The sequence below is a fragment of the Pseudomonas sp. G11-1 genome, assembly GCF_024031555.1.
Classification (GTDB): domain Bacteria; phylum Pseudomonadota; class Gammaproteobacteria; order Pseudomonadales; family Pseudomonadaceae; genus Halopseudomonas; species Halopseudomonas bauzanensis.
In genome coordinates, this window is sequence record NZ_QEYQ01000001.1 from 1148648 (window position 1) to 1263990 (window position 115343).

Genomic DNA, 115343 nt, shown 5'->3' on the forward strand with positions numbered 1-115343 from the left:
TGCTCAGGCTGGCGATGGCACCGGCAGTGGAGCGGCCGATACCCGGCAGCGCCTCCAGGCCTTCGATACTGGCCGGAAACACGCCAGCATATTCACTGACGACGATCTGCGCGGTCTTGTGCAGGTTGCGCGCCCGGCTGTAATAGCCAAGCCCGGTCCACAAATGCAGTACCTCGTCCGGATCGGCCGCCGCCAGCGCATGAACATCCGGCAGTGTGTCCATGAACCGCTGGTAATAGGGAATCACCGTAGCAACCTGGGTCTGCTGCAGCATGATTTCCGAAACCCAGACGCGGTAGGGATTCATATCCTGCTGCCAGGGCAAGTCCTTGCGGCCATGCTGGTCGTACCAGGCCAGCACGGCGCTGGCGAAGGAGTCAGTACTCACCGGCCGAACAGCCCCTTGAGCGCATCGCGCACCGCCGGGGCCTTGTCGCCGAACTCTTCCTCCAACTTCTCGCCAACCTTGTCCTGCACCTTGCGTTCGGCCTCGTTGCGCAGCAACTGACCGGCGATCCGGGTCACGCCTTCGGTATCCACTCCGCAGCTCTTGGCAGCGTTGTGCAGATAGCCGTCACAACGGATCGGCCATTCGATGCCGACATAGCGATCGTTCACCTGACAGGCCGGGTCGGGCATGTCGCTCTTGTCACCATCGAGCAGCAAGCCAAGCCGATAGTCCAGACGCTGCTCCGGCAGATTGATATCGCCATTGCCCTTGGCTGCAATGCCCGGCAGAGCAGCGATCAGGTCGCGATTGTTGATGTTGCCATTGACGATCTTGAAGCTGCCGCCCAGCTGAGTGAACGGCGTATCCGCGCCGCCATGCTCGGCGCTCAGCGGCTTGCGGTTGGCCAGAGCGATGGCCTGACACAACTTCTGCTCCAGATTGACGCCGAGCAACGCGCCGTCAGCCACATCAAACCGCACATCGCCGTTCAGTCCATTGATCCACTGGCGCATGCTGTTGCCGCGAGTCGTCAGGTTCATGTTCAGATCCAGGCCGCCGCGAAACTGCTCGGCCATCTCGTAGGCACGCTGCAGCGCCAGCGAGTCCATGTCATCCAGCTTGCCGTTGAGGCTCAGGGTCGCCGGCGAGCGGGTAGTGTTGATGGCTGCAGTGGCGGCGAACTGCCCGCCGAACACGCCACCCTCGAACTGCGTGAGGCGCACATTGCCGTCCACCGCCTCGACTGCGGCCTTGAATGGGCTGATGGTCTGGCCGGTCAGCTGCACCTGCTGCAGGTCCAGGCTGCCGATCACGTTCAACCCGGCCAGGGTCTCCAATGGCAGCACGGGGTCATTGCTCCAGGCTTCCGGTGGCTGTCGTGAGGTGCTGCCGCCCTGGCCGCCCGCTGCCGCTGCCGGCTTGTCTTCCGGCGGTGGCAGGTAATGATCGATGTTCAGGCTGTTGCCGCGCAGGTCGAAGCGCAGGGCCTGGCGCTCGAAATCGGCAAGGCCCAGATTGCCGTTCAGCTCGGTGCCATCAACGATCAGCTTGAGATTCTGCAGCATCAGGCTGTTGCTGCTTCCGGCCAGCTCGGCATTCAGTGCCACCTTGCTCAGGGCATTGTTCTGCGCCATGGCCGGCAGGCTCTGCCCCAGCGCATGGGCCAATGCACGGGCGTCGAATTCCGCCACGTTAATGACACCGGCCAGCTGCGGCTCACTGTCCAGCTGACTGACGGTCAACTGGCCGGTCGCCCGCAGATCCGCCAGGGACAGGCGCAACTGCTTCAGCTCAGCCACCTGCTGTTGCAGGTCGATCACGCTGTCCCCCTGCAGCTGCATATTCACCGCACGACCGCCGAAGGGGTCGCCGCTGGCATCCAGCTTCAGGTCGAAGCCGTCCAGTTGGTACCGCTCTTTGTCCAGATTGAAGCTGGCCACGGTGTTCAGATCGATGCGCATGCGCATGGCCGGTTGGCCGGTGACCAGCAGGCCGAGAAATGCCACATCGAAGGGCTCGTTCTCGATCAGCGCGCCAGTGGTCAGGTTCACGTCTTCCAGCGACACCTGCTGGGCAGTGCGGCGGTCGGTATAGCTGATATCGGCATTGGTGATGCGCACGCTTTCCACTGCCACATCCAACCGACCATGTTCTTCGGCTTCAGCCTCGGCTTCGGCACTCGCCCCGGTATTCCCTTGCGCGCCGGCATCGGCCTCGCTCTGCGGTCCGATGCTGGACCAGTTGGCCACGCCGTCTTCGTCGATTTCCAGGTTCAGGCTGATATTGTCCAAAATCACGTCGCTCATGCGCAGCTGCTTGCGCAACAGCGGCAGCACTTCGACACCCAGCCCCATGCTGCCGATACTGGCCAGGGTCTTTTCCGGATGCTCGACGGGCGCCAGCCCGACCTGCTTGAGCTCGATGCCCAGCCAGGGAAACAGCGACCAACCAATATCACCGCCCAGGGTCAGCTCGACATTGGCCTGCTCCCGGGCAGCCTGGCGGATCTGTTCCTTGTAGTCATTGGGATCGAACATGCGGGTCAGGAAGAACAGCACTCCGACGCCCAGAACGACAAGGGCCAGCACCACCAGACCGATGATCTTGGCTAGTTTTTTCATGATTACTCCCGTAATTCCGTGTGATCTGGAAACATTAAAGCTTGTCCAGCGATGTTGCCACCTCTTCGGCCAGCGCCAGGCTGGCGGTCAGCCCCGGCGACTCGATGCCGAACAGGCTGATGAAACCAGCAATGCCGTGGATGTCAGGCCCGTGAATCAGAAAGTCCGCCGCCGCTTCACCCGGCCCGCTGAGCTTGGCCCGCACGCCGGTATAGCCTGGCTGCAGGCGCTCGCTACGGCAGTCGGGCCAATAACGCCGTATCGCCCTGGCGAAAGTATCGGCCAACCCGGAGTCGATCTGGTAATCCAGCGCCGCCGTGTAACGAACATCCGGGCCGAAACGCAACTGGCCCTGCAGGTCCAGAGTGGCATGGATGCCCAACCCGGCGGTACCCGGCTCCGGCATGGGATAGATCAGATGTCGGAACGGCGAGCGCCCGGCATAGCTGTAATAACGCCCCTGGCAGGGATACAGCGGCGGTATCGAAGCAGCCGCATAGCCCTCCACTCTGCCGGCCAGCTGCTGGGCAAACAGCCCTCCGGCATTGATCAGATAGCGGCAACTGACGCTGAAACTCTCCCCTGCGCTGACGCCGTGCACGCGCAGTAGACTCGGTTCGCGGCGCACATGTTCCACCCGGGTGTTCAAGCACAGCTGCCCGCCGTAGTGGAGCAGCATCGCCTCGAAGGTCTGCATCAGGGCGTGACTATCGATGATACCGGTGGTCGGCGAGTGCAATCCGGCCACCGCCCGCAGCTCTGGCTCCAGCCGGCGAAGCTGTTGTTCATTCAGCGGCTGCAGCTCGACGCCATTGGCCGCGGCATTGGCCCGCAGTTTCTCCAGTGCCGGCAGCTCGTCGGGGCTGGTGGCGACCAGCAGTTTGCCGATCCGCTGGTACGGCACCTGATGCTCTTCGCACCAGCGGTACAGCAAGGCCTGGCCCTGCCGACACAGCAGCGCCTTGCGCGAGCCGGGCGGGTAATAGAGCCCGGCGTGAACCACCTCGCTGTTGCGGCTGGAGGCATGTTGGCCGAGCCAGTTTTCCTGCTCCAATACCAGCACCTCGCGCCCGGCCGCGGCCAGCCGCTGGGCAACGGCCAGGCCAACTACCCCCGCTCCCACCACAATGATCTCGGTATCCGCCAAACCCTGCCCCTCTCAGTCATCTCGCCCCATTCTGCCGAGCGATCAGATGCATGGGAAGATGAACCATCCCCCTTCTATAGCCCCCGAGCGCGGGCTGCACGTATAATGCCCGCCCTTGAATGACATATTGTGGAGAATTGCCATGACGCAGCGCAGGGCGAGTGTCGAGCGCAACACGTCAGAGACGCAGATCAAAGTGGAAATCAACCTGGACGGTACCGGCCAGGCCCACTTTGATATCGGCGTTCCCTTCCTCGAACACATGCTGGACCAGGTCGCCCGGCATGGCCTGATCGATATGCACATCGAATGTCGTGGTGACCTTCACATCGACGACCACCATACCGTGGAAGACGTCGGCATCACTCTCGGCCAGGCTTTTGCCAAGGCCGTCGGTGACAAGAAGGGCCTGCGCCGCTACGGCCACTCCTATGTGCCTATGGACGAAGCGCTGTCGCGCGTGGCGCTGGACTTTTCCGGCCGCCCCGGTCTGCAGATGCATGTGCCCTTCACCCGCGCGGTGGTGGGTCGGTTCGATGTGGATCTGTTCCAGGAATTTTTCCAGGGCTTCGTCAACCACGCGCTGGTCACCTTGCACATCGACAACTTGCGTGGCGTCAATACCCACCACCAGATCGAGACCGTGTTCAAGGCCTTCGGTCGCGCCCTGCGCATGGCCGTCGAAATCGATCCACGGATGGGCGACCGCATTCCCTCGACCAAGGGTTCGCTGTAGATGAGCTCGGTAGCCGTCATCGATTACGGCATGGGCAACCTGCATTCCGTCGCCAAGGCGCTGGAGCACGTCGGTGCCCGTCAGATCATCGTTACCAGCGATGCGCAGCAGATTCTCGACGCTGACCGCGTGGTGCTACCCGGCGTCGGCGCGATTCGTGACTGTATCAATGAGCTGCGCCAGCTGGGACTGGATCAGGTGGTGCGCCAGGTGGCCAGCGAGAAGCCGCTGCTGGGTATCTGCGTCGGCATGCAGATGCTGCTGCAGCGCAGCGAGGAGAATGGCGGCGTTGACGCACTGGGGCTATTCCCCGGCACGGTGAAGTACTTCGGCGACGACCTGCGTGAAGGCGATGTGCGCCTGAAAGTACCGCACATGGGCTGGAACCAGGTCAAGCAGAGCGCCGACCACCCGCTGTGGCACCGCATCGAACAGGATGCGCGCTTCTACTTCGTGCACAGTTATTACGCCAGCCCCGAGCGCACCAGCCAATTGGCCGGGCGCTGCCACTACGGCGTGGATTTTGCCGCCGCACTGGCCCAGGACAATGTATTCGCCACCCAGTTTCACCCGGAAAAGAGCCATACCAATGGCCTGCAGCTGCTGCAGAATTTTCTGGCCTGGGACGGGCGGTGGTAAACCGGAGCTGCAAGCCCTCAACAATCGGCTGCAAGCACACCCGTTAAAGGAACAAGACAATGCTGATTATCCCCGCTATCGATCTCAAGGACGGCGCTTGCGTGCGCCTGCGCCAAGGGCTGATGGACGATGCCACGGTATTTTCCGATGACCCCGTGGCCATGGCGGCCAAGTGGGTCGAGGCCGGCTGCCGGCGGTTGCATCTGGTGGACCTGAATGGCGCCTTCGAGGGCAAGCCGGTCAATGGCGAGGTGGTCACCGCCATTGCCAAACGTTATCCCGACCTGCCGATCCAGATCGGCGGCGGCATCCGTTCGCTGGAAACCATCGAGCATTATGTTCGCGCCGGGGTCAGCTACGTGATCATCGGTACCAAGGCGGTGAAGCAGCCGGAGTTCGTCGGTGAAGCCTGTCGCGCCTTTCCCGGCAAGGTCATTGTCGGCCTGGACGCCAAGGACGGCTTCGTCGCCACCGACGGCTGGGCTGAAGTCAGCAATGTCCAGGTAATCGACCTGGCCAAGCGCTTTGAAGCAGATGGTGTCTCCGCGATCGTCTATACCGACATCGCCAAGGACGGCATGATGCAGGGCTGCAACGTCGAAGCTACCGCCGCGCTGGCCAATGCCACCTCGATCCCGGTCATCGCCTCGGGCGGCATTCATAACCTGGGCGATATCCAGAGCCTGCTGAACGCCAACGCCCCTGGCATCATTGGCGCCATCACCGGCCGTGCCATCTATGAAGGCACCCTGGATGTAGCTGAAGCCCAGGCGCTGTGCGACCAGGCCGTTCCACGGTAGGAGCGGCGCCTCGCCGCGAAGATTGCACTCGCTGTTACCCTTGATCTGGAGCCGCCCATGAGCCTCGCCAAACGCATCATCCCCTGCCTCGACGTGGAGAATGGCCGCGTCGTCAAAGGCGTGAAGTTCGAGAATATCCGCGACGCCGGCGACCCGGTGGAAATCGCCCGCCGCTATAACGAACAGGGTGCCGACGAAATCACTTTCCTCGACATCACTGCCACCCATGAAGGCCGCGACACCACCCTGCACACCGTCGAACGCATGGCCAGCGAGGTATTCATTCCGCTGACCGTGGGCGGTGGTGTGCGCACCGTGCAGGATATCCGCAACCTGCTCAATGCAGGCGCCGACAAGGTGTCGATCAACTCCGCCGCAGTGTTCACGCCGGAGTTCGTCGGCGAGGCTGCCGACCGCTTCGGCTCCCAGTGCATCGTCGTCGCCATCGATGCCAAGCGGGTGTCCGCACCCGGCGAGCCGGCACGCTGGGAAATCTTCACCCACGGCGGCCGCAAGCCCACCGGGCTGGATGCGGTCGAGTGGGCGAAGAAGATGGAGGCGCTGGGCGCCGGTGAGATTCTGCTGACCAGTATGGATCAGGACGGCGTGAAGAGCGGCTACGATCTGGGCGTGACCCGCGCCATCAGTGACGCGGTCAATGTGCCGGTAATCGCCTCCGGTGGCGTCGGCAATCTGCAGCACCTGGCCGACGGCGTCCTGCTCGGCGGCGCCGATGCGGTACTGGCCGCCAGCATCTTCCATTTCGGCGAGTTCACCGTCGGCGAAGCCAAGGCCTACATGGCCGAACGCGGCATCGAGATGCGGCTGTAACCCCAGCCGCTCCCACAATTCGAGATCAATTCCGGTACTTGCGCGCCAGCAACGCCTCCAGACTGACCACCTTTACTCCCTCCTCACGCTGCAGCTCAGGCAACCGCTGCTCCAGATATTCCAGCGTCTGCGGATAAGGGTGCCCGATGATCAGCGCACTACCCTGTTTGCGTGCCAGCGTCAGGGCGTGCTGGAAAGCGGCGTCGATGGCCTCAAAGGTGCGCTCATTGTCGAGAAACACGTCCCGCGACAGGTGCCGCACGCCCGCCGCCTCGGCAGCGAAGGCAGCCTGGGTTGCCGCCGAGGTGCGGCTGTCGATAAAGAACAGCCCGCGCGCAGCCAGCACCTGCATCACCCAGTCCATCGCCTGACGGTCGCTGGTCAGGCGGCTGCCCATATGGTTGTTGAGTCCCTGAATGGGCACAAAGTTGTTGAGGTTGGCCTGCAGGGTTTGCTCCAGCTTGGCTCTGTCCATATCGGCATACAATCCGCCTGGCCCAATCGCCAGCGCCGCGCCGTTTTCCATGGGCTGATGGAGTATCACCGTCTTGCCGGCAACGGCGGCTTCACTGGCCAGCAGTTGGGCCGACTGTGTGTGGGGCAGGATAGCCAGTGCCACCGGGGCCGGCAGGGCGATGATGCGCCGGCCCCGGCTCAGACTGTGCCCCAGATCGTCGATGATGATCCCGATGGCAGGCATGGATTCCGGCTCGAGGACCGCCACCGGCAGCTCCGAAACCGGCTCCGGTTCCGCCGATAGCGGTGCTTGCTCAGGATCAGCATTGTGGGAGCCGGGGCTTGCTGCAGCGCTTCGCTCGGCATGCTCCAACGCAAACCAGCGCGCCCGCAACTCGTCGTAATAGGCGTCGTCCTGCTGGATGACCGCCGTAGCCGGCCCTGCCACCTCCACCGCCGGCGGTTCAGCAGAGGCGGGAACTTCTGGCTCGTCCGAGTCGCCGCAGGCGGCCAACATCAGCGTCAGCCATGCGGCCATCAATAGACGCGCGGCGGGCCACCGGCCAGGCAAACACCTCATCGACGGCGGGTAATATTCAGCCCCTTGAGCAGGTTCAAGGCCTGATTCAACTGGTAGTCGGCATCACGCTCGGCCGTGGCATCCGTAGGGGGTGTACGCAGGGTCGGGGTTTCTTCGCCATTGATATTATTCAGATGGCCGAGCAGATCCGCCTCGCGGTAGCTGGCTTCTTCATCGTTGCGGGTCAGCTGCGCCCGCTCCACGCGAATATCCGGCACGATGCCCTGGGCCTGAATCGATCGGCCATTGGGCGTGAAATAGAGCGCTGTGGTCAGCTTCAGCGCACGGTCATTGTTCAGCGGCAATACCGTCTGCACCGAACCCTTGCCGAAACTGTCGGTCCCCATGATCACCGCCCGCCCACGATCCTGCAGCGCGCCGGCGACGATCTCCGAGGCCGAGGCCGAGCCGCCGTTGATCAACACCACCATGGGGATATCCTTGCCGGGGTTGGCCGAGGAGGCATTGAAGCGCATCTCGGTATTGGGCAACCGACCCTCGGTGTAGACGATCAGCCCCCCGGTGAGGAAGGCATCAGCCACTTCCACGGCGGACTGCAGCACACCACCGGGATTGTTGCGCAGATCCATCACGATACCCTTGAGCTCGCCCTTGTCGGTCAGGGTCTTGAGACTGCGCCGGACCTCGTCGCCCGTATTGTTCTGGAACTGAGTGATACGCAGGTAGGCATAGCCCGGCTCGAGCGTTTCGGTGCGCAAGCTCTTGACCTTGATCACCGCGCGTTCCAGCTGCACATCGAACGGCCGGCCGGCGCCACGTACCAGGGTCAGGGTAATCTTTGAGCCCGCCGGCCCGCGCATTCTGTCGACCGCGTCCACCAGGCTCATGCCCTTGACCGGATGATCATCGATCTTGACAATCAGGTCCCCTGGCTCGATGCCAGCGCGGGAGGCCGGGGTGTCATCAATCGGGGAGATGACCTTGATGAAACCATCTTCCTGTCCCACCTCGATACCCAGCCCGCCGAACTGGCCACTGGTGGTGTCCTGCAGCCCCTGGAAGGCTTCGGGTTCGAGATAGGCCGAGTGCGGGTCCAGCCCTTCGAGCATCCCGCGGATGGCATTCTCCAATAAGGTGGCATCGTCCACCGGCTCGACATAGGAGGTACGAATTCGCTCCAGCACCTCGGTAAAGGTGCGCAGTTCATTGAGCGGAAGCGGGGCCGCAGCTTCCCTGTCCTGAGCCTGTACGGGCATGAAGCCGAGCATGAAGCTCACGCAAGCGATGGACATTTTCTGCACAGCGGTCATCGAATTCTCCAAGTCAAGACGTTGGATCCGTAAAAGATTCCAGCCAGGCCGGAATTTAACTGATGACTTCCGGCCGCACGAAGTCACTCAGCGAACCCCACCACCCCGCAAAGCGCAGCGAGACACTGCAGCATGACCGAGCCCAGGGGATTTTTCAAAGCGTTCTCAACTGGAAAGCATACACCAGGCAGCCGGATCCAGAGCCTGCCCGCGATGACGGATGGAGAAATACAGCGCTGCCTCGCCCAGCCCACCGCTGTTGCCGACGGTGGCAATGGCCTCGCCCGGCTGCACCCAACTGCCGACATCCCGCAGCAGACTCTGGTTGTGACCGTACAGGCTCAGGTAACCGTTGCCGTGGTCAAGAATGAGCAGCAGGCCGGAGCCGCGCAGCCAATCGGCAAAGACCACGCGCCCGCCATGCACAGCGTGCACCTGCGCGCCTTCCCGCGCGCCGATCAACAAACCATCCCACTTGAGCCGGGAATCGGCGCCCCGCTGGCTGCCGAAGCGTGCCCGGATAGGCCCGCTCACTGGCATCGGCAACTTGCCCTTGGCCTGGGCGAAGGGCAGGCTACCGGCCGGCGCCGGGATGCTGGTGATGGCTTCATCGAGCTTCTTGATCAGGGCCGCCAGTTCGGCCCGCTCGCTTTCGCGCCGGGTAATCTGCTGTTGCCGCGACTGGCTGCGCTCACGCAGCCCGGCAAGCACCTGGCTACGCTTTTCACGCTCGGCTTCCAGTTCACCCTGGCGCGCTGCCAGGGCCTGACGGTCCTGCTGCAGCGCGGTCTGCTGGCTGGCGATTTGCGCACTGGCTTCGCGGATCTGCTCAATGGTGTCACTGTAGCGCTCGATCTCTTCGACCCGCGCGCGGCTGACATAGCCGTAATAACGCAGCATGCGGGCAACCCGCGAGGGGTCGTCCTGATTGAGCACCATCTTCAGATAATCCTGCTGCCCGGCCATGTAGGCGGCCCGGACCTGCCGGGCGATCTGGTCCTGCTGGGCCTCGAGCGCCACCTGCAACGCCTCGGCCTGCTGCTGCAGATCCTGCAACCGGCTTTCGCCTTCGCGAATCTGCTGTTCCAGCTCGCCGCTCTCGCGGCGCAATCGGCCGATCTCGCTCTCGCTGTTCTGCAGCTCCTTTTCCAGACCGGAGGCTTCCTGCCTGATCGAGCCGAGCAGCTTCTTCAGCCGGACGATTTCCTGCTCGGCCTGCTTCAACTCCGCCCGGGCCTTTTCCGCATCAGCCGGCTGCGCCGCGGCAGGCAATGCCGGCAGCAGCATCAGGCACAGCAATAATCCCGCCCATGACCGCATGCCCATGGCGGCGTTCAGTTGTGCAGACTGACGATGGAGCGGCCGGTCATTTCCACCGGCTGTTGCAGCCCCAACAGAGTCAGTACCGTGGGCGCCACATCGGAGAGAATGCCGCCATCGCGCATGCTCACCCGGCGCGGGCCAACATACACGAAGGGAACCGGTTCGCAGGTATGCGCGGTGTGAGCCTGGCCGGTGCTGGCATCAGCCATCTGTTCGACGTTGCCGTGGTCAGCGGTGATCAGGGCTTCGCCACCGACCTTGGCCAGTGCTGCCTCGATGCGGCCAATGCAATGATCCAGGCACTCGACCGCCTTGACCGCTGCCTCGAATACACCGGTATGGCCGACCATGTCGCCGTTGGCGTAGTTGACGATGATGGCGTCATAACGCTGCTGTTCGATCGCTTCGACGATGCGGTCGGTCACTTCCGGTGCGCTCATCTCCGGTTGCAAGTCATAGGTAGCGACCTTGGGCGATGGAATCAGGATGCGCTCTTCGCCCTCGAACGGCTCTTCGCGGCCGCCGGAAAAGAAGAAGGTAACGTGGGCGTACTTCTCGGTCTCGGCAATGCGCAGCTGGGTCTTGCCCTGGCTGGCCAGGTACTCACCCAGCACGTTGGTCAGTGCGGATGGCGGGAAGGCGCAGGGCGCCGGAATGTCAGCAGCATATTGGGTGAGCATGACGTAGCCCGCCATGTTCAGCGCGCGCTGGCGAGCGAAGCCATCAAAGTCCGGCTGGACGAAGGCCCGGGTCAATTCACGGGCGCGGTCGGCGCGGAAGTTCATGAAGATCACCGCATCGCCATCCTCCACTCGCACCGGCTCGCCGATGACCGTCGCCTTGACGAACTCGTCGCTCTCGCCGCGCTCATAGGCAGCTTCCAGGCCGGCGGCGGCGGTGGCAGCGCGGAATTCACCCTGACCTTCGGTAATCAGATTGTAGGCAGCCTGGACCCGCTCCCAGCGATTGTCCCGGTCCATGGCGAAATAGCGGCCGATCAGGCTTGCGGTACGGCCCTTGCCCAGACGCTGGTAGGCCTGTTCGAGCAGGACCAGCGACGGCGCAGCGCTTTTCGGGGGCGTATCGCGCCCATCGAGAAAGGCATGCACCTGAATCTGCTCGGCACCGCGACGGGCAGCCAGCTCGACCATGGCGACCAGCTGCTCCTCATGGCTATGCACCCCGCCCGGCGACAGCAGCCCCATGACATGCACGGCGCGACCGGCCTGTACCGCTTTGTCCACCGCCTGACAGATGGTTGGATTGTCGAAGAATTCTCCGTCGGCGATAGCCTTGGTGACCCGGGTGAAATCCTGGTACACCACGCGGCCGGCGCCCAGATTCATGTGACCGACCTCGGAGTTGCCCATCTGCCCGTCCGGCAGGCCGACATCCATGCCCGAACCGGAAACCAGAGTGTGCGGAGCGTTCGCCCATAGACGATCCCAGACAGGGGTGTTGGCGGCCATGATGGCATTGGACTCAGGTGATTCACTGTGTCCAAAACCATCCAGAATCATCAATACCACGGGTTTGGGAGTTGCTGTCATCCGATTAGACTCGCTGTATGAAAGAGGCATGAGAGTGCACTGCCGAGCCCCGGCAGGCGCGCTGGCGCCAGTTTACTTGGCCGACCGCGGTGTGTCATGCACACCGGGAGGTTCTGCCGCCCGACCGGGCTGTGTATACTGGCGGCCTTCAACGGTTCCGGAATCATACATCCATGCAGTTTCTACAGCACCTTATCGAATTCATAGGCAACCATTATTGGCTGACTAGCGCCTTTCTGGTTGTACTTGCGCTGTTGATCATCACCGAAGGCCGCAAGGCGGGCAAAGCCATTACCACCCAGCAGGCCACGGCGCTGATCAACCGGGAGAATGCATTGGTCGTCGATGTGCGGTCGAAGAAAGACTTCGCTGCCGGTCATATCGTCGATTCCATCAACATTCCACAGGATAGCTTCGCCAAACGCATGGTCGAACTGGAGAAGCACAAGGACAAACCGATCATCCTGGCATGCGCCAACGGCCAGCATGCCGGCGCCCTTTCCAAGCAGCTCAAGGCCGCTGGCTACACCCATGTACACCGCCTGGCACAGGGCGTGGGTGGCTGGCGTTCGGACAACCTGCCTCTGGTAAAGAGTTGACGATATGACTGATATCACCATCTACAGCAGTAATTACTGCCCTTTCTGCATCCGCGCCAAACAGTTGCTGGACAGCAAGGGAGTCAGTTACAACGAGATCCGGGTGGATGGCAAACCCGCAGTGCGTGCCGAGATGGCGCGCCTGGCCGGCCGCACCTCGGTGCCGCAAATCTGGATCAACGACGCGCATGTCGGTGGGTGTGATGAGCTGGTAGCGCTGGAACGCTCAGGCAAACTGGATACAATGCTGGCGGGCTGACTGCCTACCCAAGACCACTGGAATAAAACAAGGACCGAACATGGCTGACGAACAACAGAACAACGCAACCGCCAATGGCGCACAGAGCAACCAGCCTCAGGTGCAGTTCAATCTGCAGCGCATCTACGTCAAGGACCTCTCCTTCGAGTCGCCCAAGGCGCCGGCGGTGTTCCAGAGCCAGTGGAACCCCCAGGTCAACCTCGACCTGAATACCCGCCACACTGAGCTGCAGGATGGCATCCACGAAGTGGTATTGAGCCTGTCGGTCACCGTTACCAACGGCGAACAGGACGTTACCTTCATCGCCGAAGTACAGCAGGCCGGCATCTTTGCCATCAACGGTCTGGATGAGGCTGGCATGCGCCATACTCTCGGCGCCTTCTGCCCGAACATCCTGTTCCCCTATGCCCGCGAAGCGATCGACAACCTGGTACTGCGTGGCAGCTTCCCTCCCCTGATGCTGGCCCCGGTCAATTTCGATGCACTGTTCGCCCAATCCGAACAGCGTCGGGTCGCCGAGGCAGCCGAAGCCGAGGCCTGATTGTCCACTCGCCGGCCCGCTCGCGGCCGGCGACACCCCTTGTCAGCCACCCTGCCATCATCTAAGGTATCTGCCGCTTTCTCCCATCTATGGATGTGCGCATGACCTTGCCCGCTTCACGCCCGCTCTACCTGCTAGCCTTCATTGCCTGCGTGCTGCTGTTGGCGGCGGCGTACTACATGGAATACGTCATGGGGCTGCTGCCCTGCCCGCTGTGCATCGTGCAGCGGTTTGCAATCCTGCTGATCGGCCTGCTTTGCCTGGCCGCAGTACTGCACAATCCGCAGCCCAGAGCCAACCGCAAACGCAGCCTGGCGACCCGCTTCTATGCCGCAGGCGTGCTGCTGTTCGCGATATTCGGTGGTGCCACCGCCAGCCGGCAGATCTGGCTGCAGCATCAGCCTGCCGACCAACTACCGTCCTGCCTGCCCAGCCTCGATTACATGATCGATGTGCTGCCGGTGGTAGAGATGCTCACCCTGTTATTCAGCGGCACCGCCGATTGCGCCAAGGTAACCTGGACCTTTCTCGGCCTGAGCATTGCCGAGTGCACATTGCTGGTGTTTATCACCATGGGCCTGTTCGGTCTGGTACAACTGTTGCGCCGCCAGGACTGACGGCCTACCCGCTACCTCGTAAGTCTTGATACCGCGGCACGGACTGGCCTATTCTGTTGCTCCACGGGAACAGCAATCCCAATCCCGGCTCACAAGGCAAGACGAGGTGGATCATGCTGGAAAGGTGCACAACAGCCCAGGAACGCTGGGGTGGCGTCGACAAGCTCATCGACCGCTGGCTGGCTGAGCGCAGTAAGCTTGTAGAGCACTACATTGCTCTGCGCGACCGCCAGGATCCCGATATCAGCACGCAGCAATTGCTCAATAACTTTTGCAGCTGTCTGGTCGACTATGTATCAGCCGGCCATTTCGCCGTTTATGAACAACTCGTGCGCGGCGCCGAGGAGGCTGGTGACGAGCGCGCTCTGGGCCTGATCCGTCAGGTCATTCCGCGCATCGAGACCATCACCCAGTTCGCTGTCATATTCAACGACTATTATGGCGCCAACACCAAGCGCACGCTCAAGGTGGACGTCATGCACTCACGTCTGATGAAATTGGGCGGCCTGCTGCTGGAGCGTTTCGAATTGGAGGATTGCCTGATCGAAGTGCTGCACACCGCCTATCGCAACACCCACGTCACCGAGACAATGGAGTAATACGTGACCGGTAGAACCGAAGACCAGAAGTCCGCCCGCGTACCAACCCCGCTGCATCTGCTGCAGGTATTGGCACGCACGCTGAACGAGCACCTGGCCGAAGCCTGCACCCAGGCCGAGGCCGATGCCCACAAGGCGCTGGAAAAGCTCGACCGCGAACAAGTGAAGCTGCAAGAGAAGCTCACCGAAGCCCAGCAGAAACTGGCAGCCCGCCAACAGGACGGCGACAAGCCGGTGGAAAAGGTCACCGCCAAGATCGAGGAATTGACCACGGCCATGGCGACCCTGAGCCAATCCCGCGACGAAGCCCAGGACTACATCCGCCAGTTGCAACAGGACGTGCGCCAGACCCTGCGCCTGGCCAAGGGGCTGGATCGGATCGACCTGCAGGTCACCCAGGCCATCGAAAAGCGCGACAATCCCTCCCCCGCGCCCCGCTCCGGCAACCGCCAGACGCCGCGCCGCACCCGCCGCAAGCCCGCTGCAGCGCCAGCTGCGGACCCTGCCGAGTAACGATGCAGTGTCACCGCCGGTTAACCACCGGCGGCGGCATTCTTCTCCATCGATATCACCAACGCCGCCAGGGCATCCAGTCGTGCCTGCTGTTCCGTCCCCGCACACAGCAGCAAGTGAGCCTGGATAGCCGGTTCCGGCGGCACCTCATCCGGCACCAGCGGCTCGCAGCACTGCTGCAGTCGAGCCAGTTGCTGCCACTCCGCTGCCAGCTCGCAATCCTTCACCTGGGAGCGCAACGTGGCGGCACCGGCATCACCGGTCAAGGCACGTCGCACCTGGCGCAGCGGCTCGATTACCCGGTCGCGCCACGGCGTCTGCCGCTCACGCAGCGATTGCCACAATGGCGCGTCCGCACGGACCCCGCGTGCGCCCAGCCAGCAGGCTACCAATAGCAGCAATACATCTTGTCCATCCTCATCCTGCAGCTCCAGCAACAGGGGCTCGACGCCAGGCTGGACGTACAGTCGACCCGCGTATTCGGTCAGCGACAATCGGCCCATCGAAGTCCTCTCCTGTGCGCGGCACACTGATATACTCCGCGCCATGATAAAGATCGAATCCCTGACTCTGCAACGCGGCCCGCTGCGGCTGCTGGAAAACGCCAACCTGACCCTGCACCCCGGCCAGAAAGCCGGCCTGCTCGGCACCAACGGAGCCGGCAAGTCCAGCCTGTTCGCTCTGCTGCGTGGCGAACTGACGCCCGACGCCGGCGACTGTTCGCTGCCGGCGGACTGGCGTATCTCCCATATGCGTCAGGAGATCGAAAACCTCGACCGCCTGGCGGTTGATTATGTGCTTGATGGCGACCAGCGCCTGCGGGCGATCCAGCGCCAACTGGCTGAAGCCGAGCAGCAACAGCAGCCCACCCGCCTCGGTACCCTGTACGCCGAACTGGAAGCCCACGATGGCTTCAGCGCCGATAGCCGCGCACGCACGCTGCTCGCCGGGCTGGGCTTCAGCTCGGCACAGTGCGAGGCGCGTGTCGGGGACTTCTCCGGTGGCTGGCGGATGCGCTTGAACCTGGCCCAGGCGCTGATGTGTCCCTCCGACCTGCTGCTGCTTGATGAGCCGACCAACCACCTGGATCTGGATGCCATTCTCTGGCTGGAAGATTGGCTGAAAAGCTATCAGGGCACCCTGCTGCTGATCTCCCATGACCGGGATTTCCTGGATGCAGTGGTCGAGCATATCGTGCATGTGGAGTCACGCAAGCTGACGCTCTATCGCGGCGGCTACAGCCAGTTCGAGCGCACCCGTGCCGAACGTCTCAGCCAGCAACAGGCGGCCTTCGAGAAGCAGCAGGCCCAGCGCGAACATATGCAGAAATACATCGCCCGGTTCCGCGCCCAGGCGACCAAGGCTCGTCAGGCGCAAAGCCGTCTCAAGGCATTGGAACGAATGGAGTTGCTGGGCCCGGCGCACATCGACTCGCCTTTCAACTTCAGCTTCCGCGAGGCGGACAGCCAATCCAGTCCGTTGCTGGATCTGCACGACGCCACACTGGGCTACGCCGGCACGGCCATTCTGCAGCATGTCAAGCTGCAGCTGGCCCCAGGCGCGCGCATCGGCATCCTTGGCCCGAACGGGGCCGGCAAATCGACGCTGATCAAAACCCTCGCAGGCAGCCTGCCGCTGATCGCCGGCGAGCTGAAGACCGGCGAACACTTGGCTATTGGCTATTTCGCCCAGCATCAGTTGGACAGCCTCGATCCGGAGGCCAGCCCGCTGCTGCACCTGGCACGCATCGCGCCGCAGCAGCGCGAACAGGAGCTGCGCAACTTTCTCGGCGGTTTCGACTTCCATGGCAGCCGCGCCGAAGAACCAGTGCTGCATTTCTCCGGCGGTGAAAAAGCGCGTCTGGCCCTGGCGCTGATCGCCTGGCAGAAACCCAACCTATTGTTGCTGGATGAGCCCACCAACCACCTGGACATGGAAATGCGCCATGCCCTGACCGTGGCGCTGCAGAATTTCGAGGGCGCCATGCTGCTGGTGTCCCACGACCGGGCGCTGATCCGCGACACCACGGATGAACTCTGGCTGGTGGCGGACGGCCGACTGACAACCTATGCCGAGGACCTCGACAGCTACACCCGCTGGCTTGCTCAGTTCCGCCAGCAGCAGGCGCAAGCCGGTGCCGATAACGCATCGCAAGCTGCGCCCAAGGTGGATGCCAAGGTTCAACGCCGGCTGGCGGCAGAGCAGCGCCAGCGCCTTGCACCGCTGAAGAAGGCAGCCGACAAGCTGGAGCAGCAGCTCGAAGCCGCCCAGCAGCAGATGCAGGAAATCGAAACCGCACTGGCCGACACCGAGCTCTACAGCGATGCCAACCGGAGTCGCCTCAAGGAACTGCTGGCGAAGCAGGCCGACTGCCGCCAGCGTATCGATGAACTGGAACTGCAGTGGCTCGATGCCCATGAAGCACTGGAGCAGCTGCAGGCGGAGCTGGCCGAATCATGAGCAAGCAACCATGACCCTGTGGATCGATGCCGACGCCTGCCCTCGCCCGGTACGCGACGTCATGCTGCGCGCAGCCCGGCGCCGGGAGCTGCAGCTGGTACTGGTGGCCAACAGCGCGCTGGGCCTGGCGCCTGCGCCGGGTGTGCGTCAGGTGGTGGTGCCGGGCGGCGCCGACGTGGCCGACCTTTATATCATCGAACATGCCGAGCCCGGGGACTTGGTGGTTACCGCTGACATTCCCCTGGCTGATGGCTTGGTCAGCCGCGGCATCACCGCAATCAATCCGCGCGGCGAAATCTATGACCAGAGCAGCATCGGCGAACGCCTCGCCGTGCGCAACCTGATGGATGAGCTACGCGGCGCCGGCCTGGCCGGTCGTGGCGGGCCAGCCCCGTTCAGCGACAAGGACAAGCAATCCTTCGCCAATGCCCTGGATCGGTTGCTGGCCAAGGGGCTGGGCAAGTAGCGCCCCGCCCTACTCTTTCAATTCACACAGACAAGCCACCGTATCCTGCTGGGTGATATTCACCGACCGCCCTTGCAGCAGCGCCCGTATTACCGGCTCGACGAAACTGCTGTCGCTGTTGCAGCTGGCGCCATCGCTATAGGGGCCGACATAGACCAGCTTGCCCTCGGCATCCCAGATCGCCAGCGCCGGGCCACCCGGCCAATCGGACCAGCCCTCTGGCATCGGCCAGAACGGCAACCCAGCCAGCACGCTACCCTCAACGGCTGCCCGACTGCCGCTGCGGACAAAACGCACCCCCTGGGCGCTGAACCGTCGGGTCATATCAGCAATATAGGCTTCATGACCGGCATTGCAGGGACACCCAGCCTGCCATACATGCATCACCTGGATCCGCCCCGGAGCAAAGGGCGGACTCACCTGCGCCGCGGCAAAATGCGCCGGCCTTTCAAAGGTACGATTGTGATAACCGTCGAACCACCACCAGGCCCAGACCAGAGCCGCCGCCCAGGTCATTCCCAAGACTGCCAGCAGTCCCCGTCGCAAAAAAACCATGCAACCCTCTCATCGCTGCCTATACTCCGAACCGAGGATGAATAGTGGCGTATAGCTATTCCGGTTCTGCCAACCTACGCACATCCTGCGAAGGTCGCACTTTAACCTATTCCCGGGGCACATTAATCTGCGTAGTTCACGCAGGATAACCTCCGGATTGGGACGGTCCGCATCGCGGACAAGGATCATCCCGCTTTATGCAAACCGACATGAACACATTTTCCCTGGCTCTGGCGCTGGTGCTGGTCACGCTGGTAATGACCCTGGTGCTGATCATGGCCGCCTGGCATTCCGGTAGTGGACAAGGATTACGGCACTGGGCGCTGGGCAACCTGGCCCTGACCATGGGGTTGGTGCTGGACATCGGCCAAGGTTTGCTGCACCACAATATTTCGCAGATTCTGGCTGCCGGCTTGATGGTGTTGGGTTTGGGGGTGATCTGGCTTGGCGTGCGTGCGTTCAAAGGCTTGAGCCAGCCCCAGGCCGGGCCGATCCTGTTGGCACTGCTGATGGTGCTGGTACTCGGATACTTCCACTACGTGCACGACAGTGTTGCCGCCCGGCTGACAGCCACCGGCCTCTGCCTGGGCGGGCTCTGTCTGCTGTCCGCGCGCGAGCTGCTGGTGGCGGCGGCCACACCGCTGCGCCGGGCTTACTGGTTCACCGGCGGCATCATGCTGTTGAGCGGTCTCGGCCTGCTGGCGCGTGCCGCCACCGGCTTGCTCGGCCCGCTGCTGCAAATCGATGTCAGCGACGAGATCATCCAGCCGGTGACCCTGCTGGGTGTCATGGTCGGACAGATCGGCATGGCCGGCGGCTTCATCCTCATGACGCACTACCGCACGATCATGGCGCTGCAGCAACTGTCCGAGCACGATGCGCTGACCGGCACGTTGAACCGCCGCAGTATGCACGACCAAGCGCAATGCCGGCTCGATGTGTTGCGCCAACAGGGTCAGCCGGCCACCCTGATCATGATCGACGCCGATCATTTCAAGCGCATCAATGACGAGTTCGGCCACCAGACCGGCGACGCAGTGCTCTGCCACCTGGTGACGCGCATCCGTCTGCACATGCGCAGCAATGATCTGCTGGGCCGTTTCGGTGGCGAGGAGTTCGTGGTGTTGCTGCCCGGGTTGAATGCCAAAACGGCGGCCGATGTGGCCGAGCGTATCCGCCTGGCGGTCAACAACCACAGCGATCATATTTCCGATCAGCCGGTGATGCTCAGTATCAGTCTCGGCGTGGCCGGCACCGATCTGCAGGGCCACGATTACACGGCACTGGTGGCGGCAGCCGATGCGGCGTTGTACCGGGCCAAAGCGCTGGGTCGCAACCGGGTCGAAGTATGCACCGAAGCCGATGCCCCTCAGCGCGACAAGATGGCCCTACGTTTACTGTCCCAATTCCGTCATAATCTCGACGTATAAGGAAGGCCTGAGCATTCATCGGGCTGGATCTACCGCACCCGCCCAGGTCCGCCCGTCCCGGTCTTCCAAGTCACTCATCAGACCGGTGTTCCGACACCTTGGGAGTTACAGTGAACCAGCCCGTCAATCGTCCCTTTCCGTTGTCCCGCATGCGCCGCTCGCGCAAGGATGCCTTTTCCCGCCGCCTGATGCGCGAAACCCGGCTGAGCACCGATGACCTGATCTACCCGGTGTTCGTGCTCGAGGGCGCCGGTCAGCGCGAGCCAGTGGCCTCCATGCCGGGTGTCGAGCGGCTGTCGATCGACCTGTTGCTGGAAGAGGCTGCCGAGCTGGTCGAACTGGGGATCCCGGCGGTGGCACTGTTCCCGGTGACCCCCGCCTCGGCCAAATCGCTGGACGCCGCCGAGGCGTGGAACCCGGAAGGACTGGCCCAGCGCGCCACCCGCGCGCTGAAACAGCAGTTCCCGGAACTGGGCGTAATCACCGACGTTGCCCTTGACCCCTTCACCACCCATGGCCAGGACGGCATCATCGATGAACAGGGTTACGTGCTGAACGACATCACCGTCGAGGCGCTGGTCAAGCAAGCGCTGTCCCATGCCGAGGCTGGTGCCGACATCGTCGCCCCTTCGGACATGATGGACGGGCGTATCCGTGCGATTCGTGAAGCGCTGGAAACAGCCGGTCAGATCAACACGCGCATCCTGGCCTATTCAGCCAAGTATGCGAGCGCCTATTATGGCCCGTTCCGCGATGCGGTAGGCTCGGCCAGCAACCTGGGCAAGGCGGACAAGGCCACCTATCAGATGGACCCGGCCAACAGCGACGAGGCATTGCATGAAGTGGGCCAGGACCTGGCCGAAGGTGCCGATATGGTCATGGTCAAGCCGGGCATGCCCTATCTGGATATCGTTCGCCGGGTCAAGGATGCCCATCAGGTGCCGACCTTCGTCTACCAGGTCAGCGGTGAATATGCGATGCATCAGGCCGCAATCGCCAACGGCTGGCTCAGCGAGGCGGTCATCATGGAATCGCTGACCGTGATCAAACGCGCCGGCGCCGATGCCATTCTCACCTATTACGCAAAATATGCTGCGCAACAACTGCGCGGGCAGAAATAATCTGTAGAGGACATCATGCGGGACACCAACGAGACCGAATTGCCGATCGAATCCACCGCCGGGGAGCCTACCCCGATCACCGCGGCCCGCCGTCCAGCCGCAGTGCCGGCTACCATCGCCCCGCCGGAGCCGGTGGAAGAGACCGTGCCAGCCGCGGATATCAACATACCCGAGCTGTATATTCATCGCGAGCTGTCCCAACTGCAATTCAACATCCGGGTGCTGGAACAGGCGCTGGATGAATCCTACCCGTTGCTGGAGCGGCTCAAGTTCCTGTTGATCTTCTCCAGCAACCTGGATGAGTTCTTCGAGATCCGCGTCGCCGGCCTGAAGAAACAGATCACCTTCGCCCGCGAGCAGACTGGCCCCGACGGGCTGCAGCCGCAGCAGGTGCTGAGCAAGATCAGTGAGATCGCGCACCAGGAGGTCACCCGCCAGTATTCGATACTCAACGATATTCTGCTGCCAGAGCTGGCCCGGCAGAAGATCCGCTTTATCCGGCGGCGCCAGTGGACACCCAAGCAGACGCTCTGGGTGCGCCGCTTTTTCCGTGATGAGATCGTACCGATCATCAGCCCTATCGGACTGGATCCGACACATCCTTTCCCGCTGCTGGTGAACAAGAGCCTGAACTTCATCGTCCAGCTGGAGGGCATCGATGCCTTTGGCCGTGATTCCGGTCTGGCGATCATCCCGGCACCGCGCTCACTGCCGCGCCTGATCCGCGTCCCCGATGAGCTCTGCGAGGACGGCGACAACTTCGTGTTCCTGTCGTCGATGATTCACGCCCATGCCGATGACCTGTTCCCCGGTATGAAGGTGCGCGGTTGCTACCAGTTCCGCCTGACCCGCAACGCCGATCTGATCGTCGATCCCGACGAAGTGGATGACCTGGCCCGCGCCCTGCGCGGCGAGCTGCTGTCGCGCCGCTATGGCGATGCGGTGCGCCTGGAGGTAGCCGACAACTGCCCCAAGCCGCTGTCGGACTTTCTACTCAAGCAGTTCGGCCTCAGCGAATCGGAACTCTACGAGGTCAACGGCCCGGTCAACCTGACCCGGCTGTTCTCGATCACCGGCATGGACAGCCATCCCGAGCTGCAATTTCCGCCGTTCAGCCCGGGCATCCCCAAGCTGCTGTCCAGTGCCGACAACCTGTTCCAGGCCATTCGCAAGCAGGACATCCTCCTGCTGCACCCCTACGAATCCTTCAGCCCGGTGGTGGATCTGCTGCGTCAGGCCGCCCAGGACCCCAACGTGCTGGCGATCAAGCAGACGCTGTACCGCACCGGTGCCAACTCGGAGATCGTCAACGCGCTGGTCGAGGCCGCGCGCAACGGCAAGGAGGTCACCGTGGTGATCGAGCTGCGGGCGCGTTTCGATGAGGAATCCAACCTGCAACTGGCCAGCCGCCTGCAGCAGGCCGGCGCGGTGGTCATCTACGGCGTGGTCGGCTTCAAGACCCACGCCAAGATGATGTTGATCCTGCGCCGCGAGGACAAGGACCTGCGCCGCTATGTGCACATGGGCACCGGCAACTACCACGCCGGCAATGCGCGTCTGTACACCGACTACAGCATCCTGACCTCGGATCTGGCGATGACCGAGGACGTGCACAAGCTGTTCAACCAGCTGATTGGCATGGGTAAGGCGCTGCGCATGAAGAAATTGCTGCAGGCACCGTTCACCCTGAAGAAGCGCCTGCTGGAGTTGATCAATCGCGAGGCGCTGGCAGCCCAGGCCGGCAAACCGGCGCACATCATCATCAAGGCCAACGCCCTGACCGACGCCAAGGTGATCAAGGCGCTATACAAGGCATCGCAGGCTGGAGTGAAGATCGAGTTGATCATTCGTGGCATGTGCTGCCTGCGCCCGGGCATTCCCGGGGTCTCACATAACATCAGCGTACGCTCGATCATCGGCCGCTTCCTGGAACACAGCCGGGTTTACTATTTCCTGGGAGAGGGCAACGAGCAGGTGTGGATGTCGAGTGCCGACATGATGGAGCGCAACCTGGACCACCGGGTGGAAACCTGCTTCCCGCTGGAAGGCAAGAAGTTGATCACCCGCGCCCGGCAGGAGTTACAGGTGCATCTGGCTGATAACACCCATGCCTGGATACTGCAGCCCGACGGCAGCTATACCCGCTGCACTCCGACCGGAAACCAGCTGTCCCGCAGCGCGCAAAGCACGCTGCTGGAGAAGCTGGCCAACTCGCCTCAGCGTACCGTCAGCGTATAACCGATCTTCGCCCAGTACCGCGCTTCCTGAGCGAAGTCGGCCTGGGTGAGCGGGTTGGCCTTCAGCCAGCCCGCCGGGAAGCGCAAGGTCAGCTGCTTGGCTCTGGCGGTCACCTCCAGCTCCGGCATCTCCTGATACCCGCGGATATGGTGATAGAGGATCGCCAGCCGCAGCAGCATGCACAGACGCCGCAGTGGCGGGCCTTCCTCACCCAACTCGGTCATGCGGTCCTCGCCTGGCAGGTTACGCCGGTGGCCGCGCACCAACAGGGACATGTGCAACTGTTCCTGTCGCGAGAAACCGGGCAGGTCAGCGTGTTCGATCAGGTAGGCGCCATGCTTGTGGTACTGGCTGTGGGCAATGTCCATGCCCACCTCATGCACCCGCGCCGCCCAACGCAGCAGGTCGGCATGCTTGCTGTCGGTCAGATCCCAGGATTCGGCAACCTTGCCCAGCAGACTCAACGCCTTGCTCTCGACCCGGGCCGCCTGTTCAGTATCCACATGACAGCGCTCGACCAGGGCGGTCAAGGTCCGTTCGCGTACGTCTTCATGCTCCCGCCGGCCGAATATCTCGTACAGCACGCCTTCGCGCAGCGCGCCTTCGGAATGCTCCATGCACTGCACATCCAGGGCATCGAACAGGGCTTCGAGGATCGCCAGCCCCGAGGGCAGGATGGGGCGCCGGTCAGCCTTGAGACCGGGCAGGTCCAGCTTGTCCACCTGACTGGCCTTGAGCACCTTGCGCTTGAGCCACTGCAGCCCCTCGCGGGTTACCTCGCCGTCGGTCAGGCCACCGCCACGCAGGCACTGGCCGATGGCGCGGATGGTGCCGGAGGCGCCCACCGCTTCCTGCCAGCCCAGGCGCTGGATGCTCTGCTCGATCGGCATGAGTTCAAGTCGCGCGGCGGTATATGCCCGGGCATAGCGGGCGGGAGAAATACGCCCATCGGCAAAGAATTGCTGGCCGAAGGAAACGCACCCAATATGAAGGCTTTCACGCAATATCGATTCGAAGCGCTCGCCGACAATGAATTCGGTACTGCCCCCGCCGATATCCACCACCAGTCGCTTGCCCGCATCGTCGGCCAGCGTATGAGCCACACCGAGATAGATCAGTCGGGCTTCTTCGCGCCCGGAAATAACATCCACCCGGTGCCCGAGTACGTCCTTCACCCGGTTGATGAAAACATCACGGTTGCGCGCCACCCGCAAGGTATTGGTCGCGACGATACGCACCGCACCGGCCGGCAGCCCGTTGATCAACTGGGCAAAGCGGCGCAGACAATCCAGTCCGCGCTGCATGGCTTCTTCATTCAGAATGCCCTGCTCATCCAGGCCGGCCCCGAGTTGCACCTTCTCGCCGAGCCGTTCGAGTATTCGTATCTCGCCGTGGTCCACCCTCGCCAGCACCATATGGAAGCTGTTGGACCCCAGATCAATGGTCGCTACCAGCGGAAAATCCCCGAGTTCTGTCTGCGCCATGCATATCCCCTGTATGTCGTAGGGAGAATTTTACCTGCCAATCGCTGGGATGTCCGCATGCTGCGACAACATGGTGTGATCACGCGGAGATGACCACGCGTTTCACAGTTGCGCAGGGTGATGCTATCATCCTTTGCATTGCACCTAGCGAACCTTTCCCTGGAGAAACTCATGAGTGATTTGATCGTGCACGTCACCGACGGCAGCTTCGAAGCCGAAGTGCTGAAGGCCGACGGCCCCGTTCTGGTTGATTATTGGGCTGAATGGTGTGGTCCGTGCAAGATGATTGCCCCCGTTCTGGACGATATCGCCCGGGACTACGAAGGCAAGCTCAAGATCTGCAAGCTGAATATCGATGAGAACGCCAATACCCCGCCGAAATATGGCGTACGCGGTATTCCCACACTCATGCTGTTCAAGGACGGCAATGTGGAAGCCACCAAGGTGGGCGCCCTGTCCAAGTCCCAACTGGCCGCTTTCCTCGACAGCAATATCTGAGCTACCCGGCATCCCCGGTCTACCGGGGATGCATTTTTCTTTCCCCTGGTTATAGACGTCACCGCGCAGCGGTGCTAGATTTGCATTCCAACTCCCTGTCGCACCCTGCGGCAATTGGCTTCCCTACTTGCCAAATTCATCGCCCCATCCCATATGGCGGCTGTTTACTAACCCCGTCCTGCCGAAAGACGCCACAACTCACCGAACCTATGAACCTGACTGAACTCAAGCAAAAACCTATACCCGAACTGCTGGAAATCGCCGACCAGATGGGCCTGGAAAATATGGGCCGATCGCGCAAACAGGATGTGATCTTCGGCATTCTGAAGAAGCATGCCAAGAGCGGCGAAGACATCCACGGCGACGGCGTGCTGGAAATTCTGCAGGATGGTTTCGGTTTTCTGCGCTCAGCCGATTCGTCGTACCTGGCCGGCCCCGATGACATCTACGTGTCGCCCAGCCAGATTCGCCGTTTCAACTTGCGCACCGGCGATTCCATTTCCGGCAAGATCCGCCCACCGAAGGATGGTGAGCGCTACTTTGCGCTGTTGAAGGTCGACTCGATCAACTTCGACCGCCCGGAAAACACCAAGAACAAGATCCTGTTCGAAAACCTGACCCCCCTGTTCCCTGATGATCGTCTGAAGATGGAAGCCGGTAACGGTTCCACCGAAGACCTGATGGCGCGGATCATCGATCTGTGCGCCCCGATCGGCAAGGGTCAGCGCGGTCTGCTGGTAGCACCGCCGAAGGCCGGTAAGACCTTGATGTTGCAGAACATCGCCTCGAACATCGCCCGTAATAATCCCGAGTGCCACCTGATCGTCCTGTTGATCGATGAGCGCCCGGAAGAAGTGACCGAGATGCAGCGCACCGTGCGCGGTGAAGTGGTTGCCTCAACCTTCGATGAGCCGCCGAGCCGTCACGTACAGGTCGCCGAGATGGTGATCGAGAAGGCCAAGCGCCTGGTTGAGCACAAGAAAGACGTGATCATCCTGCTCGACTCCATTACCCGCCTGGCTCGTGCCTACAACACCGTCATCCCCAGCTCCGGCAAGGTGCTGACCGGTGGTGTCGATGCCCACGCCCTGGAAAAGCCCAAGCGTTTCTTTGGCGCTGCGCGGAACATCGAGGAAGGCGGTAGCCTGACCATTATCGCCACCGCACTGGTCGATACCGGCTCGAAGATGGATGAAGTGATCTACGAGGAATTCAAGGGCACCGGCAACATGGAGATCCACCTGGATCGCAAGATTGCCGAGAAGCGTGTCTTCCCTGCCATCAACATCAACCGCTCCGGCACCCGTCGCGAAGAATTGCTGACCAGCGAAGACGAGCTGCAGCGCATGTGGATTCTGCGCAAGATCTTGCACTCCATGGATGAAATCGCTGCTATTGAATTCCTCCTCGACCGCCTGAAAGATACCAAGACCAACGACGAATTCTTCCTGTCGATGAAGCGCAGCAAGAACTGACCCGGCTGGAAGCGGCACGTTGCAAACGGCAAGCCGGCCTCGCAGGCTTGCCGTAGTTCCACTGCCTGCAGCACCCAGCAGTCGGATGCCGCACTCCACACCCCATTCACGGGCGGCGGCTGGGTATCCATCAGCTCGCCGCTTGAAGCTTGAGGCTTGAAGCTGCCATGCAATATTCCGATCTTCGTGATTTCATCAAGGGCCTGGAACAGCGCGGTGAACTGAAGCGCATCCAGACACCCGTCTCCCCCATCCTGGAAATGACCGAAGTCTGCGACCGTACCCTGCGCAAGGGCGGCCCGGCGCTGCTGTTCGAAAACCCCACCGGTTTCGACATGCCAGTGCTCGGCAACCTTTTCGGCACTCCCGAGCGGGTGGCACTGGGCATGGGCGCCAATGACGTCAGCGAGCTGCGGGAGATCGGCAAACTGCTGGCCTACCTCAAGGAGCCCGATCCGCCAAAGGGGCTGAAGGATGCCTGGTCCAAGCTGCCGCTGGTGAAGAAGGTCATCTCCATGGCGCCCAAGGTGGTACGCGACGCGCCCTGCCAGGCCACCGTGATCGAAGGTGATGACGTGGACCTGTCGCAGATCCCGGTGCAGACCTGCTGGCCCGGCGATGCCGGTCCGCTGATCACCTGGGGGCTGGTAGTGACCCGCGGGCCGAACAAGGACCGACAGAACCTGGGCATCTATCGCCAGCAGGTGATCGGCCGCAACAAGGTAATCATGCGCTGGTTGAGCCATCGGGGCGGCGCGCTGGACTTTCGCGAGTGGTGCGAGAAGCATCCCGGCGAGCCCTTCCCGGTAGCGGTGGCGCTGGGCGCCGACCCGGCGACCATCCTCGGGGCGGTGACGCCGGTGCCTGATACCTTGTCCGAATATGCCTTTGCCGGCCTGCTGCGCGGTCAGCGTACCGAACTGGTCAAATGCCGTGGCTCCGAGCTGCAGGTACCGGCCGGTGCGGAAATCGTGCTCGAAGGGGTGATTCACCCCGGCGAGATGGCCGACGAAGGCCCCTTTGGGGATCACACCGGTTATTACAACGAGGTGGACAGTTTCCCGGTGTTTACCGTGGAGCGCATCACCCAGCGGGAAAAACCGATCTATCACAGTACCTACACCGGCCGGCCGCCAGATGAACCGGCGGTGCTGGGCGTGGCGCTGAACGAGGTGTTCGTACCGATCCTGCAAAAACAGTTTCCGGAGATCACCGACTTCTACCTGCCGCCCGAGGGCTGCTCCTACCGCATGGCGGTAGTGTCCATGAAGAAGCAGTACCCTGGCCATGCCAAGCGGGTGATGCTCGGCGTGTGGAGCTTCCTGCGCCAGTTCATGTACACCAAGTTCGTCATCGTGGTGGACGATGATATCAATGTGCGCGACTGGAATGACGTGATCTGGGCTATCACCACCCGCATGGACCCCAAGCGCGATACCGTGATGATCGACAACACACCGATCGATTACCTCGACTTCGCCTCGCCGGTCTCCGGCCTGGGCAGCAAGATGGGCCTGGATGCCACCAACAAGTGGCATGGCGAAACCACCCGCGAATGGGGCACGGCGATCACCCAGGACCCGGCCGTGAAGCAGCGGATCGATGCCATCTGGTCGGAATTGGGAATAGATTGATGAAAGTGACTCTTCAGCCTTCGGGGCATGTAATCGAGCTGTTGCCCGGCGAGCGCATCATCGATGCCGCCCGCCGCCTGGGCTTCGATGCACCGCAGAGCTGTCGCAACGGCAATTGCCATATCTGCACCGCCAACCTGATCAGCGGCCGGGTACTGCAACACGGCACCGAGCGCCGCGGTGGCGAGCTGTTCACCTGCATTGCCGAGCCGCTGGAAGATTGCGTCGTACAGTGGGACAACGTGCTGGCGCCGGACGAGCTGCCGCTGCGCAGCCTGGCCTGTCAGGTGCTGGATATCCAGGATCTGGGCGGCGATGTCTGCCGGCTGCTGCTGCGCACACCGGCCGGCAAGCCCCTGCGCTACCATGCCGGGCAGTATCTGCTGCTGGAGCGCTTCGATGGCGAGCTATCGGCCTTCTCCATCGCCTCGGCGCCCCATGAAGAACGGCTGCTGGAATTGCATATTCTGGTTCGTGAGCAGAATACCGTCACGCTGGTGGAGCATATCCGTCAGCAGGGCATCGCCCGCATCAAGGCGCCCTTGGGCGACAGCTGCCTGCCGCGCCTGCCACAGCGCCCGCTGGTGCTGATTGCCGCCGGTACCGGTCTGGCGCAGATACAGAGCCTGACCCAATACTGCCTGCAGCAAGGCTTCATCCAGCCGATTCACTTGTACTGGGGAGTCCGCCAGCCCGAGGACTTCTACCAGGCGCCGCATTGGGATCATTGGCAGCAGCAAGCCAATGTCTATCTGCACAAAGTAGTCAGCGATGCACCGGACTGGAGCGGCCGCCAAGGCATGCTGCCCGAGGCCGTATGTGAGGATCTGGCCGAGCTGGGGGATTACGAGTTCTTCCTGTGCGGCTCGCCAGCAATGGTCTACGGCACGCTGGATGCTCTGCTGGCTGCTGGGGCAGTGGAGCAGCAGATCCATTCGGATGTGTTTGCCTATGCCCCGCGCGAGGCGTTGCCGGTAGAGCCGAACTAACTCGCCGGCAGCTTTTCGGCTCAGGGAAGGCAAGACCGAAAAGCTTCGCGGCCAAGGCCGCTCCCACAAGAAGCACTCCGTTACAACAGCGCTTTCCCCGGCTGCGGCAGTTCCGGCAGATCATTCACCATCAGCGCAAACCCCTGACGCAGCATCTGCTGGCTGGCCTGGTGTTCACCCATGTGCTCCAGCAGCCTGACCAGCTCGGCGCAGGTCTGAATATCCCGGCGGCTGGCGAAGCTGGCTTCCAGATACTCCCGCGCCTTGCCCCACAAGCTGTTACGCAACGACAACCGCCCCAGCGCCAGTAGCAGAGTGGCGTCATGGGGATGGTCCGGCAACCATTGCTCTGCGGCAGCCAGCTGGCGCGCCGGGTCGGCACCGCGTACCAGGCCGTAGATATGCACCAGACGATCGTTGTAGCTGTGCGTCAGCGCTTCGCGCAGGGTCTTTTCCGCATGCACCTCAGCCCCGGAAGCACGCAGCTGCAAGCAATAGGTCTCGATCAGCGCCACATCCTGCCGGTGCGGTTTGGGCAAACGCTCCCAGACACTGCTGACCGGGTTGGCTTCCCCGTCGGGCAGCCGCTGGCCACGCTGCCCGGCCTGACTCAGCAGGGCGATGTAGACCTGACGCTCCAGCGCCTGCTGATCCGCCTCACCGTACAGCTGGTGCCGACGTAGTTCCGGCAGCAGCTGTTCCAGCCGCTCCCAGTCTTCCAGGCGCAGATACAACTGGCCCATCAGTTTCAGCGCATACAGATGCTTGGGATGCTCCTTGCGGACCCGGGTCAGGGTTGCCAGCGCCTGTTCCAGTTGACCACGCGCCATCTGCAGTTGCGCCTGGGTGACGGCAATGGCGACATCGGCGTTGGGGGTGGTCTCATAGGCTTCGCGCAGCAGGTTATCGGCTTCGCGGTAATCTTCCAGCTCGTGGGCCGCGCGTGCCGCCGCCAGATAATTGATCAATGGCTGTTCGGCATGCGGCGCGGCGCGGCGCAACAGCCGCAGACTGTTGGACCAGTGGCCTTCGGCAAACTCCAGCAGCCCGCGGGTAGTCACCTGGCTGGCACGGCGACTGCGGTTGCGCCGGGACCAGGGATTGACCCGGCGACTGGAGGCATTGATCAGCCGCACCAATGCGCGCAGCAGCGCCAGCAGCAGCCACAGCGCCAGCACGAAGGCCAGGCCGACCCAGATGCTGGTCTCGATGGACATATTGCGCCAGGCAATCAGCAGATAGCCTGGGTCCTCGGCAACCGCCATGCCCAGCAGGGCGGCGATCAGCACCACTACCAGCACGGCGATGTAGCTTTTACTCATCAGCGCTTTCTCCCCTGCTGGCGGGCGCATTGCGGCTCTGGATATAAGCCGCCAGACCCTGCTGCAGCGCCGCCAGATCCGGCGCGATGATGGTGATGCGCTGCTCGGCCAGTTGCTGCAGCCGGTTCTGCATCGCCCGCACCTGCGGGTTGTCCAGTTCGAAGAACTGCTCCAGCATGCCGCTGGCGTGTTCCAGGCTGTCGCGGTAGATATCGCCCTCGCCGCGCAGCACTGCCCACTGAGCTTGCTCCAGCGTCAGTTGCAGGGTGCGGCGGATACGCTGCATCTCCGCTTCGTCAAGCAGCGGGGTGATGACCTTGCCGCGCTGGAAGTCGACCCGCACATAGCGCTCCAGGCGCATCAGCATGCGTTCACCGCGGGTGCGGCGGGCCAGGCGATCCTCGAACTCCTCTTCGGGCGTCACCTCATCAGGATCGAATACCGGCACCGGCAACGCGGTCAGATTGGCCACCTGGTCGTGCAGCGCCGCCAGCTTGAGATATAAACCGGAGCGGTCCACCACCGGCAGTGCCTCCAGTTCGGTCTGGTAGCGGGCCAATTGTTCGCGCACGGCAAACACGCCGCTATCGGGCTGGGCCTGCAGGATATGATCCACCGCTTCCAGCAACTGTCGCGCCGAGGTCACGTCCTGGGCCGCCAGCAGCCGCAGGGAGGCCAGGCGCAGCAGATACTCAGCCTCGGCCAGCTTCCAATCCGCCCGGGCATCACCCTGCAACGTATCCAGCCGTTGATTGAGGGCCTGCTGGCTGCGCTGCATGTCTGCCGTCAGACGCCGCAGCTGTTGCCACTCCTCGCTCGTCGGCAGCCCGGCCAGCCGCTGTTCAGCGCTGCGCTGATCCTGGCGCTGGGTATTGCGCAACTCGGTAAGCTGGTTATTCAACTGCTGCTGTTGGCCCTGCGCCAGCTGCTGGGTCTGATACCACTGCCAGCCGGACAGGCCCAGGGCAGCCAGGCCCACCAGCAGCGCGAGTATGGACACACCGCGCCCACCACCTTTGCCCGAGCCATGCTTGTCTCGCGAACGCGGCGAGGTCGGCGGTGGCGTCGCTCCGCTGCCGGTCACCTGGTCGCGCTTGTCCGATGTGCCGGCGCTCGTTTGTACCGGCGGCGTCACGGTAGTGTCGGTGGCAGGTTCGCCGGTGCCCTGATTATTGTCTTTAGTCGGTTCCACGCGTTTCCCCTTATGGCGTGAGCGGATGCGCCGTCACAGCTGCCAATACACTGTCATCATCTGCCCCTTGGCAAACGATAACATCTGTACAGCCCAGCTCGCGGGCCAATCTGGCCACCCGCGCTCCCGGTACCCAGCATCGCCAATGGCGCTGCTGTTCCCATGTCGTTCCGGCCGCGCGCTGCCAATGCTGCAGCGCCTGACCACTGAGTATCACTATTGCCCTCGCGCCCTGCTCGGCCGCCACGGCAAGATCCTGCGCCAGCGTCGCTGGCATGTTGCGCTCGTAAAGCTCCAGCAGATCCACCCGGCCACCTGCGTCACGGATGGTTGCCGCCAGATGCTCACGCCCGCCTACCCCGCGCCAGATCAGCACACGCAGATCCGGCAGACTCAACAATCGCTGCCAGGCCGGCAGACGCAGCAGCGCTTCACTGTCCTGGCCATCCAGCGGGATTTGCACCGGCAGGCCGTAATCTTCCAGCACCGCCGCGGTTCCCGCGCCCACCGCAAACCACTCGATGGCGGCTGGCGGTTGCGGCCACAGCGCATCCATTCGCTCCAATCCCAGCCGCGCTGCGACCGGGCTGACCACCATCACCGCGTGGTAGCGGTCCAGTTCCAGCATCAGGCTGCGCTGGGCGCCGGTTTCCGCCTGCGGATCGATCTGCAGCAGTGGCAGGCTGACGGTGGTAACGCCCTGTGCCTGCAGACGCCCGGCGAGGCGGCGATTGTCGTTATCCGAGCGAGTCAGCAGCAGCGCTGCGCTCACTGCCCGTCCGCCTCCCGGTAGACCGCATCCAGAATTTCCTGCGCGCCCTGGCGCAGCAAGTCTTCCGCTACCGCCACGCCCAACTGCTCGGGTTCGGCCTCTGGACCACGGGCTTCGGCGGTCAGCAGACGCTCGCCGTTCGGATCACCCACCAGTCCGCGCAGCCAGATTTCGCCATTGGCGCGCTCGGCATAACAGGCGATCGGCACCTGGCAACCGCCGTTCAGATGATTGTTCAGCGCTCGCTCGGCGCGCACCCGCAGGGCACTGTCGAGATCATTCATCGGCACCAGCAATGCTTGCAGTTCGGTGTCGTCGCTGCGGCATTCGATACCCACGGCGCCCTGGCCGCCGGCGGGCAGGCTCAACTCCGGCGGGATGCAGCTGCGGATGCGCGCATCGAAACCCAGCCGCTTGAGCCCGGCCGCGGCGAGGATGATGGCGTCATATTCGCCGGCATCCAGCTTGGCCAGGCGGGTGTTGACGTTGCCACGCAGAAAGCGGATCTGCAGATCCGGGCGCCGGGCCATCACCTGGGCCTGGCGACGCAGGCTGGACGTGCCGACCACGCTGCCCTGGGGCAGTGCGTCGATGGATTCGTAGGTATTGGAAACAAAGGCGTCGCGCGGGTCTTCCCGCTCGCAAATGACGTACAGCCCCAGCCCTTCGGGAAACTGCATGGGCACGTCCTTCATGGAGTGCACGGCCAGGTCGGCCTCGTTCGCCAGCAATGCCGTCTCCAGTTCCTTGACGAACAGGCCCTTGCCGCCAATCTTGGCCAGCGGGGAGTCCAGCAGCTTGTCGCCGCGACTGACCATGGGGACCAGGCTGACGGTCAGCCCGGGATGCAACTGTTCAAGACGCGCCTTCACATACTCGGCCTGCCACAGGGCCAGGGCGCTCTTGCGGGTGGCGATTCGCAGATGTCGACTCATGGGATTCTCGCTGTCTACCAACAGGCATGATACGCGATGCCCCGTCCATCATCCACGCGGGGTAGTGACGCAGGCCCGTCACAATTCTTCCATCAGCTTGCGCAATCCCGGTACGTGACGGCGACTGACCGTCAAGGTCTCATCCGGCAGCCCCTTGAGGTGCAGGTGAAAGTGCCCCATGGAGCTGCGCTGCAGCCGGCCAATACGGTTACGTGCCACCAGTGCATTGCGGTGGATGCGTACGAAATGGCTGCCGAACTCGTCCTCAAGGGCCTTGAGCGGCTCGTCCAGCAGCAGCTCTCCCTCGCTATGACGCAGGGTCACGTATTTGTGGTCGGCGACGAAATACAGCACATCCTCGATCGGTACCAGCTCCACACCCTTGCGGGTGCGGGCGCTGATATGGCTGCGTGCCTGCTGCGTCTCGCTGGCGATACCAGCCTTGCCCAGGCTGGCCAACTGCAGGCGGTTGAGCTTCTGCGCCTTGCCCAGCGCATCGGCCAGGTCCTCGCTGCGCACCGGCTTGAGCAGGTAGCCAACAGCGCTGACGGCGAAGGCTTCCAGGGCATATTCCCCATGGGCGGTGCAGAACACCACCGCCGGCGCATCGGTCATTTCGCATAGCCGCGCTGCTGTCTGCAGGCCATCCATACCCGGCATGCGGATATCCAGCAGGACAATATCGGGATGCAGTTTCTCAACCAGCTCCAACACCTCATGCCCGTTGCTCGCCATGTCCGGCAAGACGGTATACCCCGGCAGGGCCGAGACCTGTCTGGCCAGGCGCTCTCGGGCAAGAGGCTCATCATCGGCGATAAGTACTTTCATGCCTGAATGACTTCCTGTTAAGTGGACGGTTGCCTACAAGGATAGACCAGCCTGCTGAAGTAGCGCGGCCCATCCTGCCACGCCTCCACCCTGGCGGCGGGTCCGAACAGGGCAGCGAGGCGGGCGCGGATATTATTCAGCGCCATGCTGGCTCCTCGATGCTCTGATTGCTGTGGACAGCTGTTGGATACCAGCAGTTCAACGCAGCCCTCACGATAGTGCCCTGCGACGATAATATCGCCACCCTGGATGCTCGGCTGCAAGCCATGCAAAATGGCGTTTTCCAGAAGTGGCTGCAGGGTCAACAGCGGCATCGGCAGGCTTTCCGGCAGCTCGTTCACTTGCCAGTCGATACGCAAGCGTTCGCCCAGGCGGTACTGCTCGATGCGCAGATAACCACGACACAGCCGATATTCCTCCCCCCAGGTTGCCAGCGCTTCGGTGTCGGCCAGGTTGGCGCGGAACAGATCGGACAGATCAAGCACGGCGGTTTCTGCCTTGTGCGGCTGGCTGCCGATCAGGCTGACGATGCTGTTGAGGCTGTTGAACAGAAAGTGGGGCCGGATACGCGATTGCAGCGATTGCAGGCGCGCCTGCAGGGCAGCCTGATTGTGCAGCTGCCATTGCTGCTGCAGATAGAAATAGCGCAGCAGCATGCTGGTCATGATCAGCGCAATCAGCCCATGACGCAGCAATTGATCGCCATGCAACGGCGGCACACCGACCATCCCCTGATAGAGCACCCAGTCGGCCACCACGGTGAACAGCAGCGCCAGCCCAACCACCACCGTGTAGCAACAGGCGATCGCCAAGCCCAAGGGGCGACGGCGCATCCACGGCCGCAGGCGGCATAACAGCGCCGCGGACAGCAGCACTATCCATTGTACGAATAACGATGCCATCGCCAGCTGCAACCAGTCGAAACCTGCCGTGGCCGGCTGCGCCAATACCCACACCAGAACCATGAGTTCTGCCAGCACCACCAGGGTGAACACCGCTACCGATGAGCACAGGTCGGGGAGAAAGAAATCCTCCCCTGCCTGGGGCTTGCTCAATAATGTCCAGAATCCATTCTTCATCCGCGCAGTCTCCGCCAGCCGGGCGCCATGGTGCAAGTACAAATGATATCCTATGTGTCTTCTTTCCAATTCTGCAGCGGAACCATCCGACCCATGAGCCAAGATCAGACTACCAACCAATCCTGGGGCGGCCGTTTCAGCGAACCGGTGGACGCCTTCGTCGCCCGTTTCACTGCCTCGGTCGATTTCGACAAGCGCCTGTACAAGCATGACATCCAGGGCTCCATTGCCCATGCCACCATGCTGGCGAAGGTTGGCGTGCTCAGCGACAGCGAGCGCGACAGCATCATCGACGGGCTGCGTGCGATCCAGGGCGAAATCGAGGCCGGACAGTTCGATTGGCGGGTGGATCTGGAAGATGTACACATGAACATCGAGGCACGGCTGACCGAGCGCGTCGGCATCACCGGCAAGAAGCTGCATACCGGCCGCTCGCGCAATGATCAGGTCGCCACCGATATCCGCCTGTGGCTGCGCGAAGAGATCGACATCATCGTCGCTGAACTGGAGCGCCTGCAACGCGGTCTTCTGCAACAGGCCGAGCAGCACGCCGAGGTGATCATGCCCGGCTTTACCCACCTGCAAACCGCCCAGCCGGTCACCTTCGGGCATCATTTGCTGGCCTGGTTCGAGATGCTCTGCCGCGACCGCGAACGTCTGCTCGATTGCCGCAAGCGGGTCAACCGCATGCCGCTGGGCAGCGCCGCCCTCGCCGGCACCACCTACCCGATCGATCGCCAGCTGACCTGCGAGCTGCTGGGTTTTGATGCGGTATCCGGCAACTCGCTGGATGGTGTATCCGACCGCGATTTCGCTATCGAATTCTGCGCCGCCGCCGCGCTGGCCATGATGCACCTGTCGCGCTTCTCCGAAGAGTTGGTACTGTGGACCAGTGCCCAGTTCAACTTCATCGAGTTGCCCGACCGCTTCTGCACCGGCTCCTCGATCATGCCGCAGAAGAAAAACCCCGACGTACCCGAGTTGGTACGTGGCAAGTCCGGCCGCGTTTACGGCCACCTGATGGGCCTGCTGACCCTGATGAAGAGCCAGCCGCTGGCGTACAACAAGGACAATCAGGAAGACAAGGAGCCGCTGTTCGACGCTGCCGACACCCTGCGTGACAGCCTGCGCGCCTTTGCCGACATGATCCCGGCGATTCGGCCCCGCGTGGAAGTGATGCGCGAAGCGGCCCGCCGCGGCTTCTCCACCGCCACCGACCTGGCTGACTATCTGGTACGCAAGGGCCTGCCCTTCCGCGACTGCCATGAGATTGTCGGCCATGCGGTGAAGTACGGGGTGGACAGCGGCAAGGATCTGGCGGAGATGAGCCTGGATGAACTGCGCCGCTTCAGCGACCAGATCGGGCAGGACGTGTTCGAGGTGTTGACCCTGGAAGGCTCGGTGAATGCCCGCGACCATATCGGCGGCACCGCGCCAGCCCAGGTCAGAGCGGCCGTACAGCGTGGTCGCGAGTTGCTGGGCGACAGCTGAACGAGTCGCTCCGTGGAGGGCCTCCCCCGGCGGCGATACTAACCGCAGGGGGGTGCCCTTTCATTCAGAGTGCTGCGCTGACCGATAGCACGAAGTTGCCGGTGCCCTGGTCGCCGTAGGTACTGTTGATCAACTGGTACTCACCCGCTCCCAGATACAGCTCCAGCTGGGCATTGGTGCCTCCGGCGCTGTCATCATCCAGCTCTTCCAGCCCCTGTCCCTGCAAACCCAGCATTGCGTCAAAGTCCGATGAGCGCAGGGTAATCCGGTAGCGTCCGGGTTGCTCGATTGGCAAAGCGACGGTCGTCGGCTGCCCCTCGCTCAGGCGTCCCACGCGGGTTTCGCCCGGTGCGATACGACCATCCAGCTGCGCCACTTCGGTCAGCTCGGTACGCAGGGTGAATACCCCTTCCCCGTTGCCATGCTGTGCGGCGTTGATACGGTAGGTACCCGGCTCGACCACCACGCTCAGCAGCGCATCATGACCGCCACCGCTGTCATCATCACGCGCGTTGACACCCAGGCCAGACAGCTCCAGCAGGCTATCGATATCATCCGACTGCATGCTCACCTGCAGCAAGCCAGACTGTTCAACGGTCAGCCGGTAGGTCTGCGGATGCCCGGTCAGCATGCCAGTGGCATCGACGCCCAGGCGCAGCTCATCGCCATCACCGAGGTTGACTCCTTCGGGCATCTCCCAGCGTTTGAAGCTCAGGCTGTAGACCCCTTCGACACTGGTGTCGATGCCGCTTGCTATCAGCTGATAACTGCCTTCGGGCAGCATGGTCAGCATCCGGGAATCGGTGCCGCCAGCGCTGTCGTCATCCGTCCGGTTGATGCCATTGCCGCGCAGCTTCAACACAGTATCGAATTCGGCTGAGCGCATGACCAGCTCATACAGGCCTTTTTCCGCCACCTGCAGGCTATAGCGATTGCCGTTGTTCGAACTGCCGGCCCGCAGCCGCCCCAGGATATCCGCCTCCGGCTGCAGCTCACCGTCGTTGGTGAGTTCACCGGTGCTCAGCTCGACGCGGAAGGGGCCGTAATCGCTGGCACTTCGGCCGCTGACCGCCAGGCGGTAGCGACCATCCTTCTCCGGCTGCAGGAACAGGCTCTCGTTCCGCGGGCCGCTGACCAGCTCGCCCTGCTCCGACAACAGCAGCAACACCGGCTGGTTCAGCGCACCGCTGCTTTCCACTCGGTACAGGCTGCCACCCTGCAACTGCAGGTCGAAGCTCTGCGTACGCGAGCCATCGTTCAAGTTGATCGGGCTCTGGCTGGACAGCTCGCCAGTCAGGGTCGCGGGCACTTCGCTCACGACCGGAGTATCCGTCGAGGCGGTCGGTTCTTTACAGCCAGACAACAGGATCGCAAGGCCCGCCAGCGGCAGGGCGACAGCACGGTGTGCAAACGGCATAGAGCATCCTCAGTTTCAGCTCATTGACGAAAAAACGCCCGACAATCAAAGCATTGCCGGGCGCAGAGCAGAGACTATAAAACGTATTCCAGGGAATGGGCAGCGGATATTCAGACAGCGGGCTGTTGCTGAGTAATACAATGAATATTGCCGCCACCCAGAAGAATCTCACGTCCGGGCACCATCACCACCCGGCGCTCGGGAAACAGGGATTCAAGAATGGCCTGCGCCTGGGCGTCCTGCGGGTCATCAAATGCAGGCGCGATAATACCGCCGTTGACGATCAGGAAATTGATGTAGGAACCGGCCAGGCGAACGCTGGGCGAACGCGGCTGACTGCCTGGTACCTGATCCACCCCTGCGCATTCCGCAGTGGTGGCGTGAATCGGCCCGGGAATCGGCATCCGATGTACTGTCAGCTCCCGCCCCTGTGCATCCCGGCTGCTCTCCAATACGCGCAATGCTGCCTGGCACCGAACATGGTTGGGGTCAGTCGGATCATCGGTCCAGGCCAACAAGACCTCACCGGGGCGCACGAAACAGCAGAAGTTGTCCACATGGCCGTCGGTTTCGTCGTTGTATAACCCCTCCGGCAACCAGATGACGCGCTCGATGCCCAGATAATCCATCAACATCCGCTCAACCTCATGGCGTTGCAGGTGCGGGTTGCGATTGGCATTGAGCAGGCATTCCTCGGTGGTGATCAGGGTGCCCTCGCCGTCCACATGAATCGCCCCGCCCTCCAGTACGAAGCCGTCGGTACGATAACGCGGGCAGCGCTCCAGGCCGAGAATCTTGTCGGCCACCTGATCATCCCGGTTCCACGGCCAGTACAAGCCGCCATCGAAGCCGCCCCAGGCATTGAACACCCAGTCGACACCGCGCACCCCGCCCTGGCCATTGGTAACGAAGGTCGGGCCGGTATCACGCACCCAGGCATCATCGCTGCTGATTTCCACTACCCGAATGGCCGGGTGGTCCAGCTGCAGACTGGCGTTGGCATATTGCGCGGCAGATACGCCGACCGTGACCGGCTCGAAGCTGGCAATCGCGCGCGCTACCTCGGCAAAGGCGGCCTGGGCTGGTTTGGCTCCGAGCCGCCAGTTGTCCGGGCGTTCCGGCCAGAGCATCCAGGTCTGACTGTGCGGTGCCCACTCGGCGGGCATGGCGTAACCGTCGGCGCGGGGCGTACTGTGCAAGGTGTACATGAATCAGGACTCCAGCGAACCATCCAGGGTTTTCAGCGGACCATACAGATTCGGCCGGCGGTCACGGAACACGCCCCAGGCGGCGCGGATATGCTCCAGCTGGTCGAGATCAAATTGCTGCACCAGCACGGTTTCGTCGCTGTCATTGGCTTCCTGCACCTTCTCGCCGAACTGGTTGGCGATGAAGGAGGCGCCGTAGAAGGTGATGTCATAGCCGTCCTGCTCTTCCAGCCCAACCCGGTTGCTCGCCACCAACGGCATCAGATTGGCCCCGGCGTGGCCCTGTTGCACCCGCTGCCAATGATCCTTCGAGGTAATGGAGGAGTCATGCGGCTCACTGCCGATGGCGGTGGGATAGAACAGGATTTCCGCGCCTTGCAAGGCCATGGCCCGGGCGCTTTCCGGGAACCACTGATCCCAGCAGATACCCACACCGATAGTGGCAAAGCGGGTCTTCCAGACCTTGAAACCAGTATCACCGGGGTTGAAATAGTACTTTTCGTGATAGCCGGGGCCATCCGGAATATGACTTTTGCGGTACACACCCAGATTGCGTCCGTCGGCATCAATAATGACAACGCTGTTGAAGCGCGCCCGGCCAGACAACTCGAAGAAGCTGATCGGCAATACCACCTCGAGCTCCTTCGCCAGCTTGCTGAAATGCGCAATGGCAGGATTGTCTTCAACCGAGGTGGCCAGCTGCAGGTATTCAGGATTGGGCTTCTGGCAAAAATACGGGGTTTCGAACAGCTCCTGAATCAGAATGATCTGCGCGCCCTTGGCAGCGGCCTGCCGTACCAGTTGTTCGGCTTTGGCAATATTGGCCTGGCGATCCCAGCTGCAACTCATCTGGGTGGCGGCGACGGTAACGAGGCGGGGCATGGCGGTTCTCCGGCAGGTGGATAATGTATCAGAGCATAACCCATGCAACTCTCCATCGCCCCTTGGCGCTGTCATCGAGCTCTGAAACGCCACTGACTGAGAATGATGCCGGCAAACACACAGGCGGCACCGGCCCACTGCCAGCCGGTCAGGCCCTGATCCAGAAACCAGTAACCCAATGCCAATGCCGACAGAGGGCTGAGCAACAAGAGGATGGAAAGAAACACCGGATCCAGGCCACGCAAAGCACGAAACCACAGCAGATAGGGCGCCCCCGTGCCCAGCAATGCCAGATAGAGGTAGCCTCCCACCTCGCCGGAACTCAGGGACGGCGGCAGCCCCTCAAACCACAGCATAAAGGGCAACAGCAGCAGTCCCCCGAGCAGCAATTGCCACCCGGTAAAAGCCAGCAGCGGGATGGGCAGTTGCCAGCGTTTGACCAACAACGTGCCTAGCGCCATGCTGAACGCCGCCACTGTCGCCGCCAGGACGCCGATACCATCCCAGACCAGGCGGCTGGGAGAGACCAGCACCATGGCCACGCCCAGCAGCCCCAGCAGCACCCCGAGGATCATCTGCAGACCGGTACGTTGACGGAACAGCAGCCAACCAAAACCTACCACCAACAAAGGCTGGGTACAGATCAGCAAGGCAGCCAACCCCCCAGGCAAGCGATAGGCGCTGACAAACAGCGGCCAATGCAACAACGACATGCAGAGTGCACTTACTACCACCAATCTGAGCCAATCATCCCGCGACGGTATATAGCGGGTGATCAGCACCATAAGCAGTCCTATAGGCAGGATGCGCAAAACCGCAGCCGTCAGCGGTCGATCCGGTGGCAGCCATTCGGTGGTGACCAGATAGGTACTGCCCCAAACCAATGGCGGTAACGCCGCCATAACCCATAACCGACTCATACCGTCTTCTCCATTGAAACCGCTTATTGCCTGGGTGTCAGCAATATGGGTGCCAAACCACCTTTGCGGCGCTGTCCCGCCAATATCAGGGCCCGGCGAATGGCAGCTGGATCCGACATCCGTTCAGGATGAAGGCGTTTCGTGCATATTGCAGAGAGCAAACCTTGCTCGGCAGCAGCCAAACGCGCAGCGATGCCGGGTACAGGGAAACCAGCCAACTGGCGCGCTTCTTGCTGGCTGCACTATGTCTTTTACCTAGGAGTTCTGTAATGCAACGTATATATACCCAACCCGATCCGTTCGAGCCATTCGCCTTGTCTCAGGCCATCGCTGCGGGTGAATGGATTTTTGTGTCCGGCCAAGCCGCTTTAGATGCTCAGGGAAATATCGTCGGAGAGGATGACTTTCGATTACAAGCCGAGACCGCTTTCAATAATCTGCAGGCCATTCTGCAGGCGGCTGGTTCCGGGCTGCAGGACGTAGTGAAAGTCACCATATTCATGACCAACATGCAGTACTTCGGCGAGGTGGTTGAGCTGCGCCACCGCTACTTCAGCCAACCCTACCCGGCGGATAGTATTGTTGAGGTAAAAGCGCTGGCCCTGCCGCAACTGATGTTCGAGATTGAAGCCGTCGCCATGCGCGGAGCAGGTAAAAGCTGACAGGCCTGGCATCCAGTGTCGCGTTACAGTTCATCTTCTCCTCCGCGGATACGCTTGAGGCGCCGCCATAGCGTTGTCTGGCTGATACCAAGGTACTCAGCCGCCTGGGCCTTATTGCCACCGAACATCTGCAACGCCTTGACGATCTCCTCCTGCTCGATGTTATGCAAATGCCCACCACGCGGCTCAATTGTTGGCTGCTCGTATAGTTCGGGAAGAACCCTGGGCAGTGATTCAACCAGCAACTCCCAGTTACCATACAGCTTGAGCGAGACAATCAGACGCTCAACGTAGTTCTCCAGCTCACGGACGTTGCCGGGCCAGCGGTAGCGTCGGAAAATCGGGGTAATCCCCTTGACCAGATCCTCCAGCGCCACCTCAATGCCGTAGCGCAGCGACTCGTTGCGCATGAGAAACTCGGTCAGCACAGGAATATCTTCCGGGCGCTCGCGTAAGGGCGGCATGTGTACCTGAAAGGTACTGATCCGGTAGTACAGATCTTCACGGAAACGACCGGCTCGCACTTCTTCCATCAAGTCCACGTTGGCGGCTGCAACAAACTTGATATTCAGGGCAATGGGCCGGCGGGAGCCAACAGGTGAGATCTCTCGCTCCTGTAGCACCCGGAGCAGCTTGGCTTGCTGGGACAGCGGCAACGAGTTGATCTCGTCCATGAAAAAGGTGCCACCGTTTGCAGCCTCCAGCAGACCCGACTTGCCGCCACTCTTGGCGCTGGTAAAAGCCCCATCGGCGTAGCCGAACAGCTCGGACTCAAACAGTTCCGCAGGAATAGCCGCGCAGTTAATGGCGATAAAGGGCCCTTTCGCATTAGCACTGGCCTGATGCGCCTGTCGAGCAGCAAGCTCCTTGCCGGTACCTGTTTCACCGCGAATCAACACCGTGCCCGGTGTGGCGCCGTATACCAGTAGCTGATTCTGCACATCCGCCATGCGGCCAGACTGATAGACCAGTCGGCGATTGTCACCATTCGATACGGCCACCGGGCTTGGCACTACATGATAAAGATAGCCAACCCGCTCGCCACCGACATCAAACGACTGCTTGCTCAGGTTGCATAGTCGCTCGCCAAGCAGCAGACCCTCTGCACTGATGCTCTCGGCCTCGAGCACCCGGGCATCAAACAGGCCATCCAGCCGGCGCCGACGATGGAGTGAGGGTAGCAGGCTGCTGGCGCCTGCGTTCCACGACACAATCCCACCCTCGCGGTTGGTCAATATCTGCGCGTTGGACGTCTGATCCATGAGGAACTGCACCAGAGCATGCTGCTGTTGCTGACGCTTGTGCTCCCCGGCATGGCGTATCGCCTTGCGTATCAGGTTACGGCAGGACTCCCGGGAGTACAGCAGGACTGATTCCAACCCCCACTGCCGGGCCAGATCACAGGCGTAGCTGGAGCCGATCACCACACCAAACCCCTGGTCGCGCAGGTTGTGGAAAACTTCCTTGGCGTGTTCGGCGGTACTGTAGGTGTGATGTGACAGTTCAAGACCGTCGAACAGACCAAGCAATTCAAGATTGGTCTCCTGCCGCTCGTAAGTGAGCAACAGAATGCGGGAGGAGATTCGCCGGGCGGTAATAACCGCCTGGACCAGATCCGTTTGCTCTACCTTCAACGCCAATACCGGCATCGGCAAGGTATCGTTCAGATAGAAGGCATTGGCGCCAGCGCTGATAAATACATCTACCGCCTGACGCTCGATCAAATCCCGTGCTGAGCGCACCGCGTCATTGAAAATGTTATCAATGATGGTGATGCTGGCGACCGCCTCAAACTCAGGTATGAGGCTATGCACCAGCCGGCTCAGCTTCGAGTTACCGATCAGGCACACCCTGACCCGGTCAAGTTCCGCATTGGCAAATTCCACGCTCTGACCTCTTTTATTGTTATCGGGGCAGTGGGAGCTCAGGAACGAAAAACCCAGGGTTCTTCGCGCTGCCTTATGGCCTCATATGTTTTTATCTGTTCCGCGTACTGCAGGGTCTCGCCAATCTCATCCAACCCGCTGAGCAAACGCTGACGACGGCCCTCCTCCAGCTCGAAGACCCAGTTGAGGGTACCGACTCGCAACATTCTGTCGGTCAAATTTACCTGCACTTGCAGGCCGATCTCGGCCTGCGCCAGGTCGAACAACTGATCGACCTCGGCCTGCGGTAACCTCAGCGGCAGCACACCATTATTGAAACAGTTATTGTCGAATATATCGCCGAAGCTGGGAGCGATAATGACCCGCACACCAAAATCCCGCAGGGCCCATACGGCATGTTCACGACTGGAGCCGCAGCCGAAATTGGCTTGGGCAAGCACCACACTACCACGCCGATAAGGCTCCCGGTTAAGAATGAAATCAGGGTTTTCCCGCCGCGATGAAAGCGGGGTATCAATCTCTCCCGGATCGAGATAACGCTCGTCGTCGAATAGAAAATTGCCGAAGCCGTGAGAGTCCAGACTCTTCAGGTATTGCTTGGGTAGCAACATATCGGTATCAATGTTGGCCCGGTTCAGCGGAATAAGAATTCCCGAATGCGTGATCAAAGGCTGCATATTTCAAAGGCTCCTGAAATCAACCAGTTCCCCAGCCACTGCCGCAGCAGCGGCCATAGCCGGGGACATCAAATGGGTACGTCCACCCTTGCCCTGGCGTCCTTCAAAGTTACGATTGGAAGTCGCGGCGCAGCGCTCGCCTGGATTCAATCGGTCCGCATTCATGCCCAGACACATGGAGCAGCCCGGCGCTCGCCATTCAAACCCAGCTGCCTTGAAGATGCGATCCAGCCCTTCCCGCTCTGCCTGCAGGCGTACCAGTCCAGAGCCAGGTACCACTAGCGCCTGACGAACGCGGCCATGTACTCGGCGATCACGCAAAACGGCGGCCGCAGCGCGTAGATCCTCAATGCGCGCATTGGTACAGGAACCGATAAACACTCGATCCACCGGTAGCCCGGCCAGCGGCTGCTGCGATTTCACTCCCATGTAACTGCGGGCGCGCTTCCAATCCAGCCGTTGCAGCGCGTCACTAGCCTGACTATCGTCGGGAATCAGGCCATCAATCGACGCCACCATATCTGGCGAAGTGCCCCAGGTGACCTGAGGCTCGACATCTTCAGCGTCGAGTTCAAAAACCTTGTCAAACTTCGCATCCGCATCGGAATGCAGTGTGCTCCGCCAGACCTCTATCGCCGCTTGCCAGGCGTCGCCGGTGGGCGCCATGGGGCGGCCGCTGACGTACCGCTCGGTGACCTCGTCGTAAGCGATTAGTCCCACGCGCGCACCAGCCTCGATGCTCATGTTGCACAGCGTCATGCGTCCTTCCATGCTCAGAGCACTGATCGCTGTACCGCTGAATTCCAGTGCATGGCCGCTACCACCAGCGGCGCCGATGCGGCCGATGATGTACAGGGCCAGATCCTTGGCGGTAATGCCTGGCGCCAGCTTGCCGTTCACCTGAATACGGAAATTCTTCAGCTTGCGGCTGCGCAGCGTCTGGGTCGCCAGCACATGTTCAACCTCGCTGCTACCGATCCCATGGGCCAGTGCCGCGAGAGCGCCGTGGGTGGCGGTGTGAGAGTCACCGCATACCAATGTCACTCCCGGCAAGGTGAACCCCTGCTCAGGCCCGACGATATGGACTATACCCTGCCGCACATCGTCCAGCGCAAACAGCGGAATCGCAAAGTCTCGGCTGTTGTTTTCCAATGTCGCGATCTGCCGTCTGGCGATGGGGTCAGCCACACCGCCAATGCCCTGCTCGCGGCTGAGCGTCGGCACGTTGTGATCCGGCGTCGCCAGGCTGGTATCAAGCCGCCAAGGCCGTCGCTCAGCCAGACGTAAGTTGGAAAATCCCTGGGGCGAGGTCACCTCATGCAACAAGTGACGGTCGATATACAGAAGCGTAGAGCCATCTGGCATATCAGCGACCCGGTGCCGCTCCCAGAGTTTGTCATAGAGCGTGTGTGCTCCCATATGTACCTCGAGACAGTCAGTTATCAAGGATATCGAGCAGGTTCAGCGCTGCTGTGGCGTCCAGGGCACCCAGCGATAAAGTGCACCAGCGGTACCGCTGGCCACCCGATAGCCGCAGTAACTACTCAGCCGCCCTCCCGCCTGCGGCTGGATAATGCACAAAGGACGCTGGCAACTCTGCTCATCCACCTCAGCCAGCTCAAGTACTTGCCTGCTGCGATCCAGCTCAGCCCGGGAAACTTCCCGCTGCACACCATCAAGGCGCGCTACATTGGCCTTGAAATGCCCCACCCAGGCGGCCACATACCGCTCACACAGAGGCGACTGCCGGGTTAGCTCCGGCGATGTAACGCCGCCGGGATGAGAAGCGCAGGCACTCAGGCACAGCAGCAATACGCTAGCCAAGTAGCGCAAGGCAATCCTCCACGGAGCGGACGTCCGCATACTTGATGCTCAAGTCCCTGAGGTTGGCCACATGCGCTTGCGCATCACGATCCCCCGTGGCCTGCTCGGGAATCAGTACCCGAAAATCGTGCTGCAACGCGTCCACTGCGGTAGCGCGAACGCACCCACTGGTCGTCAGGCCCGTGACCATTACGCCATCCGCGCCCGCCTGACGAATCAACTCCGCCAGGTTGGTACCAAAAAAAGCACTAGCCCAGAACTTTACGATCACCGGCTCACCCACCCTGGGCTCAAGCCGCGGATCGATTCTTACCAGCGAAGAGTCGGCCTTCAGAATATTCAGGGCAGGTAATTTTTCGCGGAACACACGGGCCTGAACCGGACTGTCATAGGCCACCGTAGTGAAAAACACTGGCCAGCCGCGCTGGCGAAACGCCTCAAGCAACTTTACGTTGGCCGCCACCACAGCGTCACATGAACTGGCCAGAGGACTACGTTGCGGGTCGGTAAAACCCACCGCCAGGTCGACCAGCACCAGCGCATAGCGCTGGGCTGGAGTCAGAGAACGGGAATCCAGAGTCATGCCTCACCTCAATTCCAGGATGGAGTAACCGGTGCCGGCAAGCCGGTTTCCTCAAGGCAGCGTGTCTTGAGCTGATCCAGCGTACCGCCACGATCAAACAACTGAAGTTCACCGCGCTCAGCAGCTATTTGCTCGCGTAGCCCAGATGTTGCCTGCGTGTCGACAGCAGCATCGGCAATCACCACGCCATAGCGACGGGCGCCTTCAACGGTGACCAGCCCCTTATCCACATCGCGCAAGACCAATGCAGGATCACGCGCCAGGGGATCACCCCAACCGCCGCCGCCCCAGGTGTCGAACAACAGCAAGTCGCCGGCCTTGACCTGGATGTTGTCGCACTTGGCTGGCAAGATCTGCCGACTGCCATCGGCCCGAATCAGCTCCTTGCGACTGCGCTCACCCGGCGCCCCGCCATTTACACCCCAGGGGTAGGTCAGCCAGCGATCGTCATGGATGGAGACGTCTCCATCGACCAGTAAGCGATAGGCCACACGCAAACCGTTGCCACCACGGTGCAACCCTGCACCGCCCGAGTCGGCCAGCGTTTCGTAGGTGTCGATACGCAGCGGAAAGTAGGCCTCGACATACTCATTGGGTACGTTGGTAAAACCGGGCCACAGCGAGTGACCATCCGGCCCATCGCCCACCGGCCGGCCGGGAATACCGCCAAAGCCAATCTGGAACAGCTGGAACCATTCACCTTTCTGGTCGTAGCCGGAATACATGAAGTGCGGTGAGTCGGAGAAGCCAGCGGCGTTCATGGCCTCTGGCGTGCCCTGGCCAAGCAGCCCGCCCATCATGTCGAAAATCCGCCCGAGCAGGTGCGTACGGCAGGACAGCGCCGCCGGGAAGTTCGGCTTGAGAATCGAGCCCTGCGGAATACGCACCTCGACCAGGTCATAGAAGCCATCGTTGAGCAGAATGGCCGGGTCATACAAGCTGATGGTCAAGGCCCCGAAGAAAATCTTGAACATTTCTTCGTTGACGTAGAAGTTGACCGACGAGGGGGCCTGAGGGTCGGTACCTTCGAAGTCGAAGATGGCCTTGTCCCCTTCCCGCCATAGCGCGCAACGCAGGGTGTAAGGCCCCAACCCAGCACCATCGTCGCAAATGTAGTCCTCAAATTCCTGACGCTGCTCCGGCACTACCCGGGCGATGACCTCACGCATGGCCCGGTAGGTACGATCAAGCATTTCTTGTTGGGCGCTGTAGAAGGCGTCATCGCCGAAGCGTTCGGCCAGTTCGACGCAACGTCTGCTGGCGGTGCGGCAGGCGGCCACAATGGCATTCAGATCAGAGCGGTTCCAACGGGGCATGCGTACGTTATGAAGAATGACATCGAGCATGTCGCTGTTCATTTCTCCACGGCGATACAGCTTGACCGGGGGAATACGGATACCTTCTTCCCAGATGGTACTGGCAGCCGTCGGCAGACTCCCGGGCACCTTGCCGCCCACATCGGACATATGCCCGAACATGGCGGCATAGTTGATAATCCGGCCATCCTTGAAGATCGGCATGAGCACCAACCAGTCCGGCAGGTGGCTGACGGCTCCGTTGCACAGATAGGGGTCGTTGGTGAGAAAAACGTCGCCCTCTTCTATTTCTCCTTCGTAGCTATCAAGAAAGCCGGTGATAAAGGAGCCGAATTGGCCGACAATCATCTTGCCTTCAGAGGTGGCAATCATCGGGAAGGCATCACCCTGCTCGCGGATACCAGGGCTCATGGCGGTGCGAAAGAGCACCGCATCCATTTCCTTGCGAGCGTTGGCCAGCGCATTCTCAACAATATCAATGGTGATGTTGTCCACATCGATGCGCTGAAAGGCGGTGTTGTTTGTCTGTTTTATTTTCGCAACCATTGTTGTTACTCCTGACCCTGGGGGCGAATCAATAGGTTGCCGACGTGATCGACAGCGGCTTCATAACCGGGGAAGAGAACAGTGGTGGAGTCCATCTCCATGACGATAGCGGGGCCGGGCACAACCAGCCCAGGTGCCAGACGCTGACGGTCGTAAAGGGTGGCCTGATATTCCTCACCGGAAACATAGATGGGCGACGTACCGGTAACGGCGTCTTGCAGATTGACACCCTCGGTTTCAAATACCCGCTCGGTGATATCCGGACGTGGAGAGCGCGCAATGGCCCGTAGGTTGACCAACTCATGCGCCTCGCTCATGAAGAAGGTGAACAACTGCTCGTGTTCTGCATCGAAGGCTGTGGAGATAGCCTCCAACCCTTGTTCCTGCAGCGTCTGGAGATCAATATCCAACGTTAATAGCAGCGCCTGCCCCTGATACCGCACATCTACCTGCCAAGTCAGTTGCTGCAGCTCGGCTGCCACGCCCTGCGAAGCCAACGAACCACGCACGGCATCGCCCAGTTGCTGCAGTGTTTGCAGAACCTCTTCTTTTCCGAGATCGCTGATGCGCTTGACCAACGAGCGGGACGCTTCGTCTTTGACCCGTGTAGTGGCATCGCCATAGGCGCACAGCACGCCCGGTGCAGGCGGTACAATTACCGGCCAGGAGTTCATCAGGATCCCCATGGCGTTGGCATGTAATGGCCCAGCACCACCGAAACCGCAGAGCGCAAAATCACGCGGGTCGTAGCCCTGTTCAACACTGATCAGACGCAGCGCCCCGTACATGTGTTCAGTGGCAATCCGCACAATGCCTTCAGCTGCATCGTGCAGTGACACACCCATGGCATCGGCTATCTTCTGAACCGCAGCGACGGCCAGATCCTTGCGCGGCTGAAAATCCCCTCCCAGCTTCTGCTCGGCCGGCAGATAGCCCAACACCACGTTGGCATCGGTCACCGTAGCTTCATCACCACCACGATCATAGGCCGCCGGCCCTGGTACCGCTCCGGCGCTTTCCGGCCCGACGCGCAATGCCTTGGTCAGCTCTGGTACCGTCGCAATGGAACCGCCACCTGCACCTACTGTGCGCACATCCACAGAGGGAGCGCGCACCGATACGTCACCTACCCGCGTCTCCCGGCGAATGCGCGCCTGATTGTTGTCAATCAACGCCACATCCGTAGAGGTACCACCCACGTCAAAAGTCAGCACCTTGCTGAAGCCACCCCGGGAACAGAACCAGATCGCCCCCGCTACCCCGCCGGCGGGCCCGGACAGCAGCATATTGACTGGTGTTGCAGCTGCTGACTGACTGGTAGCCAATCCGCCGTCGGAACGCAGGATCGACAGCTGCACATCCGGCCGCAGGCGTTTGACCAATTCGCTCTGCAGGTGCTCCATGTAGGCCGCGACCTGGGGGCGCACGTAGCTGTTGACTACGGTGGTTTCGGTGCGCTCGTACTCTTGCATTTCCGGCACCACCTCGGAGGACAGCGAGACCGGAATCCCCGGCATCACCTGCTGCGCCAGCTCGTAGATGGCCCGCTCGTGGGTATCGCTGACATAGGCGTTCACCAGACTGATAGTCAGCGCTTCAATACCGGTTTTTCTCAGCCGCTCCAGTTCCTGAACCATGGCCTCACGATCGAGGTCGCGCACTACGTTACCCTGGGCATCAATACGCTCGTCGGCCTCCACCGTCCATTCCAGCGGGGCCAGCAGCTCACCTTTGTTGAAGGTTACCCAGCCGCCCAGGCCGCCCGGTACGAAGGAGCGGGCAATATGCAGCACTTGCTTGTAGCCCTTGGTGGTGACCAGGCCGACCTTGGCACCACGGCGGGTCAGGATGGCATTCGTGGCGACGGTGGTACCGTGCATGACCGAGCGGATATCCGAGGGCTTCACCCCGGAGATTCGACACAGCTTATCGATTCCCTGGAGCACCGCAATCGAGGGGTTGTGCGGTGTGGAAGGAACCTTGGCGGTAAAACTGTCGCCGGTTGCATCATTTATAAGAAGCAGGTCGGTGAAGGTTCCGCCCACGTCTGCACCCAAACGAAAACTCATGTTGCCTCCAGCACTTTTATTAGAGTTATGTCGCGCTATGAAAGCCGGGGCACTCGCACCCCGGCGGATAGGTTAGCGTGCAGCCCTTTCCAGCTCGCGCAGGGCAATATCTTCGGCAGTGATACCGGGCGTGTTCAGGCGCGGGCCGCCCAGAACAAACGCCGTGCCATGCCGCCGCTGGTAATCAATGGTGAAGCCCGCAGCAGAAACGATGCCCACGTCACCATCCTCGGTCTTGATGGACTTGAGGTGGTAGTTCATCCATTTCCAGAACTGCCCCTGGCGATCAAAGGCTTCAGCCTGATAGAAGCGCGGGAACTCGACATCCATGTACATGACCTTCTTGCTGTAGGGGTGCTCCGGTGGCGTGATAGCTTCCACAACCCACACCTGGCGGGGTTCCCAATGATCCTTTGGGTTCCAGTGCGGCCAGTTGTCCAGGTCCACTACCGGGAACTCGGCATTCCCGGAAGCCTTCTGGTCCCAGGTTTCCCCAGTGGAGTTAGCTACCGCCAGGATCCACCGCTTACCCAGCAACTTGTACTCTGGATACCAGGTCGGGTGAGCGTTGAAGATCTCGATATCATCGTTGAGCTGATCAGTACCGCCGATAGGGTCCATCCAGGTACCGCCGGATAGGCGACGGGTACGCCGCACCGACTTCACGTAGGCCCAGGAGTCTTCCAGCTTGGGTGAGTCATAGCGGATGGTGAACAGGCCCAGGCCACGAATATCATTGGGGTAAGTGGCGTAAAGCAGGGTCTTGGTCAGGATACTGCCGTCGCCCTCGACCACCTGATCGGTGCCCAGCCGGCCTTTCAGGAAATAGCGCTTGAATGCCCACTGCTGGCGCCGCTCCAGGCCTACCCTGTCGTTAAGAAACAGATAACCGAAGTTCGGATAGTCCTGCAGATTCTTGGTCGGTTGGGCGTAGTGGTGGTTCCAGATCAACTTGGCCGCTGCGTCCGGATCATCCTCGCTGATCTCGGGAAAGGGGATACCTGCTACCCAACCTTCAACCAGGCGGGTATCGGGGTTGTACACCGCCTTGCCAGCGTTGGCCTCGGTCGCCGCCAGGTAGTCCTTACCCAGAACGACAGGCTCAGATGCCTTGAGCTTCAGACTCAAACCCTCATTCTGGATCAGCAGCTTCATCCGCTCGGTCAGCAAGCTGTCGATACTGTGGCCCTCAAAGCTATCGGTCAGATGTTGCTCAAGGCTTTGTTTGTTGAGAACAGTACCTGGTGCCAATTCCGCCGCCTGGGTAACCAGCGAGGCGGAAAGCGTCAGCGCCAGAGCGGCCGTCAGTCGATGCATGGTGATTTTCATTATTGTTGTCTCCCGATCAGAACTGATAGGTAATGCGCAGCGACAACTGATCGTTGCCGGCGAAGTAACCGAACAGGTTGGTGTTGTTGAACCCTTGCAGCGCCCGCTTCTGCCGCTGGTCATCAAAGAAGATGTCCGCTTCGGCACGTACACGCCAATGGTTGCCATAGGCGAACTCGACACTCGGAATCACGAAGCTGCCGCCGTAGCTCAGGTCGGTACCCAGTGCCAGCGAAGGGTTGATCCGGTCGTTGTCGTAGTTGGTGGCCAGAATGGCCGTGGCGATGGTGGAGTGTTCCTTGGTGCGACCACTGAAGCCGGCCGAGTTGACTATCTCGTCGTCACGGTCGTAGTTGGTGATCCAGGTATTGAACAACTGTACCGAGAAGAATGACGGGCGACTGGTCTTGAGGTAGCGCTGCAAGCTCAGCTGCTTGTCCATCCGCAGCATGGTCTTGACGACATCCTTCTCGATAATGCCGCAAAAGCCCGGGAAGAAAGCGCAACCGCCGACCTCACCGGCCTGAATACCCACGTTGTAGGGCGAGTCTGGGATATAGGAGACCTCGGCTGAGAATACAGCATCAACCGACTCCACATACCGGTTGGCGGTGATACCGAAGACATCCACAAACGGGAAGATCAGTTCGCCCGCCGTGGAGTTGGGATCGGAACGATAATCGCCCTTGTAGGCGCCTTCGAAGGGACGACCACTGGCAGCGTCACCCACGCCCAACGGGTTATTCGGATTGGGGTTGATGACCGGGTTCAGCGATGGGCCATGGAACCAGCCCAACGAGTATTCCCACTCCCCAATCATGCTCTTCCAGCGCAGGCCATAGGATGGGTCGTCCATATCAGCGTCTTTATGCTTGAAGTTGTACGGCACGTCCGCGCCGAACGGTGCAGCTTCAAAGGTGATGCCCTTGTTCGGGTTATTAGCCCAGCGCCCCCCTTCCAGGTCGAAGCTGTTGCCGCGGTCACGCGCCCGGTTCATTCGCCCGGGGATGTAGAGCATCTGCAGGCTACCGTTCAGGCTATCGAAGCGCTCGACCACGTTGACCATCCACAGCGGCTTGCGGGAATCCTCGTTTTCCGGCTCCAGGAAGGAACGGATACGGTTGTCATAGCCGTGGATCACGTCCAGTGACTGGAAGAAGTCGGTTTCGCCCCAGACCACCTGCTGTTTACCTATCTTCAGCGAAGTGGTGGGGCGCACATCGGTCTGCCACCAGAACTCCCGGATCTCTTCAGTGTTGTAGACATCGTCCATCAGATTCACACTGGACTTGGTGCGATTGCTGAACAAATCCGATGCCGCGTTGCGATCCATTGCACGCTGCAGATCCTTCAGATAGTCGGTCTCGATTTCCCGAGCTGCCCGACCAGAAATGAACAGCTGCGAGTTACCGAGATCCTTGTACATGTTGAGTTTGAGAGTGGTGCGGGCCATGGACAGGTCATAGCGATAGTTGCGCCGGCGTTCCGCTCCGACCAGCCCATTTGGATCCCGCGTGTCCATGACATAGGGGTTTTCAAGGTTCCACGAGAGGTGCTCACGAATATACCCGCTGACCTCCCAGTCGTCGAAAAAGCCGCCTTCAGCTCTGGCTAGATCATGCGCTCCCAGACTTGCTGCCAATACCGCACAGGCTAGAGAGGTTCGCATGGCGCTCGATCTTGTTTTTTTATACGCGCTCATATTCATTTCCCGATGTATTCAGGTTGGTGAGGTTGCCCTCTGATGGGGCGTGGTTCGACTGGCTGGCGCCAAAAATGAAACTGGGTTTGAACACCAGCGCAAGCGAAGGCATGACGAAGAGGGAGGTCAATGCTGATACGGCCAGCCATAGGCCAATCAACATGCCCATCTCCGCCTGAAAACGCAGTGATGAAAAGGACCAGAAGAGTACGCCGGCGGCCAGGGTAAAGGCGGTCAGCACCACCCCACGGCCAGCCGATCCAAGGGACTGCAGTACGGCATCAAGGTGATCCGCTTCAGGATATTTCTCCAGGTACTCCTTCATCGAGTCAACGATATAGAAGGCATAATCCACCCCCAAACCGATACCCAGCGCCACTACCGGCAGGGTGCTGATGCTCATACCGATCCCCTGCCAGGCCATGAAGGCGAAAGTCACCACGTTGGAGATCAAGACCGGAATGATGAAAAAGATCCCGCTGACCGATGAGCGATACACCACCAGGCAACAGAGCACCACCACCAGGAAGGCCAGCGCTGTTGCCGCGATCTGGTCATTCAGCAGAATCTCGTTGACCGCGGCGATGATCCCGAGCACACCACCGAACAGCTTGATTTCGACCCCTTCTAGCGGGTTTTCAGCGATGAACTGGTTGGCATAATGGGTCGCCTTGCGCAGGGTGTCGCCCTTGTGGTCCCGGAAGAACAGGGTGACCGAGGCATTGTTGAACACCACATCGACAAACTGGTTCAGGTCATCCGGATCCGCTCCCTGCATGTAGAAGCTGATCAGTTCGCCATTCTCCATGCTGCTGGCACCGAGTTCGCCGTAGCGGGGGTTGCCCTCGTAGAGATTGCGCCGAATGTCGATAACGATATCCGCCAGCGAGACCGCACCGCCGATTTCTGGCTGACGTTCCATATAGCGGGAAAAGCGCAGCATCCAGTCCAGTACTTCCGGTCGCTTCATAGCATCCAGCTCGCCCCCTTCAAGCACCACGAACATCTGCTCGGAGCCGGGATACAGCTGGTTGATCAGGGCACTGTCGCGGTTGAATTGCGAGTTCTGCCAGAGGATTGGCGAGCCATCGCTGGCATCACCCACGTTGACTTTGGTGGCCTCGAACATGAAACCAGCCAGTAGCACCAGCGTGACCGGCCCTACCCAATACCGCGCGCGGGTGCGCACTACCCACTTGGCGCCAGACAGGATGATCCGCATGAACCCATCAAGGTTGAAGGGGTGTGCGTAGCCCTGCGGGCGGCGGATATATGACAGCAGTACCGGCGTGAGAAACACCGCCGAGACGGTAATGCTCATCACCCAGATGGCGCCAACGATGGCAACCTTATGCAACAGCGGGATGGGCGTGATGATCACGCAGAGAATGGCGCCAGCATCGGCATACAAACCCAGCATGCTGGGACGGAACAGCTCACGCATGGTCTGCTCGGATGCCTTGCGCGCATCCAGCTCGCCATTGTGTATCAGATCATCGAACCGGGTGATCATCTGCACCGAATGGGAGAAGGCCCGAGCCGTGATGATGAAAGCAACGACGATGACCAACGGGTCGAAGTTGTAACCCAACAAGGTACCGATACCCAGCGCCCAGATCGCCGCAACAACACCGGCGATCAGCGGCAGCAGAGTGCCGCGCCAAGTGCGGGCGAATACGAACAACAGCAACAGCATGGCCACCAGCGACAGAACGGCGATGCTGACCGTCTCGTCCAGATAATGCGACACCCAGCCATACAGGATCGGCTCACCCACCAGGTGCAGGCTCACCTTATCAGCCACTGGCGACGCATCCAGCAGCCCCTGGATCTGTGGAAAGATGGTGCTGTAGTCCACCAGGTGATCATAGAAATCCACCTGAATCAGCGCAGAGCTCAGATCCCGATCGACAAACAAGCCATACACCAGCGGATTGTTCAGCACCGCCTGACGCAGATCACGCATCTGTTCTGCGGTTTGCGGCAGATCGGGCCACATCAGCGGACGGGTTTCAATGCCCTCACTGGAGGCGTTGACGCGCTTGAGCTTCTTCGAGGCCAACGAGGTGATCTGCATGGGGTTGACGCCTTGCACCTGCTGCAGACCAACGGTAATGCGCTGGATCTCCCCGAGCACCTCCTGACGGAAGATGTCGCCTTCCTTGGCCTTGACCAGGATAGTGACCCGGTTACTCGCGGCGAAACTGTCCTGGTATTTCTGGTGCACTTTTACATAGGGGTGATCATGGGGAACCATGTCACTGAATTGCGTGCGGATATCCAGGCCGCTCAGGGTCATTGCAAAACCCAGAGTGATGATGCTTACAACGACCAACACCGCAAGGCGATGACGAATGGCCCAGGCACTCAAGCGTGCTGTGCGAGTTGTAAAATAATTCATGACTATTGCTCTCCGGGCCAGATTTGCAGTTGGTCCCCATGCAGCAACCCAAGCTGCTGCCCGATCAGCACGACGCCATCGGCGGTGGCCAGCAGGCGGTTGTGGTAGCTCATATCCAGCCCTTCCGGTGCCCAGGCCTGCCACTGACGTTGCGGATTGCTGCTCCTGAACAAGGCTCCCCGCGCGCCGGTGACCAGCCACTGGCCATTGCGTTCCACCACATCGAACAAGTGCTCATCGGTAAAGGCCGGGATCATGTTCCAACTATCACCACCGTCATGGCTGATGAAGGCCTGGCCGCGGTTACCCACTGCCATGCCAGTAGCACCGTGAAAGTACACGGCCCGCAGGCTTTCGCTGCCCAGTTCCTGAGCACTCCAGCTGTGGCCATGATCTTTGCTGCGCAACAGGCGACCGAACTCGGCCGCGATCCACAGATCGTCATCCGCGCCCGCGCTAATGGCATTCAGGTTGATGTCTTCACCCAGTCCCAACGCCTGCCAGTCGCTGGCATCGGCTGAGCCGCGAAACAGCGCTCCCATCTCACCCACTACCCAGAACTCGCCGTCAATGAACTTGACGCTCTGGAGCTTGCCGGCCAGTTCTGAGACCTGCAGTTCGCGATGCTCCCACGGGCCATCCACTATCCGAGTCCAGACCTGCCCCTGATTCCCCACCACTACCTTCTGACCCATGGTCGACACTGCAATGGACTGCAAGTTGCTGCGCTGCGGCAGCTCCTCGCGAATCCAGCTTTGCCCTGCATCCTCGCTGGTTAGCAGGGCGCCGTTCTGGCCTACGATCCAGATGTTCTGGTCCAGTACGGCGCCGTCAAAGAAGGCATCCCGAGTTTCAAGTAGCGGCTGATCCAGCGGTACCGGATCGACCGAGGGTTTGATGAATGCAGCAGCGTATGCCAGCCCGCCGATCACCATCCAAGGCGCCAGGCGCGCCAACCACCCTCCAAGAAAACTAAACATTGCGAGCCTCCTGCTGCTTGTGCCACTGGCGCTCAAGCCAACGGAAAGAGTGGCCACCCAGTTGGCCGCCGGTCAGCTGTTGCACCTGCTGCACTGCTTCAACCAGCGCCAGCGGCTCAATACCAGTGCGATAGCCCATCGCATCCAGCATCAACACCAGGTCCTCGGTCGCCAGGTTGCCGGTCGCCCCAGGGGAAAATGGGCAGCCACCCAGCCCCCCAATGGAGCTATCAAACTCGCGCACACCGCACTGCAGGGCCGCCAACACGTTGGCCAACGCCATGCCTCGGGTATCGTGGAAGTGGCAGGAAATCCGACCCGTTTCACACCAGTGCGTCAGCGGCTGCAACAGCCGCTGCACCCCTGCCGGGTTGGCTGCACCTATGGTGTCGGCAATGATCGCGGTGTTCGCGCCCGCATCCAGCATGCGCTGGGCAAGTTGCTGCACCACCTCTGGCGACGTGGCCCCTTCGAAGGGACATTCAAAGGCCACGGCAACATAGGCTCTCGCGTTCAGTCCGTCGGCCCGCGCCCGCCGCATCAGCTCGGCACTGACCTCGGTTGCCTCTGCCAGGCTCATATTGATGTTGCGCTGGTTCATGGTTTCAGTCGCCGACAGCACAACGGCAACCGACCCGACGCCGGCCTCGCGGGCCAGTTGATACCCTTTCAGATTGGGGATCAGCGCCGAGTAGTCGATATCATTCGGCATCGGCAGACGCGCAAACAACTCACCAGTACCGGCCATTTGCGGAACCGCTCGGGGAGATACGAAACTGCCCATTTCGACGGCGCGAATACCGACCTGCAACAACGCCTCAATCATATGCAGCCGCTGCTCCAGACTCAGCGTCCGGCCCTGACTCTGCAGTCCGTCGCGGGGCCCGACTTCGTTGATCTTGACGAAATCTTTCATGGCTAGCCCACCACCTTCTGCTGTTTCAGTTTGGCGATGCGCTTGGCGTCATAACCCAGGATCTGCTGCAGGACTTGGTCGGTATGCTCACCCAACAGCGGTGGCGCGGTATAGGTGTCGGCGTTATCGGCACTGAGTTTGATCGGGTTGCCAGGTACCTCCACACTGCCGCCCAACGGGTGAGGGATATCCACCACCATCTGGCGATGGCGCACCTGGGGATCGGCCAGCGCCTCACTGAAACGATTGACCGGCCCACAGGGCACCCGTAGCGCCGTCAACTGTTCGACCCAATGTGCGGTGGTGTTGGTTTGCAGGACTTCATCAAGCACCCCGTCGATCAGCGCCTTGTTGGCCAGACGCACCGGCTGGGTTCGGTATTTGGGGTCCTTGAGTTCCTCGACGTCCAACAGCCCGACCAGATTGTCCCAGAAGCTATCGAAAATAACGGCGATGACAATGAAGCCATCCGAGGTGGCGTAGGTGTTGTAGGGCACATGAACAAAATGGCCGTTGCCCAGGGGTTCAGGATTCTCGCCGCTGAGCATGTGCATGGTCGCCATGTAATTCAGCATGCTGACCTGGCAATCAAGCATGCTGATATCCACGTGCTGGCCGTGCCCCTTGCTGTGCCGTGCCTGCAATGCAGCCAATATGCCCATGACGGCAAACATGCCACCGCCCAGGTCACCAATAGGAATACCGGCACGCATGGGGGTTTTCGCATCCAGCCCAGTGATCGACATGCCCCCACCTATGCCCTGGACGACCTGGTCAAAGGCAGGCCTCAGATAGTTGGGCCCATCCTGCCCAAAACCGGATACGGAGCAGGTAATAATGCGGGGGTTGATATGCTTGAGATGCTCAAAGTCGATCTTCAACTTCTTTGGCACACCGGCGCTGAAGTTATCCAGAACCACATCGGCGTTACGTACCAGGTCGTGGAAAACCGCTAGTCCCTGCTCGTTTTTCAAATCGATACAGACGCTCTGCTTGTTACGGTTGAGCGTAAGGAAATAGGCTCCCATACCTTTGAACGAGTGCCTGGGGTCATTGGCCAGCAGTGCGCGAGTACCTTCCCCCGTTAGCGGCTCAACTTTAATCGTCTCGGCCCCGAGGTCCGCCAGAAGCATCCCGGCATAAGGGCCGGACAACATATGCGTCAGATCGAGGATGCGAATCCCCTCTAGAGGTTTACTCATGCTTTTTCTCTTTATATTTATTGAGTTCCACATAATCTTTAGCAAGTACCTTGCCAAAACTTGCAACTCCACCTAACCACATGTTTTATAAGCAATTAATAAACAGGAAGAGAATAAACAAGGCATGACCAACCACCTCTTATTTGCAACTTGAAATATTGATTTCAGATTGAATAAGAGCACGAGCAACAGCAATGATTTGCCACAAGCAAAGGACGACAAATAGAGTGCCTTGCACCCAAGTGGGGGTTATACAGGCAAAAAAAAGCCGGCACCCGAAGGTGCCGGCAACGCTACTGGCGGAGCAGTCTTACATGAAACGAGCCATCTCCATCGGGCCACTGAATCGCTCAATGGCCCCGGGCTCGATATAGCGTTTCCAATTATCGAAAACTTCCCGGCCAGCCAGGAAGCCTTCAAATATGGCGTGGTCGGTCTTGCGTGGTACAACTGCATCACCCACCCGATGCACATTCGGCAAAGCTTCCTTCAGTTGATGATAAAGCCTGTCTTCGGGGAGATGACGTACAGCCAGGACGATACTATCGAAACCCGACAATGTTTCCTCGTCACCGGTATACAGATTGAATGTAACAACGTCGCTGCCACGCACCTCGCTGACCCAGGCATTCAAGGTATAGGTCAACCCTTGGCTGAAGAGGTTGGCATACACTATGGGCTGGTCCAAAGTAGTAGCCAGACGATGGAAGAGCGCATTCCAGCGCGTCAGCACATGCACCTCATGGCCGTTATCCACCAACAGTTCGGTAATACCCGCGGAATAGCGGTTACCCTCTTCATCCAGCACCAAAACCCGTTTTCCGACCCTTTCTGGATGCGCCAGCACATCCAGCGCGGTAAGTACCCGGTCGCTGTCCAACCCAGGCACCTTGTCTACCAGTGGGTTGATATCGGAGTAGCCGCTGCGGTCAGGCAAGGAGCCGGTAGCAACGATAACCCCATCGGGGTTCAGCGCCCGGATCATCTCAACGCCAGCCTCACAGTTGAGCTTGACCTGAACACCGTGCTTGGCCATATGCACCTTCAGATCTTCGGTAATCCAGGCGAAGGAATCCCGGCGCGGCAGGCGAACTATGTGGTTGACCTGACCACCCAACTCAGACCCTTTCTCCAGCAAGGTTACCTGATGCCCGCGCTTGGCTAGTCCTTCGGCGGCCTTCATCCCAGCCGGCCCCCCACCAACCACGACCCAGTGTTTGCTGACCGGTGCCAGTTCCAGCGTCTGCGGGCCAAAAACTTCCTCGCGGCCCGTCGCCGGGTTGATCTGACAGGTCATGGAGGTGCCATGGAATAGCCGCGAGACGCAGCCCTGGTTGCAGCGCAGACAGTGATAGATTTCGTCTTCCCGGCCTTCGGCCGTCTTGATGGCAAACTCCGGGTCGGCGATTTGTGCGCGGGTCATGGCGACCATATCAGCCCCACCGCGGGCAAGTATCGTCTCAGCTTCACCGGCGCTGCCGATCCCGGACACACAGAACACCGGGATCTGCACTGCTCGCTTGAGCCGCGCCACCGGATCGGCCAGCCAACCATTGGGTACATCGTAGGGTGGCATGATGTAGGTAGCCGACTGGTACACGCCCGCCGTGGCCATGATGTAGTCGATATCACCGGTAGCCTCGACCGTACGGGCGACTTCAATCCAGTCCTCGATTTCCATGCCGCCAGGTACCATCTCGTCCATGGACAGACGAATCCCAACTACATAGTCCGGCCCTACCCGCTCACGCACGGCACGTATCACTTCGAGCGGAAAGCGCATCCGGTTCTCGAAACTGCCGCCGTATTCATCGTCGCGCTTGTTGAAGAGAGGTGAAATGAACTGGTGCAGCAGATAGCTGTGCGCCAGATGTACCTCGACCCCGTCAAAGCCTGCCTGTTTCGAATACTCGGCCGACACCACCCAACCCTCGACCACTTCATCCATGTCGCTACGCTCCATGGCCTTGGCCATTTCACCAAACACCGGCGACTTGATGTTGGATGCCGACCACAGCACACGGTAATCGTCCATCGCATGAGTCTCGCCCATGACCCCGAAGTGGTTGAGCTGCGCAAAGATATGCGAGCCAAAACCATGCACCACATCGGTCAGCGCACGGTCACGCTCGACCATCTCGGGACGGTAGCCATACGAATAACCGCGACAGAATGTGTTGGAGGTGGGATGGATCAGCCGGTTGCCGGTGATCATCAGGCCAATGCCGCCCTTGGCACGGGCCGCGTGGTAGTAAACATCGCGGTCAGTGGTCAAGCCTTCGGGTGAATTGAAGGCCATGGCGTGCGCGGACTGCATGATGCGGTTACGCAGCGTGATGTTGCCGATTTTCAGCGGCGAGAACAAATGAGGATAGCGCTCAACGGTCATCGGATTCTTCCTCCGGAACCAGCGCTCCGGCGCTGGTCCGTTATCTTGTTATAGGTATCAGACTTGAGGGGCGCCCATGGCAGCGTGCCAGTCGGCACCGAAGCCCTCCAACTCACCTTGTTCTATGAAGCGCGCCGGGTCGTCCAGCAGTTCACGGCCGGCGAGCATGCCCTCGTAGATACTGTCCTGCAGGGGGCGCGGCAGGTTGGCATCACCAATGCAGTACAGCCGAGCGACATGCCCCTGCAACTGGCGATAGAGCGCATCATCCGGCTGGTGCCCGGCAGCGATGACAAAGCTATCCGCCTCCAGTACTGCGCTGTCCTCATCGGTAAACAGGTTGAGCAGCTGGGCGCGCTCGCCATCGATGCGCCGCACCCAGCTATTGAGGGTGTAGTGCAAGCCCTTGCCGAATACGTGGCGATAGTTCACCGGCAGATCCAGGGTGAGCGCGAGGTTCGGGGCCAATGCAGTAAAACGGCTGACCAGATGGACTTCATGCCCACGGTCAAGCAGGAACTCCGCCGCACCCAGGGCATAGCGACCGCCGTCCTCGTCGAACAGCACCACACGCTTGCCGACCCGCTCCGGTGTATGCAATACCTCGATCACGCTGAGCACATTGTCCTGCTCAGTGCCCGGCACTCGATCAACCGCAGGACGGGTGGATGTGAATGCCGTCTTCAAGGGTATCGAGCCAGTAGCCAGAATCACGCCATCGGCCGCCCGCGCCATAATAGCGTCGGCATCCAGCGCGGTATCCAGGCAAATTTCCACACCGGCCTTGCGCAACTGACGTTCAAGATCGCGTGCAATGAAGCCGAACTTCTGCCGACGTGGCAATTGCGCAGCCAACAACGTCTGCCCGCCCAGCTGCCCGCCCCGCTCCACCAGCGTGACCTGGTGGCCGCGCTGGCGCAGGGTTAATGCCGCTTTCATGCCCGCCGGGCCACCACCAACCACCAGCCAGTTCGCGGGTCGCTCGGCTGCCTGCAGGGTGTGCAGCCCGAAGCGTTGCTCGCGTCCAGCAGCCGGATTGACCACACAGGAAATGGCATTGCCCGCCATCAGCCTGGCAATGCAGGCCTGGTTGCAGCGAATACAGTGGGTGATCTCGTCGTCGCGACCTTCGAGCAGCTTGTTGCAGAACTCCGGATCAGCGATCTGGCTACGGGTCATGGCCACCATATCGGTGGCGCCTTCGGCAACCAGTGCCTCGGCCTTGGCCGGGTCAACGATATGCCCAACAATGAACACCGGAATATCGCTGACCTTGCGGAGCGCCGCACGCAGCCGGGCGCCATCCTCCACCAGCCAATTCTCTGGATAGTCGCCCGGCGGAATCTGATCCGCATGCGCCGCATAGGTACCGGCCGTGGCACTGACGTAGTCGATCAGCCCGGTCTCCACCATCTTGCGGGTCATATCGATAGCAGTATCAGCCTGCATACCGTCGACCGTGCACTCATCCAGTGAAACGCGGATACCAACGACAAAATCAGGCCCAACCGCTTCACGCACCCGGCGCATGGTCTCGATCGGAAAGCGCACTATGTTGTCCAGGCTGCCGCCATACTCATCGGTGCGTTTGTTATACACAAATGACAGAAACTGCTGATGTAGATAGCCGTGAGAATAGTGCAGCTCGACGCCATCGAAGCCTGCAGCCTTTGCGTTGCAAGCGGTCAAGGCGAAGTAATCCGAGACCTCATCCATCTCGGCCTTGGTGATTTCCTTCGCCCACTCATTGTATGCCGGTGATTTCATGGTAGAAGGCCCAACGAGCAGACGGTAATCGTCGAGGGCACCACTGCGCCCTTGTGGTCCAAAGTGGATCAATTGAGCGAAAATGCGCCCACCAAAGGCGTGTACGGCACGTACCATTTCCGCATCACGCTCAATCATTTCCGGGCGATTTCCCCGTGCCAGCGAACGGTTAGGTCCAGTGGATTGTGGATGGACATGGCGTGCACCAGTGACGATCAGACCTATACCGCCCTTGGCGCGCTCGGCCTGGTAATGAATGTCACGGTCGTTGGTCAGGCCATCGCCGGAAGCGAAGCCCTTGGCATGCGCAGTCTGCATCAAGCGGTTGCGCACTGTGATATTACCGATCTGCAAGGGAGAGAAAATCGAGGGATAGCGTAGCTCCCCTGGCTGTCTGGGTTGGATCATCTTTGCCTTATCCTTTGTTATTTTTTTGCATCAGGCAGGGGGTCGCCTGAATTCAAGAGCAATCGCTGCCCTCTCCAAGCGGCCCGCTCGTATATCTTGTAATCAGCGCAGTACGTTCTCACCACTCATGAACACAAACACCCGGCGAAACTTACCTTCTTCGACATACCAGAAGTTGCAGTTACGTAAGCGAGTTTCATTACCCTGCGCGTCCTTCAGATACACGTTGAATCGAGCACAGACCGTTTGGGCAACGTCATCTACAGCAACTTCGAAGTCGCCGTGCCAGATCTCTTCATAACCGGAAAACAGATTCTCGAACATCTTGCGAACACCGGTATGGCCGCTATGGGTAAGGTTATCGGTCTGAATGGTGAACTCGACGTCCTCATGGCAGCAGTCCAGCACTTGTTGCATGTTCTTCTTATCAACGTTACCGAAGTATGAAGTGATCGCCAGCTCAGTTAATTGTTCACGGGTCAAACGAGTCATATCTCTCTCCAGATTATTATTGTCAGTTAACGAACGCGTGATAGGCCGCGTCATTCGGGTTTTCCGGCGCGGGGTAGGCTTTGCGACTGTGCGTCAGCCCCAGGCTCAACATCAGCTCACAGAGCTTGTAGGAGATCTGTCCGGGATTGATTACCGGAATCGGCAGCCGCTCAGTCAGGTAAGCGTGGGATTGATGCATCGTGGTCGAGCCAAGAACAATGACATCGGCACCATCTTCCGTCATGGCCTTGTGCGCCTCAGCCTCCAGCTTGGCAAACACCACTTCTTCCTTGCCGCCGAGCAGTTCCTTGAGGTCCGGACGGGTATTGATTGAGCGTAGCGATGCCACACGATCCCACAAGCGGTATTCGGTCAGGGTTTTTTCGTAGAGGGGAAACCACTCATCCCACATGGTGATGACGCTGAACTTCTTGCCCAGCATGCAAGCCATGTAGAAAGCCGACATGCCTGGCGCAACCACCGGAATATCCAGGCGCGAACGCAGGGCCGCCAGCCCGGAATCACTAACGGTATCTATACAGACCGCACTATAACCTTCTTCCTGGGCACGTAGCCCCGCCTCAACCACAGAGAAGTCCATCAGCAGGACGTCATAGGCGCTATCTGCCAGCGATGCACCTCGCGCAACAGGAACAAACTCTGGATGAAAACCAGGCAGGATCAAGCTTTCCGGTAACTGCGAAGCACGATTCATTGCACCAGCCTGGTCCATGGGGATCGGGATAATGACCTTGATACGGTACGTCATGGCATCTCTTTCCTTAGCGCTCTGGCCTGTTGCCGTGGGCGCCTGGTTATTGTTGTCCCATTAACGATGCAATATGGTTGCCAAGTTTAAGGAAACGGCTCCAGGCCCTTATAAGGGCCATTTCAGCAATCAGAGATCGAAGCGACAGTGAAGAAGGCAATGCAATGTGAAATAGTTCAGTGCAATAAGAAATGAAAGCAAAAACGCCGCATCATCGGGACTGATACGGCGTTAGAGTTATTACGCGATCGCAAACGATAAGTTAATCCGAGGCAGGAAAGGCCTCGTCTAGTCCAGTCTCAACGGTCAGACTCTGAGCAATACGCACGTAAGTGTCATTTCCCGAAGTGTAGGCTGGCCAATCAAAGCCTTCGATGGAGGGATTACCACTACGGGCGAAGTTGGCCCACATGGCGCGCATGTTGTCGGTGACGGCCATATCGTTCGGGTTCCAGCCCGGGTGGTTCATGGCAAAGCCCTGCGGCGTTGGGGTATCGCCGCCGACCGGGTCCTGCAGGCCGGTCAGCCCCAGCAGGTAGTGCGAGAGGAAACTGCCGGGGTAGTCGAATACGTATACCAGCTCGGCACCGTGGTAGGCCAGCGAGCCCTGACTGGACCAGTTATCCGGCAGGTGATCGAACACGTAGACGAAGGTGTCCGCCTCGTTATTATCGGCCATCCACGGCATGTACCACTTGAGCCCATCAATCAGGCCAGGAGTATCGCCTTCGTTGGCACCAGCGATAATCGGTACGTCGTTGTGCTGCCCAGCCTCGAAGCTGTCGCGGATACCATCGAGCATGTACACGCCATCCACGTTTGGAGAAAATACCCGTCCGGAGCCGTCCGCGGCAGCAACCAGCTGTGGCCAGGGAACTGCCCGCAAAGCGGCGGCCACGTCTTCAGCATTCTGCACATCCAGCGCCTCGGCGACGGCGATACCGTCCTGCTCCTCGGCCGCCAGCAGATTCTCAACCGGCATCAACTGGTCATCCGGGCCGGCCATGCCGCTCTGTACAATGGCCTTGTGGAACAGGCCGCTGGCCATGGGGGAATTGATCAGCGACAGCACCTTGCCGCCGCCGCCGGACTCACCAAAAATGGTGACGTTATCCGGATCGCCACCAAAGACTTCGATGTTATCCCGCACCCATTCCAGCGCGGCGATCAGATCCAACTGGCCGTAGTTGCCAGAGGTCTCATTCGGCGATTCGGCGGTCAGAGCAGGATGCGCCATATAACCCAACGGCCCGAGGCGATGATTGACCGTGACCACGACCACGCCTTCCTTGGGCAAGGAGGTATTGTTGAATGCCTTGGTGTTGCCGGTAAGGATGGCGAAGCCGCCGCCATGGAACCAGACCATCACTGGCAACTTCTCGCCGTCAACGCCATCCGGCACGGTGACGTTGAGATACAGACTGTCCTCGCTCATGCCACCTTCGCCAAAGGCCACATAGGCCGGGTTCTGCGCCGACTGATCAGCCCAGCCGGTAGCCCAGCGCACGCCCTCCCAGGCGTCCGGTTCGACCGGTGGCTGCCAGCGCAGCTCGCCCACCGGCGGCTTGGCGTAGGGCACGCCATACCAGGCCCAGGTACCGTCATCATGCTGGAAGCCGGACAGCTTGCCGTATTCGGTATCTATGATCTTCTGCGGTGCCAGCGCGCGGGCCAGGTGTTCCTGCGCATCGGCTGCGGCAACTACCGCACGCGGGCCGGGGAAAGTATCGGTGAATACCGGCGGCTCGGCGTTGTTCAGATCATCCAGCAGGTCGGTCAGCGAGGCAGCGAATGCCGTGTAATCCATGTCGAAGACCAGTCGGTCGGCGTAGACCGAAACCTGCTCGGCAATCTCCGGTGTAATGGTAATGCCATTGCTGGTATTACCGTCCTGATCAAGGGTCTGCAGCAGCACGGCGATATTGGTTACCGCATCATCGGTGTGCTCTTCGGCACCCGCAACCAGATCCAGCGGCGTAAGTATTTCAGCGCCCTCAGCTTCGCCGAGCTTGAGATCACCAAGATGGAAAGCAACGGTTTCGCCGCCGCGATAGGCAAAGCTGCCCTGCTCGTCCGTCGTGCCCTCCTGGCTATCGGTCTGGTAGCGCAGGCCCGCGACGGGGCTGTCAACGAAGGTACCGGTATGCGTGCCGGGCCCCTTGCTGCTACCACCACCGCCATCAAAACAGCCCGCCAGCGTCATGGCGAATGTGCATATGAGGGGCATTGTTGTCAGGCGGGCTGCCCGACGGGAAAGTGGGATTCGCGTCATTGTCTGCCTCATTGTTGTTGTAATAAGCGGGCCGGGGGAATTCCCCGGCTCTACAATAGATAGACAATAATGTGAAATGCATCAACCTAGAAACATTACCAACTATAGACTCACATCCCCAGCCACTCCGGTAGCGCCAGGGAGATCGCCGGCACGTAGGTGATGATGGCCAGGAAGAACAGCAGCAACATCAGCCACGGCATCGCCGCGCGAATCACCGAACCCACCGGCATACCGGTCACCGCCGAGGTGACGAACAGGTTCAGGCCCACCGGCGGGGTAATCAGTCCGATCTCCATGTTCACCACCATGATGATGCCCAGGTGGATGGGATCGATGCCCAGTTGTATGGCAATCGGGAACAGGATCGGCGCGAGGATCAGGATGATCGCCGATGGCTCCATGAAGGCACCGGCAATCAGTAGCATGATATTCACCGCCAGCAGGAACATCCACGGCGACAGTTCCATCGCCGTTACCCAGGCGGTGATGGCCTGGGGGATCTGCTCGGTGGTCAGGACGTGGGCGAACAGCATGGCGTTGGCGATGATGAACATCAGCATGATGCTCAACTTGCCCGACTCCAGGATCACCTTGGGGCATTCGCGCAGGGTCATGTCTTTATAAACGAATACCGCGACGAACCAGGCATAAACCGCTGCTACAGCCGCTGCTTCGGTGGGCGTGAACATGCCGGAGTAGATGCCGCCTAGGATGATCACCATCAGCAGCAGGCCCCATAGCGCCTTGTGCGCGGCCGACAGCCATTGGCGCACTGATGCCCGGGGCATTGCCGGCAGGTTCTTTTTCACCGCGATGATATAGATCGCCGCCATCAAGGCCACGCCCAGCATCAGGCCGGGAACCACTCCGGCCATGAACAGTTTACCCACCGATTGCTCGGTGGCAGCGGCATAAACCACCATGACGATCGATGGCGGGATCAGAATACCCAAAGTACCGGCGTTACAGACGATGCCGGCACCGAACGCCTTGGGATAACCCGAGCGCACCATACCGGCAATGGCGATGGAGCCCACCGCCGCTACCGTCGCCGGCGAGGAACCGGACAGCGCGGCAAACAGCATGCAGGCCATCACCGCGCCGATCGCCAAGCCGCCACGAATGTGCCCGACGCTGGCATTGGCGAAATCGATCAGCCGCCGCGCCACGCCACCGGTGGTCATGAAGGCACCCGCCAGCAGGAAAAAGGGAATGGCCAGCAGAGTGTAGTGCTCGGAGGTCTCGAACAGCTTGACCGCTAACCCGCTCACCGAATCGGGACTGAACAGGATGATGGTGAGCGAGCCGGCGACGCCGAGGGACACGGCGATCGGCACGCCCAGAAACATCAGGACGAACAGAGCCAGGAACAGAAAAGGAATAGTCATGGGCGGCGATCCTCACTGTCGGCCAGCTTGGCGGCTTCTGCCGCCTCGTCAACCAGCCCAAGACCGGTCTGCTGGTGGCGCAGGATACGAATCAGAATTTCCGCGAAGCGGATGAACATCATGGTAAAACCCAGCGGTACGATCAGCGCGACATGCCATTTGCGGATACCGAACTGATCCAGGTCATCGGCGTAGATGGCGTTGCCGAACAGAGCCACGACCCACTCGAAACTGGCAACGCTGAGCAAGCCCGCATAACCCAGACAGATCATGCATGCGAGGATGCCGATGCCCCATTGGATGCGCTGGCTGGTCAAACGCACCAGAGCGTCGACCCCAATATGCCCTGCGGTACGCACACCGTAAGCCAGGCCGAAGAAGATCAACCAGGCGAACAGCGCCTTGCTCAGCGCATTACCCCAGGTCATTTCCTGGGCCAGGTAGATGATGAAATCCCCGATGGCAAAGAAGAGCGCGCTGATGCCTGCAGCACCGCGTATTTCGAAAAAGTCGCCCAGCAGGAAGAACGGGTTGTAGAGATTGTTGATGATGACGTAGACAAAGGTCACCAGGGTCATCGCTGTCAGCAGAAAGACGATGACGCCCTCCTCGAAATGATCCCAGGCAAGACGCAGAGCATGCATGGTGGTGTCTCCGGAAATTAGAAAACGGATAGCGCCGCAACCGGCATTACCGGCTGCGACAAGGCAGGTCAGTTCACGGGTTGCTGGTTGCTGGCTTCGGCTGCAGCAATCAGGTCCGCGCCAATCTGGTCGGCGAACTTCTGCCATACCGGACGCATCGCCTCGCGCCATTCGGTGCGCTGCTCAGGGGTGAGGAGGATGATCTCAGTGGCTCCGGATTCAGCAATTCGGGCGCGGGCAATGGCGTTGAGCTCCTCCGCCTGGCGATTCACCTCGACGCTGACTTCCGCCAGGATGTCTTCCAGTTCGCTGCGGAGGTCCTCGGGCAAGCCATTCCAGAATCGCGCATTGGCGATCACCATGTAATCGATCAGGCCATGATCGGAGGCGGTCATGTACTTCTGGACTTCATGTACCTTCTGGCTTTCATAGTTGGACCAGGTGTTCTCGGTGCCATTGACCACACCGGTCTGCAATCCCTGATAGACCTCGGCAAAACTCATCTTGCGAGGAATGGCGCGCAGCGCCTTGAATTGCTCGTCCAGCACCGCCGACGCCTGCACCCGGAATTTCAATCCGCGGGCAGCGCGTGGCTCGCGCAGGGGCTTGTTGGCGGACATCTGACGCATGCCGTTGTGCCAGTAGGCCAGACCGAGAATGTTCTTGTGCAGCATCGACTGGAGCAACTCCTGACCGTGTTCGCTCTGCTGGAAACGGTCCACCGCCGCCATGTCATCGAACAGAAAAGGCAGGTCATAGACCTGCAGTGGCTTGGCGTAGTGCTCGAATTTGGACAGCGACGGCGCCAGCATATGCACATCGCCGAGCATCAGCGCGTCCATCTCCTTGCCATCACCGAACAGGGACGAGTTGGGGTAGACCTGTACCTCGACTCGACCCGGCAGGCGCTCCTCGGCCAGTTTCTTGAACAGCAGGGCGCCCTGCCCCTTGGGCGTGTTGTCTGCCACCACATGGGCGAACTTGATGATCACCGGCTCGCTCGCCTGGGCCAGGCCTGCCAACAACGGCAGGGTACAGATCAGTGCCTTGATCAGGTGTTTGAACATGGGGTCATTACCTCTTGTTGTTATCGTGTTTGTTTTTGTCTGGGTCGGCCGCGAGGCTCAGCCCGGCGGTTGGCCGGCACGCTGGAGCACGCGCCTGGCGTGGCCGATCACTGGCGCATCGACCATCTGTCCATCGACCACGAACACACCATCACCAGCAGCGCCGGCGGTCATGACCCGCTGCGCCCAGCTCAACTCTTCGGCGCTCGGCATCAGGGTGTCATGCACAACCTGCACCTGGCCGGGGTGGATGCACAGCATTCCACCGAAGCCCATATCCCGGGCATCGGCGGCCATCTGGGACAGACCGTCGGGGTTGTTGATGTCGGGGAAGACGCTATCCAGTGGCGATGCCAGCCCAGCCACCACGCTGTTCAGCAGGATGGCGTAACGCGCCTGGTCGAGCATCCGCCCGGCTGCGGCGGCGCCGCTGGTCAGACCCAGAGCCAGCCCCAGATCCAGCGCGCCGAAGCTCAGGCGCTCGACGCCTTCTGCCTGAGCAATGGCAGGCAGCGCTTGCAGCCCCAACGCGCTTTCGATGATTGGCCAGACGGAGCGGCCACTGGCAGCAGCCAGCGTCACCTGCTCGGCACTTTCTACCTTGGGCAGCAAGACGCCCACCACACCGGCATGCCGCCGGCACAGTTCCAGATCCGCCTCCTGCTGCGGATGCCGGGGAGCATTGATGCGCACCAGTATCCGGGCCTGGGGATTCTCGGTCAGAAAGGTATCCAGATTGGCCCGCGCTTCGGCCTTGAGGTTCTCCGCCACGGCGTCCTCGAGGTCGACGATGACCCGGTCGGCGCCACTGGCCAACGCCTTGGGAATGCGATCGGGGCGGGTCGCCGGTACGAACAGCGCCGTGCGGATGATGGTCGTATTCATACCGCCCCCTGCTGCCGCAACTGTGCGATATCCGCCGCGGCGTAGCCCAGCTCGGCGAGCAGGCTGTCGGTATGCTCACCGAGCGAAGGCACCGCGTCCATCCGCGGTTCGAAGGCAGCGTTACGCCCTGGCGGCAGCAAGGCCGGCAACGAGCCCGCCGGGCTTCCCACCTCGCTCCAGCGCTGACGCGCCTTGAGCTGCGGGTGAGCCCAGACGCCGGCCATGTCGTTGACATGGGCGTTGGCGATGGGCGCCGCGTCGAGTCGTGCAATCACCTCATCGGCGGTCAGCTTGCCGAATGCCTCGACGATGATGGCCCGCAATTCGGCGCGGTTCTCCGAGCGCCGGGAGTTGGCCGAGAAGCGCTCATCGGCGGCCAGTGCCGGCTGCAGCAGCACCTTGTCGCAGAAAGACACCCACTCGCGTTCATTCTGCAGGCCGAGCATCACGGTACCGCCATCACCGGCGGGGAACGGGCCGTACGGGTAGATGGTGGCGTGGGCCGCGCCGGCACGGGGCGGCGGCGTCGCTCCCTGGTAGGCGTAGTACATCGGAAAGCCCATCCATTCGACCAGGCTTTCCAGCATGGATACATCGATACGGCTGCCGATGCCGGTCTTGTCCCGCAGCATCAGCGCCGACAGCACGCCGGTGTAGGCATACATGCCGGCGGCAATATCCGCGATGGAGCAACCGGCCTTGGCCATCTGGTCGTCACCCGGGCCGCCGGTGACCGAGAGAAAGCCGCCCTCGCTCTGGATCAGCAGGTCATAGGCCTTCTTCTGTTCGTAGGGGCCGCCTTCGCCGTAGCCGGAAATATCGCAAACGATCAACTGCGGAAAGCGCTCGTGCAACGCCTCAAAGGAGAGCCCCATGCGCGCCGCAGCGCCGGGCGCCAGGTTCTGCACCAGCACGTCGGCCTTGGCCAGCAGTTGCTCCAGCACCTTGTCGGCGCCAGGCTGCTTGGCATTCAGGGTCAAGCTTTCCTTGGAGCGGTTGGTCCAGACGAAGTGCGAGGCCAGACCATCGACACGCTCGTCGTAACCCCGGGCGAAGTCACCGGAGCCAGGGCGCTCGACCTTGATCACCCGCGCACCAAGATCGGCCAATTGCCGAGTACAGAACGGCGCGGCAATGGCATGTTCCAGACTGATCACGGTAATCCCATCCAGGGGACGGGGTTTGTGGTTCTGCTCACTCATGATCTTTCCCTCCAACCAGGCTGACCTGGCTCATATCCGTCTGCTCACGCAGTGCCCACACCCGGGCCACCAGTGCTTCGGCTTGGTCGGCATTGCAGGCGCCGGAGAAGGCCACCAGGCGGCGGAACTTGTCCTCCAGCTCGGCTCGGCTCAGGGTGTTGCCCGGATCGCCCTTGGGTTCATCGATGCTGCCGTGCAGCGTGCGGCCGTCGCCGGTGGTGACCTCGACTCGGCCCAGCCAGCGCTGCGGGTAGGCGCCATCGACTTCAGGGTCCAGCTGCATGCTGACTTTCTCGCGGAAGACGCCAATGCGCGGATCGACCAGCGCATGCTCATGGAATTCCGGCAAACCGGCCTTGCCATAGAGGGCGACTAACCCCAGCACGGTGCCCATGGAGAACTTCGCCTGGTGTACGCTCTGCGGCACCACAACCCGGCCGAGTACATCGATGGCGCCCTGGTGTACACGGGTAACCACGCTGGCGATGTCGTCGGCCTGCAGCTGCTCGCGCTGCATCAGGTCCAGCAGCGCATCGGCCGCTGGGTGGGTATGCCGGCAGGAGGCATGGAACTTGAACGAGGTTTCCGGCAACGCCCAGCGGCTGCCCAGCCGGTCGGACAACTTGCTCGGATCGGCATCATTGGACATGCCAGCCGCCATGCCCTGCTCGCCTTCGAGAATATTCTGCGCCCCGGTCAGGCCATCTGCGGTCATATAGGCCGCGAGCAGCCCATCAGCGGCGGCCTTGGCGGTATGCAGCTGCTTGGAGTCCGCCGCATCACGCAAAAATTCCCACAGCCCGGCAGCCTGAGTGCCGGCGCTACCCAGCAGGTCAGTGAACTGCTGCTGGTCGAAGTCCAACAGCTTGCCAACCGCGACGGCGGCGGCCAGGGTGCCAACGGTCGCCGTGGTATGGAAGATGCGGTAATGCGAGCGACCGAGAAACTCACCGATGCGGATGCCCGCCTCATAGCCGGCCACCGAGGCCAGAATCAGGTCACGACCACTCTTGCCCAGGTCCTGGGCGGCGGCCAGCGCGGCGGGGAATACCACCGTGGCCGGGTGCAACACCGAGCTGTTGTGCAGATCATCCTGCTCGACCAGATGCGAACTGGCGGCATTGACCAGCGCGGCGAAATAGGCCGAGCTGGACTGGCCATTGACCAGGATCTGCGCCGGCCCGCTGGCCGGTCCCATCTTCTGTGCATAGCGCTCGAACAGCGGAATCGGGTGGGCGCCCTGACTGGCCAGGGCCGAAGCCAGCCAATCGAGGAACAGGTCCTCGGTACGACTGATGACCGCTTCAGGCAGTTGCTCGTAACTTAGCCCCGCGAGAAATTCGGTAAGCGCCTGGGTGTGCTGACTCATGTTGTTTTCCTTTGCTTATCCAGTGGCGCTCAGAAACTGCGCGGCAGGCCGAGGATGTGCTCGGACACGTAGGACAGGATCAGGTTGGTGGAGATCGGCGCCACCTGGTACAGCCGAGTCTCACGGAACTTGCGCTCGACGTCGTATTCGTTGGCGAAACCGAAGCCACCGTGGGTCTGCAGGCAGGCGTTGGCCGCCTCCCAGGACGCCTTGGCCGCCAGGTACTTGGCCATGTTGGCCGCCGCGCCAGCGTTACGCCCGGCGTCGTATTCCTCACAGGCGCGCCAGCGCATCAGATCCGCCGCTTCGATCTCGATATGCGCCTCGGCAATCGGGAACTGCACGCCCTGGTTCTGGCCAATCGGCCGGCCGAACACCACGCGATCGCGGGCATATTCAGCGGATTTCTGGGTGAACCAGTGCCCATCACCGATACATTCGGCGGCGATCAGCGTGCGCTCGGCATTCAGGCCATCGAGGATGTAGCGAAAGCCCTTGCCCTCTTCGCCGATCAGGCTCGACTCGGGGATTTCCAGGTTGTCGAAGAACAGCTCGTTGGTTTCGTGGTTGACCATGTTGGCGATCGGCTGCACGGTCATGCCGTTACCGACGGTTTCACGCAGGTCGACGAGGAAGATCGACATGCCGTCGGCCTTCTTCTGCACCTCGGCCAGCGGTGTGGTCCGCGCCAGTAGGATCATCAGGTCGGAATGCTGAATGCGCGAGATCCACACCTTCTGGCCGTTGATCACATACTTGTCACCCTTCTTCACCGCGGTGGTCTTGATCTTGGTGGTATCGGTGCCGGTGGTTGGCTCGGTCACCCCCATGGATTGCAGGCGCAGTTCGCCACTGGCCAGCTTGGGTAGGTAGAAGCTCTTCTGCTCTTCGCTGCCGTTACGCAGCAGGGTGAACATGTTGTACATCTGCCCGTGCACGGTGCCGGAGTTGCCACCGCAGCGGTTGACCTCTTCCAGAATGATCGACGCCTCAGCCAGTCCCAGCCCCGAACCGCCGTACTCCTCGGGAATCATCGCCGACAGCCAACCGGCCTGGGTCAGCGCCGTGACGAACGCCTCGGGGAAACCCTTGGCTTCGTCGATCTTGCGCCAGTATTCGCCGTCAAACTCGGCGCACAGGGCGCGCACGCCTTCACGGATGGCGTTGTATTCTTCGTTCAGGTAGGGATTCATCTCGGTTCCTCTGGTTCAGGGTCGGCCCCGGCGCGCCATGGCTGCCGCAGGCGTCGGATTCTGTCGATGGAGAGTCAGTCGAATTGCACTTCGGCTTGTTGGGCGATGCCGTCGCTATTGCCTGCCCACAGCTCGGCCTCGCCGGTGTCGGTGCGGCGACCGCCCACGACAAAGTTCTGCGGCGCAATCAGCGGCCGAACACCGCGATAGGCGAAACGACGCAGGCGCGCCTGCGGGTTGGCCCGACAGAAGGCCCGCAGATTCAGCGTGGCGATCAGCGGCCCGTGCACCACCAAACCCGGATAACCTTCGGTCTCGGTGACATAGGGCCAGTCGTAATGGATACGGTGACCGTTGAAGGTGACGGCGGAATAACGGAACAGCAGGGTTGGGCTGGGTGTGACCGGCTCCCGCCAATCACCCTCGGGCAGTGCTGCGCCAGTGGCCAGTTTTGGTGGGCTGGGCTCGCGGTAGACGATATCCTGTTCCTCGCGGAGCGCCAGTTCCTCTTCCTGCAGATAATCGTGCTGGACGGTGACGAACAGCAGCGCACCGGTGCGGCCGTGCTTCTCTTCAACCTTGAGAATGGTGGAGATGCGTTTGGCATCAGCCCCGGCCCGGAGCGGCTGGTGAAACTCGATACGCCCGCCGGCCCACATGCGATTGCGGTTGTCCGCCGGCGGCAGGAAACCGCCACGGGCTGGGTGACCGTCGCCGCCGAGCCCGGCTTCCGCTACCGCCGGTTGGAAAAAGCACCACTGCCACAGCGGTGGCAAGGCATCACCGGCCTGTGGCGCCGGCTCGCCCAGGGTGGCGGCGATGCGCTGAAGCAGGGTCAGGCTGAGGTGATCATGAACTTCTTCGCTGCGTCCGATCCAGGCGGATAATACTGATTCGCTCATCGGTTGAATCCCATGGCTTGCTTGTATTTTTCAATATCATTGCCAAGGGGCTACCGATCTGTGAATCTACATTTCGGGAAGGGGGCGTTCGGTTTTACTTAACGCCAACGCCGCACGGCAGCTTTTTCGCGGGATACAGCTCAGCATGCATTTCGATTTATCAGACCTTCGTCTATTCATTCATATCGCCGAGTCGCCCAGCCTGACTCAGGGCGCACGCAAGGCGTTCATCTCACCCGCCGCCGCCAGCGCCCGCATCAAGAGTCTGGAAACCGAGGTCGGCAACCGCCTGCTCTACCGCGACAGTCGCGGCGTGGAACTGACCCCGGCCGGCCAGCTGTTTCTGCAGCATGCGCGGTTGATCATGCGCCAAGTGGATTACTTGAAAAGCGAATTCACCGAATACGGCACCGACGCCGCCGGGCATATCCGAATCTTCGCCAACACCACTGCGGCCACGGAGTTCCTGCCAGAGATTCTCGGCGACTTTCTGGCTGAGCGCCCGGGTGTAACGGTGGACCTGCAGGAACGCCTGAGCCGGGATATCGTGCGTGGCGTATTGGATGGTTCCACCGACCTGGGCATCATCGCCGGGCCGGTCAAAGCCGAGAACCTGCAAGTGATTCACTTCAGCACCGACCGGCTGGTGCTGGTCACCCCCAAAGATCACCCGCTGGCCGGGCGCCAAAGCATCAGGCTGGCGGAAACCGCGGGCTATCCCCATATCGGCCTGCATGAAGGCACCACCCTGCTGCGATTTCTGCAGGAGCAGGTCGCCGAGAACGGCAACAGTCTGAACATGCGCATCAAGGTCTACAGCTTCGAGGCCATGTGCCGGCTGGTCGAATCCGGGGTCGGTCTGGCGGTGATGCCGGATTCTGCCGCCCGCCGTCACCAGCGCACCATGAACCTCGCGGTGATCGAGCTGAATGAGCCCTGGCGCGTGCGTGAACGCAGCATTCTGTTACGGGATCTGGAGGCTTTGCCGAAGGTGATCCGAGCTCTGATCGACCGATTGCAGACCTACGGTCTTGAGGACAGCGGATCCTGACGGTAGAAACCCGTCAGGTGTCGATACACCGCAGGCCAGGCTGCCTGCAGTGGCTCGGGCTGTTCGAAGAAGGTTTCCGACAGCACGGCGAAGAATTCCGCCGGGTCTTCCAGCGCGTAATCATCCACCGGCAACGGCTCGTCGTTGTCGGCCCTGCGCGCCAGATCATTCCAGGCCGCGGCAAAATCATGCTGCCAGGCCGCCGCATCCATGCCGGGATGCAGCGGCGGCGCGCCATTGGCGCTGGCGTCGCGCATATCCAGGGTATGCGCCAGTTCGTGGATGACTACGTTGTAACCATCGCCCTGCCCCGAATGACAGACATCCTCCAGCGACAACACCACCGGCCCGCGCTCCCAGGCTTCGCCACTACGCTCACTGACTTCCTGATGGACGATGCCATATTCATCCTCCCAGCTGTGCTCGGCAACGAAAGGCCCGTCGTAGAGGATCAGGGTCTGCCAACGGTCGTACCAGTCCAGCCCCAATTCCAGTACCGGCACCACTGCCATCCCGGCGATGCGCAGACGCAGGCGATCATCCAGTTCGGCGCCGTTGACCGCCACCAGATGCTTGCGCAGCAGCAGGCGCAGCGCCAGTTCCTGAATACGGCGCTGCTGCTCCGGCGAGTAACGCCGGTAAACCGCCCAGTCACCCAACGCGTGCTGCCATTGCTCGGCGGATACGGCCAGCCGGCGCAACTGTCGGTCTTCACGCCAGTGGCTCAGGCGTTGCCACCAGCTGCGTCGCTCGCGAAGTGTGGCCTGTTTGCTGATAGCGATTTCTCCGGTGCAGGGGAACTCTTAATCCGTTTTCCAGCCATGATACGGCATCCGATCGCAGGGTGACCTACCAAGGAATCTGATGAGCGGTTCAGCGCCTCATACCAGTTGACCGCGCCTACTCGTTCAATCAGATTTGAGTCTGTATACACAGCGACGACAATCAATATTCAGAGACAACCCATAACCGCGCCTCCCCGAGCAACCGGAGCTAATCCATCTGCAAAGCGGCATACCGCTCCAGCCATCGCTAACTGACGTGGCGTCAGATCTGCCACTTTGCCAAACACGAAAAGCCCGAGCACTGAACCCTCAAACCCCGCCGTGCGCGGTGAGGTTGCAATATTGTCCTTTGAAATACAGTAGTGGCTGCGCAGCAGCAGCTTCTTGCAGGTTTAACGCTTTCACTTCACCAATCACGATCAGGTGATCACCTGCGGCATGTTCAGCGTGAATTTCGCAATCAAGCCAGTCCAGGCTGTCGGCAATGATCGGATTCCCCAGCGGCGATGCCCGCCATTTGATTCCGTGCCACTTGTCCGTGCCTTGCCGAGCGAACTGGTTAGAGATATTGACCTGTTCACCTGACAGGATATTGACTGCGAATCGACCGGCCTGGCGAATTCCAGGATAGCTGTACGAGCTGGACTTAACGCTGAATGACACCAGCGGCGGACTCATCGACACGCTGTAAAATGACTGGCAAGTGAAGCCAACCGGCTCGCCATCAATGTGTGATGTGATCACCGTGATACCGGATGCGTAATGCCCGAGCGCTTTGCGAAAGCTCAATGGCTCGATAGCTGTACAGGGAAGCGACATAGTAGGTCCTGAATATTGGGTGTAGCTCGAAGGTGTTAAGGAAGGCTTACCGAATCAACCCTCTCCACCCCCCATTCCAACGTCAGTTCAGCTCTGGCTCGAGAGCTCTCTTCGGACGATGTCCGCACCTGCGCTTAACGCATTCAGCTTGCCTCTTGCCACTCGCCGAGGCAATGGCGCCATGCCGCAGTTGGTGCAAGGATAGAGCTTTTCGGCATCTACAAACTGAAGCGCTTTGCGCAGGGTACTGGCAACGTCTTCTGGTGTTTCAATCGCATGGTTTGCCACATCAATGGCCCCTACCATGACTTTTTTGCCTCGAATGAGCTCAATGAGGTCCATCGGAACATGGGAGTTGTGACATTCCAGTGAGACTATATCGATACTGGATTTTTGCAGCTTGGGAAAAGCCTCTTCATATTGTCGCCACTCTGACCCCAGGGTCTTTTTCCAGTCTGTATTGGCCTGGATGCCATAGCCGTAGCAAATATGCACAGCCGTTTCACATTGAAGGCCTTCAATCGCCCTTTCCAGAGTGGCAATACCCCAATCATTCACCTCATCAAAGAAAACATTAAATGCGGGCTCGTCAAACTGGATAATATCAACACCCGCGGCCTCTAATTCTCTGGCTTCTTGATTGAGAATCCTCGCAAACTCCCAAGCCAGTTTTTCGCGGCTTTTATAATGATTATCATACAGCGTATCGATCATAGTCATGGGACCTGGCAGAGCCCATTTTATGGGTTGCTTGGTTTGCTGACGCAAGAACCTGGCATCTTCAACAAAAACCGGCTTTTGCCGCGTAACAGCACCCACGACCGTCGGTACGCTCGCATCATAGCGATCACGAATTCTAACGGTTTCACGTTTTTCAAAATCAACGCCGCTGAGGTGCTCAATAAAGGTAGTGACGAAATGCTGGCGCGTTTGCTCACCATCACTGACAATGTCAATACCTGCTTGCTGCTGTTCTTGCAACGACACACGTAAAGCATCTTGTTTTCCCTCAACCAATCCCTCCTCGTGCAATTTCCAAGGAGACCAAAGTGTTTCAGGTTGTGCCAACCAAGAGGGTTTGGGTAAGCTGCCAGCCGTTGATGTGGGCAACAATTTTTTCATAATAGATGACCTGTGTTGTTGATTAGTCAAAGAGCGTAATTAGCGGACCACTGCTCAAGAGCAGCCCGGTGTGGCTTGATAAAGTGCTCCTCAACAAACCTTCCCTGCTCAATAGCCAGTCGGCTGCGCTCCTCTCGGTCATAAACAATTCGCGTTAACGAATAATCCTGGTTATCCAAACGGGGTTGATAGGATTTTCCCGCTGCAGAGTTCGCATTATATATCTCAGGCCGGTAGATCTTTTGGAAAGTATCCATCGTGCTGATGGTACTGATAAGCTCAAGATTGGTGTAATCAACAAGCAAATCACCAGAAAAATAGAAAGCCAAAGGCGCAACACTATTTGGGGGCATGAAATAGCGAACCTTCAACCCCATTTTCTTGAAGTACTCGTCAGTTAACGAGTATTCATCTTGTTGATACTCCACGCCCAATACAGGGTGCTGATTTTCAGTCCGATGGTAGGTCTTGCTACTCGAAACACTTAGGCATATAACCGGCGGCTTGCTAAAATTCTCTTTGTACGCATTTGAGTTAACGAAACACTGGAACAGTTTGCCATGCAAATCGCCAAAGTCATCTGGCGTACTAAATGCGGACCGACTCTTATTGTACTCCTGCAAAAGCACACTGAAGTCATAATCTCGCACGTACGAGGAGAAATTATTCCCTACAACACCATCAATGCGCTCGTCAGTTTTCCGATCAACAACACTCGCCTTCAATATCTCAATCAATGGGAGCGCATCACCACTGTTTTCAGCATCAACATTCATCTCAACAGAGATAATTTCAAGCACGACAGTATAACGGTCGCCTTTGGGATTATCCCAATGCGCCAGCGCATTAAAACGATTGTCAATCATGTTCAAGGTGTTACGCAAATTCTCTTGGCGACTCTCCCCTCTAGCCAAATTAGCAAAATTGGTTGTGGCACGCGTATTGGCTGAGGGCTGGTAGTTCTCATCGAAACAAATGCTTTTTACAGTAAATGCAAACTCTTTACACATGGCAATTTGAAACCCTGATTTTCGAGACAAACCAGATCTCTGGCTTTTTTCTCGCAGTAATCTTTATACTTCCTATCGTTGGGATATATCTTATGCTGTGCCCTTGCTTTAGTAACAATGAAATGATTTCACTACGTCTTTAGTCATATTCATGATGCGCCGCGTTCGAAAGGACGGTTCCCCTTTGTTACTGAATCACCGGAGCCCAGGCACAAAAAAGCCAGGCTGCTTTTAACAGCAGCCTGGCTTGATATCGCTATTACAGTCTCAGAAGTTGAGCGTCGCGCCATCTTCCGGAATTTCAACGCGATCCGCGATACCCTTTTCCTGCACGTATGACTGCAGCTCTTCGCGGGTCAGAGCCATGTGGTTGATGGCGTCCATGTGCGTGGCAACGATGGTGGCATCCGGCGCTGTCTTGGCCGCCCGCAGTACATCTTCCTTGCCCATGATGATCGAGCCATCAAAACCATTCATCATTGCATAGCCTGCGTTGATCAGGACGATCTGCGGGGCGTAGTCTGCAAGCGCCATATCCACTTCATCGCGCCAAACGGTGTCACCTACCAGATACAGCGTGTCATGGCCTGGCGACTGGAATACCACCCCCATCGCCTCACCGAGGAAAGTTGCCACTTCCGCCGAGGCATACATTTCGTCAGTGCCGTGCTGGCCACCAATCTGGCTCAGGGTCACGCCCTCGAACTCGGCCTTGGAAAGGATGCGAACGTTGGTAAAACCCTGTCCACGGATCATCAACGCATCAGCCAGGTTCTGCACAAACAGCGGGATATCCTTCGGCAGCAACTGCTGGGCAGCATCGTCCCAATGATCAAGATGGGTATGGGTGATGATCACTGCGTCGACGTCTGCAATAACGTCCTTCTCGGACATGGGCAGGTCTACCAGCGGGTTGCGCAGGTTGCTGCGATAGGTGTTGTCGAAGCCGGGATAGGTGCCTTTTTTCGACAGCATCGGGTCGATCAGGAAGGTGGTGTCGCCGTAGGTGATCTTCACCGTGGCATTGCGGATCTGCTGCAACTGCACAGCCTCGGTAGTAGCGGATGCGCTGGTAGCAGAAGTAGCAGGTTGTGCATGGGCAAATGTCGCAGCGATGCTCAGGCTCAGGGCCACAGCGAGCGAGCTGGCAAGGGTTTTCATGGTCATGTGTTTCTCCAGGGATAGCCAGTGAAGGTGCTGCCATTGTCGGCCCCCTCAGCAATCAAAAAAAGTGGCCTATATGACAATATTCGATATAAATGGGCCACTCCTGCAGCTGCCATCCAAAATAGCCGCTTTGACCCGATACCCTATATAGGATAAATTTGGGCAACCCGTTTTCCACCCGCTGCTACTTCGCTCGAGAGGTAATTCCATGTCCGACATCAGTGTAGTCGTACTGGCCTTTGACGGGGTCAGTCTATTCCACCTTTCCGTCCCCGGCATGGTCTTCGGTGCGGATGAAGGGATCGCTCCTGCTCGCTATGAGGTGCTGTATTGCACGCAGAATCCGGGCCGGATACGGAGTGATCAGGGCGTGATGATCGATGTGCCCCACGGTCTCGATGCCATGGCGAAGGCCGATATCATCATCGTGCCGGCTTGGAGTGATCCCGGGGAGCTCACCTCTCCCGAGCTTACAGCAGCACTGCAACAGGCCCACGAGCAGGGCAAATTGATCGTGGGCCTGTGCTTGGGCGCGTTTGCGCTGGGCCATGCGGGCTTGCTGGATGGCCGCGAAGCCACTACTCACTGGGCCGCGCGCGAGATGTTTGCCAAGCGCTTCCCGCGCACCCTGTTCCGGCCCGACGTGCTCTATGTTGCCGACAGCAATATTGTTACCTCTGCCGGCACGGTCGCGGCCATCGATTGCTGTCTGCACCTGCTGCGCGAGCGCCATGGTTCCGAGGCGGCCAACCATGTCGCCCGGCTGCTGGTCACCCCGCCGCACCGGGCCGGCGGCCAGGCGCAATACATCGAGCGGCCGGTGCCACGCTGTGCCAACGATGACCGCCTGCCCGGCGTACTGGAGTGGGCGCGGGCGAACCTGGCGCAACCGCTGTCACTCGACGCCCTCGCCGAGGTGGCAAAAATGAGCCGGCGCACCTTTACCCGGCGTTTCCGGGAGGCCACCGGTACTACCGTCACCAAATGGTTGAATGCTGAACGGGTGGCCAGAGCCCAGCAATTGCTGGAGACCACCGATCTGTCGATCGAGCGCATTACCTCGGCGGTGGGCTTCGGTACGCCGTTGGCGCTCCGTCAGCAGTTCGCGGCGCAGCTGGGCACGTCACCGTCCAGCTATCGGCGCACCTTCAACAATCAGGTAAACGCGACAGCATCATCAATGGCCTGATTTCATCTCACGAACAGCCGCCGAGCAGGCCGGCCGAAGATGGCGGCCTGCTCGGCACTGGGGTAAACAACCGGCCCGATCTCAACCATGCCTGACTCGGTTACTGGCGCCCGCTATACGGTGTGCAGGTACCACATGTATTCCAGATCCGAGATGGTCTTCTCGAACTCCTCCAGCTCGCTTTCCTTGCACAGCACGAAGACGTCGAGATATTCCTCGCCGATGTATTCCTTCATCACCTCCGAACCTTCCAGCTCACGCAGGGCGTCGCGCAGGTTGGTCGGCAGCGATTGCTCATGCTGTTCATAGGCATTGCCTTCGGTCATTGCCGGCGGCTCGATGCGGTTGCTGATGCCGTGGTGGATGGCCGACAGCAGCGCTGCCATCAGCAGGTAAGGATTGGCATCGGCGCCGCCGAGGCGGTGCTCGATGCGCATGGCGTCCGGCTCGCCGCCCGGTACCCGGACCGCCACGGTGCGGTTGTCGATCCCCCAGGTCGGGGCGCAGGGCACGAAGAAGCTGGGGCTGAAGCGGCGATAGGAGTTGACGTTGGGACACAGGAAGGCCATGTATTGCGGCAGGGTCTCCAGCAGGCCGCCAACGGCCCAGCGCAGGTAATCGGACAGGTTGCCGTCGGCATCCGGGGCGAACAGGTTGCGTCCGTCGCGCTCCAGGCTGATATGCACGTGCATGCCGTTGCCTGCCTGGTCGTGGTAGGGCTTGGCCATGAAGGTGGTGTCCATCTCGTGGTCGTAGGCCACGCTCTTGATCACCCGCTTAAGCAGCACGCTGTAGTCACAGGCCTTGACCGGGCAATCGACGTGATGGAGGTTGACTTCAAACTGGCCGGGGGCCGATTCGGCGACGATGGCGTCAGCGGGGATGCCCTGCTCGTGGGCAGCCTCGATGACGTCCTCGAGAAACTCCGCGTATTCGTCCAGGTCGTCCATGGAGTAGACTTGCACCGAATTGGGGCGTTTGCCGGAGATCGGCGAGCGCGGCGGCTGCGGCCGGCCGGTAATATTTTCCTGATCGATCAGGAAGAATTCCAGTTCGAAGGCCGAAACCGGTTTTACGCCCAGCTCAGTGAAGCGCTCCACCACCCGCTGCAACACGTACCGCGGGTCGGCGAAGAACGGCGTCTTGCGGTCCAGCTCATACATGGTCATCAGCAGTTGCCCGGTCGGGCGCTTCTGCCAGGGCTCGATGCAGAGGGTGCCGGGGATCGGCAGGCAGATGCGGTCGGCATCGCCGATTTCCACACCGAGACCGGTTTCCTCGACGGTGGTGCCCTGGATGTTCAGGGCGAATACCGAGGCTGGCAAGGCAATACCGCGCTCGAAGGCCTTGACCAGGGCCGAGCGGTCGATCCGCTTGCCACGTACGATGCCGTTCATGTCGGCAATCAACAGATCGATGAAGTGGACTTCCGGATACGCCTCGAGAAAGGCTTCGGCTTCCTGCACCGAGGCCGGAACGATGTTCCCAGCGTCAAGGGCGATGACCTCGGCGGGCTCGGTACCGACGCCCGTGACATCGGCTTGAAAGGACATGATGGCCACCTGTTATTTGTAAAATATATCAACCATGACTCTTGAGTTGAGAGTAAATCCGAAAGGCTCCAGTGAGTCAATAGAACCCCGACCGCCCCGAAATGAGGCATGGCTGCACCCTTTACGATCCATATCGGAGACCTGCGGGCCGACTTTTGTCCGCGCTTGTCAGCAGAACATCATCATTTTGTGGTTAGTATTTTTTGTTGCTATTGTATGAAAAATTGAACAACAACCCTTCAGAGTCGTGAGCCGCACAGGCGTTATCATGTCCGCTAACCGCAAGCCATTGATCGGCATATCCTGCTGCACCACCCACTTCGGCCCGCACCCCTTTCATATGGCCGGCGAGAAATACATTCGTGCGGCGCTGGACGCTGCCGGTGGCCTGCCCCTGCTGATTCCAGCCCTGGGCGATGAGCTATTGATCGACCAGTTGCTCGATACCTTCGATGGCCTGCTGTTCACTGGCTCGCCCTCGAATGTCGAGCCCCATCGCTATGCCGGCCCGGACAGCGCTCCGGGTACCCAGCATGACCCGCAACGCGATGCCACCACCCTGCCGCTGATCCGCCTGGCAGTCGAGCGCGATATTCCGGTGCTGGGGTTGTGCCGGGGTTTCCAGGAAATGAATGTGGTCTTCGGTGGCAGTCTGCACCAGCGCCTGCATGAGGTGCCCGGTTTTATTGAACACCGGGAAGATACCGAGCAGCCAGTCGATGTGCAGTATGGTCCCGCCCACGAGGTGCGCATCGAACCGGGAGGCCTGCTTGATCGCATTGCTGGCTGCAGCTCGGCACAGGTCAACTCCCTGCATACCCAGGGTGTGGACCGTCTGGCCCCCGGCCTGCAGCCTGAAGCAACGGCGCCCGACGGACTTATCGAGGCTTTTTCCGTTACCGCAGCCACCACCTTGGCCCTCGGCGTACAGTGGCATCCAGAATGGAAGGTAATGGAAAACCCGTTCTATAGACGTATATTCAAGGCGTTTGGCGACGCCTGCCGGGCCCGAGCCGCCCGGCCCAAGAGGACTGTATGAACAAGATTGAAGCTTTTCTCAGGGAACACAGAATCACCGAGGTCGAATGCATGGTCAGCGACCTCACCGGCATCGCCCGGGGCAAGATCGCGCCGACTGCCAAGTTCATGTCGGAAAAGGGCATGCGCCTGCCCGAGAGCATTCTGCTGCAGTCGGTCACCGGCGATTACGTGGAAGACGATGTCTACTACGATCTGCTCGACCCGGCGGATATCGACATGATCTGCAAGCCGGATGACGAGGGCATCTATCTGGTGCCCTGGGCCATCGAGCCCACCGCGCAAATCATTCATGACGTTTACGACAAGCACGGCGAGCCGATCGAGATGTCGCCGCGCAACATGTTGAAGAAGATCCTGCGGCTGTATGCCGACAAGGGTTGGAAACCGCTGGTGGCGCCGGAGATGGAGTTCTATCTGACCAAGCGCAACGAGGACCCGGACCTGCCGTTGCAGCCGCCGGTCGGTCGCTCCGGGCGCCAGGAGACCGGTCGCCAGTCGTTCTCGATCGACGCCGCCAACGAATTCGACCCGCTGTTCGAGGATATGTATGACTGGTGCGAGGCCCAGGGCCTGGATCTGGATACGCTGATCCACGAGGAAGGCACCGCGCAGATGGAAATCAACTTCCGGCATGGCGACCCGCTGCACCTGGCCGACCAGGTGCTGGTGTTCAAGCGCACCATGCGCGAGGCGGCGTTGAAACACGATGTGACCGCCACCTTCATGGCCAAGCCCATCACCAACGAGCCCGGCAGCGCCATGCACCTGCACCAGAGCATCGTCGACGCGAAAACCGGCGAGAATATCTTCGCCAATGCCGATGGCAGCATGAGTCAGCTGTTCCTGCATTACATCGGTGGCATGCAGCGCTACATTCCCGAAGTACTGCCGCTGTTCGCGCCGAACGTCAACTCGTTCCGCCGCTTCCTGCCGGACACTTCGGCTCCGGTCAACGTCGAATGGGGCGTAGAGAATCGTACCGCGGGCCTGCGCGTGCCCGACTCCACACCGCAGAACATGCGTCTGGAGAACCGCCTGCCAGGGGCCGATGCCAATCCCTATATCGCCATCGCTGCCAGCCTGTTGTGCGGCTATCTGGGCATGGTCAACCACATCGAGCCGACCGCACCGGTGCAGGGCCGGGCCTATGAGCGTCGCAACCTGCGCCTGCCCTTCTCCCTGGAATCGGCACTGGAGCGCATGGAACAGTGCACCGATGTGCAGTCCATCCTCGGCGAAAAATTCTGCCGCGGTTATATCGCGGTCAAACGGGTGGAAAACGAGAACTACAAACGCGTCATCAGCTCGTGGGAACGGGAGTTTCTCTTGCTGAGCGTATAGCGACCGGCGGCGCGCTCCCCGGTCAGGCAGTGGATCACAGGAGTACCGGCAATGACGACAGCAGGCAAACTGACTACCGCTGAACTGCGCGCACTGGATGCAGCCCACCATCTGCATCCCTTCAGCGATCACAAGGACCTGGGCGTCCGCGGCACACGCATCATCGAGCGGGCCTCGGGCGTCTATCTCTGGGACAGCGATGGCAATCGCCTGCTCGATGGCATGGCCGGCCTCTGGTGCGTCAACATCGGCTATGGCCGCACCGAGCTGGCCGACGCCGCCTATCGGCAGATGTGTGAGCTGCCCTACTACAACAGCTTTTTCCAGTGTACCCATCCGCCAGCGGTGCAGCTGGCCAGCGCCATTGCCGAGCAGGCGCCGGCGCACATGAATCACGTGTTCTTCACTGGCTCGGGCTCCGAAGCCAACGACACCGTGGTGCGCATGGTAAGGCGTTACTGGGATCTGCAGGGCCAGCCAGAGCGCAAGACCATCATTGGCCGCATCAACGGCTATCACGGTTCCACGGTGGCCGGCGCCAGCCTGGGCGGCATGGCACCGATGCACGAACAGGGCGACCTGCCCATTCCCGGCATAGTGCATATCGCCCAGCCGTACTGGTACGGCGAAGGCGGCGACATGCACGAGGACGAGTTCGGCCTGTGGGCAGCCCGGCAACTCGAAGAGAAAATTCTCCAGGTCGGTACCGACAAGGTGGCCGCCTTCATTGCCGAGCCCATCCAGGGCGCTGGCGGGGTCATCGTGCCGCCCGCCACCTACTGGCCGGAGATCAAGCGCATCGTCGAGCAGTACGGCATCCTGCTGGTGGTCGATGAGGTGATCTGCGGCTTCGGTCGCACCGGCGAGTGGTTCGGCAGCCAGTACTATGACCTGCAGCCTGACCTGATGCCGATCGCCAAGGGGATGACCTCCGGCTACCTGCCAATGGGCGGGGTGATCGTCGGCGACCGGGTCGCTTCCAGCCTGATCGCCGACGGCGGCGAGTTCTTCCATGGCTATACCTATTCCGGCCACCCGGTGGCAGCGGCGGTGGGCCTGGAGAACCTGCGAATCCTGCGCGATGAACAGATCGTCGACTATGCTCGTAACGAGGCAGCGCCCTACCTGCAGCGCAAGATTGCCGCGCTGGCCGAACATCCGCTGGTCGGCCAGGTGCGCGGTGTCGGCATGCTCGGCGCCTTCGAACTGGTCAGCGACAAGGCCAGCCGGGAACGCTTTCCCGGCAAGGGCGCCGCCGGCAGCCTGTGCCGGGATCTGTGCATCAGCAATGGTCTGGTAATGCGGGCAGTGGGCGACAGCATGATCATGTCGCCACCGCTGGTGATTCAACCGGAGGAGATTGACGAGCTGTTCGATAAGGCCTGGCGCAGCCTGAACATGGCCGCGGAGCAGCTGAGCTAGGGGTGTAAACGGCAAAAACTGGCACAACGCCGCGCGGGGTCTATCCGCCTGCCGCGCGCTTGCATACACTAGCCACGCCGACGGCAACGTCGGGCAGAAAAGACATGGAATAGCCGCCCAGAACCGCTCCGGGCGGTGACAGATCAACCGCTAACGGCTGGCGTTACCGGCCAAACCAGAAGCAGCAGGCCGCCTCGACATGGGCAGCGTCTGCAACAGGAGAAGACATGAAACTTACAATGCGCAAGACATTGCTGGCCATGGCCGTTACCGGGTTGTTCACCAGCGCAGCGTATGCCAACGGCGAGTTGAAGATCTACAACTGGTCCGACTACATCGCCGAGGACACCATCGCCAACTTCGAGAAGGAAACTGGCATCAAGGTGACCTATGACGTATACGACTCCAACGAGGTGCTGGATGCCAAGCTGCTCACTGGCCGCTCCGGCTTCGATATAGTCGTGCCGTCCAATCATTTCCTGACCAAGCAGATCGAGGCGGGTGTATATCAGCCGCTGGACCACAGCAAACTGCCGAACATGAAAAACCTCAACCCGGCGCTGATGGACCAAATGGACAGCATTGACCCGGGCAGCCAGTACTCGATTCCCTACATGTGGGGCACCAACGGTATCGGCTACAACATCGACAAGGTCCAGGCCATCCTCGGTGAGGACGCCCCGCTCGACACCTGGGACCTGGTCCTCAATCCGGAGGTTGCCGCCAAACTGGCCAGTTGCGGCATTTCCATGCTCGACTCCGGTGACGACATGCTGACCTCCACCCTGCAATACCTGGGTCTGGACCCCAACAGCAATGATGCTGACGACCTGAAAAAGGCCGAAGAGCAGCTGATGAGCGTGCGGGGGCATGTGACCTACTTCCACTCTTCACGCTATATCTCGGATCTGGCCAACGGCGAGACCTGCGTTGCTGTCGGCTTTTCCGGGGATATATTCCAGGCCGCAGCCCGGGCCGAGGAAGCGGATAACGGAGTCAACATCGGCTACAGCATTCCCAAGGAAGGTACCCAGCTGTGGTTCGACATGATGGCCATCCCCAAAGGTGCGCCGAATGCCGACAACGCGCATACCTTCATCAACTATATCCTGCGCCCGGAAGTAGTCGCGCCGATTACCGATTATGTGGCCTATGCCAACCCCAACCTGGCGGCCAATGAATTTGTTGACCCGGACGTGCTGAACGACCCGGCGATCTATCCCACCGAGGAAGTCATGGCCAAACTGTTTGTGGCCAAACCGCGCCCGCTGTCATCTCAACGGATCATTACCCGCGCCTGGAACCGGATCAAGTCAGGGCGTTGAACCTTCCCGGGGCCGCTGTTGCGGCCCCAACTGACAGGAGAGCTATATGGTGGGTGCCGCAGGGGTCATGAAACAGGCCATGGCCAAGGCCGAGCCGGTCGAGTTCGTCAAGATCGAGCGCATCAGCAAACAGTTCGATGATGCCCTGGCCGTGGATGACGTGACCCTCACCATCAACCGGGGCGAGATCTTCGCCCTGCTGGGCGGTTCCGGCTCGGGTAAGTCTACCCTGCTGCGGATTCTCGCCGGCTTCGAAAAGCCCAGCGAAGGCCGGGTACTGCTCGATGGCCAGAACATCACCGACTTGCCACCGCACAAGCGGCCGATCAACATGATGTTCCAATCCTATGCGCTGTTTCCACACATGACCGTGGAGCAGAACATCGCCTTCGGCTTGAAGCAGGACAAGTTGAGCAAGACGGAAATCAACGAGCGCGTGGCTGAAATGCTCAAGCTGGTGCATATGGGCAAGTATGCCAAGCGCAAACCCCATCAGCTGTCCGGCGGCCAGCGTCAGCGCGTGGCCCTGGCCCGGTCGCTGGCCAAGCGGCCGAAACTGCTCTTGCTGGATGAGCCCATGGGCGCGCTGGACAAGAAACTGCGTTCGCAGATGCAGCTGGAACTGGTGGAAATTATTGAGCGCGTCGGCGTGACCTGCATCATGGTCACCCACGATCAGGAAGAGGCCATGACCATGGCCCAGCGCATCGCCATCATGGACCAGGGCTGGATTGTCCAGGTCGGCACCCCGGTGGACATCTATGAAAGCCCAGTGAGCCGACATGTGGCCGAATTCGTCGGCAGCGTGAACATCTTCGAGGGCGAGATCACCGCCGACATGGAAGACCACGCGATGATCCACTGTCCGCAACTGGACCGGAACATCTATGTCGGCCACGGCATCACCACCCGTGCCCAGGACAAGAGTGCCATCTACGCCCTGCGGCCGGAAAAGGTCTTTGTTTCGACCGAACAGCCGGAACAGGAATACAACTGGGCTCACGGCGAGGTGCATGATATCGCCTACCTGGGTGGCCATTCGGTGTATTACATCAAGCTCGACAGCGGCAAGATGGTGCAGGCGTTCTTCGCCAACTCCGAGCGCCGGTTGCCACGCCCGACCTGGGAAGACAAGGTCTATGTAAGCTGGGATGACGACGGCGGTGTGGTGTTGCCGTCATGAGAAAGCACCTGCGGCTGCCCAGCGGCAAGGCGCTGGTCATCAGCATCCCCTACCTGTGGATGTTCCTGTTCTTCCTGCTGCCCTTTGTCATCGTACTGAAGATCAGCTTCTCCCAGGCGGCGATTGCCATCCCGCCCTACGAAGCGATCTTCCAGTATGCCAACCAGGCGCTGACGGTTGTCCTGAATATGGGCAACTACATCTTCCTGACCCAGGACAGCCTGTATTTTGCCGCTTATCTCGGCTCGCTGAAGATCGCCCTGGTGGCGACGCTGGTCTGCCTGGCGCTTGGCTACCCGATGGCCTATGCCATCGCCCGGGCGCCCCGTGAGCGGCAACTGATCTATCTGCTGCTGATCATGATGCCGACCTGGACCGCCATCCTGATTCGGGTCTATGCCTGGATGGGGATTCTCAGCAGCAACGGCCTGCTCAATTCGGTCTTGCAGAGTATCGGCCTGATCGACGCGCCATTGCAGATTCTCAACACCAATACCGCAGTCTATATCGGCGTGGTCTACGCCTACCTGCCGTTCATGGTGCTGCCGCTGTATGCCAATCTGGTCAAGCACGACGAGACGCTGATCGAGGCCGCGACCGACCTGGGTGCCAGTCGCATCAAGGCGTTCTGGAAGGTAACCGTGCCGCTGTCCCGCTCAGGCATCATCGCCGGCTCCATGCTGGTATTCATCCCGGTGGTCGGTGAGTTTGTCATTCCCGAGCTACTCGGCGGGCCGGAAACCCTGATGATCGGCAAGGTACTGTGGCAGGAGTTCTTCAACAACCGTGACTGGCCGGTGGCTTCGGCGCTGGCGATCGTGATGCTGGCGATCCTGCTGATTCCGATCACCTTGTTCCATTACAACCAGGCCCGGGAATTGGAGAAAAAAGCATGAGGCGTCCCGACTTTTCCAGCGTCGTGCTGTGGCTGGGTCTGGTGTTCATCTACCTGCCGATGATCATTCTGGTCATCTATTCGTTCAACGCCTCGCGGCTGGTGACGGTGTGGGGCGGCTGGTCGATGCATTGGTACGTCGGCCTGCTGGATAACTCCCAGCTGATGAGCGCCGTCAAACGCAGCCTGCAGATCGCCTTTTACACGGCGACCGCAGCGGTAGCCTTGGGTACCCTGGCGGCTTTCGCCATGAGTCGCTTCCAGCGCTTTCGCGGGCGTACGCTGTTTTCCGGGATGGTCACCGCGCCGCTGGTAATGCCCGAGGTGATTACCGGGCTGTCCCTGTTGCTGCTGTTCGTGGCGCTGGCGCAGATTCTGGAATCGCTGTTCGGCGTGCTGTTCGACCGCGGCATGCTGACCATCTGGATTGCCCACACTACCTTCTCGGTGGCCTATGTCGTGATTGTCGTGAGTAGCCGCCTCGGCGAGCTGGACCAATCCATCGAAGAGGCGGCGCTGGACCTGGGCGCTCCACCATGGAAGACCTTTCTGCAGATCACCGTGCCGATGATCGCACCCTCGATCCTCGCCGGCTGGCTGCTGGCTTTCACCCTGTCGCTGGATGATCTGGTCCTGGCCAGCTTTGTCTCCGGCCCCGGTTCGACCACGCTGCCAATGGAAATCTTCTCCGCCGTACGCCTGGGTGTGAAACCAGAGATCAATGCTGTTGCCAGCGTGATCCTGTTCGCCGTGTCGCTCCTGACCCTGCTGATCTGGTTCATCGCCCGTCGTGCCGACAAACGCAGTCGGATGCTGCCGCCGGATGACGAACTGGCCGGCTAAGCCGGCGGCAGCGCGTACAGACCATGTAGTCCATTTTGTGGGAGCGGCCTTGGCAAACGACTCCAGCAAGGTTATTCTCTGAAAACTGAATGAACATTCATTCAAATACAAAACAACATCAGGAGAATTACCACCATGAGTCAGGGTAACGTTGAAATCTACGATCTGATGGCATGCAACGTGTATATGGATTTCGAGAACACCGGGCTGCCCAAGGAACAGCACAAGTTCCTGATCGCCTTTCATCCAACCAATGGCGCGCCGGTTCACGAGTTGATCGACAGCATCACCGCCCGCGGCCCCGACGGCTATGTGGTAGAGGTAGCCAACCAGCCATTCACCATCACCAACCTCAACGGCCACATCTTCGACCGCACCACCAATGCGCACTGGTACATGGTGAACCTGGCCACCGGCTTCATGACGCCCGGCGAGTACACCATCGAGGTCAAGTGCAAGGACGGGTCGGTCAAGAGTATTTCCCGGCTGCAGAACAACGAGCCTTCCGATCGGCTGATGGCAGCCTATCTCAAGCACCGCGATACGCTCAAGGCCAGCTATAGCCCCGGCCAGGGCGAAAAACTGCCCGCCGGGACATCACTGGAAAAGGTCGCCATTGACTGCGCCTCGTTCAAGGAGCTGACCGGCGAGGACGCCTGGTACGTATTCCGTATCTGCGAGGCGGCCAACAGCAAGGAGTTCGATCCACAGAACCTGTACTGGTGGGACAATATATTCCTCGAGCGCTTCACCAATCCGGACGCCGGCAAGAACCGCAATCATCTGGTGATCGGCAATGCGCTGAAGCAGAACACGGCGTTCACCTACTTCACCGAGCTGACCGATGGCAACACCATGGGCGGCACCAACATCTGCATCTTCCAGCCATACCAGACTTTTTACACCTGAACGCTGTACGAACAGTCGGAAGCGGTTAGAATGCAGCGATGAATAATCATTCCAAAACCGCCAACAACAAGGCACAGGCCCCGGCCAGAGCGGCTCGGCCGCGGATCAAGGACAAGCGCAGCGCCATCCTGCAGGCGGCACTCAAGGTGTTCGCCGAGGGGGGCGTCAATGGCGTGCCCATGCCGGTAGTGGCGCAACAGGCCAATGTCGGCACGGGCACTATCTATCGCTACTTCGAGAGCAAGGAACTGCTGGTCAACGAGCTGTTCCGCGAGCAGAAGATAGCGATAAACCAGCGCCTGTATGGCGATCTCGATCTGCAGCGCCCGACGCGGGAGCTATTCGATGAGGTCTGGCGCCGCATGGTGCTGTTTACCCGTGAAGCGCCGCACGCCTACCGCTTCATGGAACTGCAGGACCATCGGCCCTACCTCGATGAGGCCAGCCGGCAATTGGAGCATGAGGCGCTGGCACCTATCCTGGCGCAGTACCGGGCATTGCAGAAACGCGGCATATTCCGCGCTGATCTGCGGGCCGAGGTACTGATGACGCTGGTATGGGGCGCCTTCGTCAATCTGATCAAGGCCGAGCGCGATGGCCATATCAGCCTGAGCGATGCCGATATCGATGCTGCCAGGGACGCTTGCTGGAGTCTGTGCACTGGTTGACCCGACTGTTCGCATTACACCACACACCCTAGGGATGAATGACATGCGAACAATGACTGCAACACTGGCCGCCCTCGGCCTGACTACCCTGCTTACCGGCCACAGCCTGGCCGCGGATGCAGAACAACAGTGGCTGGAGATGATCGCCAGCGGTGAAGCCTATTCGGCGGAGACTCTGCTGCCGCTGTTCAAACAGCTCGAACCGGTGGATACCGACTTCATGGTCGGCACCTGGAAGGGCGGCAGGTTCGATGGCGGCGCCGAGCCGGACCCGATCAACTGGTACGGCAAGCGTTTCACTTCTCCCACGGATGTGGAGCCGCTACTGGTGACCAATGCCGACGGCGAGGTCGTCACCTACGACCGCCTCGGCGCTGCGCAAATGCGCCAGGTGGTGTTCGATGGCAAGGCGTCTGCCGCGCTGATCTACGACAGCCAGCCGATCATGGATTATTTCCGCAAGGTCAACGAGAACGTGGTCATCGGTCTGGGCGACATCAAGGGCAAGCCCACCGACTTCTTCTTCCACCTGACACAGCAATAAGCCGTACTTGCAATCGCCCGGTATTGGGATAGGGTTTCAGAACGGGCCGGCATCACACCGGCCCACCCTACTCTGTAAGGAGATTGCCCGTGTCCAGCCTGGTTCCCGCTGTCGATCCCGACGGCTTGCTTGAATACTCAGTGGTATTCACCGATCGCTCGCTCAATCACATGTCGGCAGCCTTCCAACAGGTGATGCGTGATATCTCGTCCAACTTGAAAGACGTCTACAGTGCGCAAGGCGTAGCCCTGGTGCCCGGTGGCGGGACCTATGGTATGGAGGCGGTAGCCCGGCAATTCGCCCGGGGCAAACGCTGCATGGTGCTGCGCAACGGCTGGTTCAGTTATCGCTGGTCACAGATTTTCAGCGCAACCGAGTTACCCGCCGAGGAAATCGTATTCAAGGCACGCCAGATCCGCAGCGGTGATCAGGCCCCCTTCGCGCCGGCACCAATCGAGGAAGTGGTCGCAGCCATTCGCGAAAGCAGACCCGACCTGGTATTCGCACCCCATGTGGAAACCGCTTCGGGCATGCTCCTCCCGGACCATTATCTGCAGGCCGTCGCGGCGGCAGTCCATGAGGTTGGCGGCCTGTTCGTGCTCGATTGCGTGGCTTCCGGCACCCTCTGGGTGGATATGCAGGCCTGTGGTGTTGATGTGCTGATCAGCGCGCCGCAGAAAGGCTGGAGTTCATCACCCTGCTGCGCGCTGGTCATGTTCAGCGAGCGCGCTCTGGCGCGCCTCGAGCAGACCACCAGCAATAGCTTTGCCGGAGACCTGAAAAAATGGCTGCAGATCATGCAGGCCTACGAGAATGGCGGTCATGCCTACCATGCAACCTTGCCGACCGACGCCTTGCAGCGCTTTCGCGACACCATGCTGGAGACGCGTGATTACGGTTTTGCGCGAGTAAAACAGGAGCAGCTGGAGCTCGGCCAGGCCGTACGCGCACTGTTGAGAGAAAAAGGTTTTATCAGCGTGGCAGCGGACGGTTTCGAAGCAGCCGGCGTGGTGGTCTGCTATACCGCCGACGACCGCATTCACAACGGCAGCGGTTTCATCAGCCAGGGCTTGCAGACCGCCAGCGGCGTGCCGCTGATGTGCGATGAACCCGCCAGCTTCAAGACCTTCCGCATCGGCCTGTTCGGCCTGGACAAGTTGCATAACCGCGAGCGCACGGTGGATAACCTGCGCGCGGCGCTGGAGGCGCTTTAGCAATCCCGCGTGAAGCGGGATTGTCAGATTGGAAAAAGGGATTTGTAGGAGCGGTGGGAAACAGCTGGATGTTACTTCTTGTCCGCCTGGCTCACCGCCATGATTTCTTCCATTTTCAACCCGGTCAGGCCATGGATGGTCCGCCACAGGTAGAACAGGATGCCCATCATCATGATCATCGAAGGAATGGCGATCATCGGGTAGCTGACCAGGGTCATGCGACCCAGCTCGGCATTGAACGCCTCAGTGCCGGCCGGACTGACCACTATCCACTTGGCAACCATGTAATTCATGACCGAGGAAAAGAAGAAGGTCCCGGCCAGGAAATAGGTAGCCTTGAGCAAGCGCTGTTCGAATATTTCATGCAGCCCGCGCTCCTGCAGACGCTCATCGACGCGCTGCACATTCAGCACCTTGTCGTTGTACAGCAGGGTGCGGATCAGCGGATAACGGGTGCGGGTGGAAAACAGCACCGCCAAGCCGATAACGCCGGGCACAGCTGCTTCCTTGATGGCCAGCCACTGCGGGTCGAGTTCCAGCAGACCGATGCCGCCGGTGAGGAAGACGCTGATGACGCCCAGCACCGCAATGAAGTTGTACTTGCGGTAGCGGATCAGCTCGAACAACCCCCAACCCAGTGGAAAGGCCAGCGCCAGGATCAGCGCCTGGTGCGGACCAAAGTGCGCCTCGCCGCTGAACTTCATCAGGATCACCGAGGGGATCACGATGCTGACCAACAGGTCGATCATCGGGCGGGGTTTGTGTTGCGGGGTCTCGCGCAGAGCTTCATTCATGGTATCGGGTGGTTCTCGTCTTCGTTGCACATATCATACACACAGCGGCTGACTGGCGCAGGACGCCGAACCGACCAGCCGCTGGCCTTTTCAGGCGGCGGCAGCCATGGCGGTCCATACCAACAGCCCGGTGTAACCACAGAAGACCGTCAGCAAGCCTGCGCCTTCCACTCTATTGATCCGCCCGGGTCGGCCACGCCAGGCAACACACATCAACAACAGGGCAACGGTCAGGCCTGCCATCAACGCCCAGTCACGGGTCAGGGCCTCCGGCGGCGCGGCCAATGGATTGATCACCGCGGCGAGGCCGACCACCCCGAGCGTGTTGAATAGCCCCGAACCGATAATGTTACCCAGCGCCAGATCATGTTCGTTCTTGCGGATGGCAGCCAGCGAGGATGCCAGCTCAGGCAGCGAGGTGCCTATCGCAACAATGGTCAGGCCGATGATCATGTCATTGATACCCAAGTCGCTGGCGATGAACACCGAGCCCCAGACCAGCAGGCGTGAGCTCGCGATCAAGAGTATCAGCCCCAATACCAGCCACATGATTGCTTTGCCCAGGGGCATGGTATCGGCCAGGTATTGTTTGCGAATTTCATCAGCGACTACATCGTCCCGGCTGCGCATGCCATCGCGAATCGACAGCGCCAACAACAGTGCGAAGACTACCAGCAGCACGACACCATCGGCGCGGCTGAGATAACCGTCATACACCTGCCACCCCGCCAATGCGGTGATGCCCAACAGAATGGGCAGCTCGCGTCGCACCACCTGCCCATGGACGGAAATCGGGCTGATCAGCGCAACCAAGCCGATGATCAAGGCAATATTGGTGATGTTCGAACCCCAGGCGTTCCCCAGCGCAATGCCTGAGTTGCCCTGCAATGACGACAATGCCGACACCGACAGCTCGGGGGCAGAGGTACCAAAGCCGATGATCAGCATGCCGATCAGCAACGGTGGCATGCCCCCATGTACGGCGGCCGCGGAGGCACCTTCAACGAAGCGATCGGCACTCCAGACCAGCACAACGAGACCGATAATGATGGCGGCAATGGCAAGCAGCATGTCTGTTTACATTCCAGTCGATAAGAAAGGCGCAGTATGAGTTAAAGTTCTGGCGGTCGCCAGCCGACACAACCCGCAGATCAACAATATTCCTCCAACGCCCATCCACACCCGTGTGCTTCTCCGGGGCGTTGTCGTTCCTCTTTTTCGATGGGATTTACTGATGGTACTCAAGTCCTCCCTGCGCCGGCAGAGCCTGGCGCTGATCATCGGCAGTCTGTTGCTGATGCTAGCCGTAGCCCTGGTCAGCGTGTTCTCGCTGGTCCAGGAGCTGCGCAACTATCGATCGTTGATGGAAGGCCCCCAGGCCACCGCCGGACTGATCAACGAGACCAACCTGACATTCAAGACCCAGGTCCAGGAATGGAAAAACGTGCTGCTGCGAGGCGGTAAGCAAGCCGATCTGGACCGCTATTGGCAACAGTTCCAGCACAGCGAAAAGCAGGTGCAACGCCTATTGGGACAGATCCTCGAGCTGGAGCTGTCGCCGGCTTTCCATGAGCGGGTGTCTTCGTTGAAAAAAGGGCACCTGACGCTGGGTGCAGATTACCGTGACGGCCTGGAGCGGTTTCTGGCCGCCGGTCGCGACCCGGTGGCCGGCGACAATCTGGTCCGTGGTATCGACCGCGATACCAGCGATCAGCTGGAGCAACTGGTGACGAGCCTCAACCAGCATGCCGCCAGCGAGATCGAGCGCATCCGCGCGGCCACCCTGCGTACCGTCTGGCTGTCGATATTGATCATGGTCGCCGCCACGCTTTTGATCGGCGGTCTGGCCAGCTGGCTGATCAGCACCCAGTTGATCAACCCCATCACTCATCTGATCCGGCAGGTCGAACAACTGAGCCAAGGCCGCTTCGGCGAGCAGATCAGCAGCCAACGCCAGGACGAACTGGGGGTACTGGCCCGGGCCGCCAATCAACTGCGCGGCTTCCTCGCCGAAACGGCGGAAGGTTTGCGCCATGGCACCACCGAACTCGACCGCGCCAGCGGCGGGCTGAATACCGTCGCCACCCGTATGGCCCAGGGCAGCCGGGAACAATTCTCCCGCACTGACCAGGTCGCGGCTGCGATCCAGGAAATGTCCGCCACCAGCGCAGAGGTCGCCCGCTACGCAGCCGATGCCTCCAGCGCCGCGGATGCCGCCGACGATAATGCCCGCAATGGCCGCGTGGTGATGACCGAGACCATCGATTCCATGCAGGCACTGCTGCGGGAGATCCAACGCACTGCCGAGGTGGTTCACCAACTGGAAAACGATAGCCTGCGCATCGGCAAGGTGCTGGAGGTGATCCAGAGCATTGCCGAGCAAACCAACCTGCTGGCTTTGAACGCCGCCATCGAAGCCGCCCGCGCTGGCGAGGCCGGGCGCGGTTTTGCCGTCGTTGCCGATGAAGTACGCACCCTGGCCAAGCGCACCAGTGAGTCCACCACGGAAATCCAGACCATCATCAACAGCGTGCAGAACGGTGCCGAGGAAGCGGGCCGGGCTATCGAAGCAGGCAGGAGCCGCAGCGACACCAGCATGCAGCAAGTCACCCTGGCCGGCGATAGCCTGCAACAGATCGCCCTGGCGGTCGAGTCCATCCGCGACATGAACCGGCAGATCGCCACCGCCGCCGAGGAGCAGACCAGCGTGTCGGAGGACATCTCGCGCAACATCACCGAAATCACCCAGATTGCCGCTACCAATCAGGAAGAAGTTGATCACACTGCCCACGCCAGCGCAGCGCTGCATGAGCTATCAACCGAACTGAATCAGTTGGCCGCCCGGTTGCATGCATGAGCCGGAGCTCACCATAACAACAATAACCAGCTATACCCTTTTTCACACACCGGAGAGCAACATCGATGAAAAGCTGGTTTGACAACCTCAGTGTCAACCTGAAACTTGGCATGGGCTTCGGCCTGGTTCTGCTGTTTACCCTGATCCTTTCAGTGATCGGCTGGCGCAGCCTGGGCATCCTGATCGAAGATGGCAACCAGGCGGGCGAGGTCGCCAGGCTGGAAAACACCTTGAGCAAACTGCGCATCATGCGCATGCAGTACCTGGCGGCGAACGGCGACGAGACGATCGCCAATCAGGTGCAAGACCAACTGGATGCATTTGGGACAGAGCAACGCCATCTGGCCAACGAACTGACCCATGCCGAGGACCGCAATACCGCGCAACCCCTGCCGGGCATCATCGATGCCTATCAGATCTCGCTGAATAGCATGCGAGCCGCCTTTGCCAGCCGCAACGCCGCTCTGCAGGCGATGAATCAACAGGCCAGCCAGATGGCCGAAGTGCTGGCGACAATGCAGAACCAGGCCAACCGCAATGAAGATGCGCAGCTGATGCAGGCCGTTGACGCTTTTGCCACCAGCTTTCTACAAGTACGCTTCGATAGCCTGATACTCAGGGCCGAAGGCGGCGCCGAGGCAGAGCAGGCGTTCAACCTTGCCGTGGCAGCCGCCACCAGCGACCTGGAGCAACTCGATCGATTGCTGCTCGGGGGCCAACAGGATCTGCTGAGTCGGGCGCAACAGATACTGGGTGACTACCTGGCTCAGCATCAACGTTACGAGGCCGGCACCAGCCAGATCGTCCAGGCTCGCCAGGAAAATGCCGTGCAGGGCGCCGATATCATGCGCATCACCGAGCAGCTGCGACAGACACAGCTGGAGCGTGGCGATCGGCAGGCAACCTCCGCCCGCGTATTGCAGGTCACCATGGCTGTACTGGCCCTGCTGATCGGCGGTCTGAGCGCCCTGCTGATCACCCGTCAGATTACTGGCCCGCTGAGAGAAACCCGCCAGACCTTGCAGCGCATTGCCGATGGCGATCTGACCCATAACCACGCCGTAACCCGCCGCGATGAGTTCGGTGAACTGCAACGGGGCGTGCAACGCATGGCAGACAGCCTGCGCGAGCTGATCGGCCGGATTCATGAAAGCGTCACGCAGATTGCCAGCGCTGCCGAGGAGCTGTCCGCCGTCACCGAGCAGACCCGCGTCGGCATCAACAGCCAGAAGGAAGAGACTGACCAGGTGGCAACCGCCATGCAGGAAATGTCGGCCACCGTCCATGACGTAGCGCGTAACGCCGAGCAGGCCTCACTGGCGGCCACCAGCGCCAATGGCGAAGCCCGCAACGGCGACACGGTGGTGAACGAAGCCATCAGCCAGATCGAACGCCTCGCCGAAGAAGTTACCCGCTCCACCGAGGCTATGGAGCTGCTGAAGCAGGAAAGCAGCAAGATCGGTACGGTGATGGATGTGATCAGGGCAGTAGCCGATCAGACCAATCTACTGGCTTTGAACGCCGCTATCGAAGCCGCCCGCGCCGGGGAAGCAGGGCGCGGTTTTGCGGTGGTTGCTGATGAAGTGCGCTCCCTGGCCCAGCGCACCCAGCAATCCACCGAAGAAATCGAAGCTCTGGTAGCTGCCGTACACAGCGGCACCCAACAGGTCGCCAGCCGACTGAGCAGCAGCCACACCCTGGCCGGCAACAGCGTGGAGCTGACCCGCACCGCGGGCGCAGCGCTGAGCAGCATTACCGAGAGTGTGTCCAACATCCAGTCGATGAACCAGCAGATCGCCGCGGCGGCCGAACAGCAGAGCGCGGTAGCCGAAGAGATCAGCCGCAGCGTGGTCAACGTGCGCGACGTGGCCGAGCAGAGCGCGACCGGTAGCGATCAGACCGCCGCCTCCAGTATCGAACTGGCGCGGCTGGGTAATGAATTGCAGGTGCTGGTGAGCCGGTTCCAGGTGTAGGACGAGGTTTACCTGTCCGTAGCAGCGTCCGGCAGGCGGCGCGCCAGTTCCAACGCCTGCTGGTCGCCCGGATCGCGCTCGAGCAACGCATCAACGAACTCTCGGGCCAGCCCCGGTTGACCATGCCGGAAGCTGAAGCTGGCTCCCGCCCATAGCACGTCGCGGTCAGTGGGATGCAGTCGGCCGGCTTGACGCAGGATGGTCAACGCCTCCTCCGGCGCTGACGGCTCCACCGCCACCGCTAACACGTAACCGGTACGCGGTTCGTCAGGCTGCAGCACCCAGGCGCGTCGCAGATGTTCCAGCGCCGCTTCACGCTGTTGCTGACGCACCAGTGACAGCCCCAGCGCATAATGCAGCATGCCTTCGGCTGGCAGTATCACCAGCACCTCGCGCAAAAGCCGCTCCGTGGTTTTCTCCCGCCCCTGCGAGCGGTACAAATCAGCCAGGTTCAGGTAGTTTGCCGCGTCCAGCGGTGCAGCTTTGATCGCCTGACTCCAGGCCTCCTCCGCCTCTCCCGCGCGCCCCTGCCGCAAACGCAGCAGGGCCAGTTGGCCAAGGTGGCTGGAGCGTTCGGCATGCAACGCCAGCTCTTCTTCATATTCGCGCAGCGCGCGCTCGAAAGCCGGCTGTATGGCAGGCGGCAGATCGACATCCACCAGCTGACTGGCAGCCAGCGAGCGCAGGCTACGCAGCGGGTCGGCCAGCAGCGGCGCCAGGTAGTGCCGACGCAGCGCCGCAGGGCTATCCCCCAGCGCACGGATGCTGCCCAGGCGTACCAACGGATCGGGGTCTTGTAACCCCTTGGCCACAGCCTGCTGCTGGACCTGACCGAGCTGCGGTTGCAGCCGCTGCGCCGCGCTGCCGCGCACTATCGGCGCCAGTTGCGGATCGTTGACCAGGGTCGCGAGGTCCTGTTGCGCGGCCGGCAGTCCCTGATCGGCGGCGGCGATGGTGGTCGCAGGGGATGCCTGTTGCCAGCGGCCCTCCGGGAACCAGCCGGCAATCTGCTGCGCGGCCCAGTCCGGCTCGCGGTCGGTATGGCACCCGGTGCAGGCGTCTGGGGTACCCAGTTGTCGGGCCAGGTCGGGGCGCGGTACGGCAATGTTGTGATCGCGGCGCGGGTCGATGACCATATAGGTACGCTCCGGCATATGACAGCTGACACACTGGGCGCCACTCGAATCGGCAGCATGGTAATGATGCGTGGGCCGATCGAACTCTGTCGGCAGGTGGCAGCTGCTGCACAGTGCATTACCCTCGGCACGCAGCGCCTGGCTGTGCGGCTGATGACAATCACTGCAGGTAACGCCGGCGGCATGCATGCGGCTCTGGGCGAAGCTGCCGCTGATGAATACTTCCTCGCGCTGCTGGCCATCGGCAAAGTACAGCGGATCGCTGAGCAGTTCGGGGCGGTAGAAATCCAGCAATGGCAGGCCGGCGTGATACCCCTCGGCGGTAGCACTGCGCAACGAGTGGCATTGGGCGCACACCTGCTGTTCCTTGTCCGTGCTCAGCGGCACGCTGCGCCGCGCCGTTACCCGCTCCAGTTCATGCAGCCAGTGCATGTCCTGGCGCTCATCCAGCAACAGTGTCAGCCCCTTGTCTGGCCATTCCTGCCCCTGGGTCCATTGCAGATGCCGACTACCAGGCCCATGACATGCTTCACAGCCCACCCCCAGCTCCGACCATTCGGCGGCGAAGCTCTGCGTCTGCGCGTCGAAGCCCTTGCGGTAATCGGTAACGTGGCAGTCGGCGCACATGAAATTCCAGTTCTGCGCCGGGCCAGTCCAGTGCAAGGGGCTGTCATGCCGCACCTGCTCGTCCGGATACAGATGGAACCAGCGCTGGCCTCCCGCTGCGTGCGGCCGGGTATCCCAGGCGATAGACAGGGCCTGCAGGCGGCCACCGCCCAGATCGATCAGGTACTGCTGCAGTGGGTCCAGACCGAAGGTGTGCAACACCTCGTATTCGGTCAACTGTCCGTCGGCACCGTCGGTGGTGACGAAGTAACGCCCGTCGCGCTGCTGGAAACGCGAAACGGTGCCGGCATACTCGAAGCGGCTGTCATTGAAGTCCGCCAACACCGTCTCGGCACTGGCATGGGCCATGGCATGGGCATGCTGGGATTCCTGCCAGGCCTGATGCTGCTCGGAGTGGCAGCCGGCACAGCTGGCGCTGCCGATGAAGTCTGCCGGCGTCTGGTTGCGGACCACTGACGGTGCAGGCGTTTCAACCGGGACGGCCGCGGCTGGTTTGGCGGGACGATACTGGCTGGCAAAGTAGCTTGCCAACGCCAGCAGCAACACGGCGACAGCCAATGCCAGCCAGCGCCATTTGCGAGAGGAGTGTTCGGATACTGCCATGGTGCGGTCCGATTATTATTGGATTGGGCGAATAATGCTTGCCCGGCAGACCCGTGGCTACCCCTGGCGCGTAGAAACCTGCGCACAACCACCAGTGTTTGCCCGCACCAGATAGTCGAACCCGCTGGATTCAGGCCGTCGCCGCTCTGGCCCGCTCCTCATCAACCAGTTCCTTCTTCGACAGCTTGCCCACCGGCGTGCGCGGCAGCGCATCACGGATTTCCATCGCTGCCAGACGCTCATGCTTGCCCAGGCGCGGTTCCAGGAAGGCCTGCAACTGGGCGAAATCAAAGGGCTGGGCGCCAGCCTTGAGCTTGATAAAGGCCTTGGGTGCCTGGCCGCGATAGATGTCATCGATACCGATCACGGAGACCTCCTCGACCGACGGGTGCTCGTAGATCGCTTCCTCGATCACCCGCGGATAAACGTTGTAGCCACTGCACAGGATCATGTCCTTGGTACGATCGACGATGTACAGCCAGCCCTGCTCATCCATATAGCCGACGTCCCCGGTGCGCAGGAAGCCGTCCTCGGTCATCGCCTCGGCGGTAGCGTCAGCGCGCTTCCAGTAACCCGCGGTGACATTCGGGCCCGCGATGCATACTTCACCGCGCTCCCCCGGCGCCAGACTGCCGGCCGAGCCATCCAACGGCGCAATGCGAATGGTCGAGCCCGGCACCGGCATGCCGCAAGAGCCGGGGCGCGGCTCGGCGTCCTTGGGCGTGAAGGTGCCGGTGGTGGTGGTCTCGGTCATCCCCCAACCTTCGCGCAGGGCGCAGCCGGCCACGTCCGAGTATCGCTGTTGCACCTCCAGCGGCAACGGTGCGCCACCAGAGTTGCACAGCTTGAGCGAGGTCAGGTCCAGCTGCGCAGTCAGCGGGTGGGCTAGCAGGCCGATGAACATGGTTGGCACACCAGGGAAGGTAGTGATGCGGTTGTCATGAATCTCCCGCAACACCGTCTCGGCATCGAAGCGCGGGTGCAGGTAGACTTCCGCGGCCATGCGTATGCTGAACAGCATATTGATCATCAATGCGTAGATGTGAAACGGCGGCAGCACCGCCAGGACCCGCTCCTGCCCCACCTGCAGCGACTCGTCCAGGATCGCCTGCAACTGGGAGCAACTGGCGGTGAGATTGGCATGGGTGAGCATGGCACCCTTGGGCGCGCCGGTGGTGCCGCCGGTATATTGCAGTACCGCCAGGGTCGCGGCAGGATCATCCAGTGGGTGGGCGACGAAGTTACCATCGTTCTCCAGCAGGCTGGCAAAGGATCTGGTGCTGGCGTCCCATGCAACCGTGGCCGCCGGGCCTAACTGGCCGGCTTGCGCCGCGCTGACCGGCCCGCAGAATTCCGTCAGTTGACCGACAATCAAACCCTGAAGACGGCTGCTCTGCACCAGGCCGGCCATTTTCGGATATAGAGCGGCCAGGTCCAGAGTCAGCATGAAATCGGTCTGGCTGTCTTCAATCTTGTGCGCCAGCGTACGCTCGGCATCCAGCGGTGAATAGTTGACGACCGTGCCACCGGCACGCAGCACACCGAGAAACGCGATGAAGTAGTGTGGGCAATTGGGCAGATACAAGCCTACATGCACACCCGGGCCGACACCCTGGCGTTGCAGACCGCAGGCGGCACGCTTGACCAGGTCATCCAGCTGTCGGTAGGTCAACTTGTGGCCGAGGAAGTCGATCGCTGGACGCTCGGCAAAGGCTGCAACAGCCTGGTCCAGCAAGGCCCATACCGGGCCTGTCGGCAATTCGGCATCCCAGCGCATGTTGTGGGGGTAGGAGTCCAGCCAACGTAATTGCGCACTCGCGTTCATCACACGCCTCCTCGGCTTGATTGTAATTATTGAAGCCCCAAACCTAGCGCCATAACACGCTTGCGCAAAGGCCAATCCAGCAGATATATACGCCGCCATAGATTGCCGAGGCATTTGTGATGAACCTCACAGATTGATTCTTTCAGCCTTCGATCTGCGGTAACCCGCTCATCCAAATCAGTAATCAAATTGCAATAAGCGAAGCGGATTGCTAGATTCTGAAACTTCTTCATACAAACGGAAAAATGTCATGAAACGGATCCTGCTCGGTTCCCTGCTTGCTGCTGCTTCGCTCAACGCTTTCGCCACCGCACCGGGCGGTCCGGGTTGCGGCTGGGGCAACATGCTGTTCGAAGGCCAGCGCGGCCTGCCGTCCCACCTGGTGGCGTCCATCACCAACGGCACCTCCGGCAACGCCACCTTCGGCATGACCTCGGGTACCAACGGTTGCGATACCAGCGGCGCCCTGGCCTATAACGGCAAATCGATGATCGTTCTGAGCAGCATCATGAACGAGCTGTCCGAAGACATGGCCCGTGGCGAAGGCGAAGCTCTGACCACCTACGCCGTGGTACTGGGTGTGCCCGCCGAAGATCGCGCGCATTTCGCCGCCGTGACCAGCCAGCATTTCAATGACATCTTCAGCTCCGCCGATGTCACCGCCGAACAGGTCCACACTGCGACTCTGGCCGTGATGAAGCAGGACGCGGTTCTGGCCAAGTACGCCGACCAGGCCTGATCCCTGCATCACCATCCGGGCCGGTGCTTGCGCCGGCTACGGATACTTTCTCCCGGTGTCAGCTGACATCGCCGCTGCCCACTCCGGTCCTGCATGTCCATACGTTTGTTTCCCCTGTTGCTGAGCTTGCTCGGCACTGCCGTACAGGCGGCCCCGCAAGCTGACCCAGCCACACTGCAGACTCTGGCGGAAGATCCCTATTGGATTTCGCTCGGTCATTACGAGCAGCAAACCTTCGGCGGCTGGCAAAGCTATGTCGATGATGCTGATTTTTTCTTGGCCGTGGACGGTGAGCGCGCGCCGCTGGCGGAGCTGCAAGCCACGCTGCAAGCTCTGTATGCCGACCCGGAGCTGGCAGATGCCCACCCGCAATGCCGCTTCCCTTCGCGCACCCGCTGGCTCCGACAGCAATTACCGCTGGAGGACCTGCCCATCGTGGAGTGTGCAGAGTTCGCTGCCTGGTATGCCGATATCGACCCGCACACCACGGTGCTGGTGTTCCCCGATGCCTACCTGAACAGCCCCTCATCCATGTTCGGGCACACCTTGCTACGCATTGATTCAGCGGCCAACGAGGGCAGCGGCACCGCCCTGCTCAGCTATGCACTGAATTTCGGCGCCATGGTCGAGGGCATGGACAATAGTATTCTCTATGCCTGGAAGGGCCTCGCGGGCGGCTACCCCGGCCAGTTCGCGCTGCTGCCCTACCGCGAGAAACTCAGCGAATACAGCAGTCTGGAAAACCGCGACCTATGGGAATACCGCCTCGATCTGACACCCGAGGAAACCGGCCGCATGATCGAGCATGTCTGGGAGTTGCGGCAGATCCGCTTCGACTACTTCTTCTTCGACGAAAACTGCTCGTATCGGCTGCTCGAACTGCTGGAAATCGCCCGCCCGGGCCTGAAACTGATCGACCAGTTTCCGCTGACCGCCATTCCCGCCGACACGGTGCGGGCGGTGAAAGATGCCGGTCTGGTGCAAGATATCAACTACCGGCCCTCACGAGAGAAGGAGCTGCTGGCCCGCGCTGCACCGCTGCAGCCCAAGGAAGTAAGCTGGGCCCAGGCGCTGGCTGCCGATACCGGGCTGCTCGAGGATGCCGCGTTCCAGACCCTGCCCGCTGAGCGTCAGGCGCTGATCCAGGAAACCGCCTACCGTCTGCTGCGCTATCAAGCTGTTGGCCAGGAGCGCGATCCTGACAATGCCGCGCGCAGTTTCCGGATGTTGCAGGCGATCAATCAGAACCCACCGCCGCGGCTGGAGATCGCCACTCCGACCCTGCCCGAAGACGGTCATGAATCGCGCACCTGGCAACTGGCACTCGGCAGTCGGGACCATCGTACCTTCGCCGAGTATGGGCTGCGCATGGCCTACCATGACCTGAACGACAATCTGGCAGGCTTCCCGCTGGGAGCGCAGATCGAACTGGGTAAATTACGTGTGCGTCAGTATGAAGGTAATCACTGGCAACTGGAGGAACTGGGGCTGGTCAACATCCGCTCGCTGACGCCTCGCAATCAGTTGCTCAAGCCCTGGTCATGGCAGGTCGAGACCGGCCTGGAGCGAGTAGCAGGCAAGGATGGCAAGCAGCGCCTGGTCGGTCATCTGAATGGGGGCGCCGGCTCCACCTGGACTCTCACTGAGAATGTCCTGGGCTATGCCCTGATGACCCTGCGCGTCGAGCATCATCAGGATTTTGCCGCCACACTGAGCCCGGCCGCCGGCTTTGACAGCGGCCTGCTATGGCGCAATCGCGCCGGCAACCTGCTGCTGGAGGCCCAGGCCGACTACTTCCACAACGGTGAAGTGCGCCGCAGTCTCGGGTTGACCCAGCAGTTGGAGCTGGGCCGCAACCTCGGGCTACGGCTGACCGCCCAGCGTGAATTCAGCCAGTGGAGCGCGCCACAGAATGAAGTGATGCTGCAGCTGCGCTGGTATCACTACTGAGTTTGCGCTTCGGGGCGCGACAACCCCGAAGCGCTCAACCCCGCCGCAGCCGCTCAGCAGCGCCGCGCAACATCCGCTCGGTCCCATCCCATCCCAGGCAACCATCGGTAATCGAAACACCGTAACGCAGCTCATCCGACAGCGGTTGATTGCCATCAAACAGGTGACTTTCCAGCATTACCGCCCGCAGGCTGGCATCACCGGCCAGCCGCTGATCAATCACATCTTCCAGCACGGCCGGCTGGCGTAGCGGGTTCTTGCCGCTGTTGGCGTGACTGCAGTCGACCATGATGCTCGGCTCCAGCCCGGCGCTTTCCAGGGCCGCCCGCGCCATGGCGACGCTCATCGCATCATGATTCGGCCCCCGGTTGCCGCCCCGCAGCACCAGATGGGTGTCCGGGTTGCCCAGCGTTTCCACCAGTGATGGCCGACCCAACTCGTCGATACCGAAATGCTGATGCCCATGGGCTGCCGAACGCATGGCATCGATGGCGATGCCCATGCTCCCGTCCGTGCCGTTCTTGAAACCCACCGCCATATCCAGGCCGCTGACCAGTTCCCGGTGAATCTGCGACTCACTGGTGCGCGCACCAATCGCCGCCCAGCCCAGCAGATCATCAATGTAACCCGCCACCAGCGGCTGTAGCAGCTCACTGGCCAGCGGCAGGCCCAGATCGATCATCTGCAACATCAGCCTGCGCGACAGCTCCAACCCCGCCGCCATATCGCCGCTACCATCCAATTGTGGATCGTAGACCAGCCCTTTCCAGCCAACCGTGGTACGCGGCTTCTCGATATAGGCTCGCATCACCAGCAACATCTGGTCCTCAACCTGCAGTGCCAGATCGGCCAGACGCTGGGCATATTCCAGCGCCGCGTCGGCATCATGAATCGAGCATGGTCCAACCACCACCAGCAGGCGCTGGTCGTCGCCATTGAGAATATTGCGGATGGCCTGGCGCTGGATCCGAACCTGTTCGGCCTGCCGATCGTTCAGCGGCAGGCGTTGCCGTAGAACAGCTGGGCTCGGTAGCGGGCGGGTGCGACGCTGGGCATGCTGGATAAGGCTCTGGGCCTGCTCGGGGCTGGGTACAACGGAAAGCTGCAGGGCGGATACGGAAGAATTCATCAGTGCTGTCCTCGGCTGCGCGGTTCGGTCCGCGCAGCGCTCTATCGTGTTAGTCGTTGCAATGTCTGTGGATTCTGGGCGCGACCACTAAATCGCCAGCTGCAGTAACGGTAGGAGTAGGTAAAGTAATTGCTCATGTCTGAATCTTCTCAATGCATTGGCCGTTATTGGCCGAAAAAAACAAAACCCCCGGTCGGGTGGCCGACCGGGGGTTTCTGAGTAGTGCGGTGGGCGGCCCGTCTGGAGTGGGCCGCCTGGTATCAGGCCAGCCCTTGGCTAAACCAATACCCATAAAAATAAGTGGAGACACCCGAGCTTGCATCACAGACAGCAGCAGCCACGGCATTTGCCGGGATGCGATGGTGCTGAATGGATGTGCTGACAGACATGGGTTTCTCCGTTGAATGACAATTAACTTACTGCATTAGCGGATGCTATTCAACCACTGCATCAAAGCATGGCAGACCGCGATGACGACAGAATGACACTAGCGGCGCATATCGCACGGTTGCCTGCCTGGTGCCCCTGTCGCCACCTCTTGCCTACTGCTTCACCGTATCCAGCGTCTTGGTAATCGCCGCCACCGCAGACCCGATGTTGCTAAGCTCCGCCGGCAGGATCATGGTGTTGTTGGTCTTGGCCAGCTTGCCGAACTCGTTCACGTACTGCTCGGCTACCCGTAATGCCACTGCGTCCTTGCCGCCAGGTGTGGTAATGGCATCGCCCACCAGGCGCAGGCCTTCCGCCGTGGCCTGGGCCACCAGCTCGATCTGCCGCGCCTTACCCTCGGCTTCATTGATCTGGCGCTGTTTGTCCGCTTCGGAAAGGTTGATGGTTTCCTGCTTGATACCTTCCGAGACATTGATCTTGGCCTCGCGCTCACCCTCGGATTGAGCCACCACCGCACGACGTTCCCGTTCGGCACGCATCTGCTTTTCCAGGGCATCGAGAATGGTCGCCGGCAACTCGATATCGGCGATCTCGTAGCGCATCACTTTCACTCCCCAGGGCCGCGCCGCTTCATCGAGCGCAGCGACCACCTGCGTATTGATTGCTTCACGCTCTTCAAAGGTCTTGTCCAGGTCGATCCTGCCGACTACCGAGCGCAGAGTGGTCTGCGCCAGCTGGGTAGCGGCATAACGATAATCGGCAATGCCATAGCTGGCGGCCTTGGGGTCAACCACCTGCAGGTAAATCACACCGTTGACCACCACCTGGATGTTGTCCTTGGTGACGCAGGCCTGGCGATCCACATCGATGGCCTCTTCCTTCATGGTGTGCCTATAAGCGATGCGGTCAACGAAGGGGATCAGCAGATGAAAGCCCGCCTCCAGAGTCTTCGCATATTTGCCCAGCCGTTCAACCACATAGGCCGAACGCTGTGGCACGATCTGTGCCGTCTTGGCGATGGTAATGACGATGAACGCCAGTAGTGCCAGTGAAAGCATTGTTGCGATTTCCATTGCGCGTTGCTCCAGTTATTTAAGTGAATTCAGATCGATCGGTCGGGACGTGAGGTGCTTACGCGCAGCACGATACCATTGATGGCAATGACCCAGGCAGTTTCACCGGTGCGCAGGGGCTCATCGGACTCGGCATCCCATTTGGCACCATTGAGCTGCACATCACCAGTGCCATCGAGGAAATCAGTCAGTACGGACACCCGGCTGCCGACCACGCCAACATCATCCAGGTCCGTTTTCGCCCGGCCGCCGACGCCACCGCGTAGCCAACGCGTGCAGTGACGCCGCAAGCCGAACAGGGCAACCAGACTGATGACGCCGAAGCACAGCAACTGCAACGCCAGACTGTCGATGACCCCCATCAGTGTCAGCAGTCCGACCGCCAGCGCACCCACACCGAAGAAGACCGCCACCAGGCCGGGTATGAAAAATTCGGAAATCAGCAGCGCAAAGCCGAGCAAAAGCCAGAAGGCATATCCGTTGAGAAAGCTGTTTAATAACATCGCTTCATCCTTGTGGGGCCCGCTCTCGGGCATCAAAGCGCCAGATTAGCAGATCAGCGCAGGAAAGCGGTAAGGCACACGCTGCATCGCGACACCTGTCACAAATGATGGCGTTTTGCCTTTTTCATGCCGCTCATCGGATAGATTTGGTGAATACGATAGCGCCAGAGCGGGTGACCCAGTGGTCAACCCGCGCCCGGCAGGTCCGCTGCTATCGCGACTCGTCGGTCGCTCGCAACACACCTATGCTCAGCCGGTCTCTATCAGGCCTCACCGCCTGTGCAGTCAGAGCCCACAAGCATAAAAATAATCGGCCAAGGGTAATCATATGAAACACAATCGCCTTTCACTGGCAGTCGGCCTGGTCGCCGCGCTGGGCGTCACCAGCCAGGTCCAGGCATCCTGGTTCAGCTCCTCCAACTACACCAAGACCCAATATCCCATCGTGCTCGCCCACGGCATGCTCGGCTGGGACAGCATGCTGGGTATCGATTACTGGTATGGCATCCCGCAGGCACTGCGCAAGGACGGCGCCGATGTCTATATTACCGAAGTCAGCCAATTGGACACCTCCGAAGCCCGGGGTGAGCAATTGCTGGAGCAGGTCGAGGAAATCGTCGCCATTTCCGGCAAGTCCAAGGTCAATCTGTTCGGCCACAGCCATGGCGGGCCGACCATCCGCTATGTCGCCGCGGTACGTCCTGATCTGGTCGCCTCGGTCACCAGCATCGGCGCACCGCACAAGGGCTCGGCGCTAGCTGATTTTCTGCGGGAAATGCCGGAAGGCTCGGCCGGCGAAGCCATTGTCGCGGGTCTGGTGAATGCGGCGGGCAAGATGATCAACTTTCTCTCTGGCAGCCCAATCGATACGCCAATGAATTCTCTCGGTTCGCTGGAATCGCTGCATTCGGCAGGCGCTGCGCGGTTCAATGCCAAATTCCCCCAAGGCATTCCCACCACTGCCTGCGGCGAGGGTGATTATCAGGTCAACAATGTGCGCTATTACTCCTGGAGCGGCACCAGCCCATCCACCAATCTGCTCGATCCGTCTGACCTGATGATGGTCGTGGCTGCGCAAACCTTCCCCAAGGGAGAGGCTAATGACGGCATGGTCGGACGCTGCAGTTCGCGGCTGGGCATGGTCATTCGCGACAATTACCGGATGAATCACCTGGATGAGGTCAACCAGATCCTGGGCCTGACCAGCCTGTTCGAAACCGACCCGGTGACGGTGTACCGGCAACAGGCCAACCGGCTGAAAAAGGCCGGCCTGTAATCATGACGGGCCCCGCGACGGGCCCGTATCACCACGCCCGACGGTAGCCATCGTATGAAAGCAGTTATCTATCTTCCATTGCTGGGCAGCATCCTGCTGCTCGGTTGGTATTTCACGGCGGACCGGCAACCCGCCCCGCGCTCGGCCTCGCCCATGGTCAGCGCCGCCCCCACCACGCCAAGCCCAGCGCCAGAGGTACGACATCTACCCACCGCTGCCGGCACCATCGCCGCCCCCCTCCCCGCCAGCGTTCGCGGCACCGAGGTGGATGGCCGGTTGGAGGTGGATGCCCAGGGCAATCTGCTGATCACCAGCCAGATTCGCCATCTGTTCGATTATTTCCTGGGCCTGATTGGTGAGGAGTCCCCCGCCGTCACGCACCAGCGCATCCGCGACTATCTCGCGCAACAGTTGCAGCAACCGGCGCTAGGCCAGGCACTGGAGCTATTGGATAGTTACCTCGCCTATCAGCAGCAACTTGTCGACCTGGAAAGCCGTTTCCCGGTCACCGACAGCCTGGCGGATCTGTTCGCCCGGGAACAGGCAGTGCAACGCCTGCGCGCTACGCTGTTCAGCCGCGAGGCACATGAGGCGTTCTTTGCCGGTGAGGAGATCTACAACAACTTCACCCTGGAGCGGCTGGCCATCCGCCGCGACAGCGCACTGGATGAGCAGGAAAAGGCCCAGGCCATCGAAGCATTGCGCGAAAGCCTGCCGGAGGAAATGCAGCAACTGCTGGTACCGCAGATTCATCAGGAACTACGCCAACAGACGCTGGCACTGCGCGAAGCCGGGGCCGACGAGAGGCAGGTTCGTGAGCTGCGCATGGAACTGCTCGGGCCAGAAGCCACCGGCCGGCTGGAGGCGCTCGACCAGCAGCGCAGCCAATGGCGTCAGCGGATAGCCGCCTTCAATGCGGAGCGGGAGACGATTCTGGCGCAGCCAGGGTTGGCAGAAGCCGACCGCCAGGCCGCGGTGAATGCCCTATTGCAGGAACAGTTCACCGAGACCGAACGATTGCGGGTGATGAACTGAGCGTTATTTCTTCATCCACACATCGTTGACCATGATGTACTGCCCGGTGGGAGTGCGCTCCAGCGCCTTCTTGCCGGCCATGGATTCCACATCCCGCAGCTGAATGTTGTTTTCCCGGGCGAGGCGCTGGTATTCATCGCGCCGGGCCTGGTTGATCTGCTGAGCGATTTCGGCAGCGTTGCCACCGGCTGCCACCACGCCCAGGTAACCATCGGGCTGTTCACCCAGCTGACCGGCCGCCTTGGCCGCCGGCAGGGCCGACATCGCCTGGTTCAGCGACAGTGCCAGCGCAGGTGCACTCAGTAACAGGGCCAGCAACAGTCCGCCCAATCGGATACTCATACGCATGTCATTCTCCTTGTTCAGAACAGCCCGCTGGATTCACTGAACAGCTCGTCCAGTTCCCTGTCGACCTTGATGTAGATCTCGTGCTGGATCTTCACATTCAGGTTGATGTTGATCGGTTCGCTGGGCGCGGCCAGCTGCACCTTGGGCGTACAAGCGGTCAGGATGCCGACCATCACCGCCGTTATCGTCAGACGCCAATACATATTTACCTCCCCTGTCATGGACTGCGTCGCTGCAAATAGAACTGCTCAACCCGCTTGCGAATGACCTCGTTCACCTTCCCGGTCAACTGCAGACTGGTCAGCAGGGCCGGAATGTCTTCTTCCAGGCGAATGTTCAGGTGGACCGGCCGCCCCTGCTGAAATGCCGGGTTGCTCCCTTCCAGCCGCAGACCGAGTACCAGCACGCCCTGCTCATCATAGGACAGATCACTGGCCAGTACCTGATACTGAAAGTTATCCAGCGCCACGGCCAGTTGTTCCAGGTTGGGGTTACTGGCTGCCAGCTCGCGTAATTGTTCCGCCTGGTAACGCAGCACACCGGGTTCGCGGGCCTGCAGCCGTCCATCGGCAATCAGCAGATTGCCGTCCACCAGACTGATGGGGAAACGCCCGTCCAGCGTGCCCTGCCCACTCAAGCCTTCCGCGGGATAGACCTCGAAAAGGCGGGCCAGTTCGACGCCTTCCACCATTGCTACCAAGGTCTGCCGTGCCTGCCCCAGATCCAGGGTGGC

At 60.6% G+C, this 115343-nt stretch carries 103 protein-coding genes and 1 pseudogene (2 of these 104 running past the window's edge); 41 read left to right on the top strand and 63 right to left on the bottom strand.

Features of this window, described 5'->3' with window-relative positions; all coding sequences use genetic code 11:
* The 3 genes in view from mutY to DHB74_RS05305 are tightly spaced (at most 34 nt apart) and all read right to left on the bottom strand, a layout consistent with a single transcriptional unit that may run on beyond the window.
* Positions 1-388: the beginning of an A/G-specific adenine glycosylase gene (mutY, locus tag DHB74_RS05295; RefSeq protein ID WP_036989065.1), read on the bottom strand. It extends 665 nt beyond the left edge of the window; the window shows 388 of its 1053 coding nt (coding positions 1-388); the start codon lies at positions 386-388; its stop codon lies off the left edge, out of view.
* Complete coding sequence (locus tag DHB74_RS05300) at positions 385-2571, bottom strand: AsmA family protein (RefSeq protein WP_499160942.1); 2187 nt, start codon at positions 2569-2571, stop codon at positions 385-387. The genes mutY and DHB74_RS05300 overlap by 4 nt, the downstream gene beginning before the upstream one ends.
* Before the next feature lie 34 nt (positions 2572-2605).
* Positions 2606-3718, bottom strand: a complete 1113-nt coding sequence (locus tag DHB74_RS05305) for an NAD(P)/FAD-dependent oxidoreductase (RefSeq protein WP_499160943.1) — start codon at positions 3716-3718, stop codon at positions 2606-2608.
* A gap of 142 nt (positions 3719-3860) precedes the next feature.
* Between DHB74_RS05305 and hisB the strand changes: the two genes are divergently transcribed.
* Genes hisB through hisF form a run of 4 tightly spaced genes read left to right on the top strand, consistent with a single transcriptional unit; the run spans position 3861 to position 6724 of the window.
* Complete coding sequence (hisB, locus tag DHB74_RS05310; RefSeq protein ID WP_036989062.1) at positions 3861-4454, top strand: imidazoleglycerol-phosphate dehydratase HisB; 594 nt, start codon at positions 3861-3863, stop codon at positions 4452-4454.
* Complete coding sequence (hisH, locus tag DHB74_RS05315; protein WP_036989061.1) at positions 4455-5093, top strand: imidazole glycerol phosphate synthase subunit HisH; 639 nt, start codon at positions 4455-4457, stop codon at positions 5091-5093.
* A 59-nt stretch (positions 5094-5152) separates the two neighbouring features.
* Positions 5153-5893, top strand: a complete 741-nt coding sequence (hisA, locus tag DHB74_RS05320; protein WP_036989059.1) for a 1-(5-phosphoribosyl)-5-[(5-phosphoribosylamino)methylideneamino]imidazole-4-carboxamide isomerase — start codon at positions 5153-5155, stop codon at positions 5891-5893.
* Positions 5894-5950: 57 nt separating this feature from the next.
* On the top strand, positions 5951-6724 hold the full coding sequence (hisF, locus tag DHB74_RS05325; protein ID WP_036989058.1) for an imidazole glycerol phosphate synthase subunit HisF: 774 nt from the start codon (positions 5951-5953) through the stop codon (positions 6722-6724).
* 25 nt (positions 6725-6749) lie between these two features.
* Here hisF and DHB74_RS05330 read toward each other — a convergent pair whose 3' ends face one another.
* From DHB74_RS05330 to gpmI, 4 genes are all read right to left on the bottom strand, one after another.
* Positions 6750-7718: a divergent polysaccharide deacetylase family protein gene (locus DHB74_RS05330; protein ID WP_499160944.1), complete on the bottom strand. Its 969-nt coding sequence runs from the start codon at positions 7716-7718 to the stop codon at positions 6750-6752.
* A 38-nt stretch (positions 7719-7756) separates the two neighbouring features.
* Positions 7757-9031: a S41 family peptidase gene (locus DHB74_RS05335; RefSeq protein ID WP_074779440.1), complete on the bottom strand. Its 1275-nt coding sequence runs from the start codon at positions 9029-9031 to the stop codon at positions 7757-7759.
* Positions 9032-9196: 165 nt separating this feature from the next.
* Positions 9197-10357: a murein hydrolase activator EnvC family protein gene (locus DHB74_RS05340; RefSeq protein WP_083392469.1), complete on the bottom strand. Its 1161-nt coding sequence runs from the start codon at positions 10355-10357 to the stop codon at positions 9197-9199.
* Positions 10358-10365: 8 nt separating this feature from the next.
* A complete protein-coding gene (gene gpmI, locus DHB74_RS05345) occupies positions 10366-11904 on the bottom strand; it encodes a 2,3-bisphosphoglycerate-independent phosphoglycerate mutase (protein ID WP_036989055.1) in 1539 nt (512 codons plus the stop codon).
* A 173-nt stretch (positions 11905-12077) separates the two neighbouring features.
* Between gpmI and DHB74_RS05350 the strand changes: the two genes are divergently transcribed.
* The 6 genes from DHB74_RS05350 to DHB74_RS05375 all read left to right on the top strand — a co-directional run bounded on the left by DHB74_RS05350 (position 12078) and on the right by DHB74_RS05375 (position 15032).
* Entirely contained in the window at positions 12078-12503 is a 426-nt protein-coding gene (locus DHB74_RS05350) for a rhodanese-like domain-containing protein (protein WP_074779442.1), read from the top strand.
* Between the two features lie 4 nt (positions 12504-12507).
* A complete protein-coding gene (gene grxC / locus DHB74_RS05355) occupies positions 12508-12762 on the top strand; it encodes a glutaredoxin 3 (RefSeq protein WP_036989053.1) in 255 nt (84 codons plus the stop codon).
* A 40-nt stretch (positions 12763-12802) separates the two neighbouring features.
* Complete coding sequence (secB, locus tag DHB74_RS05360) at positions 12803-13303, top strand: protein-export chaperone SecB (protein WP_136868764.1); 501 nt, start codon at positions 12803-12805, stop codon at positions 13301-13303.
* A gap of 101 nt (positions 13304-13404) precedes the next feature.
* Positions 13405-13920, top strand: a complete 516-nt coding sequence (locus DHB74_RS05365; protein ID WP_036990138.1) for a disulfide bond formation protein B — start codon at positions 13405-13407, stop codon at positions 13918-13920.
* A gap of 113 nt (positions 13921-14033) precedes the next feature.
* Complete coding sequence (locus DHB74_RS05370; RefSeq protein ID WP_036989051.1) at positions 14034-14519, top strand: Rsd/AlgQ family anti-sigma factor; 486 nt, start codon at positions 14034-14036, stop codon at positions 14517-14519.
* Positions 14520-14522: 3 nt separating this feature from the next.
* Entirely contained in the window at positions 14523-15032 is a 510-nt protein-coding gene (locus DHB74_RS05375) for an aminoacyltransferase (RefSeq protein WP_136868763.1), read from the top strand.
* 20 nt (positions 15033-15052) lie between these two features.
* Here DHB74_RS05375 and DHB74_RS05380 read toward each other — a convergent pair whose 3' ends face one another.
* Complete coding sequence (locus DHB74_RS05380; protein ID WP_169304556.1) at positions 15053-15535, bottom strand: TIGR02444 family protein; 483 nt, start codon at positions 15533-15535, stop codon at positions 15053-15055.
* A 43-nt stretch (positions 15536-15578) separates the two neighbouring features.
* On the opposite strand from DHB74_RS05380, the gene DHB74_RS05385 reads away from it, so the two are divergent.
* Positions 15579-17492, top strand: coding sequence for an ATP-binding cassette domain-containing protein (locus tag DHB74_RS05385; RefSeq protein ID WP_136868761.1), 1914 nt, complete (start codon positions 15579-15581; stop codon positions 17490-17492).
* A gap of 10 nt (positions 17493-17502) precedes the next feature.
* Positions 17503-17958 (top strand): YaiI/YqxD family protein, encoded by a 456-nt coding sequence (locus DHB74_RS05390; protein WP_036989046.1) that lies wholly within the window; start codon positions 17503-17505, stop codon positions 17956-17958.
* 9 nt (positions 17959-17967) lie between these two features.
* Here DHB74_RS05390 and DHB74_RS05395 read toward each other — a convergent pair whose 3' ends face one another.
* On the bottom strand, positions 17968-18513 hold the full coding sequence (locus DHB74_RS05395) for a DUF6436 domain-containing protein (protein ID WP_499160945.1): 546 nt from the start codon (positions 18511-18513) through the stop codon (positions 17968-17970).
* Between the two features lie 209 nt (positions 18514-18722).
* Between DHB74_RS05395 and DHB74_RS05400 the strand changes: the two genes are divergently transcribed.
* The 3 genes from DHB74_RS05400 to ppk1 all read left to right on the top strand — a co-directional run bounded on the left by DHB74_RS05400 (position 18723) and on the right by ppk1 (position 23302).
* The gene (locus DHB74_RS05400) at positions 18723-19943 is read left to right on the top strand and encodes a GGDEF domain-containing protein (RefSeq protein WP_051610755.1); all 1221 of its coding nucleotides are present in this window, start codon (positions 18723-18725) and stop codon (positions 19941-19943) included.
* A 149-nt stretch (positions 19944-20092) separates the two neighbouring features.
* Entirely contained in the window at positions 20093-21064 is a 972-nt protein-coding gene (hemB, locus tag DHB74_RS05405; protein WP_499161031.1) for a porphobilinogen synthase, read from the top strand.
* A 15-nt stretch (positions 21065-21079) separates the two neighbouring features.
* Positions 21080-23302 (top strand): polyphosphate kinase 1, encoded by a 2223-nt coding sequence (gene ppk1 / locus DHB74_RS05410; RefSeq protein WP_083392472.1) that lies wholly within the window; start codon positions 21080-21082, stop codon positions 23300-23302.
* Here ppk1 and ppx read toward each other — a convergent pair.
* Positions 23281-24786 (bottom strand): exopolyphosphatase, encoded by a 1506-nt coding sequence (gene ppx, locus DHB74_RS05415; protein WP_136868758.1) that lies wholly within the window; start codon positions 24784-24786, stop codon positions 23281-23283. The two genes, ppk1 and ppx, sit on opposite strands and share 22 nt — an antisense overlap.
* Before the next feature lie 171 nt (positions 24787-24957).
* Between ppx and trxA the strand changes: the two genes are divergently transcribed.
* From trxA to DHB74_RS05435, 4 genes are all read left to right on the top strand, one after another.
* On the top strand, positions 24958-25284 hold the full coding sequence (gene trxA / locus DHB74_RS05420) for a thioredoxin TrxA (protein WP_036989038.1): 327 nt from the start codon (positions 24958-24960) through the stop codon (positions 25282-25284).
* Positions 25285-25493: 209 nt separating this feature from the next.
* Positions 25494-26759, top strand: a complete 1266-nt coding sequence (gene rho / locus DHB74_RS05425) for a transcription termination factor Rho (protein WP_036989037.1) — start codon at positions 25494-25496, stop codon at positions 26757-26759.
* 167 nt (positions 26760-26926) lie between these two features.
* Positions 26927-28393, top strand: coding sequence for a 4-hydroxy-3-polyprenylbenzoate decarboxylase (gene ubiD / locus DHB74_RS05430; protein WP_136868757.1), 1467 nt, complete (start codon positions 26927-26929; stop codon positions 28391-28393).
* Complete coding sequence (locus tag DHB74_RS05435; protein WP_036989034.1) at positions 28393-29382, top strand: 2Fe-2S iron-sulfur cluster-binding protein; 990 nt, start codon at positions 28393-28395, stop codon at positions 29380-29382. Before ubiD ends, DHB74_RS05435 begins: the two co-directional genes overlap by 1 nt.
* An 80-nt stretch (positions 29383-29462) precedes the next feature.
* On the opposite strand, the gene DHB74_RS05440 is transcribed toward DHB74_RS05435, so the two are convergent.
* From DHB74_RS05440 to DHB74_RS05465, 6 genes are all read right to left on the bottom strand, one after another.
* On the bottom strand, positions 29463-30704 hold the full coding sequence (locus DHB74_RS05440; protein ID WP_036989033.1) for a heme biosynthesis HemY N-terminal domain-containing protein: 1242 nt from the start codon (positions 30702-30704) through the stop codon (positions 29463-29465).
* Positions 30697-31896 carry a uroporphyrinogen-III C-methyltransferase gene (locus DHB74_RS05445; RefSeq protein WP_499160946.1) on the bottom strand — a complete coding sequence of 400 codons (1200 nt, stop codon included), beginning with the start codon at positions 31894-31896 and terminating at the stop codon, positions 30697-30699. Before DHB74_RS05445 ends, DHB74_RS05440 begins: the two co-directional genes overlap by 8 nt.
* A gap of 10 nt (positions 31897-31906) precedes the next feature.
* A complete protein-coding gene (locus DHB74_RS05450) occupies positions 31907-32668 on the bottom strand; it encodes a uroporphyrinogen-III synthase (protein ID WP_036989032.1) in 762 nt (253 codons plus the stop codon).
* Entirely contained in the window at positions 32665-33603 is a 939-nt protein-coding gene (hemC, locus tag DHB74_RS05455) for a hydroxymethylbilane synthase (RefSeq protein WP_036989031.1), read from the bottom strand. Before hemC ends, DHB74_RS05450 begins: the two co-directional genes overlap by 4 nt.
* 78 nt (positions 33604-33681) lie before the next feature.
* Positions 33682-34431, bottom strand: coding sequence for a LytR/AlgR family response regulator transcription factor (locus tag DHB74_RS05460; RefSeq protein ID WP_036989030.1), 750 nt, complete (start codon positions 34429-34431; stop codon positions 33682-33684).
* A 17-nt stretch (positions 34432-34448) separates the two neighbouring features.
* Positions 34449-35510, bottom strand: coding sequence for a sensor histidine kinase (locus DHB74_RS05465; protein WP_280164809.1), 1062 nt, complete (start codon positions 35508-35510; stop codon positions 34449-34451).
* 93 nt (positions 35511-35603) lie between these two features.
* Here DHB74_RS05465 and argH point away from each other — a divergent pair, with 93 nt between their 5' ends.
* Positions 35604-37001, top strand: coding sequence for an argininosuccinate lyase (gene argH / locus DHB74_RS05470; protein ID WP_499160947.1), 1398 nt, complete (start codon positions 35604-35606; stop codon positions 36999-37001).
* 64 nt (positions 37002-37065) lie between these two features.
* Here argH and DHB74_RS05475 read toward each other — a convergent pair whose 3' ends face one another.
* The 4 genes from DHB74_RS05475 to DHB74_RS05490 form a co-directional block, all read right to left on the bottom strand.
* Positions 37066-38418 carry a hypothetical protein gene (locus DHB74_RS05475; protein ID WP_499160948.1) on the bottom strand — a complete coding sequence of 451 codons (1353 nt, stop codon included), beginning with the start codon at positions 38416-38418 and terminating at the stop codon, positions 37066-37068.
* A gap of 110 nt (positions 38419-38528) precedes the next feature.
* Positions 38529-39626, bottom strand: coding sequence for an agmatine deiminase (gene aguA / locus DHB74_RS05480; protein WP_499160949.1), 1098 nt, complete (start codon positions 39624-39626; stop codon positions 38529-38531).
* 3 nt (positions 39627-39629) lie between these two features.
* Entirely contained in the window at positions 39630-40508 is an 879-nt protein-coding gene (gene aguB, locus DHB74_RS05485; RefSeq protein WP_036989024.1) for an N-carbamoylputrescine amidase, read from the bottom strand.
* Positions 40509-40579: 71 nt separating this feature from the next.
* Positions 40580-41428, bottom strand: coding sequence for an EamA family transporter (locus DHB74_RS05490; protein WP_136868750.1), 849 nt, complete (start codon positions 41426-41428; stop codon positions 40580-40582).
* A gap of 164 nt (positions 41429-41592) precedes the next feature.
* Between DHB74_RS05490 and DHB74_RS05495 the strand changes: the two genes are divergently transcribed.
* Entirely contained in the window at positions 41593-42090 is a 498-nt protein-coding gene (locus tag DHB74_RS05495) for a RidA family protein (RefSeq protein ID WP_280164812.1), read from the top strand.
* A gap of 23 nt (positions 42091-42113) precedes the next feature.
* Here DHB74_RS05495 and DHB74_RS05500 read toward each other — a convergent pair whose 3' ends face one another.
* The 26 genes from DHB74_RS05500 to DHB74_RS05625 all read right to left on the bottom strand — a co-directional run bounded on the left by DHB74_RS05500 (position 42114) and on the right by DHB74_RS05625 (position 76271).
* The gene (locus DHB74_RS05500) at positions 42114-43976 is read right to left on the bottom strand and encodes a sigma 54-interacting transcriptional regulator (RefSeq protein ID WP_136868749.1); all 1863 of its coding nucleotides are present in this window, start codon (positions 43974-43976) and stop codon (positions 42114-42116) included.
* 38 nt (positions 43977-44014) lie between these two features.
* Positions 44015-44653, bottom strand: a complete 639-nt coding sequence (leuD, locus tag DHB74_RS05505; protein WP_136868748.1) for a 3-isopropylmalate dehydratase small subunit — start codon at positions 44651-44653, stop codon at positions 44015-44017.
* 3 nt (positions 44654-44656) lie between these two features.
* A complete protein-coding gene (leuC, locus tag DHB74_RS05510; RefSeq protein ID WP_499160950.1) occupies positions 44657-46072 on the bottom strand; it encodes a 3-isopropylmalate dehydratase large subunit in 1416 nt (471 codons plus the stop codon).
* Positions 46073-46114: 42 nt separating this feature from the next.
* Positions 46115-46486 (bottom strand): hypothetical protein, encoded by a 372-nt coding sequence (locus DHB74_RS05515; RefSeq protein ID WP_136868746.1) that lies wholly within the window; start codon positions 46484-46486, stop codon positions 46115-46117.
* Positions 46470-47060, bottom strand: coding sequence for an isochorismatase family protein (locus DHB74_RS05520; RefSeq protein ID WP_136868745.1), 591 nt, complete (start codon positions 47058-47060; stop codon positions 46470-46472). The genes DHB74_RS05515 and DHB74_RS05520 overlap by 17 nt, the downstream gene beginning before the upstream one ends.
* Positions 47061-47068: 8 nt before the next feature.
* Positions 47069-48922, bottom strand: a complete 1854-nt coding sequence (locus DHB74_RS05525; protein WP_136868744.1) for a hydantoinase B/oxoprolinase family protein — start codon at positions 48920-48922, stop codon at positions 47069-47071.
* A 5-nt stretch (positions 48923-48927) separates the two neighbouring features.
* A complete protein-coding gene (locus tag DHB74_RS05530) occupies positions 48928-50991 on the bottom strand; it encodes a hydantoinase/oxoprolinase family protein (protein WP_499160951.1) in 2064 nt (687 codons plus the stop codon).
* A 72-nt stretch (positions 50992-51063) separates the two neighbouring features.
* A complete protein-coding gene (locus DHB74_RS05535) occupies positions 51064-52320 on the bottom strand; it encodes a DUF1329 domain-containing protein (RefSeq protein WP_499160952.1) in 1257 nt (418 codons plus the stop codon).
* A gap of 16 nt (positions 52321-52336) precedes the next feature.
* Positions 52337-53989 (bottom strand): DUF1302 family protein, encoded by a 1653-nt coding sequence (locus tag DHB74_RS05540; protein WP_499160953.1) that lies wholly within the window; start codon positions 53987-53989, stop codon positions 52337-52339.
* Positions 53990-54008: 19 nt separating this feature from the next.
* The gene (locus DHB74_RS05545) at positions 54009-56423 is read right to left on the bottom strand and encodes an efflux RND transporter permease subunit (RefSeq protein ID WP_499160954.1); all 2415 of its coding nucleotides are present in this window, start codon (positions 56421-56423) and stop codon (positions 54009-54011) included.
* A gap of 2 nt (positions 56424-56425) precedes the next feature.
* Complete coding sequence (locus DHB74_RS05550; RefSeq protein WP_499160955.1) at positions 56426-57403, bottom strand: YCF48-related protein; 978 nt, start codon at positions 57401-57403, stop codon at positions 56426-56428.
* Positions 57396-58319: a hydroxymethylglutaryl-CoA lyase gene (locus DHB74_RS05555; RefSeq protein WP_499160956.1), complete on the bottom strand. Its 924-nt coding sequence runs from the start codon at positions 58317-58319 to the stop codon at positions 57396-57398. Before DHB74_RS05555 ends, DHB74_RS05550 begins: the two co-directional genes overlap by 8 nt.
* Before the next feature lie 2 nt (positions 58320-58321).
* Positions 58322-59521 carry a CaiB/BaiF CoA transferase family protein gene (locus DHB74_RS05560; RefSeq protein WP_499160957.1) on the bottom strand — a complete coding sequence of 400 codons (1200 nt, stop codon included), beginning with the start codon at positions 59519-59521 and terminating at the stop codon, positions 58322-58324.
* 310 nt (positions 59522-59831) lie between these two features.
* A complete protein-coding gene (locus DHB74_RS05565; RefSeq protein WP_499160958.1) occupies positions 59832-61910 on the bottom strand; it encodes an oxidoreductase in 2079 nt (692 codons plus the stop codon).
* A 57-nt stretch (positions 61911-61967) separates the two neighbouring features.
* Entirely contained in the window at positions 61968-64085 is a 2118-nt protein-coding gene (locus DHB74_RS05570) for an oxidoreductase (RefSeq protein ID WP_499160959.1), read from the bottom strand.
* 102 nt (positions 64086-64187) lie between these two features.
* Positions 64188-64577, bottom strand: a complete 390-nt coding sequence (locus tag DHB74_RS05575; RefSeq protein WP_169304553.1) for a nuclear transport factor 2 family protein — start codon at positions 64575-64577, stop codon at positions 64188-64190.
* 22 nt (positions 64578-64599) lie between these two features.
* The gene (locus DHB74_RS05580) at positions 64600-65346 is read right to left on the bottom strand and encodes an aspartate/glutamate racemase family protein (RefSeq protein WP_136868735.1); all 747 of its coding nucleotides are present in this window, start codon (positions 65344-65346) and stop codon (positions 64600-64602) included.
* Positions 65347-65608: 262 nt separating this feature from the next.
* Positions 65609-67573, bottom strand: a complete 1965-nt coding sequence (locus DHB74_RS05585) for a carboxylesterase/lipase family protein (RefSeq protein ID WP_499160960.1) — start codon at positions 67571-67573, stop codon at positions 65609-65611.
* 155 nt (positions 67574-67728) lie between these two features.
* Positions 67729-69009, bottom strand: a complete 1281-nt coding sequence (dctM, locus tag DHB74_RS05590; RefSeq protein WP_036989023.1) for a C4-dicarboxylate TRAP transporter large permease protein DctM — start codon at positions 69007-69009, stop codon at positions 67729-67731.
* Positions 69006-69653: a TRAP transporter small permease gene (locus DHB74_RS05595; RefSeq protein ID WP_499160961.1), complete on the bottom strand. Its 648-nt coding sequence runs from the start codon at positions 69651-69653 to the stop codon at positions 69006-69008. The genes dctM and DHB74_RS05595 overlap by 4 nt, the downstream gene beginning before the upstream one ends.
* 68 nt (positions 69654-69721) lie before the next feature.
* On the bottom strand, positions 69722-70720 hold the full coding sequence (locus DHB74_RS05600) for a TRAP transporter substrate-binding protein (protein ID WP_499160962.1): 999 nt from the start codon (positions 70718-70720) through the stop codon (positions 69722-69724).
* 57 nt (positions 70721-70777) lie between these two features.
* Positions 70778-71605: an HpcH/HpaI aldolase/citrate lyase family protein gene (locus tag DHB74_RS05605; RefSeq protein ID WP_036989019.1), complete on the bottom strand. Its 828-nt coding sequence runs from the start codon at positions 71603-71605 to the stop codon at positions 70778-70780.
* Complete coding sequence (locus tag DHB74_RS05610; protein WP_499160963.1) at positions 71602-72807, bottom strand: CaiB/BaiF CoA transferase family protein; 1206 nt, start codon at positions 72805-72807, stop codon at positions 71602-71604. Before DHB74_RS05610 ends, DHB74_RS05605 begins: the two co-directional genes overlap by 4 nt.
* Positions 72800-74176, bottom strand: coding sequence for an MmgE/PrpD family protein (locus tag DHB74_RS05615; RefSeq protein ID WP_499160964.1), 1377 nt, complete (start codon positions 74174-74176; stop codon positions 72800-72802). Before DHB74_RS05615 ends, DHB74_RS05610 begins: the two co-directional genes overlap by 8 nt.
* A 29-nt stretch (positions 74177-74205) precedes the next feature.
* Positions 74206-75369 carry an acyl-CoA dehydrogenase family protein gene (locus DHB74_RS05620; protein WP_499160965.1) on the bottom strand — a complete coding sequence of 388 codons (1164 nt, stop codon included), beginning with the start codon at positions 75367-75369 and terminating at the stop codon, positions 74206-74208.
* A 74-nt stretch (positions 75370-75443) separates the two neighbouring features.
* Positions 75444-76271 (bottom strand): HTD2 family dehydratase, encoded by an 828-nt coding sequence (locus tag DHB74_RS05625; protein WP_036989014.1) that lies wholly within the window; start codon positions 76269-76271, stop codon positions 75444-75446.
* 145 nt (positions 76272-76416) lie between these two features.
* Between DHB74_RS05625 and DHB74_RS05630 the strand changes: the two genes are divergently transcribed.
* A complete protein-coding gene (locus DHB74_RS05630; protein WP_036989013.1) occupies positions 76417-77322 on the top strand; it encodes a LysR family transcriptional regulator in 906 nt (301 codons plus the stop codon).
* On the opposite strand, the gene DHB74_RS05635 is transcribed toward DHB74_RS05630, so the two are convergent.
* From DHB74_RS05635 to DHB74_RS05655, 5 genes are all read right to left on the bottom strand, one after another.
* Positions 77295-78104, bottom strand: a complete 810-nt coding sequence (locus DHB74_RS05635) for a M90 family metallopeptidase (RefSeq protein ID WP_499161032.1) — start codon at positions 78102-78104, stop codon at positions 77295-77297. The two genes, DHB74_RS05630 and DHB74_RS05635, sit on opposite strands and share 28 nt — an antisense overlap.
* A 312-nt stretch (positions 78105-78416) precedes the next feature.
* Positions 78417-78926, bottom strand: coding sequence for a flavin reductase family protein (locus DHB74_RS05640; protein WP_499160966.1), 510 nt, complete (start codon positions 78924-78926; stop codon positions 78417-78419).
* Between the two features lie 87 nt (positions 78927-79013).
* A complete protein-coding gene (locus DHB74_RS05645; protein ID WP_499160967.1) occupies positions 79014-80048 on the bottom strand; it encodes a methionine synthase in 1035 nt (344 codons plus the stop codon).
* A 26-nt stretch (positions 80049-80074) separates the two neighbouring features.
* Complete coding sequence (locus DHB74_RS05650; RefSeq protein WP_499160968.1) at positions 80075-81058, bottom strand: DUF1852 domain-containing protein; 984 nt, start codon at positions 81056-81058, stop codon at positions 80075-80077.
* 267 nt (positions 81059-81325) lie between these two features.
* Positions 81326-82225, bottom strand: a complete 900-nt coding sequence (locus tag DHB74_RS05655; RefSeq protein WP_499160969.1) for an MBL fold metallo-hydrolase — start codon at positions 82223-82225, stop codon at positions 81326-81328.
* Between the two features lie 208 nt (positions 82226-82433).
* Between DHB74_RS05655 and DHB74_RS05660 the strand changes: the two genes are divergently transcribed.
* Positions 82434-83414, top strand: coding sequence for a GlxA family transcriptional regulator (locus DHB74_RS05660; protein WP_036989005.1), 981 nt, complete (start codon positions 82434-82436; stop codon positions 83412-83414).
* Positions 83415-83527: 113 nt separating this feature from the next.
* Here the strand turns inward: DHB74_RS05660 and DHB74_RS05665 are convergent, their stop codons facing one another.
* A complete protein-coding gene (locus DHB74_RS05665) occupies positions 83528-84967 on the bottom strand; it encodes a glutamine synthetase family protein (RefSeq protein ID WP_083392477.1) in 1440 nt (479 codons plus the stop codon).
* Between the two features lie 268 nt (positions 84968-85235).
* On the opposite strand from DHB74_RS05665, the gene DHB74_RS05670 reads away from it, so the two are divergent.
* The 11 genes from DHB74_RS05670 (at position 85236) to DHB74_RS05720 (ending at position 96352) form a co-directional block, all read left to right on the top strand.
* Complete coding sequence (locus tag DHB74_RS05670) at positions 85236-86006, top strand: gamma-glutamyl-gamma-aminobutyrate hydrolase family protein (RefSeq protein WP_499160970.1); 771 nt, start codon at positions 85236-85238, stop codon at positions 86004-86006.
* Positions 86003-87349 (top strand): glutamine synthetase family protein, encoded by a 1347-nt coding sequence (locus DHB74_RS05675; protein WP_036989004.1) that lies wholly within the window; start codon positions 86003-86005, stop codon positions 87347-87349. Before DHB74_RS05670 ends, DHB74_RS05675 begins: the two co-directional genes overlap by 4 nt.
* A gap of 51 nt (positions 87350-87400) precedes the next feature.
* On the top strand, positions 87401-88771 hold the full coding sequence (locus tag DHB74_RS05680) for an aspartate aminotransferase family protein (protein WP_499160971.1): 1371 nt from the start codon (positions 87401-87403) through the stop codon (positions 88769-88771).
* Between the two features lie 227 nt (positions 88772-88998).
* Positions 88999-90096 carry a polyamine ABC transporter substrate-binding protein gene (locus DHB74_RS05685; protein ID WP_499160972.1) on the top strand — a complete coding sequence of 366 codons (1098 nt, stop codon included), beginning with the start codon at positions 88999-89001 and terminating at the stop codon, positions 90094-90096.
* Between the two features lie 46 nt (positions 90097-90142).
* Complete coding sequence (locus DHB74_RS05690; RefSeq protein WP_499160973.1) at positions 90143-91279, top strand: ABC transporter ATP-binding protein; 1137 nt, start codon at positions 90143-90145, stop codon at positions 91277-91279.
* The gene (locus DHB74_RS05695) at positions 91276-92175 is read left to right on the top strand and encodes an ABC transporter permease subunit (RefSeq protein ID WP_036988999.1); all 900 of its coding nucleotides are present in this window, start codon (positions 91276-91278) and stop codon (positions 92173-92175) included. The genes DHB74_RS05690 and DHB74_RS05695 overlap by 4 nt, the downstream gene beginning before the upstream one ends.
* Positions 92172-93017 (top strand): ABC transporter permease subunit, encoded by an 846-nt coding sequence (locus DHB74_RS05700; protein ID WP_074779497.1) that lies wholly within the window; start codon positions 92172-92174, stop codon positions 93015-93017. Before DHB74_RS05695 ends, DHB74_RS05700 begins: the two co-directional genes overlap by 4 nt.
* Before the next feature lie 135 nt (positions 93018-93152).
* On the top strand, positions 93153-93926 hold the full coding sequence (locus DHB74_RS05705; protein ID WP_499160974.1) for a hypothetical protein: 774 nt from the start codon (positions 93153-93155) through the stop codon (positions 93924-93926).
* Positions 93927-93964: 38 nt separating this feature from the next.
* Entirely contained in the window at positions 93965-94594 is a 630-nt protein-coding gene (locus DHB74_RS05710; protein ID WP_136868726.1) for a TetR/AcrR family transcriptional regulator, read from the top strand.
* Positions 94595-94637: 43 nt separating this feature from the next.
* Positions 94638-95138: a DUF4334 domain-containing protein gene (locus DHB74_RS05715; protein WP_499160975.1), complete on the top strand. Its 501-nt coding sequence runs from the start codon at positions 94638-94640 to the stop codon at positions 95136-95138.
* 89 nt (positions 95139-95227) lie between these two features.
* Complete coding sequence (locus tag DHB74_RS05720; RefSeq protein ID WP_499160976.1) at positions 95228-96352, top strand: aminotransferase class V-fold PLP-dependent enzyme; 1125 nt, start codon at positions 95228-95230, stop codon at positions 96350-96352.
* Between the two features lie 71 nt (positions 96353-96423).
* Here the strand turns inward: DHB74_RS05720 and DHB74_RS05725 are convergent, their stop codons facing one another.
* On the bottom strand, positions 96424-97146 hold the full coding sequence (locus tag DHB74_RS05725; protein ID WP_499160977.1) for a VC0807 family protein: 723 nt from the start codon (positions 97144-97146) through the stop codon (positions 96424-96426).
* A 90-nt stretch (positions 97147-97236) separates the two neighbouring features.
* Positions 97237-98217, bottom strand: coding sequence for a calcium/sodium antiporter (locus tag DHB74_RS05730; protein WP_036988994.1), 981 nt, complete (start codon positions 98215-98217; stop codon positions 97237-97239).
* A gap of 1177 nt (positions 98218-99394) precedes the next feature.
* Here DHB74_RS05730 and DHB74_RS05735 point away from each other — a divergent pair.
* The 3 genes and pseudogenes from DHB74_RS05735 to DHB74_RS05745 all read left to right on the top strand — a co-directional run bounded on the left by DHB74_RS05735 (position 99395) and on the right by DHB74_RS05745 (position 101976).
* Entirely contained in the window at positions 99395-100003 is a 609-nt protein-coding gene (locus tag DHB74_RS05735) for a methyl-accepting chemotaxis protein (RefSeq protein ID WP_499161033.1), read from the top strand.
* A gap of 110 nt (positions 100004-100113) precedes the next feature.
* A pseudogene (locus tag DHB74_RS05740) lies at positions 100114-101121 on the top strand (methyl-accepting chemotaxis protein); the annotation flags it as partial.
* Entirely contained in the window at positions 101113-101976 is an 864-nt protein-coding gene (locus DHB74_RS05745) for a methyl-accepting chemotaxis protein (protein ID WP_499161034.1), read from the top strand. The pseudogene DHB74_RS05740 and the gene DHB74_RS05745, both read left to right, overlap by 9 nt.
* Before the next feature lie 8 nt (positions 101977-101984).
* On the opposite strand, the gene DHB74_RS05750 is transcribed toward DHB74_RS05745, so the two are convergent.
* Entirely contained in the window at positions 101985-104342 is a 2358-nt protein-coding gene (locus DHB74_RS05750; RefSeq protein WP_499160978.1) for a multiheme c-type cytochrome, read from the bottom strand.
* A gap of 130 nt (positions 104343-104472) precedes the next feature.
* A complete protein-coding gene (locus tag DHB74_RS05755) occupies positions 104473-106167 on the bottom strand; it encodes a long-chain-fatty-acid--CoA ligase (protein WP_136868718.1) in 1695 nt (564 codons plus the stop codon).
* A 250-nt stretch (positions 106168-106417) separates the two neighbouring features.
* Between DHB74_RS05755 and DHB74_RS05760 the strand changes: the two genes are divergently transcribed.
* Positions 106418-106906: a DUF3015 domain-containing protein gene (locus DHB74_RS05760; protein WP_036988988.1), complete on the top strand. Its 489-nt coding sequence runs from the start codon at positions 106418-106420 to the stop codon at positions 106904-106906.
* A 93-nt stretch (positions 106907-106999) separates the two neighbouring features.
* Entirely contained in the window at positions 107000-108856 is a 1857-nt protein-coding gene (locus tag DHB74_RS05765) for an Lnb N-terminal periplasmic domain-containing protein (RefSeq protein WP_499160979.1), read from the top strand.
* A gap of 34 nt (positions 108857-108890) precedes the next feature.
* On the opposite strand, the gene DHB74_RS05770 is transcribed toward DHB74_RS05765, so the two are convergent.
* The 4 genes from DHB74_RS05770 to DHB74_RS05785 all read right to left on the bottom strand — a co-directional run bounded on the left by DHB74_RS05770 (position 108891) and on the right by DHB74_RS05785 (position 111951).
* Positions 108891-109985, bottom strand: a complete 1095-nt coding sequence (locus DHB74_RS05770; protein WP_499160980.1) for a 3-deoxy-7-phosphoheptulonate synthase — start codon at positions 109983-109985, stop codon at positions 108891-108893.
* Positions 109986-110245: 260 nt separating this feature from the next.
* A complete protein-coding gene (locus tag DHB74_RS05775) occupies positions 110246-110374 on the bottom strand; it encodes a hypothetical protein (RefSeq protein ID WP_268895845.1) in 129 nt (42 codons plus the stop codon).
* Positions 110375-110527: 153 nt separating this feature from the next.
* Complete coding sequence (locus tag DHB74_RS05780; RefSeq protein WP_177173397.1) at positions 110528-111448, bottom strand: SPFH domain-containing protein; 921 nt, start codon at positions 111446-111448, stop codon at positions 110528-110530.
* A gap of 29 nt (positions 111449-111477) precedes the next feature.
* Complete coding sequence (locus tag DHB74_RS05785) at positions 111478-111951, bottom strand: NfeD family protein (protein WP_036988984.1); 474 nt, start codon at positions 111949-111951, stop codon at positions 111478-111480.
* 328 nt (positions 111952-112279) lie between these two features.
* Here DHB74_RS05785 and DHB74_RS05790 point away from each other — a divergent pair, with 328 nt between their 5' ends.
* Together DHB74_RS05790 and DHB74_RS05795 are read left to right on the top strand one after the other, a co-directional pair.
* Positions 112280-113227: a triacylglycerol lipase gene (locus DHB74_RS05790; RefSeq protein ID WP_136868714.1), complete on the top strand. Its 948-nt coding sequence runs from the start codon at positions 112280-112282 to the stop codon at positions 113225-113227.
* A gap of 54 nt (positions 113228-113281) precedes the next feature.
* Positions 113282-114262 carry a lipase secretion chaperone gene (locus DHB74_RS05795; protein WP_136868713.1) on the top strand — a complete coding sequence of 327 codons (981 nt, stop codon included), beginning with the start codon at positions 113282-113284 and terminating at the stop codon, positions 114260-114262.
* Between the two features lie 3 nt (positions 114263-114265).
* On the opposite strand, the gene DHB74_RS05800 is transcribed toward DHB74_RS05795, so the two are convergent.
* The 3 genes in view from DHB74_RS05800 to DHB74_RS05810 are tightly spaced (at most 14 nt apart) and all read right to left on the bottom strand, a layout consistent with a single transcriptional unit that may run on beyond the window.
* Complete coding sequence (locus DHB74_RS05800; RefSeq protein WP_074779524.1) at positions 114266-114610, bottom strand: YdbL family probable chaperone protein; 345 nt, start codon at positions 114608-114610, stop codon at positions 114266-114268.
* 14 nt (positions 114611-114624) lie between these two features.
* Positions 114625-114813: a YnbE family lipoprotein gene (locus tag DHB74_RS05805; protein WP_036988981.1), complete on the bottom strand. Its 189-nt coding sequence runs from the start codon at positions 114811-114813 to the stop codon at positions 114625-114627.
* 14 nt (positions 114814-114827) lie between these two features.
* Positions 114828-115343 carry the 3' portion of an intermembrane phospholipid transport YdbH family protein gene (locus DHB74_RS05810; RefSeq protein WP_136868712.1) on the bottom strand. 1776 nt of this gene lie beyond the right edge of the window, so the window shows 516 of its 2292 coding nt (coding positions 1777-2292); its start codon lies off the right edge, out of view — the gene reads right to left on this strand; its stop codon occupies positions 114828-114830.

What these genes read in the sequence shown, in the direction of transcription:
- DHB74_RS05300 (WP_499160942.1), bottom strand. Translation starts at nt 2,571, where the DNA reads ATGAAAAAACTAGCCAAGATCATCGGTCTGGTGGTGCTGGCCCTTGTC.
- hisB (WP_036989062.1), top strand. Translation starts at nt 3,861, where the DNA reads ATGACGCAGCGCAGGGCGAGTGTCGAGCGCAACACGTCAGAGACGCAG.
- hisH (WP_036989061.1), top strand. Translation starts at nt 4,455, where the DNA reads ATGAGCTCGGTAGCCGTCATCGATTACGGCATGGGCAACCTGCATTCC.
- hisA (WP_036989059.1), top strand. Translation starts at nt 5,153, where the DNA reads ATGCTGATTATCCCCGCTATCGATCTCAAGGACGGCGCTTGCGTGCGC.
- hisF (WP_036989058.1), top strand. Translation starts at nt 5,951, where the DNA reads ATGAGCCTCGCCAAACGCATCATCCCCTGCCTCGACGTGGAGAATGGC.
- DHB74_RS05330 (WP_499160944.1), bottom strand. Translation starts at nt 7,718, where the DNA reads ATGGCCGCATGGCTGACGCTGATGTTGGCCGCCTGCGGCGACTCGGAC.
- DHB74_RS05335 (WP_074779440.1), bottom strand. Translation starts at nt 9,031, where the DNA reads ATGACCGCTGTGCAGAAAATGTCCATCGCTTGCGTGAGCTTCATGCTC.
- DHB74_RS05340 (WP_083392469.1), bottom strand. Translation starts at nt 10,357, where the DNA reads ATGGGCATGCGGTCATGGGCGGGATTATTGCTGTGCCTGATGCTGCTG.
- gpmI (WP_036989055.1), bottom strand. Translation starts at nt 11,904, where the DNA reads ATGACAGCAACTCCCAAACCCGTGGTATTGATGATTCTGGATGGTTTT.
- DHB74_RS05350 (WP_074779442.1), top strand. Translation starts at nt 12,078, where the DNA reads ATGCAGTTTCTACAGCACCTTATCGAATTCATAGGCAACCATTATTGG.
- grxC (WP_036989053.1), top strand. Translation starts at nt 12,508, where the DNA reads ATGACTGATATCACCATCTACAGCAGTAATTACTGCCCTTTCTGCATC.
- secB (WP_136868764.1), top strand. Translation starts at nt 12,803, where the DNA reads ATGGCTGACGAACAACAGAACAACGCAACCGCCAATGGCGCACAGAGC.
- DHB74_RS05365 (WP_036990138.1), top strand. Translation starts at nt 13,405, where the DNA reads ATGACCTTGCCCGCTTCACGCCCGCTCTACCTGCTAGCCTTCATTGCC.
- DHB74_RS05370 (WP_036989051.1), top strand. Translation starts at nt 14,034, where the DNA reads ATGCTGGAAAGGTGCACAACAGCCCAGGAACGCTGGGGTGGCGTCGAC.
- DHB74_RS05380 (WP_169304556.1), bottom strand. Translation starts at nt 15,535, where the DNA reads ATGGGCCGATTGTCGCTGACCGAATACGCGGGTCGACTGTACGTCCAG.
- DHB74_RS05385 (WP_136868761.1), top strand. Translation starts at nt 15,579, where the DNA reads ATGATAAAGATCGAATCCCTGACTCTGCAACGCGGCCCGCTGCGGCTG.
- DHB74_RS05390 (WP_036989046.1), top strand. Translation starts at nt 17,503, where the DNA reads ATGACCCTGTGGATCGATGCCGACGCCTGCCCTCGCCCGGTACGCGAC.
- DHB74_RS05395 (WP_499160945.1), bottom strand. Translation starts at nt 18,513, where the DNA reads ATGGTTTTTTTGCGACGGGGACTGCTGGCAGTCTTGGGAATGACCTGG.
- DHB74_RS05400 (WP_051610755.1), top strand. Translation starts at nt 18,723, where the DNA reads ATGAACACATTTTCCCTGGCTCTGGCGCTGGTGCTGGTCACGCTGGTA.
- hemB (WP_499161031.1), top strand. Translation starts at nt 20,093, where the DNA reads ATGCGCCGCTCGCGCAAGGATGCCTTTTCCCGCCGCCTGATGCGCGAA.
- ppk1 (WP_083392472.1), top strand. Translation starts at nt 21,080, where the DNA reads ATGCGGGACACCAACGAGACCGAATTGCCGATCGAATCCACCGCCGGG.
- ppx (WP_136868758.1), bottom strand. Translation starts at nt 24,786, where the DNA reads ATGGCGCAGACAGAACTCGGGGATTTTCCGCTGGTAGCGACCATTGAT.
- trxA (WP_036989038.1), top strand. Translation starts at nt 24,958, where the DNA reads ATGAGTGATTTGATCGTGCACGTCACCGACGGCAGCTTCGAAGCCGAA.
- rho (WP_036989037.1), top strand. Translation starts at nt 25,494, where the DNA reads ATGAACCTGACTGAACTCAAGCAAAAACCTATACCCGAACTGCTGGAA.
- ubiD (WP_136868757.1), top strand. Translation starts at nt 26,927, where the DNA reads ATGCAATATTCCGATCTTCGTGATTTCATCAAGGGCCTGGAACAGCGC.
- DHB74_RS05435 (WP_036989034.1), top strand. Translation starts at nt 28,393, where the DNA reads ATGAAAGTGACTCTTCAGCCTTCGGGGCATGTAATCGAGCTGTTGCCC.
- DHB74_RS05440 (WP_036989033.1), bottom strand. Translation starts at nt 30,704, where the DNA reads ATGAGTAAAAGCTACATCGCCGTGCTGGTAGTGGTGCTGATCGCCGCC.
- hemC (WP_036989031.1), bottom strand. Translation starts at nt 33,603, where the DNA reads ATGAGTCGACATCTGCGAATCGCCACCCGCAAGAGCGCCCTGGCCCTG.
- DHB74_RS05460 (WP_036989030.1), bottom strand. Translation starts at nt 34,431, where the DNA reads ATGAAAGTACTTATCGCCGATGATGAGCCTCTTGCCCGAGAGCGCCTG.
- DHB74_RS05465 (WP_280164809.1), bottom strand. Translation starts at nt 35,510, where the DNA reads ATGAAGAATGGATTCTGGACATTATTGAGCAAGCCCCAGGCAGGGGAG.
- argH (WP_499160947.1), top strand. Translation starts at nt 35,604, where the DNA reads ATGAGCCAAGATCAGACTACCAACCAATCCTGGGGCGGCCGTTTCAGC.
- DHB74_RS05475 (WP_499160948.1), bottom strand. Translation starts at nt 38,418, where the DNA reads ATGCCGTTTGCACACCGTGCTGTCGCCCTGCCGCTGGCGGGCCTTGCG.
- aguA (WP_499160949.1), bottom strand. Translation starts at nt 39,626, where the DNA reads ATGTACACCTTGCACAGTACGCCCCGCGCCGACGGTTACGCCATGCCC.
- aguB (WP_036989024.1), bottom strand. Translation starts at nt 40,508, where the DNA reads ATGCCCCGCCTCGTTACCGTCGCCGCCACCCAGATGAGTTGCAGCTGG.
- DHB74_RS05490 (WP_136868750.1), bottom strand. Translation starts at nt 41,428, where the DNA reads ATGAGTCGGTTATGGGTTATGGCGGCGTTACCGCCATTGGTTTGGGGC.
- leuD (WP_136868748.1), bottom strand. Translation starts at nt 44,653, where the DNA reads ATGCAGCCTTTGATCACGCATTCGGGAATTCTTATTCCGCTGAACCGG.
- leuC (WP_499160950.1), bottom strand. Translation starts at nt 46,072, where the DNA reads ATGGGAGCACACACGCTCTATGACAAACTCTGGGAGCGGCACCGGGTC.
- DHB74_RS05520 (WP_136868745.1), bottom strand. Translation starts at nt 47,060, where the DNA reads ATGACTCTGGATTCCCGTTCTCTGACTCCAGCCCAGCGCTATGCGCTG.
- DHB74_RS05525 (WP_136868744.1), bottom strand. Translation starts at nt 48,922, where the DNA reads ATGGTTGCGAAAATAAAACAGACAAACAACACCGCCTTTCAGCGCATC.
- DHB74_RS05530 (WP_499160951.1), bottom strand. Translation starts at nt 50,991, where the DNA reads ATGAGTTTTCGTTTGGGTGCAGACGTGGGCGGAACCTTCACCGACCTG.
- DHB74_RS05535 (WP_499160952.1), bottom strand. Translation starts at nt 52,320, where the DNA reads ATGAAAATCACCATGCATCGACTGACGGCCGCTCTGGCGCTGACGCTT.
- DHB74_RS05540 (WP_499160953.1), bottom strand. Translation starts at nt 53,989, where the DNA reads ATGCGAACCTCTCTAGCCTGTGCGGTATTGGCAGCAAGTCTGGGAGCG.
- DHB74_RS05545 (WP_499160954.1), bottom strand. Translation starts at nt 56,423, where the DNA reads ATGAATTATTTTACAACTCGCACAGCACGCTTGAGTGCCTGGGCCATT.
- DHB74_RS05550 (WP_499160955.1), bottom strand. Translation starts at nt 57,403, where the DNA reads ATGTTTAGTTTTCTTGGAGGGTGGTTGGCGCGCCTGGCGCCTTGGATG.
- DHB74_RS05555 (WP_499160956.1), bottom strand. Translation starts at nt 58,319, where the DNA reads ATGAAAGATTTCGTCAAGATCAACGAAGTCGGGCCCCGCGACGGACTG.
- DHB74_RS05560 (WP_499160957.1), bottom strand. Translation starts at nt 59,521, where the DNA reads ATGAGTAAACCTCTAGAGGGGATTCGCATCCTCGATCTGACGCATATG.
- DHB74_RS05565 (WP_499160958.1), bottom strand. Translation starts at nt 61,910, where the DNA reads ATGACCGTTGAGCGCTATCCTCATTTGTTCTCGCCGCTGAAAATCGGC.
- DHB74_RS05570 (WP_499160959.1), bottom strand. Translation starts at nt 64,085, where the DNA reads ATGATCCAACCCAGACAGCCAGGGGAGCTACGCTATCCCTCGATTTTC.
- DHB74_RS05575 (WP_169304553.1), bottom strand. Translation starts at nt 64,577, where the DNA reads ATGACTCGTTTGACCCGTGAACAATTAACTGAGCTGGCGATCACTTCA.
- DHB74_RS05580 (WP_136868735.1), bottom strand. Translation starts at nt 65,346, where the DNA reads ATGACGTACCGTATCAAGGTCATTATCCCGATCCCCATGGACCAGGCT.
- DHB74_RS05585 (WP_499160960.1), bottom strand. Translation starts at nt 67,573, where the DNA reads ATGCCCCTCATATGCACATTCGCCATGACGCTGGCGGGCTGTTTTGAT.
- dctM (WP_036989023.1), bottom strand. Translation starts at nt 69,009, where the DNA reads ATGACTATTCCTTTTCTGTTCCTGGCTCTGTTCGTCCTGATGTTTCTG.
- DHB74_RS05595 (WP_499160961.1), bottom strand. Translation starts at nt 69,653, where the DNA reads ATGCATGCTCTGCGTCTTGCCTGGGATCATTTCGAGGAGGGCGTCATC.
- DHB74_RS05600 (WP_499160962.1), bottom strand. Translation starts at nt 70,720, where the DNA reads ATGTTCAAACACCTGATCAAGGCACTGATCTGTACCCTGCCGTTGTTG.
- DHB74_RS05605 (WP_036989019.1), bottom strand. Translation starts at nt 71,605, where the DNA reads ATGAATACGACCATCATCCGCACGGCGCTGTTCGTACCGGCGACCCGC.
- DHB74_RS05610 (WP_499160963.1), bottom strand. Translation starts at nt 72,807, where the DNA reads ATGAGTGAGCAGAACCACAAACCCCGTCCCCTGGATGGGATTACCGTG.
- DHB74_RS05615 (WP_499160964.1), bottom strand. Translation starts at nt 74,176, where the DNA reads ATGAGTCAGCACACCCAGGCGCTTACCGAATTTCTCGCGGGGCTAAGT.
- DHB74_RS05620 (WP_499160965.1), bottom strand. Translation starts at nt 75,369, where the DNA reads ATGAATCCCTACCTGAACGAAGAATACAACGCCATCCGTGAAGGCGTG.
- DHB74_RS05625 (WP_036989014.1), bottom strand. Translation starts at nt 76,271, where the DNA reads ATGAGCGAATCAGTATTATCCGCCTGGATCGGACGCAGCGAAGAAGTT.
- DHB74_RS05630 (WP_036989013.1), top strand. Translation starts at nt 76,417, where the DNA reads ATGCATTTCGATTTATCAGACCTTCGTCTATTCATTCATATCGCCGAG.
- DHB74_RS05640 (WP_499160966.1), bottom strand. Translation starts at nt 78,926, where the DNA reads ATGTCGCTTCCCTGTACAGCTATCGAGCCATTGAGCTTTCGCAAAGCG.
- DHB74_RS05645 (WP_499160967.1), bottom strand. Translation starts at nt 80,048, where the DNA reads ATGAAAAAATTGTTGCCCACATCAACGGCTGGCAGCTTACCCAAACCC.
- DHB74_RS05650 (WP_499160968.1), bottom strand. Translation starts at nt 81,058, where the DNA reads ATGTGTAAAGAGTTTGCATTTACTGTAAAAAGCATTTGTTTCGATGAG.
- DHB74_RS05655 (WP_499160969.1), bottom strand. Translation starts at nt 82,225, where the DNA reads ATGACCATGAAAACCCTTGCCAGCTCGCTCGCTGTGGCCCTGAGCCTG.
- DHB74_RS05660 (WP_036989005.1), top strand. Translation starts at nt 82,434, where the DNA reads ATGTCCGACATCAGTGTAGTCGTACTGGCCTTTGACGGGGTCAGTCTA.
- DHB74_RS05665 (WP_083392477.1), bottom strand. Translation starts at nt 84,967, where the DNA reads ATGTCCTTTCAAGCCGATGTCACGGGCGTCGGTACCGAGCCCGCCGAG.
- DHB74_RS05670 (WP_499160970.1), top strand. Translation starts at nt 85,236, where the DNA reads ATGTCCGCTAACCGCAAGCCATTGATCGGCATATCCTGCTGCACCACC.
- DHB74_RS05675 (WP_036989004.1), top strand. Translation starts at nt 86,003, where the DNA reads ATGAACAAGATTGAAGCTTTTCTCAGGGAACACAGAATCACCGAGGTC.
- DHB74_RS05680 (WP_499160971.1), top strand. Translation starts at nt 87,401, where the DNA reads ATGACGACAGCAGGCAAACTGACTACCGCTGAACTGCGCGCACTGGAT.
- DHB74_RS05685 (WP_499160972.1), top strand. Translation starts at nt 88,999, where the DNA reads ATGAAACTTACAATGCGCAAGACATTGCTGGCCATGGCCGTTACCGGG.
- DHB74_RS05690 (WP_499160973.1), top strand. Translation starts at nt 90,143, where the DNA reads ATGGTGGGTGCCGCAGGGGTCATGAAACAGGCCATGGCCAAGGCCGAG.
- DHB74_RS05695 (WP_036988999.1), top strand. Translation starts at nt 91,276, where the DNA reads ATGAGAAAGCACCTGCGGCTGCCCAGCGGCAAGGCGCTGGTCATCAGC.
- DHB74_RS05700 (WP_074779497.1), top strand. Translation starts at nt 92,172, where the DNA reads ATGAGGCGTCCCGACTTTTCCAGCGTCGTGCTGTGGCTGGGTCTGGTG.
- DHB74_RS05705 (WP_499160974.1), top strand. Translation starts at nt 93,153, where the DNA reads ATGAGTCAGGGTAACGTTGAAATCTACGATCTGATGGCATGCAACGTG.
- DHB74_RS05710 (WP_136868726.1), top strand. Translation starts at nt 93,965, where the DNA reads ATGAATAATCATTCCAAAACCGCCAACAACAAGGCACAGGCCCCGGCC.
- DHB74_RS05715 (WP_499160975.1), top strand. Translation starts at nt 94,638, where the DNA reads ATGCGAACAATGACTGCAACACTGGCCGCCCTCGGCCTGACTACCCTG.
- DHB74_RS05725 (WP_499160977.1), bottom strand. Translation starts at nt 97,146, where the DNA reads ATGAATGAAGCTCTGCGCGAGACCCCGCAACACAAACCCCGCCCGATG.
- DHB74_RS05730 (WP_036988994.1), bottom strand. Translation starts at nt 98,217, where the DNA reads ATGCTGCTTGCCATTGCCGCCATCATTATCGGTCTCGTTGTGCTGGTC.
- DHB74_RS05735 (WP_499161033.1), top strand. Translation starts at nt 99,395, where the DNA reads ATGACCGAGACCATCGATTCCATGCAGGCACTGCTGCGGGAGATCCAA.
- DHB74_RS05745 (WP_499161034.1), top strand. Translation starts at nt 101,113, where the DNA reads ATGGCAGACAGCCTGCGCGAGCTGATCGGCCGGATTCATGAAAGCGTC.
- DHB74_RS05750 (WP_499160978.1), bottom strand. Translation starts at nt 104,342, where the DNA reads ATGGCAGTATCCGAACACTCCTCTCGCAAATGGCGCTGGCTGGCATTG.
- DHB74_RS05755 (WP_136868718.1), bottom strand. Translation starts at nt 106,167, where the DNA reads ATGAACGCGAGTGCGCAATTACGTTGGCTGGACTCCTACCCCCACAAC.
- DHB74_RS05760 (WP_036988988.1), top strand. Translation starts at nt 106,418, where the DNA reads ATGAAACGGATCCTGCTCGGTTCCCTGCTTGCTGCTGCTTCGCTCAAC.
- DHB74_RS05765 (WP_499160979.1), top strand. Translation starts at nt 107,000, where the DNA reads ATGTCCATACGTTTGTTTCCCCTGTTGCTGAGCTTGCTCGGCACTGCC.
- DHB74_RS05770 (WP_499160980.1), bottom strand. Translation starts at nt 109,985, where the DNA reads ATGAATTCTTCCGTATCCGCCCTGCAGCTTTCCGTTGTACCCAGCCCC.
- DHB74_RS05775 (WP_268895845.1), bottom strand. Translation starts at nt 110,374, where the DNA reads ATGTCTGTCAGCACATCCATTCAGCACCATCGCATCCCGGCAAATGCC.
- DHB74_RS05780 (WP_177173397.1), bottom strand. Translation starts at nt 111,448, where the DNA reads ATGGAAATCGCAACAATGCTTTCACTGGCACTACTGGCGTTCATCGTC.
- DHB74_RS05785 (WP_036988984.1), bottom strand. Translation starts at nt 111,951, where the DNA reads ATGTTATTAAACAGCTTTCTCAACGGATATGCCTTCTGGCTTTTGCTC.
- DHB74_RS05790 (WP_136868714.1), top strand. Translation starts at nt 112,280, where the DNA reads ATGAAACACAATCGCCTTTCACTGGCAGTCGGCCTGGTCGCCGCGCTG.
- DHB74_RS05795 (WP_136868713.1), top strand. Translation starts at nt 113,282, where the DNA reads ATGAAAGCAGTTATCTATCTTCCATTGCTGGGCAGCATCCTGCTGCTC.
- DHB74_RS05800 (WP_074779524.1), bottom strand. Translation starts at nt 114,610, where the DNA reads ATGCGTATGAGTATCCGATTGGGCGGACTGTTGCTGGCCCTGTTACTG.
- DHB74_RS05805 (WP_036988981.1), bottom strand. Translation starts at nt 114,813, where the DNA reads ATGTATTGGCGTCTGACGATAACGGCGGTGATGGTCGGCATCCTGACC.